Below are 114,914 nucleotides of genomic sequence, written 5' to 3'. Positions count from 1 at the left end.
CAGCTTGAACAGCCCGATCGCGGAGATGACGATCGTGGCGATGCCCACGAAGACGAACACCAGGCCGAAGATGTCGGCGATGTGATCCGGTTCCATCAGCGGCGACCTCCTGATCCGAGTCGTGCCATCGACAGCGCCGCCATGAAGCCCAGCAGCGTGGCGATGAGGATGATGTCGAAGAGCGCCTCGATATTGGTGCGCAGTCCGATCAGGGCGACGAAGCCGATGGTCGCGAAGAAGATCAGGTCTGCGGCCACGGCCCGGTCCATGGTGCGTGGGCCGATCAGCCCGCGCACGGCGGCGATGACCATGCCGATGGCCAGCAGGATCAGCGCGACCTCGAGAGTCCATTCGGAGATCATCGGCTCTCACCTGCCTCATCCAGCGGACGGACCACCGGAAGCTGGGTCGGACGGCTCAGGTCCCCGGGGACCCGCCGCATCGCGCGCAGCAGCCGGTCCTCCATCTCCTGGATCTCGGCCACCAGTTGCTCGCGGCTCTCCACGAACATCCCGTGCACGTAGAGGATGCCGTGCTCCTTGGAGATGGTGATGGTCAGCGTGCCCGGGGTCAGCGTGATCAGCGAGGAGATCATCGTCCACTCGCTGTCGCTGCGCGAGGCGGCCGGCACCGCGATGATCGCGGGCCGCATCTTGGAACGTCCGCGCAGACGCAGCACCTCGGCGGTCACCGTGTAGTTCGAGATGATGAACTCCTTGGCGTACCAGAAGAGGAATCCGATGATCCGAAATGACCAGCTCATCATGCGCCGCTCACCGCCCTCACATAGTCCAATGGGTTGAGCAGGTTCTCTGCCGCGGTCTCCGACCAGCCCATCAGAAGCTCTGCCCCGAGTCCGAAGAACAGGGTGATCGCGGCCAGCAGGATCGCCGGGAAGATCAGCTTGAAGGGGACCTTGACGGCCTGCTTGCCGGCGAGCACCGCGGTGGTGGTCGCCGTCGGCGGTCCGATGGTCAGCGTGGGGGTCTCGGCCTGCGCCTGCACCCGCAGGTAGCGCTTGCCGTGCATGCGCTGCTGATAGGTCAGCGCGCGCTCCTGCAGGTCGTCGGGCTCTGACCCCATGAACACGCCGGTCCAGATCTTCAGCATCGAGAGCAGCGTGAAGATCGAGACCACCACCGCCACGGCGGCCACCCAGTAGTGGGATTCGGCCAGGGTGGCCTGGATGATCGCGAACTTCGCGACGAACCCGGAGAAGGGCGGCAGCCCGGCCAGCGAGAGCGCGGCCACCATGAAGGTCACCGCGATCAGCGGCTCACGTTTGAGCATGCCGCCGAGCTTGTCGATCTCTCCGGTGCCATAGGTCTCTTCGATCGCGCCGGTGGAGAGGAAGAGCGAGGCCTTCACGATCATGTGGTGGAGCAGATAGAAGATCGCGGCGGTGAGCCCCAGCAGGGTGAACAGTCCGACGCCGATCAGGATGTAGCCGATCTGGCTGATCATGTGGAAGACCAGGATGGACCGGGTGGTCTTCTCCCCCACCGCGCCGAGGACGCCGATGAGCATGGTGGCTGAGGTGATCACCAGAGCCACCCAGAGGAAGCGCTCGTCGCCGTCGAAGAGCAGCGAGTAGATCCGGTAGATCACGTAGATCGCGACCTTGGTATGGATCCCGGAGAACAGCGCGGTGACCGCCGGGGAGGTCATCGCATAGGTGCGGGTCAGCCAGCCGTGGACCGGCACCACCGCAGCCTTGATCGCGACGGCGGTCAGCACCACGCCACCGGCGAGGGCGACGGCGGGGTCATCCTTGCCCGCCCCATGCAGCTCCGCCAGGTTCACGGTGCCCGCGGTCGCGTAGACCAGGGCGATGCCCACCAGAAGCAGCGTGGAGGCCAGCAGGTTCACCGAGACATAGATCCGCGCCCCGTGGGCGCCGAGCTTGGCGCCCATCATGGCCAGCAGGCCATAGGACGGAAGCAGCATGACCTCGATGAACACGAAGAGGTTGAAGATGTCTCCGGTCATCAGCGCCCCGGAGACGCCAGCCATGAGCACCAACACGAAGGGGTGGAAGAACCGAGCCCGGGCCTCGTGGGTGGCCATGGCGAAGAGCACGCTGGCGAAGGCCAGCACCGACATGATCATCAGCACCAGCGCGGAGAGTGCGTCGACCACGAACGGGATCGAGACCCCGTAGTCCCAGAGCCCGACCTGGTGGACCAGCACGGTCCCGTCGCCGGTGGCGATCACCAGCAGCACCGCGAAGATGAAGAGCGCGGCCAGGGTGCCCAGGCTGATCATGTGGCGGGCCAGACGCTTCTTGCGCAGCATGACGCCGACGGCGGCGAGCAGCAGCGGTATGCCGACCGCCAGCGGAAGCAGCGGAGGAAGTATCTCGGTCATCGGGCGTCTCCCTCCTGGGTCTCGGTGGGCGCCGTCGCCTGAGGCGCTGTCGCCCCGGGCTCGGCGGAGGAGGCAGTCCCCGGCGTCTTCTCCGGCCAGGGGTCTCCGGTCTCGTCCTCTCCGCGCTCCACCACGATGTCGCCGGACTCCGTGGTCAGACCGAAGAAGCCGGCGTCGTTGGTGTCGCCGCGGTCAGCGGCGAGCAGCAGGGCCGGCGAGACCTCGACGTCCTCGGTGTCGTCGTCGGTGGTGGTGGTGATCGCCAGGGTCACCATGAACATGGTGATGGAGAATGCGATCACGATGGCGGTCAGCACGAAGGCCTGCGGCAGCGGGTCGGCCTGTTCGCCGAGCTCGCCGGAGCCGATATAGGGCACGCCGCGGTAGGCGGTGTTGCCTGCCGCGAAGAACATCAGGTTCGCGGCGTGGCTGGCCAGGACGAAGCCCAGCACGATCCGCACCATTCCGCGCTGCATGAACAGGTAGACGGCCGCGGCGGTGAGCAGCCCGACGGCGATGGCGATGCTCATCGGTCGTTCACCCCTTTCGGTTCGATGTCCGGGTGAACCCCGGGCCAGGACTCATCCGCCTGCACTTCGAACGGAAGGTCGCCGGGGTCGGCGTGATAGCCGGCGGGGACCTTCAGCGTGGAGAGCTCAGATTCGCTGGTGCCGCGCGCGCGGCGGTGTGCCTTGAGCAGCTCCGCAGGGTAGCGCTGCGCCTGACCGAGCCGGTCCAGCGCGACCAGCACCGCGCCGATCACGGCGAGATAGATGCCGACGTCGAAGATCAGCGCCGTGGTGAGTGAGAACCCGGCCTCGGAGCCCCAGGGCATCGGGAGTCCCTCCACGATCACGATCGGGCGCAGATAGGAACCCTCGAGGAAGCCGGCGAAGCCGATGGCCGCGCCGGTGATGATGCCGCCGACGATGACCAGCGCATAGTCGAAGCGCAGCTTCACCGAGGTGTCGGAGGGGGCGACCAGGTAGCGCAGCGCGAAGAAGCCGCCGGCGACCAGCGCGGCGATGAACCCGCCGCCGGACTCGTAGTGGCCGCGCAGCAGCAGGATCAGCGAGAGCAGCACGATGAACGGCGCCATCCAGTTGAAGACGCTGCGCATGGCGGTGGTGTTGTCCCCGGCATGATCCAGCGGGGTCCCGGACCATTGCCGCGAGGCGGGCGGCTCGTTGTCCGAGGTGGCGAAGGAGGAGTTCAGCAGCGCCAGGATCGCGAAGCCTGCAACGCCGAGCACGGTGAGCTCTCCGAAGGTGTCCAGCGCGCGGAAGTCCACCAGGATGGAGTTCACCGCGTTGAGCGCGCCGGTCTCCTCGTAGGTGTTGAGCAGGTACCACTCGGCGACCGGGGACTGTCCGCGCCGGCCGGTGAGTGCGAAGGTGGCGGCGAAGGCCATCACGCCGAAGGACAGGGCCACCGCGATGGCGACGCTGCGCCGGGTGCGGGTGACGTTGTGGAAGCGCTTGGGCAGCTTGCGCAGCACCAGGACCAGCACCACCACGGTGAGGATCTCCACGAGCAGCTGGGTCATGCCCACATCCACCGCGCCGAGCGCGAAGTACCAGGCGGCGACCACGAACCCGGCGCCGCCGGCGAGGACGACCGCGGCGGCGCGGTTCTCGGCGATGACCGTGCCGGCCAGGAAGAAGACCAGCAGCCCGATCAGCACCCAGTCGGTCATCCGGGTGTTGCCGGGATCGAACTCTCCGACCACCGGCGCGGCGACCAGGCCGGCGATGAACACGCCGGCAAGCAGGATGCCCGGAGGGGCGAGGTGCACCGCGTGCACGTCGCTGCGCGTGATGTCTCCGACCCGGCGGCCGAAGTTGATGGCCCCCAGTCGCATGGACTCGGCCAGTTCGACGCCGGTGAACGGCAGGATCCTGCGCGGAATCAGGTTGTCCAGGCGGGCTCGCATCGCGACGACGAGCAGGCCGCCGCCGACGATCACCGCGGAGAGCATCAGCTCGGTGTTGAAGCCGTGCCAGAGCGCGAACTCCGCCGCATAGGTCCCGGTCTGAGCATCCTCGCCGGCCCGGGTGATCAGCCCGTCGAAGACGAAGGGGGTGAAGCCGAGCACCAGGCCCGCGGCGGCGGGCAGCAGCGCCGGCAGGTAGAAGCTGGCGGGCGCCTCATGGGGCGTGGTGGGGTCGATGGGCTCGTGGTATTCGTCCTTGGACCCGGTGCCGGTGTAGCTGGTGAACGCGCCGAGCACGATCCGGCCGCAGTAGGCGAAGGTGCCGATGGCGGCGAGAACGGCCATGCACGTCAGCGTCCAGGTCAGCGCGGCGGGCATGTCCGCGGAGAGGAACCCGGCGAGCAGGTGCTCCTTGGAGACGAAGCCCAGCAGCGGCGGGACCCCGGCCATGGAGAGTGAGGAGATCAGGGTGATGACCAGCGAGATGCGCATGGTCCTGCTCAGTCCGTTGAGCCGTCGGATGTCTCGCGAATGCGCCTCGTGCTCGATGATGCCCACCATCATGAACAGCGCGGACTTGAACAATGCGTGGGCGACCACGTGGATCGTGGCGGCCACCAGCGCGGTGGGGGTGCCGATGCCGATGACGGCGACCAGGAAGCCCAGCTGCGAGACCGTGGAGTAGGCCATGATCTCTTTGATGTCGTGGCGCTGCAGGGCGAAGAGGGCGCCCATCAGTGCGGTGGTCAGACCACAGCTGATCAGGAGCACCTGCCACAGCGTGGACTCTTCGAAGACCGGAGAGAAGCGCAGCAGCAGGTAGATGCCGGCCTTGACCATGGCCGCGGCGTGGAGGTAGGCCGAGACCGGCGCGGGGGCGACCATCGCATCGGGAAGCCACAGGTGGAAGGGGAACTGCGCGGACTTGGTGAAGGCGGCGAAGGCGATGAGCACCGCGACCACCGAGGTGAAGGTGGTGTTGTCCTGCCAGGCGCTGTGCGTGAGCGCCTCGGACATGGACGTGGTGCCGGTCTCCACGATGATCAGCAGCACCGCGGTGAGCAGGCCCAGCCCGCCTGCGGCGGTGATCAGCAGCGTGCGCTGGGCCGGGGCCGGGGCCTTGTCTCCGGAGCGGTTGATCAGGAAGAAGGAGCACAGCGTGGTGAACTCCCAGAACACGAAGAGCAGGATCAGGTCATCGGCGATGACCATCCCGCTCATCGCGAAGACGAACATCAGCATCCACAGGTAATAGTCCGAGGTCTTCTTCTTGACCGAGAAGTAGCGGGCCGAATAGGCCATCACCAGGGCGCCGATGAAGAGGATCAGCAGCAGGAAGACCATCCCGAGCCCGTCCAGGCGCAGGCTGAGGCCGACGTCGACCGTGGGGATCCAGGGAAGGTGCTCCTCGATCACTCCCCCATCCAGCAAGGTGCTCAGCCACGGCAGCGTGGCCACCCCGATGCCGGTCAGCGCCACGGCGGCGAAGAAGCCGGTGTCGCGACCGAGGGCGCGGTGGACCAGGGCGGCGATCGGGACCAGGGCCAGAGTCAGCATCAGGAGCACCATGAGCGTCATCGGCGGACCACCGCCGGCGCGCATGAGCGCATGGAAGGTCTTCGCGAGTGCATGGTGCCTCCAGTCGGTGCGGGTGAAACGGCGCGGTGAAGCTCATCGCCGACCAGTCTTCCCGGCACACCAGTGTTCGACTATATCTATGGGGCTGATCTCTCAGCAATCGAGTCGTGCTCATGGAGTGCGGACCATGCTCCGGTGTGATCCGTGCTACGGCAAGTGTGTCCTACTGCTCCTCGACGACGCCGCAGGCCACGCGGCTCCCGGAGTCTCCACTGGTCAGGGTCTCGGCGTCGGGGCCGAAATTGCGCTCGGGGACGTTGCCATGGTTGTCCGCCTGGGCGTGGATGATCACGGAGCTGCCTTCTGCGCTGAGCAGGTCCTCCGGCGCGAGTCGATCGCTGACCAGGCTCAGCCAGCCGGTCCGGTCCTGGTTCACCAGCAGGTTCGGCAGATCTCCGGCATGGCCGGGGTGGGTCACTGCTTCGGGCTCTGCGGGCGGGACCTCCTCGGTGAGGTCATTCAGGTCGGTCTCCGGAGCTTCCTCCTGCGGAGCCTCTTCGCCCTCCACGATGCCCATGTCTTCCTCCATGGTCCCTACCAGGTGACCGCCGGAGGACTCGAAGTCTCCGAACACGCCGTCCTCCGAGCTGGACACCGGCTCGCACACGCCGCGTTCGTGGATGGTGATGCCGCGGAAGCCTGCGTCGACGTCGTGGACCTCGGCCTCGATGAGCACGCCGTTCTCGACCTCGGAGAAGCTCACCGTGCCGATGTCGTTGCCCGCCACGTCAGCGATCTCTGCGGAGGCGAATGGCTCCTCGGAGCCGTCCGGACCGGCGCCGCCCGCCTCGCCGTCCTCGTCTTCGGCCTCGGCGAGCTGAGCGTCCCCGGCGTCCGCGTCGTCCGCGTCGTCGTCGGCGAGCGCGGGATCGCTCTGCTCAGCATCTGCATCGCCGCAGCCCGCCAGGGCCAGCGCCGCTGCCAGCGCGATCCCGGCCAGCGGAGCGCCGCGGAACCAGGGGGAGGCGGATCTGTGCGGTGGAATGCTCATGACCGCACAGCCTACCGGGCGCCCGCTCAGGCATGTGCACAGGGGTGGTCGAGGGGGCTGCTCAGGCGTGGGTGTGGGTCTCACCGGCGGCGATGCTGCGCGGCTCGAGCTGGAAGGTGGAGTGTTCCACCGCCACGTCGAAGTGTTCGGCCACGCAGGTCTTCAGCCGGCTCAGCGTCTCCGGCACGCAGCCTTCGCGGAAGCAGGCGTCATCGAGGACCACATGGGCGGAGATCACCGGCAGCCCGGTCGCGACCGTGGAGGCGTGCAGGTCGTGGACCTCCTGGACATGGTCCTGGGCCAGCATGTGCGCCCTGACCTGCTCCAGGTCAAGCCCGCGAGGGGCGAACTCCAGCAGCACTCGCGCGGTCTCGCGCAGCAGCAGCAGCGCACGCGGAATGATCAGTGCGGCGATGGCCAGCGCGGCCACGGCGTCGGCCTGCTGCCAGCCGGTGGTCCAGATCACGACGGCTGCCACCATCACCGCCAGCGATCCCAGCGCATCGGCGGTGACCTCGAGGAACGCGGCACGCATGTTGAAGTTGGCCTTCCGGCCCGAGGCGAGCACCAGCAGCGAGATCACGTTGCCGGTCAGACCGACTGCCCCGAAGATCAGCAGCTCGATGTGCAGAATTGCGGGCGGTGCGCTGAGCCTGCCGATCCCCTCCACCGCGGCGTAGATGCCCACGCCCAGCAGCAGCGTCGCCTGCAGCAGCCCCGCCAGGATCTCCACGCGCCGGAAGCCCCAGGTGCGCTGGGATGTGGCGGCCCGGTGCATCAGTCCCGCCGCGACCAGGGCGACACCGAGGCCGATGCTGTCGGTGAGTGAATGCACGGCATCGGTGAGCAGCGCCAGCGAACCGGTGACCCAGGCCCCGATGGCCTGCGCCAGGACGACACCCACGGTGATGGCGCAGGCGATCGCCAGCCGACGGCGGTGTGAGCGCGTGCGTGCGGCAGTCTCGGAGGAGGCAGGGTCGTCGGCGCGGGCGCCGTGATCATGGTGGTGCATCGTGGCACCATTCTCCTGCGTTCCGCCGAGATCTCCCAAGCTGCGAGCCGGACGCAGAAGCGTTCTCAGCAAGGCGAGTGCGCTAGAGTCCCCACATGGTTGCTCAGAGAAACTATGTCATCAGCAATGCGCACATCCTGCCCATCAGCGGTGAGCCCTTCGACGGCTCCCTGGTGGTCACCGAGGGCCGGATCGCGGCCCTGGGGCCCGCTGTGGACCATCCTGCCGAGCATGAGGTCATCGATGCCGCCGGCGGCTGGGTGCTGCCGGGACTCATCGATGCCCACGTGCACCTGGGGGTCCATGAGGAGGGCGAGGGCTGGGCCGGCGCCGATGTCAACGAGACCACCGATCCGGTGACCGCGGCCGTGCGCGCCCTGGATGCGATCAACCCGGCGGAGATCGGCTTCGCCGACGCCCGGGCCGCGGGCATCACCACCGTGAACGTGAATCCGGGGTCGGCCAATCCGATCGGCGGGCTCGCTGTGGCGCTGAAGACCCAGGGGCGGATCGTGGACGAGATGGTGCTGCGCTCCCCCTCGGGCCTGAAGTCAGCCCTGGGTGAGAACCCCAAGCGGATCTATGGGGAGCGCAAGCAGACCCCGAACACCCGGCTCGGGGTCGCGATGACCATCCGCAAGGCCTTCACCGAGGCCAGGAACTGGCAGGCCAAGGACCCGGCGGACCGGCCCGGGGATCTCGTCTCCGAGGCGCTGGCGCTGGTGCTCGACCGCAAGATCCCCTGGCGCCAGCACTGCCACCGCGCCGATGACATCGCCACCGCGCTGCGCCTGGCCGATGAGTTCGGCTATGAGCTGGTCCTGGATCACGGCACCGAGTCCTATAAGCTCGCCGACGTCATCGCCGATCGCGGCATTCCGGTGCTCTACGGGCCGATGATCGTCTCGCGCTCCAAGGTGGAGGTCCGCGACCGCAGCCCCAGGGCCCCGGGGATCCTCGCCCGCGCCGGGGTGAAGGTCTCGATCATCACCGATCATCCCGTGGTGCCCATCGAGTTCCTGATCCATCAGGCGGCCCTCGCGGTGCGCGAGGGCATGGACCCGGTCGAGGCGCTTCGGGCGATCACGATCAACCCGGCCGAGGTGCTCGGGGTGTCAGATCGAGTGGGGACCTTGGAGCCGGGCAAGGACGCGGACCTCGCGCTCTGGTCCGGAGATCCGCTGGACACCAGGAACCGGGTGCTGCACACCTGGATCGACGGAGCGCTGGTGTTCTCGCACGAGCCCGCCGAAGCCTCGGCCTGAGCCTCCGCGCCGGCCTGAGCCTGGCGCGCCGCGGCGATCCTGTCTCGAGCCACCTGCGGGCGCCTCCCACCGCGCCCGCAGACGGGCGGGACCTGGTGGCTGGACCCTGAGGGTGTTTGACTGGGCGCATGACTGAACCCCTCTCACCTCCCGATTCCGAACAGCCCCTCGCTCCCTCGGGATGCACGACCGGAACCCACGCGCAGATCACCGGTCGGGTGCAGGGGGTGACCTTTCGCGCATCGACGAAGGCCGAGGCCGATGACCTGGGACTGATCGGATGGGTCAGAAACACCGCCGACGGCGCGGTGGAGCTCCTGGTCGGCGGCGACGGTCCAGCGGTGGACGCGCTGCTGCGCTGGGCCGGGAAGGGACCCGAGTCCGCCGAGGTGACCGAGGTGCAGCAGCGTGAGGCGACCGAGGCGGATCTCGCCTCGCTGCCGCAGGCAGGCTTCGAGATCCGTCGCTGACACCAGCACCTCCCTCCCAAGGCGCATCGCTGTGCGACGGATTCCCCGACAGCCCTCAGGAAGCGACGGATGCGGCTGCGCGTCCCGCGGGAGACCCCAGATGCCCGCGGACGGGCTGCTGGTCCGCGGCCGGCGCGGTGAGTCCCAGCTCCTCCGGCAGCGCGGCCGCCTCGCCCAGCAGATGCTCGGCGAGGAAGCCCGAGACCACCTGGTACCAGATCTTCGCGTGCGCAGGGCTGAGCACCCAGTGGTTCTCGTCGGGGAAGTAGAGGAACCGGTGTGCGCTGTGTCCGTCCTCATCCGCCGGCAGCCCCGATTTCGCGAGCAGCTCGTACCAGAGCCGCAGCCCCTCCCCGATCGGCACCCGGTAGTCCTTGTCGCCATGGATGACCAGCATCGGGGTCACGATCTTCTCCACATGCAGATGCGGTGAGTGCTCCGCGGCCATCCGCTCATCGAGCTCGTTGCGCCAGTACGAGGCCAAGTCCGTGGTGGGGCCGAACTGATCCAGCGCCCACAGCGAGGCATGGGTGACGATCGCGGAGAATCGGTCGGTCTGCCCGGCGATCCAGTTCGCCATGTACCCGCCGAAGGAGCCGCCCATCGCGGCGGTGCGCGTCGGGTCGATGTCCTTCCGCGCCTCGGTGGCGTCGGTGATCGCCATCAGATCGGTGAAGGGATGTCCTCCCCAGGAGTTCCAGCCGCGCTGGATGAAGTTCTGCCCATAACCGGTGGACAGCGCCGGGTCGGGCAGCAGCACCGCGTAGCCCTGCTCCACCATCAGCCAGGGGTTCCACCGCCAGGTCCAGGCGTTCCAGGAGTTCAGCGGCCCGCCGTGGATCCAGAGCAGCAGCGGTGCCGGCTGCTCCGTCGAGGCGGAGGCGGGAAGCGCAAGCCAGGCCCGCACCGGCGCACCGTCGGCCCCGGTGGTGGTGACCTCGGTCAGCGTGCCGGGCAGCTCCGGACGCACATGGGGATTCTGCAGCCGCGCGGCCTCCCCCGTGCTCAGGTCGATCGAGACCACCTCCTCGGGGAAGGCGTAGCTGGAGCGCATCCCGTAGGCGGTGTGACCGTCAGGGGCCACGACGACGGCGGAGTAGGTGGCGTCCTCGGTGGTGACCTGCTCCACCGCACCGCTGGTGGCGTCCACGCGGAAGACCGGACCGCGTCCGCCCTGGTCGGCCAGCGCGAGCAGTCCTGAGCCGTCCGGCAGCCAGGCCGCGGGGGTGAGCCACAGGTCAGCGTCCTCGGCGAGCCGGGTCAGCGCGCCGGTGTGCAGGTCCAGAAGGTGCAGCTGCGGCTGCGGGGCTCGCTGCGGCGTCGGCTGGGCAGAGCGCACGACGGCGGCGCTAAGCCCATCGGGGCTGATCCCCCCGGCGCTGAAGGTGTACCCGGGTTCGTCCGCGATGATCCGACGCTCACCGGTGGCGGTGTCCACCACCGCCAGAGCGGTGCGCTGACCGGCCCGGACTTCGGGCACGACGACGCTGATCAGCGCGACGGTGCCATCCGGGCTGACCTCCACGTCTCCGCCGAAGCGAGCTCCGAGACCCTCGGTGAGGTGGCGAAGGCTCGCCTGCTCGGAATCCGTGGGGAGGGCCGCGGCGTCGGCCGTGGACTCCAGGGCGAACAGGCTCGGGCGGGCCGGTCCGAGATCGTGGTCCCAGAAGCGGATCGGGTATCCGGTGTGCAGGATCGCCTTGACCGAGGCCTCCTCGCGCTGCCGGTGCAGCTGCTCGTGCGCCTCCTCGGAGCCGGCCCCGGGGAGCAGCGGCGCGGTGAGCAGGATGGTGGACCCCTGCTGGGCGCAGTGCGGCTGACTCACGCCACCGGCGCGTCGACTGACCAGCACCGATTCACCTCCGTCCGCGGGGAGCCTGTACAGGGCGGAGCTCTTCTCCTCGGGCTTCTCCCCCGGGCGGTCCGAGGTGAAGTAGAGATCACCTGTGGCAGAGAACCCCGGAGCACCCTCGCCCTTGGGGCTGCGGGTGAGCCGGCGGGCGGGACGGGCGCCGCTGGGGTCGATCTCCCAGAGCGCACCGGTGTAGCCATCACCTGCGGTGTTGACCGTGGAGACGGTGGTGACCAGCCGGGACCCGTCGGGGCTCAGCGTGAGACCGCCGAGGCGGGGATGGGTGACGAAGTGGTCCAGGTCGGAGAAGATGCTCGAGCTGTGCTGTGTCATGGTGCTGTTCTACCAGCGACCGCCAGCATATGGTTGCATTGTACAACTACCGGCGTGGTGGACAGCGCTACCCTGGTGCTGTGACTTCTGACGCGACCCCCGAGACGACTCCTGCGACGACCTCTGCGATGACCTCCGGACCCGCGATCGGCCCCGACGGTCTGCCCCGCACACCCTGGGCGCTCGGCAGCGCGATGATGCTGCGCTACTACGACACCGAATGGGGGATGCCGATCCGTGCCGAGCACGGCCTCTTCGAACGGCTGAGCCTGGAGGGGTTTCAGGCCGGCCTCTCCTGGTCCACCATCCTGGTCAAGCGGGAGAACTTCCGTGCCGCCTTCGCCGGGTTCGATCCCGAGGTGGTCGCGGACTACGCCGAGGAGGAGATCCTGCGGCTACTCGACGACGCCGGGATCATCCGTCACCGCGGGAAGATCACCGCGACCATCGGCAATGCCCGGGCCACCCTGGCGCTGCGTGACCGCGGTGGCCTGTCCGCGCTGATCTGGTCCTACAAGCCCGAGCAGACCCCCGTGCCGCAGACGATGGAGCAGGTGCCCACCCGGTCAGCGGAGTCAGAAGCCCTGGCCAGGCGGCTCAAGGCGGAAGGGTTCCGGTTCGTCGGTCCCACCACCGCGTTCGCCCTGATGGAGGCCATCGGGATGGTGGACACCCACCTGGTGGGCTCGCACCGCCGGGGCGCCTCAGGGATCGCCTTCACCAACCAGCCCGGCTGAACCGGACGGCGCCGACCCAAGAGGGATGATGCAGCACTGAGTCAATGCGGGCGCTGGAGCTCGATGACCCGGTCCATGTCATCATCCGGTGCGAGCCGGTTCCGATCCACCTGTCCGCACCGGGTGCAGCGGTGGAGCAGCAGAAAGCCCTTCTTGCCGGTGTGGTCCACCCCGATGGGTTCCATCGCCGCCCCACAGTCGGCGGCGCGATCGCCCGGGGTGATGTCCACATGCCGGGAGTACAGGCAGCGCGGGCAGTGGTTCCGGTAGCTGCCGCCGAGCTGTCTGGGAATCGGCTGCCCGCAGTGGATGCAGTCGAAGCCGGTGTTCTCGGCCTCCCTGCTCATGCCGTGGGCGCGCTCTCTCCGGCGTCGGAAGTGGCCTCGGCCGAGAGCGCGTGCTGAGCCATCGCGGTGGAGTACATGCAGACCGTGGCCGCGGTGGCCACGTTCAATGATTCGGCAGCTCCGAAGAGCGGGATCGCCACGCGGTGATCGGCGAGCTCGCGCTCAGCGTGGGTCAGTCCGTGGGCCTCGTGGCCGAACAGCCACAGGGTGGGGGCCGCGGGGTTGGCCAGCTCGGCGAGCTGGGTCTCACCCCGGCCATCGGCGGCGAGCACCTGGAAGCCCTTGGCGCGGGCCGCCTCGGTCAGGTCGGCCGGTTCGACCCCGGTGAAGATCGGCACGTGGAAGTGTGAGCCCGCGGCGGAGCGGACGACCTTGGGGCTCCACGGATCCACGGTCCCCGCCGAGAGCACGACGGCGCCGGCGCCGGCGGCATCCGCGGTGCGGATGATCGTGCCGGCGTTGCCCGGGTCCTGCAGCCGAAGCATGGCCGCGACCTGCCCGGCACCCTGGGCGATCTGCTCGAGCTGGGCGTCCAGAGCTTCTCGCCGGGTGGAGACAGCGGGGATGCGGCAGACCGCAAGCATGCCCTGGGAGGTCTCGGCGTCGCCCATTGCGCGCAGCGCCTCCGGAGTGGCTTCGCGCAGAAAGACCCGGGCGTTCGAGGGCAGCTGAGTCTCGGGGTTGAAGAGCACCCCGCGCATCCGGTCCAGCAGCGCGAGCACATCGGGGTGGCGCTCCAGGGCTGCGGGATCGAAGAAGAGAGCGTCCAGTTCGGGGAAGGGCTGCGGGCCCTGTTCCTGCTCCCACTGGCGCAGCCAGATCGTCAGCGCCTCGCGGACCGGCTGGGGCCCCTCGGCCAGGAAGAGTCCCTGCTTGTGGCGCGCGGACCGCCCGGCAAGAGCCGCCACGCGGCGGACGCGGTCAGACTTCGGGTTGTCGACGAGCTCGGGGTCGGTGTGCTGGGACATGATTCTCTCTTCTCCTGCTGAATGGACTGCTCATGCATCTCGGGGTGCTCATAGGTTCAGCACGGTGGAGCAGGTGCTGCGTGAATGGTGCTTCGCCAGCGGTGCTGGCACAAAGAAGGCGCCGCCCCCGGTGAGGAGACGGCGCCTTCTGTCACACTGCGTCGAGTCAGACTCGAGCGGCGTTGACGTCCTGCGGGAGCGCCTTGCGGGCGGTCTCGACCAGAACGCCGAATGAGTTGGCGTCGTAGACGGCCAGCTCAGCAAGCATGCGACGATCAACCTCGACTCCAGCGGCCTTCAGGCCCTGGATGAAGCGGTTGTAGGTCATCCCGTGCGAGCGGGCAGCGGCATTGATGCGCTGGATCCACAGGCGGCGGAAGTCACCCTTGCGCTTCTTGCGGTGCTGGTAGTTGTAGACGTACGAGTGCAGCAGCTGCTCTTTTGCCTTGCGGTAGAGGCGTGAGCGCTGTCCGCGGTAGCCGGAGGCCCTGTCTAGGACCTTGCGGCGCTTCTTATGGCCATTGACGGCCCTCTTTACACGTGCCACGTGATATCTCCTTGAGTCTTAAAGTCTTCGGTGATGAAAGTGCTGAGGCTCAGATGCCCAGCATCCGCTTGATGCGCTTCTCGTCAGCCTTGGTGACCAGTTGGTCCCCGGCCAGGCGGCGCTTCAGGCGTGAAGACTTGTGCTCCAGGTAGTGGCGACGGTTGGCCTGCTGGCGCTTGAGCTTGCCAGAACCGGTCAGCTTGAACCGCTTCTTGGCCCCGCTGTGGGTCTTCATCTTCGGCATGGTGCCGTTCTCCTTATGTCGTTCGGACCTGCAACGCCTGTGCTCTCCAGCGACGAGCCGAAGCTCATCTGCTGACGCGGCGGCGCAGAGGTGGGTCATCGACGCGCGGCCGAGGCTGCTCTCGCAGCGACGGAGATCCACGCATCAGACCCCTTTTGGGTGGTGGCGACAGCACCTTGCAGCGCTGTCACACAAACCAGCGCACCAGTCTACGTCATGAGAATGGTGCGCGGGTTCACCGTGAGGAGAGAAGGCCTCTAGAGGTTCTTCAGCTCATCCGGCAGATAATCGGCCATGGAGTTCGAGAGCGGGGTCGCGTCCTTCTTCTCCGTGGGCAGGCGCTCCGCGTTCTTCCGCGAGCGGCGCTCGTTCTTCACCTTGGGAGCCTCGGCCTCGGCGTCAGCCTCGGTCGGCTCCTCCTTCTTGGCCTGGTTCTTCGCCATCGCCTTGGCCTCGGCCTTGGTCTTGAGCGGACCGACGACCATCACCATGTGGCGGCCGTCCTGGCGCGGGGAGGATTCCACGGCGCCGAGGTCGGCGACGTCCTGGGAGAAGCGCTGCAGGAGCCGAACACCCATCTCGGGGCGCTGCTGCTCACGACCGCGGAACTGGATCATGGCCTTGACCTTGTCGCCGGCATCGAGGAAGCGACGGGCGTGACCGACCTTGGTGTTGTAGTCGTGGTCATCGATCTTCAGCCGGAAACGGACCTCCTTGAGCACCGTGGTGCTCTGGTTCTTCCGTGATTCACGAGCCTTGACCGCTGCCTCGTATTTGTACTTGCCGAAATCCATCAGCTTGCAGACGGGAGGTTTGGCCTGGGGCGCAACCTCTACCAGATCCAGATCGGACTCAGTGGCGAGACGCAGGGCGTCTTCAATGCGCACGACGCCCACCTGCTCCCCCTGGGGGCCGACAAGGCGGACTTCTGGTACGCGGATGCGTTCGTTGATGCGTGGTTCGCTGATCTGTCTAGCTCCTGTTGTGAGGAATTCGGTGAATGGGGAGTCACCGGCCAGTGCGCCCAATGAGCTCAACTGGGAGGTGATCGCCGTGTTGAGTGCGTTTAGCGCGGCCGATGAGACTGTGACAAGCTTACCAGCATGCAGAGTGAGCAGAATAACCACGCCGAGAATCCCGATCTCGCCCAGGCGGTCAACCAGCGGTCCCGCGACATCTCCGAGGTGCCCGCGGTGGAGCTGATCAACACCGTCGCCGTGCACCTGATGAGTGCCGCCGCGGTCAAGACCGGCCTCGCCGATGACCCCAAGGCGGAGGAGCTCAAGGACCTCGATGAGGCCCGCAAGCTGATCACCGCCCTTGCAGGTCTGATCACCGCCGCCGCCCCCGAGGTCGGCTCGACCCACGCCGCGCCGCTGCGCGACGGGCTGCGCTCGCTCCAGCTCGCCTTCCGCGAAGAGTCCACCGTCCCGGATGCACCCGGGAAGGGTCCCGGCGAGAAGTGGACCGGCCCGGTCAACTGACCCTTTCATGAGAACCAGATGAGATCAGGATGAGAGAACTCGGAAGAGACTCTCATCCTGGTCTCATCGTTGCTTCACCTGCGGTGACCAGAGTGGTCTTCCATGAGCATCACCGCAGTCCTCTATTCACACGACTCAGTCGGACTGGGCCACGCCCGCCGCAACCGGGCCCTCGCCCACGCCCTCGCCGCAGACCTCCCGCGGCTGACCGATCAGCCGGTGCGCGGACTGCTGATCGCAGGGCATCCGGACGCGACCGCAGACTCGCTGCCCCAGGGCTGGGACTGGCTGGTCCTCCCCGGGTTCACCCGCACCGCTGAGGGCTACGCCTCCAGGAACCTCGATGTGAGCAATGAGCGGCTCTCCTCGCTGCGCCGCTCCACCGCTGCCGCCGCCATCAAGGCCTTGTCCCCCGATCTGTTCATCGCAGATCGGCACCCGTTCGGGGTCGACGGGGAGCTGCTGGACTCGCTGGCCTGGCTGCGTGCCCAGGGCACCCGCTGCGTGCTCGGCATGCGCGAAGTGCTGGACTCCCCCGCTGCCGCTCGCACCGAATGGGCCCGGATCGGCGGAGCATCTGCCGCCGCGAAGTTCTATCACGCGGTCTGGGTCTACGGGGATCCCCTGATCTACAACCCGATCACCAGCGGTGAGATCCCTCAGCCGCTGGCAACCCGGACCCGGTTCACCGGCTACCTCAGCCACGGGCGCCCCACCGACGAGCTCTCCGACTCCAGCGTCCGTGCTCGTGAGCCCTATGTGCTCTCCATGGTCGGCGGAGGCTCCGACGGCGGTCGGCTTGCCCTGGCGGCCGCGCAGGCTCGGGTCCCGGCCGGGCATCGACACATCATCCTCACCGGACCACAGATGCCCCTGGGTGACCACACCAGCGTGGAGCGCGCCGTCGCTGCCTCCCCAGACTCCGCCAACATCCAGGTCACCCGGCTGGCACCGCATGTCCCTGCGCTGGTGCGCGAGGCCGCCGCCGTCGTCTCCATGGCGGGGTACAACTCCACGGCCGAGATCATGGCCACCACCACCCCAGCGCTGCTGGTGCCTCGGGCCACCCATCGGGCGGAGCAGCCTCGCCGAGCTCGGGCGCTGGCCGCCGTGGGCGCCGTCGACATCCTGGCCGCCGGGGAGCTCAGCGCAGCGGCGCTGAGCCGGTGGCTCGGCGACGCGGTGACCCGGCGCAGCGACCGCGGCGCGGTGGACCTTGACGGGCTGACCCGGATCGGAGCGCTGGCGGTCGCGGAGCTGGCGCTCGGACCCGCGGCGGTGCGACGCGCGGCTGCCGATCACACCCAGCAGCCCGCACCCGTGACTTCTCCCGCGAGCGCTGCAGCCGCTGCTCGTGCCCACGCGCCGTCCCCGGCGCCCTGCGCCGCCACACCCCTGACTCCCCAAACTGCCGAAGCGAGGTCCGATTCTCATGTCCGTTGAGCACACCGTCGAGACAACCCCCGCACCGACCCATGACCCGTGCAACGGCACGCCCGCGGTCCCGCGCGATCACGTGGTCGGGTATGTGCTGAAGATGTATCCGCGCTTCTCGGAGACCTTCATCGTCTCGGAGATCCTGGCCAGGGAAGCCGCCGGTGAGCAGATCGTGATCTTCTCGCTGCGGCCGAGCACCGACGCCCGCTTCCATCCGGAGCTGGCCCGGGTCAAGGCTCCGGTGATCCAAGTGCCGCGCAGCTCCACCTCCTCGAAGCTGTGGGCCCAGCTGGCCCTGGCCGCTGCGTCCCCCGCCTTGGCCCCCGGGCTGCAGCGCAGCCTTCCGGAGCTGCTGGCGGCCGGACACGACGACGCACAGCAGGCCGTCGGTCTGGCCCATGCCGCCCACCAGGCGGGAGTCACCCACCTCCACGCGCACTTCGCCTCGATCGCCACGACGGTGGCGCGGCTGGCCGGCCGGATCAGTGGTCTGCCGTATTCGTTCACCGCCCATGCCAAGGACATCTTCCATGAGGACGTGGACCAGCATGAGCTCCAGGCGAAGCTGGCGGAGGCTCATCACGCGATCACGATCTCCGGCTACAACCTCGACGACTTGCGCACCCGATTCCCTGCGGCGGCCCAGCGGCTGCATCTGGTGCGCAACGGCCTGGAGCTCTCTCGCTTCCCCTTCACACCGAATCTCGGAACTCAGCCTGCCCCAGACCCCAGCCTCGAGAGCCCACCGCGTCCTGCCCGACTGCTGGGCATCGGCCGGCTGGTCGAGAAGAAGGGGTTTCATCTGCTCATCGAGGCGGTGGCCAGGCTGCGCGACGAGGGCCTGGACGTGCAGGCCGACATCGCGGGGGACGGGCCCCTGGCGAATCATCTGCAGCAACAGATCGACGACGCCGGGCTGAGATCCTCGGTGCGCCTGCTGGGGCCCTGCACCCAGCAGGAGGTGGCTGAGCTGCTGGGCTCTCATGACGTCTTCGTGGCCCCGTTCGTCATCGGGGCCGATGGGAACGCCGACGGCCTGCCCACCGTGCTGCTCGAAGCCATGGCGCGCGGCATCCGCTGCGTGGCCGCCGAGGTGACAGCCGTGGGCGAGGTGGTCCGCCCCGGTGAGACCGGGTGGCTGGTCCCCGCCGGGGATGTCACGGCCCTCACCGCCGCGGTGGCCGAGGCGATCACGACCGACCCGGGGCATCTGCGCATGCTCGAGGCCGGGCGCACCCTGATCGAGCAGAACTTCGACTCCGCCGCTCAGTCACGCCGGCTGCAGGCCCTGGTCAGCGATCCCGCGTCCCCTGCGGCGCAGAACCGGCTCGCCGCAGTGCAGGAGCCGGTATGAGGATCGGCTACCTGCTCGCTGACCCCGGCATCGGTCTCTTCGGCTCCAAGGGCGCGAGCGTGCACGCCCAGGAGATGATCCGCGCGTTCAGGACACTGGGTCACGAGGTCACCGTCTTCTGCACCAAGCGCGGCGATAAGCACGATGACCCCACCACCGTTTCGGTCCCCGCGGATCTCGCGGACCTGCCGGTCTTCGTGGTCCCGATCTCCGGGAGCGAGGGTGCTGCCGCCCGGGAGGTCGCCGTCGGCCGCAACGCCGCCAGAATGGCCGACCTCGCTGTCGAGGGCGACTTCGATCTGCTCTACGAGCGGTACTCCCTGTTCTCAACCGCCGGCGTCGAGGCCCGAGGGCGCAGCACGGCCCGGCTGGTGGTCGAGGTCAATGCTCCATTGCTCACCGAGCAGCAGCGGCACCGCAGCCTCCACGATGTGGCATCCGCAGAACGGTCCACCCGGGAGACCTTCGCCCAGGCTGACCTGCTCTCCTGCGTCTCCGCGCCGGTGGCGGACTGGGCGCGGGGGATGCTCTCCGCGGAGCCCCACGAAGGGGCCCCGCCGGTGCGGGTGACCCCGAATGGAGTGGATCCGGCACGGTTCTCCGCACGGCGCCCTGACCTGCGACGCACAGATGCAGGGACGACTCAGCAGGACACCGTGACCATCGGGTTCCTCGGCACCCTGAAACCCTGGCACGGCACCGACCTGCTGCTGCGCGCGTTCGCCCAGGTCCTGGAGCGCAGACGTTCCCAGGCTCTCGGCGCGGATGCGCCCCAGCCGGATCTGCGGCTGCAGATCATCGGCGGCGGACCCGAACGAGAGCGCCTGGAGTCCCTCTGCGCCGAGCTGGGCATCGGCGAGCGCGTGGAGTTCAGCGGATCGGTGGCCCCGGCACGGGTGCCGCGGCTGCTGTCCGGCCTGGACATCGCGACCGCTCCATACCCCGCCACCAGCACGCGGGACGAGCACTACTTCTCCCCGTTGAAGGTCTACGAGTACCTGGCCGCCGGGGTGCCGGTGATCGCCTCCGCGCTCGGTGAGCTGACGCGGCTGCTCGAGGGCGGCTCGGCGGGAGCGTGCGGGGAGACGGTTCCGCCCGGTGACCCTGACGGACTCGCGCAGGCGCTGATCCGGTTGGTCGAAGACCCCGCGCGGCGTGCCCGGATGGGGACCGCCGGGCGCAGCCTCGTGGAGGACGAGCACAGCTGGGTGCAGCGCGCACAGGACCTGCTCGCGGAGCTCCCTGCCCTGGAGGTGACCAAGCGATGAGTCGACGATCCGACGCCAGGTCCTCCCGCACGCTGCACCGCCGCGGGGTCATGCGCACCTTGCGCATGGTGCTGCCGCACCTGGGAGAGCACAAGCTCCTGATCGCCCTTGGACTGCTGGCACTGATGGGCGACGTCGCGTTCCGCGTGCTCGAACCGTGGCCGGTGAAGTTCGCCGTGGACGCAGTCTCCGAGGCGCTGGGGGCCCGGGTCGAGGAGACCATCGACTCCAGCCACAACGTGGAGGGGATGATCATCTTCTGGGCGTTCGCGCTGGCGCTGATCGTCGGCGGCCGGGCGATCTGCAACTACGCCTCGACCATCGCCTTCGCCAAGACCGGGGTGAAGGTCGCCGCGAGACTGCGCAGCAGGGTCTTCGACCACATCCAGTCGCTCTCGCTGCGGTATCACTCCAAGGCCTCCATCGGTGACACCTCCCAGCGACTCGTCGGGGACATGGGCCGGCTCCAGGAGGTCGCCGTGACCGCGGGTCTTCCCATGGTGGGAAATCTGCTCACCCTGGTGACCCTGCTGATCGTGGTGCTGATCCTGAACCCGCTGCTCGCGCTGATCGTGATCCTCACCGGCGTCGGATACCTGCTGGCGAGCAGGGTGCTGAGCCCGAAGATCACCTCGGCCTCCCGCTCCACCCGCAAGGGTGAGGGCCAGCTGGTCGGTGATGCCGCCGAGGCGCTGGGCGCCATCCGCGTGGTGCAGTCCTACGGCCTGGAGAAGACGGTGGCCTCCGGCTTCGCCGCCGGCAACGCCAAGGCGCTCAAGGCCGGTATCCGGGCACGGAAGCTCGCCGCCCGGCTGGAGCGCTCCACCGATCTGCTGGTCGGCATCGCGACCGCTGTGGTGCTGGGCTTCGGCGGTTGGCAGGTGCTCCAGGGGTTCATGACCCCCGGGGACATGGTGCTGTTCCTGCTCTACCTCAAGATCGCGATGAAGCCGCTGCGCGATATGGCGAAGTACACCGGCAGGATCGCCCGCGCCACAGCCTCCGGTGAGCGCATCGCGGATCTCCTCGACGAAGAGATCGAGATCCAGGACCCCGAGGATCCGCTGCCGCTGGGACGCGCCTCTGGAGAGCTGACCTTCTGGAACATCAGCGCGAACGACCATCGCGGCACGCCGTTGTTCGAGACGCTCAACCTGAGCATCCCGGCGGGTCAGCGCGTGGGGCTGCTGGGGCCCTCCGGCGCGGGGAAGTCCACCCTGGCCGGGTTCCTCCTCCGCCTCGCCGATCCGGAGGCCGGCTCGGTGCTGGTGGACGGGTACTCCGCGCGCAACGTCACCCGAGCCGACCTGCGGCGCAACATCGCGATCCTGCTCCAAGAATCGGTGCTCTTCAGCACGTCAGTGCGAGAGAACATCCGCTACGGCCGGCAGGACGCCACCGACGTCGACGTCGAGGAGGCGGCCCGGCGGGCCGGTGCCCATGACTTCATCATGGCGCTGCCCGAGGGGTATGAGACCGAGCTCGGAAACCGCGGGGACACGCTCTCCGGCGGGCAGCGTCAACGCGTGGCGATCGCCCGGGCGCTGGTCCGCGACGCGCCGATCATCCTGCTGGACGAACCCACCACCGGCCTGGATCCCGCCTCACGGGGAGTGGTGGAGAACTCGATCCGCGAACTGACCCGCGGACGCACCACGGTGGCGATCACCCATGACCTCAGCATGATCCAGGATCTGGACCGGGTGCTCTGGCTCGAGGCCGGACGCATCCACGAGGACGGCACCCCCACGGAGCTGCTCGCCGATGCACACTCGCGGCTGGCGCAGTGGGCGGCCACCCAGCGCAGCGCCGCAGACTCCGGGGCCGGGACAGCGGAACAGCTCAATCCACCGGATCCGACCGCGGCTGCGGGTGGGACTGAGTCAGCAGAGCAGACGGTGCCGACGGACAGGACAGCGCAGGTGAGTCGATGAGCCAGCCTCACACAGAATGGACCGCCGCCGATGAGGCTGCCGCTCAGGCGTCGCGCATCCCGGGGGCCCGCACGCTGCTGGACCCCCACGCGCTCTCGGAGCTGCTGGACCAGCCGGCCACCATCACCCGGGTCAGGATCAAGACCGGACATTCGGTGGTCGCCGCCTTCACCACCGACGACGCCGAACCCGGGTGGGCGATGCTCACCGTCCACGAGGACAAGCTCAACAAGGCCCGACAACGGGCAGCCGATGCTGATGGGCTGGCGCGGTTCTGCGTGCACTCGGAGCACCCGCCGCATCTCTTCAGCGGGAGCCTGTGGGCAGACCCCGTGCTGGGCAAGGACCTCACCGAGGCGCGCCAGGCGTTGAACGGTGCGACGGCTGCCGAGGCGCCCTGGAAGATCCTGCGATACAACCCTCGTCGACGGGTCGTGGCCGCGGTGCCGCCCACCGGTCCCGGGCACGGCGAGAAGATCCTGCGGGTCGCCGCCAGGGGCACCGCCCCTGCGTTGTCGACGGCTCAGCGCTGGCGAGAGCTGGGCCTGCCGCTGGTGCGCAGCACCCCGGTGGGCGGGCGCGGCACCGCCACGAGTGCGCCGCTCTGGGGTTGGGCCGACCTGAGCAGCAGCGCGTATGCTCCGGCCGCGACCACGGCGGGGGCGGCTCTGGGCCGGCTGCACCGGCACACCGCCGGATCGCGGCGAGACCGTCTTCCGATCCAGCCGAGCGGTTCTGCGAGCGCCGTCGCCGCCATCGCGCCGTGGCTTGCGGATGCCGCCTGGGGCCTGGCGGACCGGGTTCGCGCCGCAGTCGACGCGCTGCCCCCGGGCCCGGACTCGGAGCTGCACGGGGATCTCTCCCCCGATCAAGTGGTGATGGCCACGCCTGAGAGTCACAAGATCAGACTGATCGACTTCGACCGCTCCGGCGTCGGTGATCCGATGCGCGATGTGGGCAGCTGGGCCGCCTCCTGCCGCCGGCTGCGGCTGGAACCGCTGATCAGCTCTTTCCTGGAGGGCTACTGCGCGGACGAGGCTCCTGACCTGCGGCGGATCGCTGTCTGGGAGGCCTACGCCCAGCTGAGCTCCGTCACAGATCCGTTCCGGCACCGTGAGCCCGAATGGGCTGACCGGATGCAGACCACGCTGAGCCTGGGCGAGGAGGCGCTGAAACGATGACCAGACTCCCGATGACGAACTTCGCGCTGCCCCCCACCGTTCTCACCGACCAGGGCCGGCCGATGCGTGTGACCCGGGCCTGGCCGCGCCCAGAGCAGGCAAGGCTCTCCTTGGAATGCGAGGACGCAGGCCAGCGCCGCGCCGGTATCTGGGACGGTGCCAGCGCAAGCCTGCAGCCGCTGGGCGCCGATGCTCGGCTGGCCGACCTCGAGGAGTTGGCCCGCGGCGGCGTCGTCGTCTCTCACCGACCCGGAAAACGGGCGGTGGTGCGGCGCGAGGACCAGTTCATCAAGGTGGTTCGGCGCGGCCGCACCCGAACCATCCTGGACGGGATCGAGCGGGCGGACGCGTTCACCGAGTACTTCCGCACCCCCGCGGTGCTGGCGCACACCCGGTCCACGGTGACCTTCGGCGCGCTGGAGGGATCCAGCCTGCACGAGCCGAGAAGGCTGGGTCCGCAGCGGTGGGAACGAGCCTGGGCCGAAGTGCTCAGCGCCTGGTCCCGGTCGGTCTCCTCCTCCGCCGCCGAGGCTTCCAGCAACGGGGGTTCCGACCTCCCCGGCATCCCGGAGCACTCGGCGGATCAGGAGATCGTGGTGCTGGCGCACTGGGCCCGGCTCGTCGAACCCTTTGTCCATCCCGCAGACCAGATGTGGCGCAGCGTCGAACGCATCAGCGAAGACCTCGCGCAGCTGCCTCAGGGGCAGCTGCGCCCGGCCCACCGCGACCTGCACGACAAGCAGCTGCTCTGGAGCCCGCAGAACGGACCGGGACTGCTCGATGTGGACACCGCCTGTCTGGCAGATCCGGCCCTGGACCTGGGCAACCTGCGAGCCCATGCTCGACTGCGGATGCTCCAGGGCATCTGGGAGCGGCACGCAGCCAGGACGGTGGTCAGCGCGGTCGACGCGACGGCGGCGCGGCTGAAGGTGCCGGGCAGGTCCTTGGCCGTCTATGAGCGTGCCGCGGTGCTGCGTCTGGGATGCGTCTATGCCGTGCGGCCGGCCTACGTGGAGGTCGCAGCCGCGATGCGGGCCCACGTGGCGCTGCCATAGCGAGCCGCACCCAGTCGCAGCGCTGAGGGAAGATGAGAATCTTCTCATCCTGGTCTCACGCCTCGCTCACCATGCAACACGATCATGGAAGATGAGATGAGGAGCCGCTGGTCGGCGTCGAGCAGAGAGGACCTGCGCATCATGAACAGGCAGACAGGCTGGATCATCACCGGGGCCCTGAGCATCGCGGCGCTCGGCGGCACGGTGGCCGTGGCTGAGCTCAGCGGTCCCGACCAGACACAGGATCTCGGCGACGCCTTGGAGGTGACCGGTGAGAGCGAGTCCGCCTCCTCCACCGATCGGTCTACCGATTCCTCCGCCGGCGAGCCGGCTCGCGCCGGCTCAGCACCCTCCGCCACGTCGCCGACCTCAGCACCCTCGGCGGCATCGGCCGAGGAGTCCGCTTCCCGGAGCCCCGCCGCCGTCACCCCGGCACCGCCTTCGACCTACCAGCAGCCACCGCTGGAATCAGCATCCTCCTGGTCCCCGGTCAGTCCGCTCTCCCCGGAGAGCTGGTCCCCGGTGACCCCGGTCAGCTGGTCCCCGGTCTCGGCCGTCAGCTGGTCAGCCGCGTCAGCGGCCAGCTGGTCCCCACCCTCGGCCCCGAGCTGAGTCAGTCTCTCCCCGCCTCAGTGCGGCCGGCCGCGTCAGACGTCGAGCCGATAGCCGACTCCGCGCACGGTCTGGATCGCCCCGGCACCGATCTTCGCACGCAGGTATCTGACGTAGACGTCCACCAGGTTCGATCCCGGATCGAAGCTGTAGCCCCAGACCCGTTCAAGCAGCTGCTCGCGGGAGAGCACCTGTCCGGGGTGGCGCATGAAGGTCTCGGCCAGGGCGAACTCCCGGGATGAGAGGTCATGCTGCTTCTGCGCCACGGCGATCCGCCGCCCATGCAGATCCAGCACCAGCGCGCCTACGGTCAGCTTGGTCGGCTCCTCCGCCGAGCCTCCGCGCAGCCGCAGCCGGATCCTCGCGAGGAGCTCATCGATGCTGAACGGCTTCGGCATGTAGTCATCGGCCCCTGACTCGAGTCCGGCCACGGTGTCGGCCGGGGTGCTGCGGGCTGTCAGGATGATCACCGGCGCTCCGAAGCCCTGACCGCGCAGTCGTCCCAGCAGGCGCAGCCCATCCTCATCGGGCAGCCCGAGATCGAGGACCGCGAGGTCCACCGAGTTGTTCAGCGCGTATTCGAACCCCTCCGACGCCGAGGCGCCGCGCAGCACGGCGTAGCCGGCCGCGCGCAGTCCCTTCTCGACGAAGGACGCGATCCGGTCCTCATCCTCGATGAGCAGAATCTGGGTCATCCATGGCTCCTTGTATCGATCGGCAGCGGCGCGGTGGCGTCGTCGTCGGGGGTCTGTTCGGCGTCCTGGCTCGGCTCCCGGATGTCAGCGGCGCCGCTGTCGCGCGGGATGACCACGGTGAAGCGTGCGCCGACGCCGGGCGCGGACTGGAGGTCCACGCGCCCACCGTGCGCCTGCGCGATCGCGGCCACGATCGGAAGCCCAAGGCCAGATCCAGGTCTGGAGGTGTCGGTGCGCCCGAAACGGTGGAAGATCCGCTCCTGGTCCTCCGCAGCGATTCCCGGTCCCTGATCGCGGACGAAGATCCGGATCTCTGTGGCGGTGAGCTCCGACCCCAGCGCGATCACCGAGCCGGGAGCGGAGAACTTCACCGCGTTGGCCGCCAGCTGCAGCCAGGCCTGGGTCAGCCGCTCGCGGTCCACCCAGGCGGCGCCCTCGACGCGTGACTCCACGATCCAGCGGTGCCGGCCCAGGGCGAGCGCCTTGTCATAGACCTCGTCGGTCAGCGTCCCGATATCGGTGGGCGCGCGCTGCACGAAGCCCGGGCGACCGGCCTGGGCGAGCGTGGTGAGGTCATCGATCACACGGTTCATCCGGGTCAGCTCGTCCAGGGTCAGCTCGCGGGTGGAGGTCACGTCCTGCCGGTCACCGGCGTCGAGGACCTCCAGGTGTCCACGCACGATGGTCAGCGGGGTGCGCAGCTCATGGCTGACGTCGTGGATGAGCTGGTCCTGGGCCTGGAACGACTCCTCGAGCCGGTCGAGCATCTCATTGACAGATTTGGTCATCTCGGTCAGGTCGTCCCTGCCGGTGACCGGGATCCGTTCGGAGAGGTCTTCGCGGCCGATATGCCGGGCGGCGGAGGCCAGCACTCCCACCGGGTGCAGCAGTCGTCCGGCGATCGCGCCGCCCACGATGGCCACCACGCCCAGGGAGAGCAGCGCCACGGCGGCATAGATGAGAAAGCCCTCGGCGAAGACCCTCTTCTCTGCGGTGATGTCATAGGCCATGACCAACGCGCCCACCTGCGGCTCCTCCGCGGTCTCGGTCGACTCGTCAGCGGCGGGATCTGGTGCGTCGGGGTCCGGGGCGTCTGCTGCGACGTTCCCCTGTACCGGGACGATCGCCGTGCGGTAACTGGTGGTCGCAGTCTCGATGGTGACCACGGTGGCCCGTTCGCTGAGCGCATGGGACTCCAGGGCGCGCAGCAGCTGCTCGTCCTCCTCCAGCCGCACCGGGGTGACCGGCGAGGTGAAGGCCACCTCCCCATCCACCAGTCCCACGATCCCTTCATTGCGGGTCGGGATGATCCGCTCCATCGCGGTGCGCACCAGCTCCGCCGGGGAGCTGAACGGCTCACCGGTGCCGGGGTCCACGCCGACCTCATGCAGGACCCGGAACTGTTCGGCGTCGGCCGCCAGCTCGGCGTCGATGCGCCCTTCAACCTGCGCCTGCTGGATCGCGAACGCGGTGTAGCCCGAGACTGCCAGCGCCAGCGCCGCGAGTCCGACGACCGCGGCGAGGATCCGCGCCCGCACGTTCAGCGGGCCCGATCGCCATCCGCGGGGCACACTGCGCCGTGGGCCCGGGACCTCGGCGGACTCCGGACCTGAGTCAGCATCAGGCTGGCGTGAGTGGCTCATCGTGTTCAGTTTCTCATTCAGATCGCCTTGAAGAGGCCCTTCATCGATGAGAGTTCTTTCATCTGTGTGCGAGAGGATGGCGCCATGGCTGAGCATCAGGTGCGCGGGGATCTGCTGGGCGTGCTGCGCGGGCCCGAGGCCGAGACGCTGCTGCGGCAGTCCCTGGACACCTCCGGCATGGAGATGCGCAGCTGGGAGCTGGAGCAGATCTACGCCCGGCCCGGTGCCGAGATCTCGGCCCGGTACCGAGTCCAGTGTGCCGCTCCCGGCGCCGAGGCCCCGACCGGGCCGACCGCGGCCGCCGAGCGCAGGGAGCTGACCGTGGTGGCCAGCACCGTGGCGCTGACCCCGCAGCAGCGCCGCAGCATGGGCGCAGTCCGGGCCGACTCCCTCCAGGGCACCGTGCACCTGTGGGTGCACCCGGTGGACCCGGAGCTGCCGGGGCTGTTCGTGGTGGAGCACCCCGCCGCCTCCCCCGGGGGTGGTCTGGGCAGCCGCGAGCTTCCGGGCGATGCCGAGCTGGAGTCACGGCTGAGCATGGTTCTCGGAGAACAATGCAGGCTCAAGGGTCTGCAGATGCTGGTGCTTCGTCCCCTGCGCCGGGCCGTCTACCGGGCGTTGGTCTCCTCGGCCCGGGGTCAGCGCGTGGTCTACCTGAAGGTGGTCAGACCCGCGCGGGTGCAGCAGCTGCTCGAACGTCACGGCTGCTCTGTGCTGATCCCGGCCATCGCCGACGCCGGGGACGGCATCCTGGTGATCGACCAGGCGCCCGGGCTGGCTCTGACCCATCACCTCTACCGCCCCACCTCCCAGGCCGACTCCCCGGTCGACATCGTCCTGCCCGACCCGCAGGTGCTGATCAGGGCGCTGGAGACGCTGCGACCAGAGACTCTGAGAATGTCGCCCCGGGTGCCCGCGGCGCAGCGGCTCGACGGTCTCGCGGAGTCTGCCACCGCGGCGGGGGCTGATCCGCACCGGGTGCAGCGGCTGCGCGAGCGCATCGGCTCAGCCCTGCGCGAGACGCCTGGCCCGGTCGTGCCCACGCACGGGGACTTCCACCCGGCCAACCTGTTCCTGGATGAGGCGGCGCAGCACCCGATGGGTCTCATCGATGCGGACACCGTGGGACCGGGCTACCGGGCCGACGACCTCGCCACCATGCTGGGGCACCTGCTGGTGCTGCCGAGCATCGACGCGGAGGGGTACGCCGCAGTGCCGGAGTTCGCGCAGCGCTTCCACTCGCGCTGCCTGATCGACACAGACCGCATGGATCTCGGCGCACGCACAGCGGCGGTGCTGCTCTCCCTGCTGCCGGGGGCGCGCAGCCCTGAGCAGCGCGAGCATCACCTGCACTGCGCGGAGACGCTGCTGCGGCCGCTCAGTCCTGCGGGTCAGCCTCGCTGAGCCAGACCTGCGTGGGACGGATGAAGAGCAGCACCAGCGCCACAGCTGCCGGCGCCAGGACGGCCAGGCCGATGAGGCTGGCGCCTCCGGAGAAGAAGCTGAAGGAGAGCACCACGATCAGCAGCTGGAGCACCATAGCCGGAGTGCGGGCACCCTGGGCACCGAGGAAGATCCTGAAGCCCAGCACCACCATGATCAGCCCGAAGAGCACATAGAGCACCACCAGGGCGATCTGACCGGCGGTGTCCAGCACCTGCGGCGGTGAGGCCACGGCGCCGGCGATGGCGTTGAAGGCCACCGTGAGGCCCTGGACGAAGAGGATCAGGAAGATCACCCACACAGCCAGCGGTCGGGGCCGCGCCTGGACGAAGCGCCGCGGCGGCCGCGGGGCGTTGAAATCCGGCTGGACGGAGTCATCTGAGGCCATATCTCCATTGAACCACCCGCGGACCGCGCGCAGGGCCGCCGCACTCCCGCGCACCGGGCCCTAAAGAGGACCCTCTGACGTGGAGCTTCTCTGCAGCCTGGGAATCCTGTGACAAAGTACACACTGTTTCGGGGTCATTTCAGTAGTGCGAAGTCTTGTTTGCCAGCCGTTAACATGCCAACGTTGATTGCGTACTTATTCGGGATGGCAGAACACCTCACCCGAGGTCTGGAGCCGTACAGCAGTCCAGGCACTGCGGATCATCTGGACCGTGGAACATTCTGTCGCCTGGAAGCGGATGTGACTCCCTGGAGACTCATGCTCGAGCACCTCACCATGAGGCTCGGTCGAGGAATCGCCGCTGAACACCCAATGACCCGAACATCGGCGCCCTCGAGGCGCCCTAGGAGTAGTGATCCCATGGATTGGCGCAGCCGAGCAGCCTGCCTGGACAAGGACCCGGAGCTTTTCTTCCCCGTCGGCAACACCGGACCGGCCCTGCTGCAGATTGAAGAGGCCAAGAGCGTCTGCCGCCGGTGTCCAGTGATGGACACCTGCCTGCAGTGGGCGCTGGAGACCGGTCAGGACTCCGGAGTCTGGGGCGGCATGAGCGAGGACGAGCGCCGGGCGCTCAAGCGCCGGGCCGCACGCGCCCGCCGCGCCTCCTGAGTCTCACCCACCACTCTTCAACGACGCGGCGAGTATCGGCGCACGGAGCTTCACCCGTGTCCCGGTCCTCGCCGTTTCTGTGCCCGCCTGAGGTTCCGAGCCGACGGCGGTGCCGCCCTCGGACGCGTCGCTTGCGGTCTCCCATTCGATGGATCCGGAGAGCTCCCCGCGGACCAGGGTGCGCACGATCTGCAGCCCCAGCCCAGGTTCCCATTGCTGCTCCGGCAGTCCCACACCGTCGTCGGTGAGCTCCAGCTCCAGGCGCTGACGCCCGGCGGCGTCGGCATGGCGCTGCACGCTCATGCTCACGTGCAGCTCCCGGTGCGCCGGATCCGGGCCGAATCCGTGCTCCACCGCGTTGGCGACGATCTCGGTGATCACCAGCGCCAGCGGGGTGACCATATCGGGGGGCAGCTGCCCGAAGCTGCCTTCCAGCGCGGTGATCACCTGCCGGTCTGACTGGGCCATCTCGGCCGCCAGGTGCAGCTGGCGGCGCATCAGCTCATCGACGTCCACCGTCTCTTCCAGGCCCTTCGAGAGCGAGTCATGGACCATCGCGATGGTCTCCACCCGCCTCATGGCCCGGCGCAGACCCTCCCGGCCCTCCTGGGAGTCCATCCGCCTCGACTGCATCCGCAGCAGCGCCGAGACGGTCTGCAGGTTGTTCTTCACCCGATGGTGGATCTCCTTGATCGTGGCGTCCTTGCTCATCAGCTGCTTGTCGCGGCGACGCAGCTCGGTCACGTCGCGGCAGAGCACCAGCGCCGCAAAATGCTCGCCGCCACGAACCTCGCGGGCGCCGTTGCCTGACGAAGCGGCCGACGTCGCGCCGGAGCCGGGCGCCGGGCGGGAGGCCCGGTAGAGCGGGATCGAGCGCAGCGTCACCGCGGCGCCGTGGGCCTCCAGCTCGGCGCGCATCGCACGTCGGCCGGTGAGCATCATCGGCTGGGACTCATCGACCACCACTCCGGTGGCCCGCTGCAGCTCGGACCCGATGCCGGCCAGCGAGCGTCCCTCCAGGGTGTCGGAGACGCCCAGGCGCAGCAGCGCCGAGACCGCATTGGGCGAGGCGAAGGTGATCCGGCCCTCGGCGTCCAGTCGCAGCAGCCCGTCGCCCACCCGCGGGGCGCCGCCGTAGCCGGTGAACTCCTGGCTCGCATCGGGCCAGCGGCCCTCCGCCGCCATGACCAGCAGATCCTCGGCGCAGCGCCGATAGGTCAGCTCCAGCCGGGAGGGGCTGCGCATCGCGGCCACGGCGAAGTGCAGCGTGATCACCCCGACCGTGCGGCCGCGGTGCAGCAGCGGGATGGCCTGGACCCGCATCCGCGCCGGTGATGGCTGGCCCTGATCCGAGGAGTTCGTCTCCACCTGAGAGGTCCAGGCCCGCTCCACCATCGGCTTCAGGTCCGCGCGGATCCGATCCCCGACCACATCGCGGTGGATCAGGGTCTGCGTGGTCGAGGGCCGGGCCTGGGCCAGCGCGATGAAGGAGCGCTCCGCGGCGGAGAGGAACCCCTCCTCGGTGTGCGGGAACCACAGCACCACATCGGAGAACGCCAGATCCGAGATCAGCTGCCAGTCCCCCACCAGCGCGTGCAGCCACTCCACATCATCCTGGGAGAGGTGACGGTGTCCGACGAGCGGATCCTGGAAGACAGCCATATCAGGGCTCCTCGGTGCAGGCGGTGGTGGGAGAGACCAGACGACGACGGCTCACGAGTCGACCAGACCCCGCAGGTGCCGCAGCAGCACGGTCAGCGAGGCGATGTTGTCATCGGCCAGCGCGTCCACCTCGGCCACAAGCTTCTCGGCCCGCGCCAGCTTGGCGCCGTTGTCCTGCTTCCACTCCTCGAGCCGCTGTTCCGGCTCGGCCTCGGCGGAGGTGGCACGCAGCACCGACGAGGCGATGTCCGCCATCGCGCCGTAGAGCTCGTCGCGCTGAGCTCCGCGGGCCAGGGCCTGCCACTTGTCCTGCCGGGGCAGGTTGGTGATCCGGTTCAGCAGCGAATCGGCGCTGAAGTCGGCATAGACCGCGTAGTAGACCCCGGCGACCTCGCGGGAGTCCAGCTCGAGGTCTCGGGCGAGGGTCGCGATGTCCAGCAGCGAGAAGGCCTCGAAGAGCTGGGAGACCCAGGTCGCCAGCTGCTCGGGCATCCCAGCCTCCAGCGCCTCGGCGTGGAGCCGCTCGACCCGTTCACGGTCGTCGCCGCGCAGGTAGCTGGTGAGCTCGCCGTAGAGCGGGGTGATGTGTTCGGAGTAGGTCTTCACGTCCTCGCGGACCGAGGTGCCGCGGCTGACGTGGTTGATGAACCAGCGCACCGCGCGGTCCAACAGCCGGCGCATGTCCCGGTAGGTGTTGGCCCAGGCGTCCCGGTCGAAGCTGACCGGCAGCTCCCGCATGGCTGCGTCGAAGTCCTCCAGCGCGAAGAGCTCACGCACCGCCACGAAGGAGCGCACCACCTGCTCCTCGGCGGCGAAGGTCTCCTCGATGGCACGAAAGACGAACGCGGCTCCGCCGACGTCGATCACATCATTGGCCACCACATTCGCGATGATCTCGCGGTGCAGCGGGTGGCGGACGAGGTGATCGGGGAAGCGCTCGCGCAGCGGGGCCGGGAAGTACTGCTCCAGGGTGACTCCGAACCAGTCGTCATCGGGGACCGAGTTCTCCACCAGAGCGGCCTTGAGCTGGATCTTCGCGTAGGCGGCCAGCACCGAGAGCTCCGGAGAGGTCAGGATCCGCTGTCCCGCCGCGGCGCGCTCGGCGAAGACCTCATCGGTGGGCAGCACCTCGAGCTCCCGGTCCAGGCCCACGGTGTCCTCCAGCCAGCTGATCAGCCGCTGAAAGCTCGGCGACCACTCCCCCACCCGGTGTCGGTCGGTCATCAGCAGCACGTTCTGGTCCCGGTTGGTCTCCAGCACATGGGCGGCCACGTCTTCGGTCATCGAGCTGAGCAGCTCGCTGCGCTCGTCCGCGTCGAGGTGACCCGACGCCACCAGCTGGTCGATCAGGATCTTGATGTTGACCTCATGGTCAGAGCAGTCCACCCCGGCGGAGTTGTCGATGGCGTCGGTGTTCAGCAGCACCCCGTTCTGGGCCGCCTCGATCCGGCCTGCCTGGGTGAACCCCAGGTTGCCGCCCTCGCCGACCACTCGTGCGCGCAGCGACCCGCCGTCGACCCTGATGGCGTTGTTGGCGCGGTCGCCGACCTGATCGTGGGTCTCGGTGGAGGCCTTCACGTAGGTCCCGATCCCGCCGTTGTAGACGAGGTCCACCGGCGCCTTCAGCAGCGCGTTGATCAGCTCCGGGGGCGTGAGCTGCGTCTGCCCCTCGGGCAGGTCGAAGCGGCGGCGCATCGGCTCGGTGACCTCGATGGTCTTCGCGGTCCGCGAGAAGACCCCGCCGCCCGCGGAGATCAGCTCCAGGTTGTACTCCCCCCAGCCGGAACGCTGGGCCGCGAAGAGCCGCTTACGCTCGGCGAAGCTGTCCGCGGCGTCGGGGTCCGGGTCGATGAAGATATGCAGGTGGTTGAACGCCGCGACGAGCCGGATGTGCTCGGAGAGCAGCATCCCGTTGCCGAAGACGTCACCCCCCATATCGCCGATGCCCATGACGGTGAACTCCTCGCGCTGGGTGTCCAGGCCGAGCTCGGAGAAGTGCGACTTCACCGATTCCCAGGCGCCCCGGGCGGTGATGCCCATGGCCTTGTGGTCATAGCCCACCGAACCGCCGGAGGCGAAGGCATCGCCGAGCCAGTGTCCGTACTCCTTGCTGATCGCGTTTGCGGTGTCGGAGAAGGTCGCCGTGCCCTTGTCGGCGGCGACGACGAGGTAGGCGTCGTCCCCGTCATGGCGGATGACCCGCTCGGGGTGGGTGATGACCATCTGCCCGTCGACTTCGCTCTGGTTGTCCGTGATGTCCAACAGGGCGCGGATGAAGATCTTGTAGGCCGCCTGGCCTGCCTCGGCCCACGCCGAACGGTCGACGCTGGGGTCCGGGAGCTGCTTGGGAAAGAAGCCTCCCTTGGCCCCGGAGGGCACGATCACCGCGTTCTTCGCCATCTGCGCCTTCACCAGACCCAGCACCTCGGTGCGGAAGTCCTCCCGCCGGTCGGACCAGCGCAGACCGCCGCGGGCGACCTTGGCGAAGCGCAGGTGCACGCCTTCCACCTGGGGCGAGTAGACCCAGATCTCGTGGGCCGGGCGAGGTGCCGGTGCGGCGTCGATGGTCGCCGGGGTCAGCTTCAGCGAGAGCCAGTCGCGACCCTGGTAGAGGTTGGTGCGCTGGGTGGAGTCGATGAGGTTCAACAGGGCGCTGAGCACCCGGTCCGCGTCCAGCGTGCGGACCTGCTCCAGCGCCTCGACGACCCGCTCGCGCGCCGTCGCGCTCTGGGCCTCCCGGTCGCCTTCGAGATCGGGATCGAACCGGGCCTTGAAGTAGTCCACCAGTGCGGTGGCCATCTCGGGGTTCTGCAGCAGCGAGTCGGCCACGAAGCTGTAGGAGTTGGTGCTGCCGAGCTGGCGGTAGTACTTGGCATAGGCGCGCAGCACGGTGACGCTGCGGATGCTCAGGCCAAGCCGCAGCACCAGCTGGGAGAAGATGTCCGACTCTGCCCGACCCATCAGCACCTGCTGATAGGCCTCCTGCAGCAACCCGATCGTCGCGTCCACGTCGACCGACTCGGGATAGAACAGCCCCAGGTCGTAGAGGTGGAAGGTGGCACCGTCGGGACAGTCGAGCGTATAGGAGCGCTCGTCGAGCACCTCGAGCCCGAAGTCATCGATCACCGGCAGGGTGTCCGTCAGCGTCTTGGGCTCGGTGAGGTAGAGCTTCAGCCGCATGTCTGCCACACCGCTCTCCCCAGAGTGGTAGAAGCTCATCCGCGGCACAGCCTGACCTTCGGCGGCGGCTGACTCCAGGGCCTCGAACTGGGCGGCGTCGGCGAGCGCATCCTCGACCTCGTAGAGCACCCGGTAGTCGTCCGGGAACGCCTCGCCCCACCGTGCGGCGACGGCCTCGGCATGGGAGGAGGAGTATCGGCTCCGAGCCTCGGCGGCGATCCCCTCAGACCAGGAGCGCACCGCCCGAGCCAGCCGCTGCTCCAGCTCCTGCTGGGTGCCGGTGGGCTCAGCGGCGTCGTCGGCCAGGCGAAGCCGGAAGAAGACCCGGGCCAGCACCGAATCGGTGAGCCGGACGTTGAAGTCGATGGACTCCGCGTCGACATGCGCCAGCAGCTCCTGTTCGATGCGGAGGCGCACCGCCGTGTTGTACCGGTCCCTGGGGAGGTAGACCAGAGCCGTCATGAATCGGCCGTAGTGGTCCCGGCGCAGGAAGAGCTTGACCCGGCGACGCTCCTGAAGCTGCATGATCTGCCAGGCGGCCTCCTCGATCTCTTCGATCTCCATCTGCAGCAGCTCATTGCGCGGATAGGTCTCCAGGATCTGCATCAGGTCGTTGCCGGAATGCGAGTCCGGGGCGAAGCCGGAGCGGCGCAGCAGCTGTTCGGCGCGGGAGCGCAGCAGCGGGATGTTCACGATCGATTCGCTGTAGGCGCGCTCGCTGAACAGCCCGATGAACCGGCGCTCGCCCTTGACGGTGCCGTCCGCGTGGAAGGTCTTGACGGCCACGTAGTCCATGTAGGTGCGACGGCGCACGGTGGAGCGCGAGTTGGCCTTGGTGATGACCAGGGCGCGGCGCTGCCCGGCGCGCTGCCGACCGGCGGCGGAGAGTTCGGTGGAGCGCCGGGTGATCGGCTTGCCGTTCTTGTCGGCGAGGATCCCGAGGCCGGTCCCGGTGACCGGATCCAGGTGCACCGACCCGTCGGGATAGTCGGCGAGCTCGTATTCTCGATAGCCCAGGAAGAGGAAGTTCCCGGCGCCCATCCACTCGAGCAGATCGGCCGACTCCTGGGACTCTGGGAGGTCGCTGGCCTCGCGCAGCGAACGACCGGCGGCCTGAGCCTGGGCGACCATCCGGTTCTGATCCCGGTGGCTGGCTTTGACGTCGATCAGGATCTTCTGGAGTCCGGCGACCAGGGTCTCCGCGTCCTCGGCAGAGATCACCCGATCGAGCTCGATGGTGATCCAGGATTCGATCTTGACCAGGTGCTGCTCATCGAACACCGCGGTGAGGTTGGGCAGGGTCTGGGTGTCGCCTGAGGAGACCCCGCGGTGCTCGGACGGCAGGGACTTCACCGAGACCAGCTGGCCGGTGTCGGTGCTGCGGCTGCTCAGCAGGATCGGGTGGACCACCAACGAGATGCCGTGGCCGTGGCGGGTGACCTCTGCGGTGACCGAGTCCACCAGATAGGGCATGTCATCGGTGACGACCTGGACGAGGCTCTTGTCCCCGACGCGGGCCACCTGGACGACCGGGGAGGAGCCGGTCCGGGTCTCGGCGAGGTGCAGGTGTTCGCGCACCCGCTGATGCTGGCGGTCGGCGCTGACCTGGTGGCGATCCTCACTGGCGATGTGGGCGTAATACGCATCGGTCAATGTCTCAAGATCGGCGTCATTGCTGGTCCAAAGAATTGTCTCGGCGGGCATGTGTACTCTCACTCTTTCTGCAGATTTGGAGTACGCGTGGTCCCCCGCTCCGGAGCCGGAGACCGCGCGTTGCCTGTGCCGCTCAGCCTACCGTCTGCCCCGCCGGAACAGGCCTCGACGGCGCACCGAGAGATCGACGCCGGCGAGGCGGGCGATGCTGCGCCGCAGCGCTGAATTCGGGGCGGCCTCGGCGAGGACCTGCCCGGCCAGCAGGGAGGCATCACAGCCCGCCGCGTCCCAGGGCAGGAACGCGTGGATCTGGGCGGCGGGGCCGAGCCGGATCCAGGTCTGGCTGAGCTGATCCCGTGGTGAGCGTCCGATCACCTCGCTGCGCACCTTGTTGATCACCACCTCGGGCTCGGCCAGCGTCGAGGACTCGACGGCGAGTTCCAGAGCCTCCACCGCCTTGACCAGTCGCGGGAAGCCCACCGGGTCAGCGGCCCCGACGGCGAGGATCCTGTCCGCGAGTCCCAGGCAGGTCAGGGTCGCGGCGTTGCGCTGCGGGGCGGTGGTGTCGAAGCTGAGCTCCTCGTCCTCCTCGACCGGGGCGGCGACGTCGATGATCACATGCCCGTAGTGGTTGCGCACCAGTTCCAGCACCGCGGTGAGGCTGCGTTCGCGCAGCTCCGGCCAGCGCTGGGCCCGCGGCAGTCCGGAGAGCAGGCTGAGCCGTGCGCCGCTGATCTGCACGGAGATCGTCGCCGCGTCGAGCGCGGCAGAATCGAGCCTGCCCAGGTCAGCGGCCCGGCAGACCCTGGCCAGTCCGGCGGTCTCCTCCATCAGTCCCAGCTGCGCCACCAGCGAGGCGGCGATGGTGTCGGCGTCGATCAGCAGCACCGAGGCGCCCTGGATCGCGAGCTCGGCCGCGAGGTTGACCGCCACGGTGCTGCGACCGGGGCTGCCCGGGGCGCCCCAGACCACGGTGATTCCGGGTGCCGCATGGCCCAGCGTGGAGGGCGGCCCGCCGTCGTCGTGGTCTGTCGGGTCGTCTGTCTCCACGCCGCCGGGATGGACTCCAGCACCGTCGGCGGTCTGGAGCGTGCTGGGGCTCGCATCGGCAACGGCGGAGGGGCAGCCGCTGGTCGGACCCAGACCGGCGGCGGCGAACTCTGTGACGGTTCCGTCGCTGAGCTCTCGACCCTGCAGGGCCTGCGCCAACGCCGCCGGGCCGACCTCGTCGGTGAAGGTGGGCACCCCGAGCCGCTGCAGCCGGCTCCGTTCCTCCGCGACGTGTGAGACGACCACGACGTGCCTGCCGCCGGCCTGGAGCTCACCGAGCACCGTGGCGGTGAGCTGGTGGGTCTCCCCGATGACCAGCGCGGCATCGGCCCGACCGGCCCGGCAGACGGCGATCAGCTCTGGAAGGTCCGCGCAGCGTCGCTCGATCGTGACGGGACCGTGGAGGCCTTCGACGGCGGCGATGTGGTCCACGCTCAGCCGACCCATGGTCACCACGGCCCACCGACTCATCTAGGCCTCGTCCTCTGGCTCTGGCTCAGGACCTGTCTCTTGCTCCTGCTCTTGCTCTTGCTCGGCATCTGCCTCGGCTCCGGCCTCGGCCCCGGCCGGGACCACGGACAGGGTGGAGGCCGAACTGGTGGCGCCCAGCAGCGCGGGCAGCTCCTCCGGCTCCACCAGCAGCTCCACGATGACGCGCTCCTGGGCGCCGAAGGTGCTGCTGGACTCGGTGATCACCGAGACCTGGGCCGCGGCGGCGATCTGCTCCACCCGGACCTCCTGCTGGGCCCCGAGCGCTCCGGCGTCGGCGGCCCAGACGTCGACGAGGCGTCCCGGCTCCACGCCGCGGGCGAGCGTGTGCTCCACCGCGATCGTCATCGCCTGCCGTCCCTGGGGGTCTTCCTCGGCAAGCGCGCGACGCGGGATCAGCTCGCCCTCATCTACCATGGCGATGAACTCGGCACCGTCCGGCAGGCCCCCGCTGACCGTGAGGTATGCCTCGGAAAGCTCGTCGATCTGCACCTGGACCACGCGCAGATCCTCGGTGGCCAGCCGGTCACCCACGGTGAGCAGCCGGTCCGCGGCGTAGACCTCGGTGGTGTGATTCTGCGTGGTCATCAGCGCGATCACTCCGGAGACCGAGAGGGCCACGATGAGCACGCCTGCGAGGAGCCGGGGATCTCTCCAGCTGGGCCGGCGCAGGCGCTGCCCGGCGGGCACGGATCTGGGCGCCCCGGGCGTCTGCGGACGCGTCCGGGAGTCTGCGCTCGGCGGCGAATGGGGCTCAGGCATGGTGTCTCCCTGGCTGACGGCCCGCCAGCGCGGGCGCACAGGCTCAGCGTAGATACAGGCTCCTCAGAAGACAACGGGTGAAGCAGAACCTGTGCAGAAGGTTTGTGCCGCTGCCGCGTGGGAGAACTCGGATTCCGCCGCCATTGCATGGGAGAATGACGTGAAACGACATCAAACGACATGCGAAATCACGGAGGCTCATGATGCGACGGTTCTTGACTCTCCCCGATGTGGCTGAGGCGCTGAACATCTCGATGTCGCAGACTCGGGCCCTGATCAAGACCGGCGACCTGGAGGGAATCCAGATCGGAGGTCGCGGTCAGTGGCGGGTCGAGGAGGCGAAGCTCGATGAGTACATCGAGCGCCAGTACGCGGCCCAGCGCGCGGCCCGATCGGCTGAAGCTCCCGAGACTCCGGGCGCTTCAGCAGCGATCGAGGACCGGTCGGGCTCAGCTCAGTCCTGAACGGGGCGAGAGCTGCTCGACGTCGGCGCTCTCGCTGCGGAGCCAGGCCACCGCGTGAAGCGGGATGACGAGCGCTGATCGCGCTCCCCCGCCCTGACTGCCCCGGGGCAGCAGATCGTCCCGCCGCGTCGGAGCGATCTCCACGAAATCCCGACCTGCCGCGGCGATGAGGCCTGAGGCCAGCAGTCCCTGCGTCCCGAAGACGCTGACCAGTTCGCGGTCTCGAGCCAGTCGCCGCAGCGGCGCCGTGATGCTCAGTCGCCTTCGCGAGGCGCTGGGCTCGCTGCGAGCAGCCGCGCGGGCCATGCCATCGACGGCCAGGATGCTGGTCAGCGGCACCAGGACGCTGTGCGGGAGCACAGCGCCGGCCAGCCAGTCAGCACCGACTGCGCCGACGCGCACCACGAGGCGCTGACCGCCCGCGATCTGCAGACCCAGCTCCCGCTCTCGGTGCGCCCGCAGGCGTTCGGCGAACTCGAGCCGAGAGGCTTCCAGCCTGGAGGCCTCCGCGGACGCGGCAGTGAGCTCGGCGGTCTGCGCGGCCCCCAACTGGGTCTCGAGATCCTCGAACAGTGCATCCCAGCGCATATCGGTCCCATCTCCACGACCTGCTGTCTGGCCCTGAGAGTACACGATCCGCCGTCACCTCTATTGCAGAGCCGATGAGATTGTGTACACTCAAAAAATATCAAACAGTACTAAATAGCACTCATCACTGACCAGGATGGGCACCATGAGCATTCGCAGCCGAGATCTCGCCTCACCATCCTCGGTGAGGGCAGCCCCCGATGGCAGACTTCAGGATCTGCTGCTGAGCGCGGCGTTCATCGCCAGCGGCCCGGTCCTGTGGTGGTGCGGCGCCGCGATCCTCAGACATCAGCCCGATCTCTGGATGCAGTCCGCCCAGCTCCGAGGTCTCCACGGCATCGAGGCGGCGGAGGCCCTGTTGGGACTGCTCGCTGCGGCATCGGGACTGCTCATCAGCTTCGGCGCGAGCATCGCAGTGCTGGCCGTGCTCACCCAGCAGATCGCCCGACGGTGCGGCGCCTGGCGGATGGAACGGGTCCTCGCGAAGTTCAGCCCTGGATTCCTGCGGCGCAGCGCGGCGCTGGCCCTGGGCGCCGGGCTGGCTCTGACCACCGTGGCGGCAGATTCCTGGCCCCGGGCGACGACGACCGAGGCCGTCTCGGTGCTGGACGGCGGGGCGGCGGGTGACGCGGCGGGCGGGGATCCAGACTCCGCCCTGTTCGACACCACCGCACCACACGATGGTCCCAGCCCCGAACCTGACCGAGGCGCTCCATCACACCCGGAGGCACCCGACTCAGGACTGTTCGTCCCCGAGGCGCCGATCCACGATCGACTTCAGGGCCGGTCGCAGCGCCAGGAGTCGGAGCCCGAGCAGGTCGTGGTCCGGCTGGGGGATTCGCTGTGGGACATCGCCGCGGAGCACCTGGGACCTGACGCCACGGATTGGGAGATCGCCGCGAGCTGGCCCGAATGGTATGCGGTGAACCGGGACCGCATCGGCGCCGACCCGGGCATCATCCTTCCGGGAACGATCCTGGACGTGCCGGACTCGTAGCACCCGGACCAGCCGCACCGCAGATCAGACGATCCGAGAACCAGCGTCCGACGCACCAGCTACCCAAGAACCGACGACCCATACGGGAGAGATCATGTCAGTGAGCCCAGCCGGTCAAGAGCCCTCATCTCAGCCAGGCCCCCGGAACTCTGCGCGGGAGGATCCCATGGAGGCGCTGCGCGCCTTCCTCGACGCGGATCCGCAGCTTCGCGGGCGCACCACCGTCATCCCGGCCCCGAGATCTCCGCGGCACGACCCGGGACCGGTCGCGACGGCGGGCTATCGGCTCATTCGAGAAGATGAGGTACCGGCGCTCATGCGGCGACTCAGCGGGGAGCGGGAGCCTGCGGGGAATCGTCGACCCCCGGGTGAGTCGCCCACCGCGCTTGCCACCTATCGGGAGGAGCGCCGACAGATCTGCGCCATCTCCCGCATCGTCTGCCAGGTCACCACTGAGGTGCTTCAGGGCCTGCGCCCGGCCAGCCAGCTGCAGCGGTGGCTCGATCTCGAGGTGCAGCAGAAGGTGGTCGAACGCGCCGCGCTGCTCGCGGAGACCCGCCGGTCCTCGCGCCGTGAAGCGGCAGGCCGGGGAGACCGAGGCGCGGCCGGCTCCGCGGAGACGATCCCGCGACCCCAGCCGTTGACCTTCGGGCACCTGCGTGCGGAACGCATCACCCGGGGCGCATGGGAGGTCGCAGTGGTGTTCGCCGACGGCAAGCGCATCCGAGCCTGCGCCCTGCGGCTGGAGGCCCACCGACGTCGATGGCGCGTGGTCGCGATGGAACTGGGCTGAGGTGGTCTCCGATCGCAGCCGGGGACGACCTCAGTCCAGGATTCAGCTCAAGGGATCCGCGCGGGGCTCAGCCCTGGGTCGCGGTGGTGTCCTGCAGACCGGGCACGCGCAGCCGCTTGCCGGCGGCGAACATCCGCCCGTCCTTGACCCCGGGAAGGTTCGGTGCGGCGGTCTCGGGAGCCTTCGCGGTGACTTCCGCACTGAAGAGCAGCCGCACCGAGTCCTCGCGGACGCTGTCGGCCATGGTCTGGAAGAGCAGGAAGCCTTCACGCTGATATTCGACCAGCGGATCACGCTGGGCCATCGAGCGCAGTCCGATGCCTGACTTCAGGTAGTCCATCTCGTAGAGATGCTCCTGCCACTTCTCGTCGATCACGGTGAGCAGCACCCGACGCTCGAGCTGCCGGATCGCTGCCTCCCCGACCTCCTCAGCCTTGTTCTCGTAGGCGACCTTGGCGTCGGAGATGAGCTCACGCTTGAGCATCTTGACGTTGAGCTGATCGATGCCCCCGGCCTCTTCGACCAGGTCCTCGATGCTCAGCGACACCGGGTAGAGCGACTTCAGCTCTTCCCAGAGAGCCTCCAGGTCCCAATCCTCCGAGGAGGAGGAGGTGGTCTTCTCCTCGATCATCAGGCTCACCGCGTCTTCGATGAAGTGCTGGACCTTCTCGTGGACGTCGTCGCCCTCGAGGATGCGGCGGCGGTCGGAGTAGATGGCCTGGCGCTGACGGTTCATGACGTCGTCGTACTTGAGCACGTTCTTGCGGGTCTCGGTGTTCTGACCCTCGCGCTGCTGCTGGGCGTTGGCGATCGCGGAGGACACGAATTTGTGCTCCACCGGGATCTCATCGTCCATGGCCTTGGAGTTCATGATGCGCGCGGCGGCGGCCTGGTTGAAGAGCCGCATCAGGTCATCGGTCAGGGAGATGTAGAACCGGGATTCGCCGGGGTCACCCTGACGTCCGGAGCGTCCGCGCAGCTGGTTGTCGATGCGTCGGGACTGGTGCCGCTCGGTGCCCAGCACGTAGAGCCCGCCCAGTTCGCGGACCTTGTCGCCGTCGGCCTTGGTCTCGGCCTTGGCGCGGTCGAAGACCTCGTCCCATTTCGCCTCGTAGGCCTCGGCGTCCTTCACCGGATCCAGGCCGAGCTTCTCCATCTCGCGGACGGCGTTGAACTCGGCGTTGCCGCCGAGCATGATGTCGGTGCCTCGACCGGCCATGTTCGTGGCCACGGTGACCGAACCCTTGCGGCCCGCCTGGGCGACGATGGTGGCCTCGTGCTCGTGGTTCTTCGCGTTGAGGACCTCATGGCGGATGCCGGCCTGGGCCAGCTTCTTGGAGAGGTACTCGGACTTCTCCACGGACTCGCTGCCCACCAGGATCGGCTGGCCCTTCTCGTGGCGTTCGACGATGTCTTTGATCACCGCGTCGAACTTCACCACCTCGTTCTTGTAGACGAGGTCGTTGTGGTCGGTGCGCTGGCGCTCACGGTTCGAGGGGATCGGGACGACGCCGAGCTTATAGGTCGACATGAACTCGCCGGCCTCGGTCTCGGCGGTGCCGGTCATGCCCGAGATCTTGTCGTAGCTGCGGAAGTAGTTCTGCAGCGTCACGGTGGCCCGGGTCTGGTTCTCTGGTTTGATCCGGACCTGCTCCTTGGCCTCGATGGCCTGGTGCAGGCCCTCGTTGTAGCGCCGGCCCTTGAGGATGCGTCCGGTGTGCTCATCGACGATGTGCACCTCGCCCTGGGAGACCACATAATCGGTGTCCTGGCGGTAGAGCTCCTTGGCCCGGATGGCGTTGTTGAGGTACTGGATCAGCGTGGTGTTCTGGGTCTCATAGAGGTTCTCGATCCCGAGGTAGTCCTCGACCTTGTCGATGCCGGACTCCAGGACGCCGACAGTGCGCTTCTTCTCATCGACCTCGTAGTCCTCGTCGATGTGCAGCTTCTTCACCAGCGTGGCGAAGTCGCTGTACCAGCGCGAGACGTCGCCGGAGGCGGCTCCGGAGATGATCAGCGGGGTGCGCGCCTCATCGATGAGGATCGAGTCGATCTCATCGATGATGGCGTAGTGGTGCTCACGCTGGACCAGGTCATCCAGGGACTGCGCCATGTTGTCGCGCAGGAAGTCGAAGCCGAACTCGTTGTTCGTGCCGTAGGTGATGTCTGCGGCGTAGGCCTCGCGGCGCGCGGCCGGCTTCAGGTCATTGGTGATGGTGCCGACGTTGAGCCCGAGGAAGCGGTAGACGCGTCCCATCAGGTCCGCCTGGTACTTGGCCAGGTAGTCATTGACGGTGACCACGTGGACGCCCTTGCCGGTGAGCGCGTTGAGGTACGCCGGGGCGGTGGCGACCAGGGTCTTGCCCTCACCGGTGCCCATCTCGGCGATCTCACCCAGATGCAGCGCCGCTCCGCCCATCAGCTGCACGTCGTAGTGGCGCTGACCCAGCGTGCGGTCGGCCGCCTCGCGGACAGTGGCGAAGGCCTCGGGGAGCAGCGAGTTCAGTGACTCGCCGTCACGCAGACGCTCCCGGAAGCGTTCGGTCTCGGCGCGCAGCTCGGCGTCGCTGAGCTCCTTGAACTCGTCCTCCAGGAGGTTCACCGCATCCGCGTAGGAGCGCAGAGTCCTGAGGATCTTCTTGTCCCCGGTCTTGAGGATTCGTTCAAGCAGAGTGGGCACAGCCAGTTCTCCATCGGTGTCTACTGGTTCGGCGGAGACTCACGATAGGCATGAATCACCATCTGTCATTCTACGCGCTCCCCCCAGCAGCACCCGAACCCATGGCCCCAGGCTCCTCCCCCACACGGTTGAGGGGCGGATTCCGACGAGCATCTCAGCCCGTCTGGGCCAGGAACACTCGGAGAATCCGCCCCTCAACGCAGAAGGAGCCCCTCACGGAGGGGTGATGGGTGGGTGGTGCTGGTGGTGCGGGTCAGGAGGCCTGGTAGGCCAGTTCCTCGACCACCGGTTCACGCTGATCGCCGCCGTTCGGATCCAGCGAGATCACGCCATAGGTCCAGCCCCGGCGGCGGTAGACCGCGGAAGGCTGACCCGTCGCGGCGTCCACGAAGAGGTAGAAGTCATGCCCGACCAGTTCCATCGCATCCACGGCTGCGTCAACGCTGACCGGCTTGGCCGGGAAGACCTTGCGCCGGATCTTGATGCTGGACTCAGCCTCATCCTCGGTGGGCGGCACATCATCAGCCGCCTCCGCATCGAGGACCTGTTCGTAGAGGGGACGGTCGGTGGCTGCCGGCGGAACGCTCGCCATCGCGGCGGCGACGTCGGGGGCCCCGTTGTGGGAGGCGTGGGCGCGGGACTTCTTCTTGTCCAGGGTGCGTCGCAGCCGCTCGGTGAGCTTGTTCAGTGCGATCTCGAAGGCGGCGAACTTGTCCCCGGCCTGCGCTTCGGAACGAATGACCTTGCCACGGCCGATGACGGTCAGCTCGACGGTCATGCTGGTGTCGGCTCGGCGGTGGGAGTTCTCGCTGGAGACCTTGATCTCCAGGCGATGCCCCTTGTCGGTGAGCTGCTCGATCTTCTCGAGCTTCCCTTCGACGTGCTCCTTGAAGGCGGAGGGGATCGCGATATTTCGGCCAGTGAAGTTGACCTGCAGAGTCATTCTGTCCTCCTCGTATCCGATATCAGGCACAGCGGAGACGAGAACGTTCTTCCCCTCGCCGCTGCGATGGGACTGTGAGAAGTACCCATACCTCAGACTAGTTCCCCGGGGCGACCCACGTCACCATTTACGCCTCGGGCGAAGCTCTCACCAGCGGAGATCCCACTTCAGCCCCAGGTCCAGGGGTTGCCGCCAAGACTGCCGCACCGTGGATCCGGGCGCCGGCGGAGGTGAGCACCCGGTGCAGCTCCGCCAGCGTGGATCCGCTGGTGAGCACGTCGTCGACAAGCAGGACATCCGCCCCGGGGAGCAGGCGTCGACCTCGCGGGGTCAGCTCGAGGCTTCCCACCGAGCGACGGCGGCGGGCGCGCGCCCCGCGGGTCTTCTGCCGGCCCTGCCGGGGGCTCAGCGACCGCAGCGCCGCCGCCCGCGATTGGCACAGCAGCCCCGGAACCCGATGCGGTCGCAGCCCGGCCTGGCGCAGCTCCCGCGCGGAGACCGCGAGGGCACGGTCGAGCAGCACCTGCACCGGATCGAACCCGCGGGTCAGCTGGGAGCGCAACGACGACGGCGGGCTCACCAGCAGCCAGGGCCGTGACCCGGGCACCCCGGCCGCGGACTCCGGCGGCACACGCGCCGCCGCCAGGCGCAGAGCGCGTGCGAGCCCCGGTCCCAGCGCGGCACCCAGGCCGATGGCCCCGTGGTCCTTGAACGCGAGCACCGCTCGGGCCACCAGACCCGCGTAGCGACCGGCGGCGCTGACCGGCAGCACGGTGATCGCCTGTGCGTCCATCAGCAGCGGCAGAGCCATCGCCTGCTCCTCGGCCGCGAACGGCGCACGCGTCATCAGGCGGAGATCCTCGGCACAGAGCGCGCAGAGCACCAGGTCCTGCTCCGCGCAGCCGATGCACCACACCGGAGTGACGATCCCTGCCGCCGAGCTCAGCGCGGCCCTGACCGAAGCTCCGGTCGGACCGAACCAGACCCGATCCACGGTGCGACCGAGCTGCCCTGTGCGTTGACGCGTGGGATCCATCCTTCGATCATCTCGGCGCAGCGGCCCGCGGAGTCCGCGTCGGCTCAGCTGGGGAGAACCGGCTCACCGCGTCAGCGGTGCCCGGTGCTGGGGAGAATCGGCGACCCAGCGCACCAGCAGCCCAGCGGCCCAGCGCACCAGCAGATCAGCGACCCAGCAGATCAGAGACCCGGGGCCTCAGCCCGGGAACGCCAGATCCCGGACCTCGATCTCCTCCAGCGCCACCCAGGTGTCGCCGGAGAGATTCTGGAAGGGCACATCCACGGTCTCGGCGAAGACCTTCTGCTGGCCCTCCCCCACGGAGATGTTCAACAGCCCCAGCAGCGGGCTGTCCGCCCGGTTCGCGCCGGTCAGCGTGACCCGCTCCGGGGTCATGGTCTCCTCGTCGGAGCCTGCCCAGACGTAGAGCGCGTCGGGTCCCTGCCAGCGGACCTCCTCGAGCTCCACCGAGGTCTCCAGCCGCATCGGCTGCCCGAGTCCTCGCGGGATGCCGGTGGAATCGCGGATCACACCGGCCACGTAGAGGTCCCGTTCGCCGTCGTCGTCGAGGATCACCGCGGCCCTGGCCCCGTCCTGAGCGATGCGTAGCGAGGTGATCGTGCGGTTCTCCAGCCAGTCGGCGCTGACCTCCGCGCTGGAGGGCTCCAGGGACTCGTCATAGGCCAGGGCGTGGACCGTGGCGTCGTCGCCCTCCGCGGACGCGGTCCAGGTCCAGCCGTAGTTGTCCATCGATGGCCGGGTGAGGTTGGGGGCCTCGAGCACCGGGTCCTCGGCCCGCTCGGGGCGCAGGTGGTAGAGCTGATCGCCCTCGCCGTTGAGGAACGCGAAGACCTCCTCGGAGGAGGATCCCGGGACCGCCGGTGCCTGCGGGTCTAGGTCAGCGATGTCCGGCAGGCTTCCGATGGAGAGCGTGACCTGGTCGTTCTGTCGGCGCAATGTGTCGTTCTCGATGCCCACCTGGGTGGAGTCCACCTCTGGGGAGACCTCGATGCGCAGCCGGTCCTCCTCGGGCAGGTCCGCCTGCACCGGGATCTCCAGCTCGCGCTGGGCCACGGTGATCTCGACATCGTTGATCCGGGTGAGCGAGGTCAGCGCAAGGTCCAGCTGCTGCTGCATCAGGACCCGTTCGGCGGGATCGGCGTCCTCGACGCCGCCCGGGGAGAGGTCCACCGCGGCGGTGCTGTCATCGACCGGCACCGAGGCGCGCTCCAGCGTGACGTCGTCGCCGAAGGCTGAGATCACGGCGGGTTCCAGGTAGGGCGCCGGTCCGGCGAGCAGCGCGCTGACGATCTCTGAGGAGATGCCCGGCCGGTTGAGGAACCAGCGCTGATCCGGCACCGCGTAGCGCAGCTGTGGGTCGAAGTAGTAGAGGGTGTGGGCCTGGAAGGCCTGCTGGAACGAGCCGTCGATGAGCATGGTGCCGTCGGGGGCTTCGGTGATCCGCCACTCCCCCTCGACCTCCTCCACGGTGAAGTCCATGACTTCGGTGGAGTCCTCGGGCAGCCGGGTCAGGATCCCGGCCCCGTCCACCACGGAGTCCACCTGGAACGGGGCGCTCCAGGTGTCCTCTCCGGAGGCCAGCACCGGTGGTTCGGAGGAGTAGACGACGGTCCGCGCATCAGGGCGCCAGTCCCTGGCCGCCGCCGGGGACATGAACTGCCGTGCGATGGCGTAGTCGTCCTGGGCGCCGGCTCCGGCGCGGATGAATCCCGCGACGATCTGTTCTGCGGTCGCGCCGGTCTGCGGCGGCTGCGCCTGCGGGGCGTAGGTGAGGTCTTCGCCTGATTCCGGGGCGGAGGTCCCCACCGGCCCGTCGGTGGGCAGCAGCGGCGAGCAGGCGCTGAGCAAGAGCATCAGCGTGAGCAGCCCTGTGATCAGCGCGAGCAGTCGACGGCGGATCATGACTCACCCTTCCTCGGCTGGTAGAGCGCCTGTTCGTTGATCCGGTCATGCTGCGGCTCTTCTTCGGAGAGATCCTGGATGTTCTCGATGCGGTACCTGTCGGTGGCCCGGTAGACCGGAGGCAGCGCCATCGGCGAGGCGCGGTAGGGCACCGACTGTCGGCGCGGCAGCACCAGCCGGAAGCAGGAGCCCTGACCCTTCTGACCCCACGCGTCCAGGGCACCCTGGTGCAGCCGGGTGTCCTCAGTGGCGATCGAGAGGCCGAGCCCGGAGCCTCCGGTGGTGCGCGCCCGGGCCGGGTCGGCGCGCCAGAAGCGGTCAAAGACGTGGGCGACCTCGGAGGGGCTCATGCCGATCCCATGGTCGCGCACCGCGATGCCGACCGCGGTGGGGCTGGAGCAGACGATCACATCGACCGGGCGTGCCTCGGCGTGTTCGATCGCGTTGTTGATCAGGTTGCGCAGGATCCGGCTGATCCGTCGGGCGTCGACCTCTGCGAGGAAGTTCTCTCCCTGGACCACCAGGCCCAGCGGGGTGTTCGAGCTCTCCGCCAGCGGCTTGGAGCTGATCAGCACCTCCCGGACGAGGGCCAGGAGGTCGACCTCAGCAGTGGCCAGCTCGGCGGCGCCGGCGTCGAACCGAGACATCTCCAGCAGGTCCGAGAGCAGCGCCTGGAACCGTTCCACCTGGTGGTGGAGCAGCTCGGTGGAGCGTCGGTTGATCGGATCGAAGTCATCGCGCGACTCGTGCAGCACCTCGGCGGCCATGCGTACCGTGGTCAGCGGGGTGCGCAGCTCGTGGGAGACGTCGGAGACGAAGCGCTGCTGCATCTTGGAGAGGTTCGCCAGCTGCGTGATCTGCTCCTGCAGGTTCGAGGCCATCCGGTTGAAGGACAGGCCCAGTCGGGCGATCTCGTCCTCCCCGCGCACGGCCAGGCGCTGGTCCAGCTGACCGTCGGCGATCCGTTCCGAGACCTCGGCGGCCTGCGAGACCGGACGCACCACCGAGCGGGCGACCCAGGCGGCGATGGCCATGTTGATCAGCAGGATCGCGGCACCGGCGACGAGCATGGTGCGGAAGACGAAGGCGACGTTCTCCTGGACCGGGGAGAAGTCGTAGACGAAGTAGAGCGCATAGGGGTTGCCCTGCACGTCGACCTGAGTGCCGAACGCGATTCCGGGCGAATCATTGGTCCGGTTGGCGTTGAGCTGGACCGCCTGCCAGTACTGGCCGGTGCCCCCGGCGACGGCAGCGTTGAGCTCATCCGAGATCAGGCCCGGTGGGAGGCCCCCGGAGGTGATGCCGTCGACGTAGAGATTCTCTCCGCCCTCCAGCGGCAGCAGGATGACCTCGCGCTGGATCTGCGCGGTGGAGTCGTCCACGTCGTTGAGGATCGACTGGATGTCCTGCTGGGCCTCGGTCCGGCTGCTGGTGCTCAGTGCCGCGAAGCTGCTCCGGATCGCGTCCAGGCCATCGGCGGCCTCCAGCTCGGCCTGATCGAAGCGCTCCTGGAAGAGTCCGGAGGTGACCTGCTGCACCAGGAAGGCCGCCACGGCCATGGTGCTGATCATGGTGAGCAGGCCGGTGAAGAAGACCGCGCGGATCAGCAGCGAGCGCGCCCACAGCCGAGGCAGCCCGCTGATCTTCCGGGCGGTTCCGCCGAAGGTCCGCTTCTCGACGGCAACCTGCTCGCCGTCGGCGGCCTCGGTCGCCTTCGCGGCCGCGTCGATCTCCTCCTGCGGGTCCCGGACACGGTCCCGGACCACCGGGACGCTGCCGGTCGAGGTCGCCGAGGACCGTGAGGCAGCCTGATCTGCGGAGGGCTCAGCTTCACCAGGAATGACTACCCCTGCCCTCCGGCCTTGTAGCCGACGCCGCGCACGGTCTGCACGATCTCGGGGTTCTCCGGATCCTTCTCGATCTTTGAACGAAGTCGCTGCACGTGGACATTGACCAGTCGGGTGTCGGCCTGGTGGCGGTAGCCCCAGACCTCCTCCAGCAGCATCTCGCGGTTCCAGACCTGCCAGGGCTTCTTCGCCAGCGCGGTGAGCAGGTCGAACTCCAGCGGGGTCAGCGAGATCCGGTGCTCGCCGCGGCGGACCTCGTGACCGGCGACGTCGATGCTCAGGTCCCCGATGGTGAGGTTCTCTCCGTCCGGGCGCGCATTGTGGTCAGCCGGACGCAGTCGAGCCCGCACCCGGGCGACCAGCTCGGCGGGCTTGAAGGGCTTCGGCACGTAGTCATCGGCGCCGGCCTCGAGTCCGCGCACCACATCGGCGGTGTCGGACTTGGCGGTCAGCATGATCACCGGAGTGTCGGCCTCCTCGCGGATCTCGCGGCAGACCTCGATGCCGTCCTTGCCGGGCAGCATCAGATCGAGCAGGACCACGTCCGGCTTGGAGCTGTGGAAGGTCTCCAGGGCGTCTTCGCCGTTGAAGCAGAAGGTGGGCTCGAATCCCTCGTTGCGCAGCACAATGCCGATCATCTCCGCGAGCGCTTCGTCGTCGTCGACGACCAGGATTCTGGCTTTCATCTGCTCTCCATCCATAGGGGTCCTGCGGCGCAGAGCGTCTCGCGCGCGCAGATTTGGGCCCAGTTTCCAGGCGGCACCGCATTCAGGATATATGAGAGCGGTAGGCTGGGCGCAGAGGGCACTCGCGCAGACGCGCTTGAGGAGGGGCGATGATCCGGACAGCGGAGACACACCGTGATGCTCGGCCGCGGCCGGGCCTCGGTTCTGCGCCCTCGCGCGCCACGCAGGAGCCCCCGCTGACCCCGGGCTCGGTCTTCCCGCTGCGCCGGATGGTCGCAGATGAGCTCTTCAGCGCCGCCGTGGCCGTGATCCGTCGATCTCCGAAGGCCGTGCTGGGCGTCCCCTTCCTCGCCGGGCTGGTGAACTTCGGGCTGACCCTGGTGATGATGCTGGTGCTGCCCTCGTCCTCCTATATGCGCATGCTCACCGACCCGGACGCCTTCGAGGACCCGGACCTGGCGCTGGGCGTGGCCACCGATGCCGCGTTCCTCTGGGTGACCTTTGCGAGCTCCGCGGTGACGTTCCTGGTCATCGCGGTGGCCACTGCCTATATGGTGCTGCCCACGCTGCGTGCCGCCTACGGCCTGCATACCGGGATGGGCCAGACCGTCCGGCTGCGGCTGGGCCGACTCGGTCCGACCGTGGTCAACCTGCTGGTGCTGGGGCTGATCCTCACCGTGGTGGCGCTGCCGGTGTTCTTCGTCGCGGTGCTGCTGCTGGTGATCACCCTGTTCTTCGGGGCCGTGGTGGTCCTGCCCGGGCTCTTTCTGGCGCTGTGCTGGGTCACTGCGGCGGTGATGTACGCCCCGCTGACCGTGGTGGTGGAGCGCATGGGTCCCTTCGCGGCCCTCGGACGGTCCTGGCGGCTGAACCGTGGACGCTGGTGGCGCAACATCGGGCTGGTCGCGCTGCTCTACGTGATCCTCGGACTGGTCTTCACGATCGCCTCGATGCCGCTGATCCTCGCCGTGGCCGCCTCGGAGCTGATCGAGAACAGCCTGACCACAGGCGGGGAGTGGGCCGGCTTCGCGGTTTTCGCGCTGACCGAGCTCTACGGCACGGTGCTCTCCACGCTGTTCATCGGGGTGGTGGGCACGGTGATCTCGTTGATGTACCTCAATGCCAGGATCCGGCAGGAGGCCCTGGACGTGACGCTGCTGGCTGCGGCCGATCCGGTGCGAGGCCCGCTGGCTCCGGCCGACCCGCATCAGGTGGGGCTGCCGGGGCAGGCGCAGCCGGCGGGGCCGGCGGAGCCTGCCCGGACCGGCGCCGATCGTCTGGTCCCCGGGTCGATCGAGCACCTCCAGGAACACTTCGCGGAGGTGAGCCTCGGTGCAGCCCGAACCCGATGAGGCCCGGCGGCTCCTCGAGCAGGAGCTCAGCGATCCGCGCTATCAGCGCGACGCGACCGGTCCGCTGCGCGAGGCCGCAGACCGCTTCTTCGGCTGGCTGGACCAGCTGAGCCTGAACCTGGGTCCGCTGAACCTGCCCCTGGGACCGGTGCTGCTGCTGGTGCTGCTGCTCGCCGCGGTGGTCCTGTGCATCGTGCTGGTGCGGCCCCGGCTGCAGCGCGGCACCGACTCTGCGGAGCTGCTCACCAGCCCCGCCGGCGTCACCGCGGAGCAGCTGCGCCGGCGCGCCGAGTCCCACGCCCAGGCCGGACGCTTCGACGAGGCCTGCCGGGAGCTCTTCCGTGCCGTGATCCGGGCCGCGGAGGAGCGCCAGGAGCTCACCGAGCAGGCAGGTCGCACCGCCACCGAGGCAGGCGCGGCGCTGGCGCGGGCGCACCCCGTCCAGGCGCAGCAGGCGATCCACGCGGCAGAGCTGTTCAACTATTCCCGCTACGGCGGCGGTGCGCTGCAGCGCACCGACTACGACTCCCTGCTCACCCTCCAGGAGCGGCTGCGGTCCTCTCCGGCCGAAACTCAGCAGCCTGAGCGCCTGCAGACTCAGGGGGCGCGGCGATGACGACGACGGCGACGCTCGGCTCCACCCTGCGCAGCGGGTTCCAGCGCTGGCAGTTCTGGCTGCTCCTGCTGGTCCTGGGCGTCCTCGCGGTGGCACTCGTCCGGTCGGTCAGCGACGAGGACCTGGATCGCTTCGGCCTGGGGAACACCTCGCTGGACGGGTACGCCGCACTTTCCCAGGTGCTCGAGGACCGCGAGGTTCAGATCCACCCGGCCCCCTCCGCGGAGATCGCCCGCGAGCTGCTGACCGAGCATCCCGGGGCCCCGCTGGTGGTCCTCTCCACCGGCGACGTCCCCGACGACGCCTTCGTCGAGGGCCTGCGCGCACGCGGGGACCGACCCGTGGTGCTGCTCAGCGAGGGCTCCGAGCTGCTCAGCGCGCTGCACCCTGAGGGTCCGGAGCTCTACGCCGGAGCGCACCCGGGCGGTGGATCCGGCTCAGCCCTGGAGGCCGGCGCCCAGTGCCCGCTGGACGCCGCGGTGAACGCCGCCACGGTGCAGGCCCCGGGCGCGCTGTTCTACAGCGATGAACCGGGCTGCTTCACCGGATTCTCCGATGACGCCGGTGACGCGCAGATGCTGATCGAGACCGACGCCGGTGTGTTCTTCGGGGCGCCGGCGGCGTTCACCAACCAGAACATCACCGACGCCGGGCACGCGGCGCTGGCGCTGTGGCTCTTCGGCGCCGAGGACGACCTCATCTGGTACACCCCGATGGGCCTGGACACCCTCGATGACCAGCAGTGGGCCTCCCCCATGGACTTCCTCCCCGACTGGGTCACCCCCCTGGCCTGGTGGCTGCTGCTCTGCGTGCTGGTGATGATGCTCGTGCTCGGGCGGCGTCCCGGCCCGGTGGTGGGCGAACCGCTGCCGGTCCAGGTCCCCGCGGCCGAGACCGCCGAGGGGCGCGGCCGGATGTATCAGAGCGCCAACGCAGTGACCGCCTCGGCACAGACGCTGCGCAGCGCCCACCTGATCCGGCTGGCCCGGCTGCTCAGGCTCGGGGCCGCCCCGCGGGAGGCGAGCATCATCGACGCCGCCGCCCGGCAGGTCCGCCGCGACCCCGCCCAGCTGGGCGCGCTGCTCGCCCGGCAGCCGCGACGCAACTCAGACCTGGTCGCCTACGCCCAGGCGCTGGCGCAGCTGGAGGACGAGGTCCAGCGCGCCGCGCTGAGTCACCACCCCAGCGGTCGCCACACCAACGGTCAGCAGGACACCGGTCGCGGCTCAGGGCCGCGCAACGAACAAGACCCCACACACCTGAACCACCAGCAAGGGAAGAACACCAGCAATGACTGAACCGCATATCGCCGCCACGCAGAACCATCAGGCCCCGCACCCCCTCGGAGACCAGGCGGCGCACCAGCTGCGCGACAAGTTCCAACAGGTCCGCGGCGAGGTGGCCAAGGCGGTGGTCGGTCAGGACGCCGCCGTCACCAGCGTGCTGATCGGGCTGCTGGTCCGCGGCCATGTGCTCCTCGAAGGTGTGCCCGGGGTGGCCAAGACGCTGCTGGTCCGCGCGATCTCCGCCTCGCTGAGCCTGGACACCTCGCGGGTGCAGTTCACCCCGGACCTGATGCCCGGCGACGTCACCGGCTCGCTCGTCTATGACTCCAAGACTGGGGACTTCAGCTTCCGCGAGGGCCCGGTCTTCACCAACCTGCTGCTCGCCGACGAGATCAACCGCACCCCGCCCAAGACTCAGGCCTCGCTGCTCGAGGCCATGGAGGAACGCCAGGTCTCGGTGGACGGGATCAGCCGGGCGCTGCCCGATCCGTTCCTGGTCGCCGCCACCCAGAACCCGGTGGAGTATGAGGGCACCTACCCGCTGCCGGAGGCCCAGCTGGATCGGTTCCTGCTCAAGGTGCACCTGGACCTCCCCCACCGCGGAGAGGAGATCGAGGTCATCCGCCGCCACGCCGCCGGGTTCAACCCCTCCGACCTCGCCGGCGCCGGAGTCCGCGCCGTGGCCGGCGCCGAGGACGTCCTCGCCGCCCGCGCCCAGGTCCGCCAGGTCGCCATCGCCGGTGAGGTGCTCGCCTATATCGTCGACCTCGCCCGCGCCACCCGGGAGACCCCGAGCTTCCAGCTGGGCGTCTCCCCCCGTGGCGCCACCGCCCTGATGAACGCCGCCCGCGCCTGGGCCTGGCTCTCCGGACGCGACTTCATCACCCCCGACGACGTCAAGGCGCTGGCCCCGGCCTGTCTGCGGCACCGCGTCTCGCTGCGCCCGGAGGCGGCGATGGACGGGGTCAGCATCGACGACGTGCTGCAGTCCATCCTGGCCACCGTCCCGGTCCCGCGCTGAACGGCGGCCCGGACACGTGACCACCCCTGAGATGGCTGCTGAGTCGGCAGCTGAGATGGACGCTGCGATGAACTCCGCAGAGGGAGCCGCCCGATGGTCCTGACCCGACGCTTCCTCTACCTGGCGCTGGTGCTGAGCGCCGTCGTCGTCGTGTTCCCGGCCCCGGCCACGCTGCTCGGCTGCGCGCTGCTGCTGGTGCTGCTCGCCGCGCTCGACATGGTCCTCGCCGGCTCCCCGCGCAGCGTGCGGGTGGAGCGCGTGCCCACCACCGACGTGCGGCTGGGTCAGCCGACGACGGCGAGCACCACCGTGCATCACCACGGGTCGCGACGGCTGCGCGGTCAGGTCAAGGACGGCTGGCAGCCCTCCGCCGGCGCGCGCCAGCAGGTCAGTCCGATCCGGCTGGGCCCCGGGTCGAGCTCCCGGATCGAGACGGCGCGGATCGAGACGGCGCTGCGGCCCACCCGCCGCGGAGACCTGCACAGCGAACACCTGAGCCTGCGCTCGATCGGTCCGCTGGGTCTTGCCGGACGCCAGGTGACCCACCGGGTCAGGCACACCCTGCGGGTGCTGCCGCCGTTCCACTCGCGCCGGCATCTGCCCTCGAAGCTGCAGCGGCTGCGCGAGCTCGACGGCGCCACAGCGGTCCAGATCCGCGGGGCCGGGCACGAGTTCGATTCGCTGCGCGACTATGTGCGCGGCGACGATGTGCGCTCCATCGACTGGCGCGCCACGGCCCGGCGGCAGTCCTCCCAGGGCCAGCACCTGGTGGTGCGCACCTGGCGGCCTGAACGTGACCGGCGGGTGATCCTGGCGCTGGACTCCTCCCGCACCTCCGCGGTGCGGATCGAGGACGAGCCGCGGCTGGACTCCGGGATGGAGGCGGCGCTGCTGCTCGGTGCGCTCGCCGCCGGCGCCGGGGATCGGGTGGACTACTTCTCCTTCGACCGCGGGGTCAGCTCCCAGGCCCGCTCCGGGATGCGCGGAGATCTGCTGCACCAGATGGCCGAGGCGATGTCCACGGTGGAGCCCCGCCTGGTGGAGGCCGACTTCTCCCAGCTGCCGGGCCAGATCCGCATGATCAGCTCCCAGCGCAGCCTGCTGGTGGTGCTCACCTCGCTGGACTCGGGGTCCCTGGAGGAGGGCCTGCTCCCGGTGCTGCCGGCGCTGAGCCAGCGCCACCTCGTGGTGCTCGCCGCGGTGCGCGACCCCGAGCTGGACCGGCGAGCGCGAGCCCGGGAGACCACCGGGGAGGTCTACCGTGCGGCCGCCGCCGAGCGGGCGCTGATCGAGAAGGAGGCGCTGCGCCGCCAGCTGGCCTCGCTCGGGGTCGAGGTCGTCGAGGCCACCCCGCACCAGCTGCCCCCGCAGCTCGCCGACACCTATATCCGGCTCAAGGCCTCGGGCCGGCTCTAGCGCCGGCGGCTGACGAGGCACCGCTGGCAGTCGGACGAGCGGCGGCTGACCGGCGGGAATGCACCGACCCCCGGGATTGCTGAATACTGGGCATCAGCATCTCCACTTCCACGGAGCGCATCATCGTCGATCAGAAAGTCATCTCATGAAGGTATTGGCAGCCATGTCCGGCGGAGTGGACTCCGCGGTGGCCGCGGCCCGCGCCGTCGACGCCGGCCACGAGGTCGTCGGGGTCCACCTGGCGCTGAGCCGGATGCCCGGCACGCTGCGCACCGGATCCCGCGGCTGCTGCACCATCGAGGACTCCTCCGACGCCTGGCGCGCCTGCGAGAAGCTCGGCATCCCCTTCTACGTCTGGGACTTCTCCGAACGCTTCAAGGCCGACGTGGTCGATGACTTCATCAGCGAATACGCCGCCGGCCGCACCCCGAACCCCTGCATGCGCTGCAACGAGAAGATCAAGTTCGAGGCGCTGCTGGACAAGGCGATCGCGCTGGGCTTCGACGCGGTGGCCACCGGCCACTACGCCAAGGTCTTCCGCGACGCCGAGGGCAGCCCGGAGCTGCACCGGGCAGCGACCTGGACCAAGGATCAGTCCTATGTGCTCGGCGTGCTCACCACCGAGCAGCTCGAGCACTGCATCTTCCCGCTGGGCGAGACCCCCTCGAAGGACCTGGTCCGCGCCGAGGCGGAAGAACGCGGACTCTCGGTGGCGAAGAAGCCCGATTCCCATGACATCTGCTTCATCCCCGACGGCGACACCCGCGGCTGGCTCGCCGAGCAGATCGAGCTGCGCAACGGCCCGATCCTTGATGCCGAGGGCGAGCAGATCGGCGAGCATGAGGGCTCCGAGGCCTACACCGTGGGCCAGCGCCGCGGGCTGAAGCTCGGCCACCCCGCACCGGACGGCAAGCCCCGCTTCGTGCTGGAGATCCGACCGAAGGACAACACCGTGGTCGCCGGGCCGCGGGAGCTGCTCGAGATCGACCGGCTCACCGGGATCCGGCTCTCCTGGGCCGGAAGTCCGGTGCCCGAGGCCGCCACCGGTGGGTGGTTCTCCCTGGACCTGCAGATCCGCGCCCACGCCGACCCCGTCCCGGCCCGCGCCCGGGTCGAGGCCGAGCATCCGGAGACCTCCACCGGCGCCCCGAGGCTGATGGTGGAGCTCGAGGAGGCGCTCCAGGGAGTGGCCCCCGGACAGACCGCGGTGATGTACCAGGGCACCCGGGTGCTGGGGCAGGCCACCATCGACACCGCCCGTTCGAAGAACTACCAGCCGGTGAGCTCGGCCGCCCGGTAGGCAGGGCGCACCAGTAGGCTGGGTGCATGAGCACAGATCCCCGCGCCGGCGAGGCCGCCGCCCAGGTAGAACCCGAGATCCTCGATGAGCTGCTCTCGATGCGGGCGAGCATCGACAACATCGACGCGACCCTCGTCTACCTGTTGGCCGAGCGGTTCAAGGCCACCCAGCGCGTCGGGGTGCTCAAGGCCAAGCACCAGCTCCCTGCGGCGGATCCGGCCCGGGAGAAGAACCAGATCGCCCGGCTCAAGCGGCTGGCCAATGAGGCCCAGCTCGACCCTGAGTTCGCCGAGAAGTTCCTGAACTTCATCATCGAAGAGGTCATCCGCCACCACGAGGCGATCTCCGCCTCCTCCGGCGCGACCGGCGGCCCGGGGCCGTCCCCGACTGACCCGGCATCGTCGGGAGCCGTCACCGAACCCGCACCCGCCGCCGCACCCGCCGCCGCTCCCGCCGACGATTCGGCCCGGCGCTGATGCCGCTGCGCTCCACCGCGGCCGGCGTGATGCCGGGGACGAATCTTCTGCGCAGCGCCGAGCTCCAGGCAGCGGAGCTGCCGGCACCGCACCTGCCCGGACTGCCCGAGCTTCCCGGGCGCGGGCTGCACTCCCAGCTGCTGGGCCGCAGCCTCGCCCAGCTCTCCGAGCTCGCCACCGAACTGACCTCCTACGGCTGGCGGCTCACCCAGCGTCCCGGCGCCGATGATCAGCGCGCGCGCGGCTGGCTGCGCTCCGATGTGGACACCTTGGCCGATGTCCGCGGGCAGCGCCGCGAGGCCGGACTGGACACCCCCGACGACGACGGACTCGCCGCTCCCCTGGTGCTCGAGCTGCTGGGACCGATCAGTCTCATGGCGGGGCTCGCGCTGCACTCCGGGGAGAAGGTGCTCACCGACCACGGGGCGCGCCGGGACCTGGCCGCCTCCCTCGCCACGGGGGTCGCCGAACACCTGACCCATGTGCGGCGGGCCTGCGCGCCGTCGTCGTTGACGGTGATCATCACCGAACCCGACTACACCCGCGCTCGCGGCGGGCTGATCCCCACGGTCAGCGGCTACCGGAGCATCCGCGCCCTGGACCGTGAAGAGGCACGCGGCCACCTCGGCCTCATGATCGAGGCCCTCCGACGCACGGGGGTGGAGGAGATCCTGCTGGACCTCGGCGGCAGCGTGGAGCCTGAACACATGCAGGACTTCCGGGCGGCTCAGGGCCCGCGAGCGAGCGGCTTCAGCGTCGATCTCACCGTGATGCAGGCACTCGGCTGGGAACGCACCGCCGAACTGGTGGAATCCGGTGCCACCATGCTCGCCTCCACGCTGACCGGCGCCGAGACCGCCGCGACCGCGCGTCCTGCCTCGCGGGACGCCGCACGCCGCGGTGAGACCCAGCTCCCCCCGGTCAGCGACATCGCGCGGCGGCTGCGCGGACCCTGGGACCGGCTCGGGATGCCGCTGAACAGCCTGGAGAGCTTCATCCTGGTGGGCTCCGCGGACCGCCACCAGGGGGAACCTGCCCGCTCACAGTTCGCCGCGCTGACCGAGCCCGCCGCGATGCGGGTGCTCACCCGGGTGCGCGACACCGCCGAGGCGCTGCGCGACCAGATCCGCGAGGCCTGAGCGGCTCATCCCCGCCCGGTCCAAGCGCCCCTTCCCTCGCGTGGGCACTCTGCGGTGGAATGGCCCGTACGCGGACCCGCTTGCCGCCGCAAGCCGCCCACGCAAAGGGCACAGCACCCGAGAGAGGCCCCGATGGAGCAGCGACTCTCCCTGATCACCCTCGCTGTGAGCGATCTGCCCGCAACCCGGCGCTTCTACGTCGACGGTCTCGGCTGGGCGCCCAGCGTGGAGGCCCCGGGGGTGCTGATGCTGCGCGCCGGGGCGCACCTGCTGCTCTCGCTCTGGGATCGCGGCGAGTTCGAGGCCGAGGTGGGCCCGATCATGACCGGCGACGGGGTCGCGCCGCTGACCCTGGCGCATAATGTGGCCACCCGTCAGCAGGTCGACGCGGTCCTGGACCAGGCACGCGACGCCGGCGCGACGGCGATCCAGCCGGCCGAGCGCCGCGAATGGGGCGGCTACAGCGGGTACTTCGCCGATCCGGACGGGTTCCGCTGGGAGATCGCCTGCGCGCCGGGCGAGGTCAACGACATCGTGCTGCCCTGAGCTGAGCCCTCGACCGCATCCCCGTTCGCTGGGCGCTGGGCGCTCTGCGGGGGATCAGACGCCGCCGGGGCCCGCATTCCGTCGCAGACCGCCCCGCGCAGTGCGCTTCTTGCTCCCCGGCTCAGCGCCGGGCGGCGGCCATTCCGGCGCTGCGCGCCTGGGCGATCACCGCGGGCAGCGCGGCGGCCAGCGCGGCGACGTCGCGCTCCGTCGTCGTCCAGCCCAGGGTGAAGCGCTGGGCGCCGCGGGACTGTTCCTCGCTGAGGCCCATCGCCAGCAGCACGTGGGAGGGACGCGGGACCCCTGCGGTGCAGGCCGAGCCGGTGGCGGTGTCGAAGCCGGCCATGTCCAGCATGAACAGCAGCGAATCACCCTCGGCGTCGTCCACGGTGATGTGCAGGTTGTTCGGCAGCCGCAGCTCCGGGTGAGTCCGCGGGTCCGGTCCGCGCAGCGTCACCCCGTCGAGTTCGACGACGGCGGCCAGCAGCTGATCGCGCAGCCGCGCCAGCCGCTGGGACTCCTGCGGCTGGGAGGCGACCAGCTCCTCGGCCACGGCGGCGAAGGAGCAGATCCCGGCGACGTCGAGGGTGCCGGAACGGATGTCGCGCTCCTGGCCTCCGCCGTGCAGCACCGGGGTCAGCACCACGTCCCGGCGGACCAGCAGCGCGCCGATCCCCACCGGGGCGCCGATCTTGTGTCCGCTGATCGCCAGGGTCGCCGCACCGGAGTCGCGGAAGCTCAGCGGGGCCACACCGGCCGGCAGCGAGCCGAACGCCTGGACCGCATCGGTGTGCAGCGGCACTCCGAAACGTGCGCAGAGCTCCCCGATCTGCGCGACCGGCTGGATCGCGCCGGTCTCATTATTGGCCCACATCACGGTGACCAGCGCGACGGACTCCGCCGAGGCCGCGAGGGTCGCCTCGAGTGCGCGCAGGTCCACGATCCCGTGGGCGTCGACGGCGATGATCCCGAGCTCGGCACCCTCGTGGGCCTCGAGCCATTCGGCGGTCTCGAGCACCGCGTGATGTTCGATCCCGGGCAGCAGGATCCGACGCCGGGCCGGCTCCTGCGCGCGGCGCTGCCAGTAGAGCCCCTTGACCGCGAGGTTGTCCGCCTCGGTGCCTCCTGAGGTGAAGATCACCTCGGACGGGTCGGCTCCGAGAGCGCGGGCGAGCTGCTCACGGGCGGAGTCCACCGCCAGGCGGGCGCGGCGGCCGGAGCCGTGGAGCGAGGAGGGGTTCGACAGGGCGGGCATCACCTCGGTGAGCACACGCATCGCGGTGGGCTTGATCGGGGTGGTGGCGGCGTGGTCGAAGTAGGATCCGCCGGGCGGGGCGTCGGGTGCAGATGACATCGTGTCCACGATTCTACGCTTTTGGGGCTATCGTGAATCTTCGATGAGCAGTCACCCCGGAGATCTCTACAGCGTGCTGGGCATCGGCCCCGACGCCGACGCCCAGGCTGTTCGCGCGGCCTATCGGAAGCAGGCTCGGCGGGCCCATCCCGACGCCGGCGGCACGGCCGAGGAGTTCCATGAGGTCCAGTCCGCCTGGGAGGTCCTCGGCGATGAATCCGCCCGGGCCGCCTATGACCGCAGGCTGCGCCAGCCGCAGCGCGCGGAGGCCGATGAGGATGCTGAGACCGACGGGCCCACCTACGGCCGTGGCCCCGGGTTCGGCGGCACCGGCTTCGGCGGATCCGGTGCGGCGTTTCGGACCACCGCCTCGGGCAGCACCTCGGCGCGCTCGTCCAGCGCGGACTCTGCCCGCACGCCGTCGGGGACCGCCCACCTGGCCCCGGTCTACATCCCGGACCTCTCCCGGCCTGAGCCGCTCTCGCTGCCGCTGACCAGCCAGCGCACCCATGGCCGCTTCGCCTCCCGCGGGATCTTCGGCGGAGGGCGTGCCCGCCGGGCCGAACGGATGGGCGCCCTGCTGGAGAAGCACGTCCTGGCCGAGCTGCCCACCGCACGGCTGTTCAACGCGGTGGCGCTGGAACCGGCGGGGAAGGATCGCCGCGGAGCCAGCCGGGCCCCGCGCGGACCAGCCGTCGATCACGTCCTGGTCTGCGGCGACACCCTGGTGGTGGTCTCCTCCCTCGAGGTGCCCGCCGCAGCCGCATCCTGGGATGGCCGCAGGCTTCACGCCGCCGGCCGCTCGCTGGCCCTGCCTGACCTCACCGGGGAGTCCCGGCTCCTGCGGGCCACGCTGGAGGCGGCGATGCGCGAGACCGGCCGTGAGACCAGCCTGAACCTGGGTCAGCAGATCGTGCTTCACTCCCCCGACGGCGGCATGCAGAGCCCAGTCGTGGAGTCACGCGGCACCGGAGCCGGACGGGCCCCGCTGGCGCCGGCGCGCGCCTTCCGCAGCATCCGCGAACAGCTCGCCGCCTCCGCGCAGGCCAACGTCATCGACCGGCACCTGCTCGCCGCGCTGCGCAGGCAGCTGCAGCACCCGCAGGAGTAGCGGACCCGCCGGCGTCGTCGCCCCTCCCTGCGCCGGCGCCCGGCCGGAGCCCCACCGCACCCGGCCGCGCCCGGCGCCGGTAGGATGACCGGCGTGAACACTCCGATTCGTGTGCTGGTGGACCAGCCTGAGATCCCCGGCAACACCGGCAACCTGATCCGGCTGGCCGCGGTCACCGGGGTGGAGCTGCATCTGGCCGAGCCGATCGGCTTCGACTTCGCCGACGCCAAGCTGCGCCGAGCCGGACTCGATTACCACGATCTGGCGGTGATGACCGTGCACCCGAGCCTGGAGGCCGCGTATGCGGCGCTGGCCCCGGAGCGCATCTTCGCCTTCACCGGCGAGGGCAGCGTCACGCACACCTCGGTCACCTACCGCAGCGGCGATGTGCTGCTCTTCGGCCGAGAATCCACCGGGCTCGATGATGCGGTCAAGGCCGATCCCCGGATCACCGAGCGGGTGCGGATCCCGATGCTCGCCTCCCGCCGGTCGCTGAACCTGGCGAACTCGGTCTCGATCGCCGTCTACGAAGCATGGCGTCAGGACGGTTTCACAGGGGCCGTCTGAGGCTCATCAGGGTGTTGGTGACGCTGGAAGCCGCTGAGGATCGATACACTCACCAACCATGGACACCGCCTCTGACCGCCCTGCCTCGGACCGCCCCGACGACCGTCCCGACGGCGGCCGGACCCGCGCAGAAGTTGACCGCGGATCCGCACATGAGACCTCTGGTCTCGAGGACTCCCGAAGCCGTGAGACCTCCCCCGAAGACGCGCAGCTCGACGCGGCTGAACGCACCGAGGCCGGGCACACCGAGGATGGGCACACCGAGGATGGGCACACCGCGGCGAAGCATGACGGTCCCGAGTACGACGACGTCGACCAGCCCGACTCCGCCGACCCGCACCGCGACCCGACGCTGAGCGAACTCCTCGCCGCTTCAGCCCGCGGATACCAGCCCTCCTTCGCCACCTTCTACGAGGCCACCTCCGACGTGGTCTACGGCTTGGCGCTGCTCATGCACGAGGACCCCGAGGGGGCGCAGAGGTCCACGCTGGCGGTCTATCAGCAGCTCTGGGACCAGGCCGATGAGCGCGCCCAGGATCTCCGGCTGCAGTCCCAGGCCTCGGAGCTGCTCACCGATGAGCATGCCGCCGACGAACAGGCCCCCGACGACGCCTACCGGCCCACCGAGTACGAGCTGGTCCTGGAATGGCTGGTGCCGCTGGCGCACCGGATCATCGTGGAGCGCTTCCGAGACGGCCTGGCCACACCGATCCAGCTCTCCGTGGTCCCGGCCGAGGAGGGCGGTGGCATCGCGGGTCTTCCCGAGGAGATCATCGATGACATCAGTGTGCTCTCGGACTCCCAGTCCCAGGCGCTGGCGCTGAGCTATCTTGCCGGCTACACGCACCAGGAGGTGGCCGCGACGGTGCGGGCCGCCGTTCCGGCGGTGAAGTCACGTCTGCGTGACGGCATGACCCGGATGCACGCCCGGCGCACCAACCGTGAGGCGGAGCTGGATCCGATCCTGCGCGCCGCGGTGACGAAGAAGGACGTGCAACGCTCCGGCGCGGTCAACCGGAACTTCACCGAGGACATCGCCGCCGACGTGGAGCACGGGCTGCTCGTGGAGCTCGCCGAGATCCACGCCCTGGACGCCATCGACAACCGGGAACGCGCCGTGCTGGATGCGGCCGCAGTGACCGCGGACGAAGCCACCGCGCGCGCCTGGGACACCCGGGTGCTCTCCGCCCGACGCACCCTCGCCGAGGTCTTCACCGCCTACCCGGTCGTCCCGCCTGGCCAGCTGCTCGATGAGGTGCTGCACAACCTCTCCGATCAAGACGTCGGGATGGGAATGGTGGAGTCCATCTCCAGCCACACCGAGGTTGCACCGAAGCGGGAGCCTCTGGTGAAGCGCTGGATGATCGTGACCGGACTCGCCGTCGTGGTGCTGGCCGCAATCCTGCTCATCTGGAGCTTGACCGTGGGTCAGGACGTGCAGGCCACTGCCGACGGGGACCCCGAGGCGCGGGTCGTCGACGGCATCGAGCTCGCCGAGGGGGGCACCGCACGGGCGGTGATCTCCGCGGCCGAGAACGTCGGCTACGTGGACTTCTCCGAGGTCGGCGAGCTCGAGGGCGACGCCACCTACCAGCTCTGGCTGATGCCGCGCGACGACGGCCAGCCCAGTTCGCTGGGCAACTTCACCGCCGCCGAGCTCGAGGAGGAGGTCGTCACCCTGCGCAACGTCGAGTCGAACCGGGCGCTGCAGATCACCGTCGAGCAGATCCGCGGCGAGGAACGCCCGACAGGCGAGACGGTCGGAGAGATCGAGATGCGCGAACGAGTCACCGATGGCCCGCAGTACGGCGGGCCCGCCGACGAGGATGAGGAAGAGGACTGATGAGCGCAGAATCCGTGTCCACCCCCAGCACCGACCCTGAGCCTGCTGCAGGCCCTGAGCCCACCGGCTCTGACTTCGCGACCTGCGACCTCTACGACGCCGATGAGTCTCTGCAGTCGCTCTCGCTTCAGCTGCTGAACCTCGGCGGCCGCGCCCGCTTCACCGGCCCGATCCGGACCATCAGCTGCCACCGGGACAACGGCCTGGTCAAAGAGCTGCTGAACTCCCCCGGCGCCGGCGCTGTGCTCGTCGTCGACGGTGCAGGCTCGCTCGACTCGGCTCTGCTCGGGGATATGATCGCCGCCTCGGCGATCGAGAACGGCTGGGCCGGAGTGGTCATCCACGGCGCCGTCAGGGACCGTGAGCAGCTGGCCGAGATGGATCTCGGGGTGCGCGCGCTGGGCTCTAACCCACGGAAGTCGGTCAAGGACGGGCTGGGCGAGGTCGACGTGCCGGTCCAGTTCGGCGGCGTCACCTTCGTGCCGGGAGCCACCCTGTGGTCCGACGCCGACGGCGTGCTGGTCACCCCCGCCTGAGCCGCAGAACTCGGCTGGGCCTCAGAACCCGCTGATCGTGTCCGGCGCGTTGACCGTGACCCAGTGGAACTCCTCGGCGAAGCCGCCGGCACCGTGGATCTCGCGCATCTGCTCCAGCACGAAGTCCTCCATCCGCACGGCGTCGGGATGCTGACTGAAGTGTGCCCGCAGCGCGGTCATCTTCGCTGACTCCTGGCCGGTGACGTCGAGGCGGAGGTTCACCCGCTCCTGCGGGGCGGTGGTCAGCAGCAGATGCCGGATCTTGAACGCCTCGAGGCCCGCGGCGGCGAGCTCCGGGTAGGCGAAGGGGTTCTCCACATACGGGTAGGAGGCACGAACCACCGCCTCACCACAGGCCAGATGATCAGGGTGGGCCTTCTGCAGCCGGTCCCAGGCGCGCTCCGGATGCGGTGAGATGACCACTTCGGGCCTGACCTGACGCATGATCCGCACGATCTTCCCGACCAGCTCGGCAGTGGGCGCGACGAAGCCGTCCCGCTCGTCGAGCAGGATCACCTCGTCCACCCCGAGCGCCGCGGCCGCCTGGCGCTGTTCAGCCTCACGCACCCGGGCCATCTCGGCCCCGTCACGCCCGGGCTCGAAGCCGCCGGCATCGCCTGCGGTGAGCAGGCACAGGGTCACCTGCACGCCCGCCGCGGTGAAGGCCGCGATGCTGCCCGCCGCGCCGAAGTCGATGTCATCGGGATGGGCGCCGAAGGCCAGCACCCGGCTGATGTCGTGCTCGGCAGCGAGCTGAGCGGGGGTCGTCAGCGCCGAGCCAGAGGCTCTGGCTGCGAGAACGTCAGACTCAGGTCGCGCCAAGGGTCACCTCTGCCTCTTCCTGCTGCCCGTCCCGCACGAAGCTGATCGTCACGCTCTCACCGGCCGGGTATTCACGGATCGTGGCGGTCAGCGCGAGGGAGTCTTCGATCCGCCGGTCGTTGACCGCGGTGATGATGTCACCGGTCTCCAGGCCGGCCTCGGCGGCCGGGGTGTTGCCAGGAACATCATCGATCAGCGCGCCGACGGTGAAGCCGGGCATCACCGGAGCGAGTCCTGGCTCGGCCTCCTCCGGAACCTCCTGGGAACCGGCGGCGGCGACCGTGACCCCGAGCAGCCCGTGCGAGACCTCGCCGGTGTCGATCAGCTCCTGCGCGACTCGCTGCGCATAGTCGATCGGCACGGCGAAGCCCACGCCGATGGATCCGGCGTCAGTCTCTGCCGCCCCGCCCGAGGAGGCGATGGCGACGTTGACTCCGATCACCCGGCCCTCCCCGTCGACCAGGGCGCCGCCGGAGTTGCCGCGGTTGATCGCGGCGTCGGTCTGGATCACGTTGAGATGGATCGAGCCCTGGGTGGGGGACCCTTCCATGTCCGGGAAGTAGAACTCGAAGCCGTCCTCCTCGACACCCTCCTCAGGGGCCTCCGGGGCATCGGCACCCTCGTCCTCCACCGCGGAGGAGGCGACCGAGATGGTGCGGTTCAGGGTGGAGACGATGCCGTCGGTGACCGTGCCGGAGAGGCCGAGCGGGGCGCCGATGGCGATCGACTGGTCCCCGACGTTGAGGTCACCGGAGGAGCCCAGCTCGGCGGGCTGGATCCCCTCGATGTCCTCCAGCTGGACGACGGCGAGGTCGCTCAGCGGGTCGGTGCCCACCAGCGTGGCGTCGGACACCGAGCCGTCGCTCATCCGGACTTGGATGTCGGGGTCGGGAGCGGCTCCGCCGAGGGTCACCACGTGGGTGTTGGTCAGCACATGGCCTTCCTCATCGAGGATGATGCCCGAGCCCGATCCGCCCTGTCCGCCTTCGCTGACCGCCAACGTCACCACCGAAGGAGAGGCCTTCGCCGCCGCGGCGGTGACCACGGTGGCAGAGTCGGGGTTGTTGATCTCGATCCCGCCGGTCGAAGAGGTGCTGATCCCCCCATCGTCGAGCACCGCCTGGCTGCCTGCCACCACACCGCCGCCGAGCAGTCCGGCGAGCAGCACCGCGAGCGCCAGGCCGCCGACGCCCACCGTGCGCTTGGGGCGCGGCTGCTGGCTGGGATCAACGAAGGCAGCCCCGGAGCCGTACCCGCCATAGGCGTCATAGCCCTGCCCGGCATAGGAGGGGTCCTGGTCGTACTGGGCCTGGCCGTACTGGGCCTGGCCGTACTGGGCCTGGCCGTACGGACCCTGCTGATACGCGCTCTGGCTGTACTGCTCTTGGCCGTACGGGCCCTGGCTGTGCCCGCCCTGACCGTAGCCGCCCTCCCCGGAGGGGGACTGCTGGGCTCCCGGCGCGCCTGAGGGAGAGGCTGGCCATCCGGCGGAATAGGACTCCACCCCGGCCGGTCCCCCCGAACCCGCGTCCGAACCCGTCTGCGGGCCGGGCGCAGTCTGCTCCGCTGAATCCCGCTCCCCTGGTCCAGCCGAAGCAGACGCAGGGAAGACAGGATCGATCCGCGCGGTGGCATCCTCCGGAGGGTCGACGTCGTCCCGGCGAGGGCCGTTGTGCGGATCTGAACTCATGGTGGAACCTGCCTTTGTGGTCTTGCGGTGCAATAGTGTGGCGGCCGGAGCGTGACACGCATGCTCTCGCTGGCTCGACTGCTATTGTCAGCGCTCATCCTGTATCGATGACGATAACGGCCTGGGCGCCTCCTGGACGATTCCCGGAGACGCCGAGTGCCTGACGTGCGGCGGAAAGGACTTTCGAGGTGACCCGCACCCGGAAGCCCGCGATCCGCACGCCGCACCCCCGCCGGCCCGCCCACCTCCGCCCTCTGGGACGCCAGGACGCCGGGATTCGAGCCTGCGGACCCCGCCTCCTACGCTCACAGACGAGCTGACCGTTCCCCGATAGACGATGTCTGAGGCCACTTATAGACTCGGCCCATGGTGCCCGACGTACTCCTCAATCCGCCCATCACCCTCGGGATGTTCGTCATCGGCCCGCTGCTGATCGGTGCAGTCATCCTTGGCCTGATCGGTCTCGGTGCAGTGTGGCTCTCCGGCGGCAAGAAGCAGGACCGCCGGCTCCAGGGCTTCGCGAACAACCAGCAGCTCTCCGGCGGCCAGAACTCTCGAGCCGGCTCCGCGGAGGAGCGTCGGCTGGCCAAGATGAGCCTCGAGGAGCTCCGCCGCGAAGCCGGTTCCCTGCTGATCGCAGCGGACAACGCGGTGAACTCCTCCGAGCAGGAGATCCTCTTCGCCAGCGCCGCCTACGGCGATGAGCAGGTCGCCCCGTTCCAGAAGGACGTGGACGAGGCGCGGGAGCACCTTCAGGAGTCCTTCCGGATGCAGCACACGGTCGACCGCGACCCGCCGGAGGACGAGGAGCAGGCGCGCGAGCTGCTGCGCAAGGTCATCGCCAACTGCCAGCGGGTCAACGAGACCCTCGAGTCGCACCGCCAGGACTTCGAGTCCCTGCGCAGCCTCGAACTCGACCCGCGCCCGGCTCTGGACCAGCTGCGCACCCGGATCGGTGAGTTCCGCAGCCGCCGTGAGCAGGCCGCGAAGCGCCTGCCCGACCTGCAGTCCAGATACGACGACGACGCGCTCACCTCCTTCACCGAAGCCCTGACACACTCCGCTCGCAGCCTCCAGCACGCTGACACCTCGGCCGATGACGCCGAGAAGGCGCTCACCGGCTCAGCGGCGTCGGACGCGGTCGTCGCGATCCACGCTGGAGAAGAAGCCGCCGGGGAGGCCGGAAAGCTGATCGACTCCCTCGAGGAGACCCAGCTGCGGCTGCGCAGCGCCGAACAGAATCTCGGCATCGGACTGGACCAGACCGAGCAGGACATCGCCCAGGCCCGCGCCACCATGCAGGCGGGCCAGTCGGCAGAGCTGGCCGGACCCATCGCCGCCGCCGAGGCAGCGGTCAAGCAGGTCCGGCGCGCCCTGGACTCCGGGGAGAAGACCAACCCGCTGGAGCTGCTGAACTCGCTGGAGATCGCCCACCGGGAGCTCGACGAGCCGCTGAACGCTGTCCGCGACCAGCAGGCCAGGGACCGGCGAGCCCGCGAAGTGCTGCAGACCGAGATCCTCACCGCCCGGCACCAGGTGCAGTCCTCCCGGGACTACCTGCGCTCCAAGCGCAGCGGCGCCACCTCAAGGACCCGGATGGCCGAGGCCGAACGCACCCTCGCCGAAGCCGAATCCATCGGAGACGGCCAGCCTGCCAAGGCCCTGGAGCTGGCCACCCAGGCCAAGACGCTGGCCGTGCAGGCAGCCCAGATCGCCCGACAGGAATCGGCCGAGGATGCACTCAGCGGCGGCGGAGGCTACGGCGGCGGGTTCGGCGGATTCGGCATGCCGGGCGGCTACGGCTACCCCGGCGGCCGCAGGCCCATGGGCGGGGGCGGCTTCGGGCGCCGTCGGCGGATGTTCTGACGCAGAAATATCGAGCAGCTGGGTCTTCACCGGAGCCGCGCCATGGCCGTGACCAGCACCCGTGACTAGTATCGACAACGTGAGCAATCGATAGACATTGATACACAAGGAAAGGTGAACACTGTGAGCAAGCAGTCCATTTTAGGTCGCATGTCCCAGCTGGTACGCGCGAACGTCAACGCCATGCTGGATCGCTCCGAGGACCCGGAGAAGATGCTCGACCAGATGGTCCGAGACTTCACCAACAACATCGCAGAGGCCGAAGAGGCGATCGCCCAGACCATCGGCAACCTGCGCATGATGGAGGACGACTACAGCGAGGATCTCGAGAACTCACGGTCCTGGGGCCAGAAGGCACTCGCCGCGTCCCGCAAGGCCGACGAGTTCCGCGACGGCGGCAACACCGAGAACGCGCAGAAGTTCGACAACCTGGCCAAGGTCGCCATCCAGCGTCAGATGGAGGCGGAGTCCTCGGCGAAGTCCGCCGAGCCGACCATCACCTCCCAGCGCGAGATCGTGGACCGGCTCAAGACCGGCCTCGAGCAGATGAAGACCAAGCGTCAGCAGCTGGTGAGCAAGCGTGACGAGCTGATCGCCCGTTCCCGCGCCGCGCACGCCCAGTCCCAGGTCCACGACGCGGTGAAGACCATCGACGTGATGGACCCGACCTCCGAGGTGGGACGCTTCGAGGAGAAGATCCGCCGCGAAGAGGCCAAGGTGCGCGGGCAGAACGAGCTGGCCGCCTCCTCGCTGGACGCGCAGTTCGAATCCCTGGAGGACCTCGGCGAACAGGCCGAGGTCGACGCCCGGCTCGCGGCGCTGAAGTCCGGCAGCTCCGCGCCGGCAGCCCTGGGCGCCGGGTCCTCAGATGGCCAGGCCACCGAGGACTACACCGCGCAGCTCGAAGCTGAGGAACGCGACCGCGCCTGAGCGCAGTATGACGTCGGTTCGGCGGTCCCGCTGAAGTGATGAAACAATGGGGAGTGAACGCGATGTTCACTCCCCATTGTCATCGCAGCAACCCAACCTTCAGGAGACCTCCGTGACCACTGAGTCCACTTCACACACTGCTGCCGCCACCGGCGCGACCGCGGTGAACACCGGACTGGCCCAGATGCTCAAGGGCGGCGTGATCATGGACGTGGTCACCCGCGAGCAGGCCCGCATCGCTGAAGACGCCGGTGCCGTCGCCGTCATGGCCCTCGAGCGTGTGCCCGCCGACATCCGCGCCACCGGCGGTGTCGCCCGGATGTCAGACCCCGACCTGATCACCGGCATCATCGACGAGGTCTCCATCCCCGTGATGGCCAAGGCCCGGATCGGTCACTTCGTCGAGGCGCAGATCCTCGAGCACCTCAAGGTCGACTACATCGACGAGTCCGAGGTGCTCTCGCCTGCCGACTTCACCCACCACATCGACAAGTCCAAGTTCAAGGTGCCCTTCGTCTGCGGCGCCACCAACCTCGGTGAGGCGCTGCGCCGGATCACCGAGGGCGCCTCGATGATCCGCTCCAAGGGCGAGGCCGGCACCGGCGACGTCTCCGAGGCGATGAAGCACATCCGCACCATCAACGGAGAGATCGCCCGGCTGACCTCCCTGGCCGAGGACGAGCTCTACCTGGCCGCGAAGGAGCTGCAGGCGCCCTACGCGCTGGTCAAGCAGATCGCTCGCGAAGGACGCCTCCCCGTGGTCCTCTTCGTCGCCGGCGGCGTGGCCACTCCCGCCGATGCCGCGATGATGATGCAGATGGGCGCCGACGGCGTGTTCGTGGGCTCGGGCATCTTCAAGTCCGGCAACCCCGCCGAGCGCGCAGCCGCCATCGTCAAGGCCACCACCTACTACGACGACGCGGGCGTGGTCGCCGAGGCCTCCAAGGGTCTGGGCGAAGCCATGGTCGGCATCAACGTCGCCGACCTCCCGGCACCTCACCGGCTGGCCGAGCGCGGCTGGTGAGCACACCCCGCATAGGGGTCCTGGCGCTGCAGGGAGCCGTGGCCGAGCATGCCCGCGCCCTGCGCGCCGCCGGGGCCGAGGTCTCCACCGTGCGCCGTCCCTCCGAGCTTCAGGGCTTGGACGGGCTGATCGTGCCCGGTGGTGAATCCACCACCATGGCCCGGCTTGCCGCCCCGGTGCGACTCATGGAGTCCATCCGGGAGCGGCACGCCGAGGGTATGGCGATGTTCGGGACCTGCGCCGGCATGATCCTGATGGCCGATCAGATCCTCGACGCCGAGGCGCTCAACGGTTTCGAGCGCATCGGCGGCCTGGACGTCGTGGTGCGGCGCAACGGCTACGGCAGCCAGCTGGAATCCTTCATCGGTCCGCTTCAGGTGCCCGGGCTCCCCGGAGATGACCCGACCCCGTTGGAGGCCGTGTTCATCCGGGCCCCGGTCATCGAGTCCCTGGGCGTCGACGTGGAGGTCATCGCCTCCTGGCAGGACCGTCCGGTGGCGGTTCGGCAGGGACGGATCCTGGCCGCGAGCTTCCATCCGGAACTGACTCCGGATCACCGCCTGCACCAGTATTTCGTCGAGATCAGTGCGGAGCAGACCGTCAGATGACCTGAAAAGTGGCCCCGGTTCAGGCATGATGTCCCAGAGATGCCGCACGCGGACCTTCGACTCTGGAGAACACATGACTGACGGACCACACCACGGGCAGAGCCCCACCGGGCCGGCCGCGCGGGCGGCCGATCCGAACACGCCCCAGGTCCAGCTGCAGATGCTCGCCGGTGACCATCCCGAGCTGCGTCCGCTGATCGCGGAGAACCCCAACACCTACCCCGAGCTGCTTCAGTGGCTGGGTGCGCTGGGCGACCCAGCGGTCGACGCCGCCCTGGTGCGACGCTCCGCCGGGGCCGATGAGTTCTCCGCCGTGCGCGAGGATCACCCGCAGAGCTACGACCAGAGCTACGACCAGGGTCATGCCCGGAGTCACGCCCAGGCGCAGCCGCGTCCTGGCTACTACCCCGCCGCCCCCACCGGCCCAGCGCCCTGGGAGGCGTCGGCCGCGCCGCTGTCGTACGCTGACCACGAGCCGGAGCCGCGACGTCGTGGCGGCGGCACCTGCGCGATCATCTTGCTGATCCTCCTGGTCGCTGCCGCCGCTGTGGTCGCCGCCTACTTCCTGATCTTCAACGGGGTCTTCAGCGGCGACGAGGACCCGGCCGACGAGACCTCGATCTCCGAGGAACAGACCGACCAGGGCCCGGACACGGGCGAAGAGGGGGCCCAGGACCCGGACGAGGGCACCCAGGACGACGACGCTGAAGCCGACGGCACCGAGGACGACGACGCTGCGGACGACGACGCCCAGGCCGCACGGCCAGCACCCGAAGGCGCCCAGGACATTCCCGCGTTCACCGCACCCTCGGGCAACATCAACTGCGCCATCGGCGAGGACGAGCTTGAATGCAACATCCTGGACTACAGCTTCGACACCCCCCAGGGCTGTGACGGACCCGCGCGGCTCTCCGTCGGGTCCGAGGACTCACAGCTGGACTGTGGCAGCACCGAGGGCGCCAACTCGGCGACCCTGCAGTATGGCCAGTCCGCCAGCAACGGCAGGTTCGCCTGCGTCTCCTCCGAAGCAGCTTTCGAGTGTTGGAACACCGAGACCGGCAATGGATTCACCCTGTCCCGCGAGGGCTACCAGCTGCAGAACTGACCCGTCGATCAGCCCCCGCGGCGCTTGATGAGGGCGAAGACTCCCCAACCGAGGTACTCACGTTGATAGCGGGTATATCGAACAGGCTCCCTGGTGAGTTCGTCCCGAACCTCAGCGGCCAGTTCGTCTGCGGGGTTCTCATCGAGCCAGCGGCGCAGGTTGAGCCACTGGGCAGCCTGGTATCGGTCCCAACTGTCCTGATCCGCCAGCACCATCTCTACGACGTCATAGCCGAGATCCCCGAACTGTCCGAGAAGATCGGGCAGCAGCAGGAAGTCCTCCGAGCCCGAGGCGCCGCACCCTGCGGCGGTGTCATGGTCCGGAACCTCGCGACGCCAGTAGGGCTCCCCGATGAGCACCATGCCTCCTGGACGTAGGCTGCGCTCGAGCAGCTCGATGGTTCCGGCCACGCCGCCTCCTATCCAGGTCGCACCCACGCACGCGGCTACGTCTACGGCTTCGGCAGAGACGTAGCCGGTGGCGTCATCGTGTTCGAAGACGACTGAGCCTTCGACGCCGAGTGCGACTGCGCGGGCGCGGGCACCAGCGGTGAAGGCCGTGCTGATGTCTACCCCGACCCCCGTGACCCCGTGGTCACGCGCCCAGGTGCACAGCATCTCCCCTGACCCGCTGGCGAGATCGAGGATCCGGGTCCCGGGCTCCAGACGGAGAGCCTCTCCGAGGGCTTCGAGCTTGCGCGGCGTGAACGGGTTGTGGATGCGGTGGCTGCTCTCGCGAATGGCGAAGATACGTGGAAGGTCCACGATGGATTCTCCTGACGTCTGATGGGACTATGCCGCGCGCAGAGGGCCGCCGGCCTGAATCGACAGCCGCTGCCCGGACCGGCATGGCTGCTGCAGGTATGAACGCTTGGAATCGCACCTGCGGGGTACATCTTCACCTGCGGGGACCGTCTCTGTCTGGGTGTGGGGGCCGATCGAGGTGCCTGGCACGGAAGATCGACGCCGTCGTCGGGGTCGAGTTCTGGGGCCGTACCCCACTGCACCAACAGTGACCGGACTCTGTCAGTCTCGACGGCGAAGGTAAACTTCGGTCGAACCGCATTGTTCACGCTGCACGGCTGGCCTGGTTCGCCGCCGTCGGGACCGAAAAGGAACGTATGGCTTCGAACGATCACGAGCTCGGTGGCATCGCCGCCGATCCCCGCACGGATTGGGAAACGCTGCACTGGATCGCAGAGAACCACCCGTCCCTGCGCGCGACCGTTGCGGAGAATCCCGCCACCTACCCGGAGCTGCTCGAAGCGTTGGCCTCGATCGGGGACCCCGAGATCGACGCGGCCCTGTCCCGTCGGGAGAACGCTCTGGCGACCTCCGCGGACAACACGAGCCCGCCCCCTCCCCCGGCACCTTCAGCACCATCGGCCCGCACCCCGTCCGATCCAGCGCCCACGGTGCGCGACCTGGATGACACGGGCGACCCGGACGGCGAAGACCCCCCAGGCGACGTCGAGGCCACGGGCGAGCTGGACGCCGTGCCCGCAGATGAACCCCAGAAGACCACCGGGGACGACTGGTTCGCGACCGGTTCCTTCGACGCCGGGGCAGCTGGCACCGGCTACTCCACGATCGCCTCGCCCGCTCGGTATGCGGCGGCACGGCCTGCTGCGCCACCCAGGAGGCGCGGGTCCAGGGCGCCGAAGTTCGTGCTGGCCGTGCTGCTGCCGGTTCTGGTGCTGGTGGCGCTGAGCGCCCTGGCGCTGTCTCTGCTGGACCGAGACTCCCCCGAGGACACCACGGCGGCCGAGACATCCGCGACGGAGCAGCCCTCGGATGAGGGCGAGGAAGACTCCGCGGAGGAGCCCGCGCCGAGCCCCACTCCGGAGCCTCCGACCCCGGAGGAGCTGCGCGCCGAAGTGGCGGCGCTGCCGGAAGAGTCCAGCTGTGAATCCCCCGCCGAGGACCGCGAGGTCCTCGCCGCGCTCGCGTCGGCGGCCTCCGAGGACGGCAGCTGGATCGAGTCGTCGGACGGGACCCTGGTGCAGGAGGCGCTGATCGGGCTGCAGGAGAGCTGCGGCAACACCCACGCAGCGGCGCTCTTCCTGGACCTGCGCGAGTCTGAGGAGACCGCCAACGCTCTGCGCGGCACGGCCCAGGACATGGGCTCCGCCTGGATCCAGGCGTCCTTCCCTGCACAGGGCCAGCAGCTGAGCTCCTTCGTCTCCCCCGATGGCAATGTGCTCTGCGAACTCTCGGACACGCTGCGCTGCCGGGTGCTGCAGCACAGCTTCACCGCCCCCGAGGGCTGCACCGAGGGTGTCACCTACGCCATCCGCGTGGACCGCACCGCGGAGCCGGACTGCGAGAACCCGGTCGCCCAACAGGGTCAGCCGGTGCTGGGCTACGGCCAGACCGCGTCGAACGAGTTCTTCGCCTGCACGTCCTTCCAGTCACAGATGTCGTGCTGGAACCAGCTCACCGGCGAGGGCATCAACCTCTCGGCGAGCCGGAACTGGACCTACTGAGAATTCCGCAGCACCGCACTGCTCCTCGCACCAGGCGCGGCGAGCTGACAACAACGATTCCACTCAGTGGAAAGATGTCATACCCGAGAGAACGTGATCCAGGACACACTGTCATGTAGTCCGCATATTCACGGGGCGATCCGCCCACTCTCGAGGAGTCCACTCGATGTCTGCACAGGCCACGCAGTGCCCGTTCGGTCGCGGCGCAGAGGCGCCCGCCGACCACCACGGATTTGAGCCGTTTCAACAGGAAGACCCGTTCCCCGCCTATCAGCGGCTCCGCGACGAGCAGCCAGTGATGTACGACGAGCGGGTCGGCTACTACGTCGTCTCGCGCTACGACGACGTCAAGGCGGTCTTCGACGACTGGGCGACGTTTTCCTCAGAGAACGCCCAGGCCCCGGTCCGCGAGCGCGGCGCAGAAGCCCGGCAGATCATGGAGGACGGCGGGTTCACCGCCTACTCCGGCCTCTCAGCCCGACGCCCTCCTGAGCACACCAGAATCCGGGCGGTCGCGCAGAAGGCCTTCACCCCTCGGCGCTACAAGGTCCTCGAACCAGCCATCCGTCAGAACGCGTCGGATCTGCTCGAGAAGATGCTCAATGATCCGCAGCGGCACGGCGACATCTTCAGCGACCTCGCTTACGAGCTGCCCACAGTCACCATCCTGACCCTGATCGGGGCGGATATCTCCAGCGTAGACACGTTCAAACGCTGGTCCGATTCACGGGCAGCCATGACCTGGGGCGACCTCAGCGACACCGAACAGATCCCTCATGCCCACAACCTGGTCGCGTACTGGCAGGAGTGCCAGCGCCTGGTGCGAGTGGCCCACGAGCACGGCGGCGACAACCTGACCGGCGACCTCGTCCGCGCCCAGCGGCAGGGTGCCGAGATCTCAGACCACGAGATCGCGTCGCTGCTGTACTCGCTGCTTTTCGCCGGACATGAGACCACCACCACCCTGATCGCGAACTGCTACCGCGTGCTGCTCTCCCACCAGGATCAGTGGTGCCGGCTGGTCGAGGACTCCAAGGCCATCCCTGCCGCCGTCGATGAGGTCCTGCGCTACTCCGGCTCCATCGTGGCCTGGAGGCGCAAGGCGCTGATCGACACCGAGGTGGGCGGCGTGTCGATTCCCGAGGGCGCCGAGCTGCTGCTGGTGATGGGGGCGGCGAACCGCGACGAGGAACGATTCGAGAACTCGGAGGTCTTCGACATCTCCCGTCCCAATGCCCGTGAGCACCTCTCTTTCGGCTTCGGCATCCACTACTGCCTCGGCAACATGCTGGCCAAGCTGCAGGCCAAGATCGCCCTGGAAGAGGGCATCCGCCGCATTCCCACCCTGCGGCTGGTCAAGAACCCCGAGACCCCCTTTCGCGAGAACCTCTCCTTCCGCGTCCCCACCACCGTCCCTGTCACCTGGGAGGCATGAGCATGCAGACCGACCCACTGCTCCAATTCTTCGACGACGGCGGCACCGCCGACCTGTCCCGGTTGGGCGGCAAGGGCATGTCCCTGGTGACCATGACCGACGCCGGCATGCCCGTGCCCCCGGGTTTCATCGTCACCACAGCCGCCTATGACCTGTTCATCGACCAGGCACATATCCGCGAAGACATCCACCGACTGCTCGACGGGCTGAACCCGTCGCTCCCGGCGGAGGTCGACAACGTCTCAGCCGAGATCCGGGAGGAGATCTGCTCCCGCCCGGTCCCCGAGGCGCTCAGAGAATCCACCCGCAGCGGCTACGACTCGCTGCAGTCCCGGTTCCCCCAGACCGTCCCGGTCGCCGTGCGATCCTCCGCCACCGCCGAGGATCTTCCCGACGCCTCCTTCGCCGGCCAGCAGGACACATACCTCTGGCTGTGCAGCTTCGCCGACGTCTCGGAGCACATCCGAAAGTGCTGGGCCTCGCTCTACACCTCCCGGGCGATCATCTACCGGCTGAAGAACGGCATCCCGGAGGATGACCTCTCCATGGGCGTGGTGGTGCAGAAGATGGTCAACGCGCGCGTGGCCGGAGTGGCCATGACCCTGGACCCCGGCAACGGCGACCGGTCCAAGATCACGATCGACGCCTCCTACGGACTCGGCGAGACGGTGGTCTCGGGCACCGTGACCCCAGATCACCTCAAGCTGGACAAGGTGACCCTCTCGGTGGTCTCCCAGCACATCGGGGCCAAACAGATGGAGCTGATCCCCGATGCAGGATCCAAGACCCTGCACGAGCACCCGGTGGAGGCCGAACGGCGGGACCGACTCTGCCTCACTCCGGAGGAGCTCACCACTGTCGCGACGATGGCCAAACGCGCAGAGAAGCACTACGGACTGCCACAGGATGTGGAATGGGCGCTCGACGCTGACCTCCCAGCAGGGGAGAACCTGATGCTGCTCCAGGCCCGTCCAGAGACCGTCCATGCCAATCGGGCGCCGGGCGAACCGGCTCCGACCGCGGCGATCAGCGGAGCGATCGACCTGTCCTCGCTCACCGCGTCCATGCTCAAGAACTTCACCTGATCCACACATCCCCGCCGGGACGCCGTCGTCCCTGCAGAGAGGAACCTGTCATGCCCATGAAGTCATTCCCGAAACCGTCCGACCTTGCCGTCCCAGCGGGCGCAGAAGGCTGGGAGGAGATCTACCCCTATTATCTGGTGTTCCAGGATGCGCTGCGCGACGCCGAGGATCAGAAGTTCTGGTTCTGCGACTCCCAGCACTGGCCCACCGTGTTCAAGCCCTTCGAGACCATCGGCGGAGAGTTCGCGGTGAAGTGTCTGGGCCAATACAACGCCCGGCATCTGCTGGTCCCCAACGCCGACGGCATCGAGTTCCGCGTCCACCTGGGCTACCTCTACATGTCCCCGATCCCGGTCGCCCCGGAGAAGATCGCAGCCCGGTTGCCCGAGTTCGAGCGCCGGATCGGTCACTACTTCCAGAACTGGGACTCGATGCTGGAGCAGTGGAAGATCAAGGTCCGCGCCACCATCGATGAGATGGAGTCGCTGACCTTCGCCAAGCTGCCGGACATGGTGCCGATGGAGGACATCCTCAGCGGCAAGGCCAAGGACGGCTCGGAGGTGCTGCTGGAGAACTACGACCGGCTGATCCAGCTGGCCTACCAGAACTGGCAGTACCACTTCGAGTTCCTGAACCTGGGTTACATCGCTTACCTCGACTTCTTCAACTACTGCAAAGAGGTCTTCCCTGACATCCCGGACCAGTCCATCGCGATGATGGTACAGGGCGTGGACATGGAGCTGTTTAGGCCCGACGACGAGCTCAAGACCCTGGCTCACCTGGCCGTCGAGCTGGGGCTCCAGGAGCAGTTCAACGCGCCCCACGAGGTCACCGCGACACTAGAGGGGATCGCCGGGGCCTCCGGCGGTGAGCGGTGGATCGCCCGCTATGAGGAGGCCAAGGACCCGTGGTTCAACTTCACCGTGGGCAACGGGTTCTATGGCCACGACAAATACTGGAAGGACCACCAGAACATCCCGCTGGGGTATATCGCCGACTACATCCGCCGCCTGGACGCCGGAGAGTCGATCATGCGCCCCAAGGAGGCGCTGATCGAGGAGAAGGAGCGGGTCATCGGTGAGTACCGTGACTTCCTGGACACGGAGTCGGCTGCGATGTTCGACGCCAAGCGGGGCCTCGCCGCGACCGCCTACCCCTACGTGGAGAACCACAACTTCTACATCGAGCACTGGACCATGGGCGTATTCTGGCGCAAGGTCCGTGAGCTGTCCCGGATGATGTACGCCGAGGGGTTCTGGCCAGAGCCGGACGATCTGCTCTACCTGAACCGCAACGAGGTGCGCGACGCGCTGTTCGACCTCGTCACCGGCTGGGGCGTGGGCGCCCCGCAGGGCCCGATCGGGCCCTACCACTGGCCCGCGATCATCGAGCGTCGGCGCAAGATCGTCAGCGCGCTCAAGACGGCACGGCCGGCCCCGGCGTTGAACACTCCCCCGGAGTCGATCACCGAACCCTTCACCCGGATGCTGTGGGGCATCACCACCGAACAGGTCCAGCAGTGGTTGGGCAACGACGAGAGCACCGGGGATGGGATCCGCGGGATGGCGGCCTCGGCAGGCACAGTGGAGGGCTACGCCCGAGTCATTCACGACGCCGACCAGCTCTCCGAGATCCAGCAGGACGAGATCCTGGTCGCCACCATCACCGCCCCCAGCTGGGGACCGGTCTTCGGCAAGATCAGCGCCACGGTCACCGATATCGGAGGCATGATGAGCCACGCGGCCATCGTCTGCCGCGAATACGGGCTGCCGGCGGTCACCGGCACCGGCAACGCCTCGACCACGATCAAGACCGGACAGTACCTGCGCGTGAACGGCGCCACCGGCGAGGTCGAGATTCTGACACCCCCGGTGCAGGGCCCCGGAGCTCACTCTCACCAGCACGTCGAGGCTCCGGCATGAGCCCGGACCCGGCCGCGCGGACGGTGCTGGTCACCGGTGCAGCCGGAGGGCTTGGACGGGCCTTCGCGAACGGGTTCGCCGCGGACGGAGACCGCCTGGTGGTCGCCGACATCAACCTCGTAGGTGCGCAGCAGACCGCCCGCGGCATTGAAGACACCGGCGGCGAGGCGCTGGCTCTGCAGGTGGATGTCACCGATCCTGCCTCGACCCAGGCTGCGGCGCAGGAGGCGGCTGCCTTTGGCGGCGGAAGCATCGACGTGCTGGTCAACAATGCCGCGATCTACGGCGCTGTGACCCGGTCTCCCTTCGAGGACATCGACCCTGCGGAGTGGGACCTTGTCATGGGCGTCAACCTCAAAGGGCCCTGGCTCATGTCACGGGCAGCGAGTCCCCACCTCGACCGGGGCGGGGCGATCGTGAACATCTCCTCGGCCACCGTCTACTCCGGATCCGAGCAGTGGATGCACTATGTCGCCTCCAAAGGTGGGGTGGTCGCGCTGACCCGGGTCATGGCCCGGGAGCTGGGGCGGCGCGACATCACGGTCAACGCCATCGCCCCAGGGTTCACGCTCACCGAATCCAGCCGCTCCCTGATGGAGGACGCTGAGACCTACGGGGTGGAACGCGGATCCCTGAAGCGGGCCAGCGAACCCGAGGACGTCGTCGGAACCGCGCTGTTCCTGGCTGGCCCGCACAGCCGTTATATGACCGGTCAGACCATGGTGGTCGACGGCGGCCGCCAGTTCATCTGAGAACTTCCAGCTGAGAATCGAAGGAGACGCAATGCCTACCGTGCACTACACCGACGCCGAGGGCGCGGTCCGCGAAGTACAGGCCACGGCCGGAGACTCCGTGATGGAGACCGCCGTGCGCAACGGGGTCCCCGGAATCGTCGCCGAATGCGGCGGCTCCCTCTCCTGCGCGACCTGCCATGTGTTCGTCGCCGAGCAGGACCTCGCAGATCTCGCACCCATGGAGGACATGGAGGACGAGATGCTCTATGGCACCGCAGTGGACCGCCAGATGAACTCGCGGCTGTCCTGCCAGCTTCCGCTGCGTGAGGACCAGACCCTCCACGTGCAGACCCCAGAGACCCAGGTATAGGACCAGGTAACCCCATGTCACACGCCACCGCAGACACCACAGCTGGGACGGGCCGGTCCGTCGAAGCCAGTCGCGCCGGATCCAGCCCGGCGCAGGCCTCTCCGGTGGGGGTCCTGCCCGCAGGAATCGCACCTGAGCTCACCGATCTGCTGATCGTCGGGGCCTCACAGTCCGGGGTCCAGCTGGCGGCCTCCCTGCGGGCGCTGGGCTGCACGGACCACATCACCCTGCTCGGAGATGAGGCCCACCGGCCCTACCAGCGTCCGGCGCTGTCCAAGGAGTTCCTGCAGGGGACGATGGACAAGGAGAAGCTCATCTTCCGCACTGCCGAGTACTGGGAGGACCATCGGATAGCCCTGGCCCAGGACGTGCGCATCACGGAGGTCGAACGGTGCCACGACGGCGGTGGGACAGCCGTCTCTGCCACCGGCGATCGAATCCGTTTCCGCAGGCTCGCCCTGACCGTGGGGGCACGTGCGCGTCGCCTTGATGTGCCCGGCGTCGAGCTGGACGGGGTGGTATATCTTCGCAATGCCGACGACGCGTTGAAGCTGAAGGAGCTCGCCAGCGGTGCCCGCGACGTCGTCGTGATCGGTGGTGGCTTCATCGGTCTGGAGGCGGCGGCCTCGATGCATGCCATGGGCAAGCGCGTCACGGTGCTGGAGTACGGGCAGCGTCTGATCGGACGCGCGGTGGGCGAAGCGACGAGCGAGTTCTTCCTCCAGGCTCACCGCGAGCGCGGAATCGACGTCCGTCTCGAAGCCCGCTTCACCCAGATCACCGGCGACGACGGCTCCGTCACCGGGGTGCAGCTCCAGGACGGCACGGTGGTCAAGGCCGACATCGTGCTGATCGGCATCGGCGTGGTGCCCAACACCGAGCTCGCAGAGTCGCTGGGCCTGGCGGTCGACAACGGCATCCGCGTGGATCGGCACGCCCTTGCGTCCGACGGCACCACCGTGGCGGTGGGAGATGTGGCGAACCTGCCGAACCCGATGCCTGGGGCACCCGTGGGTGAACGGATCCGTCTGGAAAGTGTAAACAACGCCGTGGAGCACGCCAAGGTGGCCGCATACGCGCTCATGGGCCGGCGTGAGGAATACACCGGGACCCCCTGGTTCTGGTCGAATCAGGCCGACCTGAAACTTCAGATCGCCGGACTCTCGCTCGGGCACGATCGCACCCTCGTCCGCCGTGATGAGGAGAAGGGCCGGTTCGCCGTGCTCTACTACCGCGGTGAACAGATCATCGCCGCAGACTGCGTGAACAACCCTCTGGACTTCATGGCCGTGAAGAGCGCCCTGTCCAACGGAAAGAACATCCCTGCCGAAGAGGCATCGAACCCGTCCGTCGCATTGAAGTCCATCATCCGCGACGTTTGAGAGAGGCTGAGCATGAGCATCAACCAGAACTACCCACAGTGGGCACCCAGCGAGCCGGACACCCACACGCGGGACCCTCGCGCCGAAGAGTTCGCCCGCAGCCACCCCATCCTGCCCATCCCTACCGGCCAAGACGTGGAGACCGCCCCGATCGCGATGACTCCCAGCCGCGGTTTCACCCAGCTGTGGAACTCCGTGGCGCCGGAGACCCGAGTGCGCGGCAACTCGGTCCACCTGCCTCTTTCGGTTGCCTACGCCGAGCGCCTCTGCGACGCCTATCCCGAGGCGGACCGAGAGCTGGTACTGGTCAGCATCCTGCTCCACGACACCGGGTGGGCCCACGTCGACGAGTCCAGGATCCTCAGCGAGGGATTCGGGGGCGACTGGCGCAAGGCCGCGATCCGGTATGAGCATGAGGAACAGGGGTGCGTGGTCGCCCGTCGGGTGCTGCCGCCGCTGGGTTATGGCGCCGATTTCGTCGAGCAGGTCTGTCAGATCATCGACGGCCATGACACCCGGGCCGTGGCCTATTCGCTGGAGGACGCGCTGGTCCGCGACGCCGACCGGCTGTGGCGCTTCGACACCGCTGGCATCGCGCTGGCCAGCTCCTGGTTCGCGATGGACACCTCCACCTACTGTGATCGACTCGAGCGGGAGATCATCCCCGAGCTGCTCACCGAGGCAGGCGTTCAGATGGCCCGCGCCGACTTCTCCCGGTCCTCCTCCCTGCTGCGCACGGAGGCCCTGCGATGAGCCAGCCTGGGCCCACGACACCCCCGACGGCCGCCGAGCGCCGAGCTCACCTGGACCTGCCGTACACCGCGGTCCATGATCACTTCATCGGCGGATCCTGGCGCGCCACCAGCTCGCAGCGCCGCAACGACGTCACGGATCCCGCCACCGGTGAGGTCTGGGGGTCCGTCCCGGATGGCTCGGCCGAGGATGTGGATGCGGCGGTGGCCAGCGCCCGGGAGTCCTTCGACCACGGACCCTGGCGGCGACTCCCGGCCGCGATCCGCGCCACGCACCTGCTGCGCATCGCGGAGGAGGTGGAGCGCCGTTCCATTGAGATCGCGGCGACGGTGTCCCGGGAGAACGGCACCCCGATCGCGGAGTCCTCCGGGGCGGCCGCGAACGCCGCGGGCATCCTGCGGTACTTCGCGGGCCTGGCAACGCTGCTCGATGATCCCGATGAGCGAGCCTTCCCCACCGACCCGACCCGCAGCACCCTGGTCCACAGGGATCCGATCGGTGTATGCGCCCTGATCGCACCCTGGAACTTCCCGATCAACCTGATGGTCATCAAGCTGGCCCCGGCGCTGCTCACAGGGTGCTCGGTGGTCATGAAGCCCGCCTCCCCCACCCCGCTGTCCTTCCGATACATCCTCGACGCCTGCCGCGCCGCCGGGGTCCCCGAAGGGGTCGTGAACCTGGTGACGGGAAGCGGCCGTCTCGGCGATGCCCTAGTGCGGCATCGAGACGTGGACAAGGTCGCCTTCACCGGATCCACGCCGGTGGGACGCAGCATCGCGGCCGCCGCGGGAGAGCTGCTGCGTCCGGTCACTCTGGAGCTCGGAGGGAAGTCCAGCGCGCTGGTGCTGCCCGACGCGGATCTGGATCTGATGGCGTCCCGGCTCATCAAGTCCTGCCTGCGCAACACCGGCCAGACCTGTTACATCTCCACGCGGATCCTTGCCCCGAGCCATCGTTATGCCGAGATCGTCGACATGGTCGCCGAGACGGTGCGCAGCCAGCCGCAGGGCGACCCGCTGAACCCCGAGACGGTCTTCGGACCCTGCGCGACGGCATCTCAGTTCAACACGGTGCGCGGCTATGCCGAGTCGGGACTGGCCGAAGGTGCCATCGCCATCACTGGCGGTCGGCCGAGCACCATGAGCGGCGCGCTGGAACGGGGCTACTTCATGGAACCGACCGTATTCTCCGAAGTCACCCCGGAGATGCGCATCGCTCGGGAGGAGATCTTCGGCCCGGTGCTCACGGTGCTGCGTTATGACGATCTCGACAATGCGCTCGAGGTTGCCAACAACACCAGCTTCGGGCTCGGAGGCATCGTCTTCGGTGAAGATGAGGAGCACGCCCAGCAGGTGGCAAGACGCATGGACACCGGCAGCGTGGGCATCAACTTCTTCGCCTCCAACCATGCGGCGCCCTTCGGGGGGCGTCACGATTCAGGTCTCGGGACCGAATATGGTCCCGAGGGACTGGCGGCGTACCTGAGCTACCAGTCAGTCCACCGAAGCGCCACACGCAGATGAGCGCGGCGAAGCCGCGCTCAGGTCAGTGTCAGTGCTCCCGCGGCTCGTCCGGCAGCGGCTCCACCAGTGAGCCGAACAGGGACTCCAGTGGGATGTGAGCCGTGTGTTCCTCGATCTTCTTAGCCACCCCGCGCAGCACCGGCAGGTGCCGCGTCATGGTGCGTCCATGACTGGAGGGGACCACGAGTCCTATACCGCAACCGATGCGACCGCTGTGAAACACGGGAACTGCGATCGAACAGGAACCGATGCGCACCTCTTCCATGGTGACCGCGTATCCCTGCTCCTTGACCTTTGCCAGCTCCGCGGAGAGCCGCTCGGGGTCCACCTGGGTCGCCGGCGTGAGCCGCTCAAGTGGGCGTTCCAGATACCCGGAGCGCACCCAGGATTCATCGTGAGCAAGGATCACCTTCCCCACGGCTGTCGCGTGGAGCGGAAGCCGTCCTCCCACTCGGGAGGCGCGTGGAATTCGCCTGGTCCCATAGATCCGTTCGATGTACAGCGCTGAAGTCCCATCCCGCACTGCCAGCTGACTGGTCTCCCCGGTGAGTGAGTAGAGGTCCTGGATGAACGGTCGCGCGGTCTCGCGCAGCTGCCTTCCCGCGTTCTGTGCGATCGCCCACAACCGGATTCCCAGCTGGATGTTGCCGTTGGCGCCACGGCTGAGGAGTCCCCATTCGACGAGTTCGCCGACCAGACGGTGGGTAGTGGACACCGGGAGGTCCGCCTGGGCGGCCAGCTCGCTCAGCGGCATGGATCTGCGCGAGGTCTCGAAGACCTCCAGGATGGCCAGGACCTTCGATGTCACGCTGCGCCCAGAAGTCCGATTGCCCCCTGCCATGACGGGTCAGACAACCTCGGGGTTGAGCGCCCGAGCGCGCGCGATGAGGCTGCGGAACTCTGCATGATCCAGATGCTCCAGCGTCGTGAAGGTCAGCGCAGCGGCGCCGACCTTCACCCGGCCGAGCCGATCGGCTCGCTCTTGGATCAGGTGATTGCCGTCCTCGGCCGCGTTGACGTAGACGGAGAGGTGCTTGGTCTGCTCCGCGAGCCCGATCAGGAACCAGTCCACAGCGGCGCCGCGCGGCTTGGGCTGACGCAGCCTGCCGTATCCGATGATCGTCTGCTCCGTGCCGCCCCACATGCGTCCGCGCCAGAGCACCCGGCTGATTCCCGGCAGCTCGGCGGTGATCCAGCCGTCCAACACGGTCATCTCTGCAGAGCGCCCTGCGGCCATGAGGTAGTCCTCGACGCTGTCTGTGACCGGTTCCATGGCCTGAGCCTACCGGGCGGTGCAGGACGCCTCACCCGATGCTTCGTGGCCCCCACGGCGCTGACGGTCGGACGTCGGGAAAGAGCACGCGGGGAACGAACCAGAGGCAGAAGATCATGCCGAAGAGTTCGACCAGGGACTGCATGACCACCACGATCGCGGCGGTCTCCCAGCCCGCGGGAAGGGCAAGCGCGAAGGGCAGCACGATGAAGGAGTTCCGGGTGCCCATCGAGAATGCCAGGGTGCGCCCCTGGGCGACGTTGAGCCGGGCGACACTCGCCAAGACCCTGGACAACACCAGACTGATGGCCAGGAACAGGCTCACCACCATCAGCACCACGGGCAGCAGGTGAGCATCGTGGACGACGGAGCCGACGTTCGCGACGGCGATGAGCAGCACCACCACCGCCAGCAGCGGCACCGGCCACCACCCGAGACGAACGACCACGGCCGCTCCCGCGGGACTGCCTCCAGCCCAGACCTCGGTCAATGCGGCCAGCCCCAGTGGCAGCAGCACCACCAGGAAGGCGGGCCAGATCTCCGCGGGCGCAAGCACCACGCGTAGGTCAGCATCTGACATCAGCCACAGGTAGAGCGGCAGAAGCAGCAGCTGGAGCACCAGCAGCACCGGGGTCAACGCAGTGGCCCGGGTGGCGTCGCCTCGCCCGAGCTGACTGAAGGTGATGAACCAATCGGTGCATGGCACCAGCAGCACCAGCAGCAGTCCCAGCTGCAGCGCCTGGTTCTCGGGCACGAACTGGATCAGCACCCAGACCACCGCCGGCAGCAGCACGAAGTTTCCGAGAAGCGCGGCCGCCATGAATCGCCCCTCGGTGAAGGCCGCAGGCACCGCTACCATCGGCACCTGGGTGAACGTCGCGTAGAGCAGCAGACCCAGCGTCGGCCAGATCAGCACATCGGCGGTGACGCCCAGCTGTGGGGCGAGCGTGCCGAGGCCGAGGCCGCACGTCACGGCGGCGAGGTAGAACCACACCTGGTGGCGTTCCAGGGTCTCTCGCCTCACGGGCACCTCCTGCAGATTCCTCGACCAATTCCTGTCACAGGTCCGTGACCGCGATCTACTCACCCCGCCCAAGCCGCGAGCGGCGTGAGCGCCTCGGCGGTGACGTGCGATTCGCACGGTACCGCCCCGTTGCTTTGACCACCTCGACCAACAGGAAGCTTGCGAGGGCGTAACCGAACGCGGTCACCCATTGAGCTGGGGAAAGTGGGACGGATCCGAACCATACCTGGAGGGGTGGCAGATAGGTATACGCAGTCTGCAGCACGGCAAGTACGGCGATGGAGATCCACACTGCGCGATTCCCCGTGAGGACACGGCGGGTGATGCTCGAGCGACGCAGCAGGCGCACATTGAACAGAACGGCGATCTGAGAGACCACCAGCACCGCCACCGCGGCAGCGCGTGCGGCATCCAGGTCGGCGCCGGAAGCGAGTGCGGCGAAGAACGCTGTGGTCGTCACGGCGGCCACCACGATACCCGTTCCCGCCAACGCCAAGAGGCTGCCTGCGAGGATCGAGTCTTCGGGCGGTCGCGGTGGTCGCGTCATCGTTCCAGGTTCGACGGGCTCGTAGGCGAATGCGAGCGACAGAGTGACGGCGGTGACGAGGTTCACCCAGAGAATCTGGGTGGGCTGCAGCGGATCCGGATAGCCGACCGCGACTGCGGTGAAGACGACGAGCGCCTGTCCGAGGGTCGTCGCCAGGATGAACACCACCGACTTCTGCAGGTTGTCGTACACGCGCCGACCCTCACGCACGGCTCGCTCGATGGTAGCGAAGTTGTCGTCGGCAAGGACGACGTCGGAAGCATCCTTCGCGGCCTCTGTGCCCTTCATGCCCATGGCGACGCCGACGTCGGCGCGGGTCAGCGCGGGAGCGTCGTTGACTCCGTCGCCCGTCATCGCGACCACCCCGCCGAGGGACTGCAGAGCCGCAATGATGCGCATCTTGTGTTCAGGACTGGTTCGCGCGAACACATCGACGTCGCCGACCCTGGCCCGCAGCTGTTCGTCGTCCATGTGGTCGATGTCCGCCCCGGTCAGCGTGGTCGCGGCGGTATCGGCGAGTCCCATCTCCGTGGCGATCGCGTGGGCGGTGAGTGCGTGGTCACCGGTGATCATCTTCACCCGGACGCCTGCGTCCTGGCACTCGCCGATCGCGGCTGTCGCTTCTGGCCGCGGCGGGTCGGCGATGGCGACGATTCCCAGCATCACCAGGCCTCGAAGCTCAGCATGTTCGACGGTCACCGCATCCGATGGCATATCACGGCGCGCGGCTGCGAGGACCCTCATGCCTTGGGCGGTGTATGCATCGATCAGTGCATGCCACCGAGCGGGCTCTATCGGATCCTGCCCTCCGTCGGCCCGACGCTGAAACTCGCAGAAGGTGAGAAGACGGTCGGGTGCGCCCTTCACTGAGACGAACTGTTCTCCCGATTGGGACTGATCAAGGGTGGCCATGTACTTCACCTCGGCGTCGAACGGGATCTCATCTCGGCGCCCGTATCCAGCCAGGTCGACGCCCGCTTTGCGGCCGAAACTCATCAGCGCACCTTCGGTGGGATCGCCCACGACTCGCCACTCGCCGGCAGCCGTGTGATCGAGGCGCGCGTCGTTGCACAGCGCCATGACGAGCGCCAGTTCAAGAAGGTCAGCACAGGACGAATCAACCACCGCACCCTCTCGCAGCACCGACCCATCAGGGTTGTATCCCTCGCCCGTGACCGTGTACTGGGAAACAGCTGTCGCGGCAGCCCGCACGGTCATCTCGTTCTTGGTCAGGGTTCCGGTCTTGTCCGAGCAGATGACGGTGACCGACCCGAGGGTCTCTACTGCGGCGAGTCGACGGATGATCGCTCGCTGTGCGGCCATCTGCTGCACGCCCAGTGCGAGGGTGATCGTCACGACGGCGGGCAGACCTTCCGGCACCGCAGCTACCGCGAAAGCGATGGCCGAGGGCACCAGCTCCTCGAACGAGTCACCGTGCAACACGAACCCGAGGGCCACCATGACGGACATCAGCACGAGCGCGGTGGCAGTGATCTGGCGCCCGAGCCGGTTGATCGACCGGATCAGTGGGGTGTCGGTGCGCTCCACGTCGCGCACCAGCTTCTGAATGCGCCCGAGTTCTGTGCGGGTTCCCGTGGCGGTGACGACCGCCTCGGCACGTCCCGCTACTACGACCGACCCGGCGTGGAGCATGTTGTGCCGGTCACCGAGGAGCGCTTCGTGTTCGACTGGCCTGGTGTGCTTCGCTGCGGGCACCGCCTCACCCGTCAGCGCCGCCTCATCGGCCCTGACGTCACGTGCTTCGACCAGCCTCGCGTCGACCGCGGCGCGGTCACCGGCATGGACGCGAATGATGTCCCCTGGTACAAGCGTGGTTGCTTGGATGTCGTGCCATCCGCCATCGCGTCTCACCGTCGCGCGCGGAGAGAGCATTCGGCGGATCCCACGCAGCGCCTTTTCGGCCTGTCCCTCCTGGATGAATCCGATCATGGCGTTGATCAGGGCGACCGCGAAGATCACGGACGCGTCGATGTAGTCGCGCGAAACGAGCTTGATCACCGCTGCCACGAGGAGGACGTAGATGATGGCGTTGTTGAACTGCGCCAGAAAGCGCAGTACCGGGTGGGTGCGCGAAGGCTCGGGGAGACTGTTCGGCCCGAAGTGCGTATGGCGCCGGTGCACCTCGTCCGACTCAAGTCCAGAGCGAGTGGTGGCGAGGCCCTCGAGCACGTGAGCGGCGGAATGGGCGTGAGGCTTGTTCGGTGAACCCGAAGCGGCGGCCGGGTGGTGGGTGAGGTCGGCTGGCGAACGTTGCCGTCGCTCACCTCGCGGGTGCGACTCCCCCAGATTCACAGCGGACATCGCGCCCTCCACTCGTTACCCTCAATCGTTGAGATCTGGGGGCACCCACTCGCATCGCGACGTCGATGGCCCTCGCCAGTGTCTCCCGAGCCGTCCCGGCGCTCCTCTCCTACCGTGCCGGGCGGGACACTCATCGAATAGGGCCGATGGTCCTGCCTGTGGGACTTCCGGCCCTGCTCGAGGCGCGCGCCCCACTGGATGGTGAAGGCGGCGGAGGGCGATGAACGTCCGCCGCCGAGCGATGTGGTGCTCTTCTCTGAGGGTCGCCGCCGCGCAGAGGACCAGCTCGCGTCGATCCCGGTGGTGGCGATGGCGGGCCGACGTACCTTGTTCGCGCCCATGTCCGGGAGCATGCTGGTGCGAATCCGAGGCGTTCTCCGAAGCCTCCCTCCAGATCGAGAGGCGCGGTGCACATGGGTGTCGCTGAAACCCGGGACCAGGAAATTGCAAGGCTGTCGGCGGAGGTCGCCCGGCTGCAGTCGAAGCTGCGGACCGAGCCGGTGGAGGCGCCACCGCCCGCCCCCACGCGCCGGACCGGACGTGGACGCGCGTTCCTCGCCGCGCTGCTGCTCGCGCTCGGGGTGTTCCTCGCCCCGCTCGCCGTCGTCGCAGCATGGACGAAGACCGAAGTCACCAACACCGACCAGTTCGTCGCCACCGTGTCGCCGATCCTCGAGGACCCGGCCTTCCAGGCCTTCCTGGTCGACGAGATCACCGCGGCCATCAATGAGGAGATCGACATCGAGACGATCACGTCCGACCTCTTCGACGGAATCGCGACCCTCGACCTCCCGCCCAGGGCCGCCGCCGCGCTCCAGCTCCTCGAGCAGCCCGCGGTGGAGGGCGCCCAGTCGCAGATCCGCTCCACGACCGAGCGACTCATCGCCTCGGACGAGTTCGAGCAGGTGTGGGACCAGTCGCTGCGGATCAGCCATGCCCGGCTGACCGCCGTCCTCAGCGGGGACACCTCCGGCGCCGTCGTGATCAGCGACACGGGCGAAGTGGGCATCCAGATCGGACCCATCATCGCCTCCGTCAAGGAGCAGCTGACCGCGCAGGGGTTCGCGCTGGCCGACCGCATCCCCGACGTCGACCGGACGGTCGTCGTCGCCCAGTCCGATGAGCTCGTCCAGGCACGCACGGCCTACCAGGCGCTCGACGTGCTCGGCTTCGTGCTCCCCTGGGTGAGCATCGGCCTGCTCGCGGGCGGAGTCCTCGTCGCGAGGAGGAAGGCGAGGGCGTTGATCTGGGCCGGCGTCGGTCTGACGTTCGCGATGGCGTTCCTCGCGCTCGGCGTGGCCGTCGGACGCATCGCCACGGTCGCCTCGATCTCGCCGCAGCACCTGCCGTCGAGTGCCGCCGAGGCGGTCTACGACGCCCTGGTGCCCCTGCTCTGCTCGACGGTGCTCGCCGTCGGGGTGACTGGCGTGACCACCGCCGTCGTCGCCTACCTCGCCGGGCCATTCCGTGGCGCCATCGCGGTCCGCCGCCTGACCGTCGACACGGCCAGGCGAACACGTGCTGCGGCGGAGAGCGCCGGGGCGACGACCGGCCGGTTCGGCGCGTTCCTCTACCGCGCCCGCCGGTACATCCGGATCGCGATCGCCGTCATCGGCGCGGCGATCGTGCTGCTCGTGAGGCCGCTGACGCCGGAGGTGACCCTCTGGACCGCGATCGGCGCGCTCATCGCCATCCTGCTGCTCGAACTGCTGCAACGGCCACCCTCCGTTGAGGTCGACGGCGAGGCCGTCCCTGAGGCAGCACGGCGAAACCCCATCCCTTGAACACGGGGGATTCTCCCGCCAGCCGGCAGGGAGAATCCCCCGTGTCCAGCTCCGCCTACTGAGCCGGAATCGTGCCTGCGTAGTCAGTCAGGTATCCAGTCGTCGGCTGATGAGGGATCTCATCCCACCGCTCCGGATCCTCCTGCTGGATCTCTCCCGTCGCCATTCCGATCAGAAGCTCCTCCAGTGCCAGCACATTCTGCCGGACCGACTTGCCACGGGCTTTCTGGCCCAGGCTCCCATCGGAGGTGTTCCCACTCGTCTCAAGGAAGACGACCGGGTTGCTGTGACCTTCCGGATTCAGTCCCTGGTAGTCCAGGCCCAGCATCATCGCTGAGACGACGCCACCCTTGATATCGATCTCCAGGCCGTTGCCCACCTGGTAGCGATCGATATTGATGGAGCCGTACTTCGAGAGTTCGTCGAAGACATGGACCATCATCTGCCGGGTCAGAACGTCGTAGGTACCATCTGCAAGACCCGGCAGAGTAGGTCCACCCGGGGCCAGGGAAATTCCGAGGGACAACGTGACGTCATCACCTGTTCCCCATTGCTGCTTCAAGCCTTGGTGGTGGATGTCCACACCGAAGTCAGGTTTCACCATGGTCCAGTATTCGTAGAACGCCAAGGACTCTTTGGCCGCGAACCCTGCTTCGGTCCAGTCACGGTTGAGGTCTACTCGCCGTTCACTGCCGTTCTCATTGAGTTCGGGGGAACCGGTCAAGTCGTTCCAGAGGATCGTCTGACGGATATTCGCCTCGGAACCGTCCGGGTTGTACATCGGGATGATGTGGAAGGTGTACTTCTCACGCAGCAGGTTGTAATCCGCCGAGCCGTTCGTGCCCAGGTCCTTGAGCAGAGTCAGCAGGGACTCGGTGCCGTAGGGCTCATTCCCGTGAATGCGTCCCTGGAGCCAGACCTCTTCCGGGCCCGTCCCCACGGTGGCGACATAGAGGTCACGGCCCTGTTCGGAGGTGTTCACTGAGGTGCCGGCCTCGGCCAGGGTGAAGACATCGACGTTGAAGCGGGAGGTCTTCTCGAGTTTCTGCAGCTCCTTCTGCACATCCGCGTAGGTCAAGATGCTGGAGATGTTGGTCTGCCCGTTGGGCGAGGGGAAGTTGGCGCTCGCCACTGCGGGTGCGACGCCGGCTGGTGCGGCGAGCATGAGTGACGCGGCGGTCACGACGGCCGCAAGGCGGCGACGACGACTGGTCGGCTTGGTGGACTGCATGTGTCTCCTAGAGGTGCTGCTGATGCCACCGCGCTATACGAGCTGGCGGCAGCCCCGACCGTCGGTGCCCGGGGCCAACCATGAGGGTATATGTGATTCACGTCACTGCTGGGCAGCGACACAAACACGGGACGCCTGCGGCCTTTCACGCTTGACGCGACTCTCTGCTTGGCAGTCCGCCCGGGCATCCCCTGAGGGCTTCCGGCGCTCCCCTCCTGCCCTGTCCATCAGGACACTCATCCCAGCAGGGCCGATGGACTTGCCGAGGGGACTTCCGGCCCTACTCGAGGCGCACGCGCCACTGGATGGTGAAGGCAGCGGAGGGCGATGAACGTCCGCCGCCGATCGATGTTGGGCTTGTCTCCGGGCGGTGCCGCGCACCGAATCGTTGCCCGTCTTCTTGGGCTTGTGTGGTCGAGGAAAGGCAGAGAACCAATGCACTCACCGATAGTGACGCTGACGATGAATCCCGCCCTCGACGTGTCGAGCTCGGTCGATCGGGTGCGCGCCGAGCACAAGCTGCGCTGCGGACCGGCTCGCGTCGATCCCGGTGGCGGCGGGGTGAATGTGTCCCGCGCGATACGCAACCTGAACGGCAGCTCCACGCCGATATACCCACTCGGCGGTCCCACTGGCGCGAAGTACCGGAGGTTCGCCGCGGATGAAGGGATCGACGGCACGGTGATCGCGATCGCGGGTGACACTCGGGAGAGCTTCACCGTCGACGAGACGTCGACGGGCGATCAGTACCGGTTCGTCCTGCCGGGGCCGGCCCTGAGCGAAGCGGAGTGGCACGACTGCCTCTCAACCGTCACCGCCCATCTCCCGCACGGTGGATACCTTGTTGCCAGTGGAAGTCTCCCACCCGGGGTGCCCGAAGACTTCTACGCCATACTTGCCCGCTCCGTGGCCGAACAGGGCGTTCACCTCGTGGTCGACGCGGCAGGGGTCCCGCTCCACGCGGCCCTGGCCGAAGGAGTGTTCCTGATCAAACCGAGTCGGGACGAGCTCGCCGAACTTGTCGGGGCTGACCACGAATTGAGTCCTGAAGAACAGCTCGACGCTGTTCGCGACCTCATCGACCACGGTCGCGCGGAAGTCATCGCGCTCACCATGGGATCGGCGGGCGCCCTGCTCGTCTCCGCGGCGGGGGCGCTGCGCCTGCCGACGCCGAAGGTGCAGGTGGCGAGCCCGGTCGGAGCCGGTGATGCCTTCCTCGGCGGTCTCGTGCTGCGCCTGGCCGAGGGCAGACCCCTCGCTGAGGCCTTCCGGACGGCCGTCGCGGCAGGAAGCGCGACCGCGATGTTGCCCGGAACCGAGCTCTGCCGCGCCGAAGACGTCACGCGGTTCGAAGCTGAACTGCCCACCGTGTGACTCGTCTTCGACCTCTTCCAGGTGCTGGGAGGTTCGACCTCAGGTCAGCGCGTGAAGGCAAAGGCCAGGAGACCTCCGAGCGCGACATAGAGAATGGCGATGGGAAACGTGGAGCGCAGCACCTTTCCCTCTTTCCCGGTGAGGCCCACGGTGGCGACGGCGGCCACGATATTGTGCGGGCAGACGATATTGCCTACCGCGGCTCCGAATCCCTGTGCCCCGAGGAGGGGCAGCGCCGGAAGGTCTGCAGCGTGGGCGGCAGTGGTCTGGAGTTCCGTGAAGAGCACGTTGGACGCGGTGGCGGAGCCGGTGACGAACGTCCCGAACGCTCCGACGGCTGGGGACAGCAGAGGCCACGCTATCCCGATGCCGGCCGCCGCGTAGGCCAGCTCGTTGGTCATCCCGGCATAGGACATGGTGCGGGCGATAGAGATCATCGCGACCAGCGCCGCCAGCACCGGGCCGAGCTGCCTGGTCGCAGTGATGAATGCCCCACGGACATCGCGTCGCGAGGCCCGCTGGAGGACCGCTCCGGAGACAAAGGCCACGGTCAGCAATGCCGCCGGGTGGAACAGCGGCTGGACGCTGCCGGTGAACCCGGTACCGGTCACCCACTCGATCGTGACGCCCTCAAGCTGGTCTCGGACCGGAGGAATCAGGCGAGTCGCGAGGACGAGAAGCACCAGAACCAGGTACGGGGCGGCTGCGCGCAGCAGCCCTCCTGGGTCACCGGCCTCCGCAGGTCCACCGCCGGAGATGGCGTTCTCCAGGCGCCGCCGTCGGACAAGGAGGGCGGCGAAGATGGCGACACCGGCGATGGCACCTCCTAGCGTGGGCAGCTCAGGACCGACAAAAGCGGCGATCAGGCCATAGGGCACAAGGAAGGAGACGGCGGCCAGGACACCCCAGGTCCATAACCTCCTGGTACCGGGCATAGCGCGGTCGATGGTCAGGACGACTGCGGCTGTCAGGATCCCGCCGAGGATGACGTGGTAAGGAGCCGTGGCCCTTGCCAGCTCCGTCCCTGAGAAATCCACCAGCGCACTCTGTGCCAGCACCGGCGTGCCGATGGCACCGAAGGAGACTCCGGCGGCGTGGCCCATGAGGGCCGCCGCCACGGCACGCACCGGCGGGAGACCTGCGGCGACCAGGAAGGGTGCGGCCAGCGCCACCGGCGTACCGAACCCAGCGGCGCCCTCAAGGAACAGCGCAAAGAACCAAGCCACCAGGAGCGCCCCCATCCGGGGGTCCGGGTGGAGGCGGGCCAAGCCGGCGTGCAACCGCTCGGCAGCGCCGGTGCGTTGCTGGAGGTAGTGGATCCCCAACGCGGGACCGATGATTCCCGCCACCGTCGCGGCGATGAATGAAGCCTCGGCCACCACGCCGGCCGTGCCCGAGACCACGCTGAACGGATCCGCCGGACCCCCGAAGCCGAAGGCCGCCACGGCCAGCACCAGGGTGAGCGCGGCCGTCACCAGCCCTGCCCTGGCTGCCGACCAGTTGGCGACAGTCATGAGCACCAGGACCAACAGGACCGGTACAGCTGCCAGGAATGCCAGCATCTCCTGCCCCGCTACTCTGCGAGGTCGTCAACGGTGATCTGGTTCAGGACTTCGCCGCGCGCCGCCGCCGTGAGATTCTCCATCGTGGTGGTCACGATGTGCGTCATCGCGTCACGGGTGAAGAACGCCTGATGGCCGGTGATCAGCACGTTGGGGAAGGTGAGCAGTCGCGAGAACTCGTCATCGTGCAGGACCTCGTCCGAAAGGTCTTCGAAGAACAGATCTTCCTCTTCTTCGTACACGTCCAGACCCAGGTAACCGATCTTCCCCTGTTTGAGGGCATCGATCACCGCGCTCGTGTCGATCAGCGCACCTCGGCTGGTATTGATGAGCATGACACCGTCACGCATGCTGGCAAGACGTTCAGCCTGAATGAAATGGTGGGTCTGCGGTGTCAGCGGCAGGTGCAGCGAGACGATGTCACTGTGTGCCAGCACTTCTTCCAGAGGCAGGTACTCCACTCCCATCCTCCGGCACTCCTCGCTGGGGTGGGGATCACTCACTACCACCCGGCAGCCGAAGCCGAGCATGATCCGCGCGAAACAGGTCCCGATCCGGCCAGCGCCCACGACTCCCACCGTCCTGCCGTGGAGATCGAATCCCATCAGACCGTTCAACGCGAAGTTGCCTTCCCGGACCCGGTTGTAGGCCCGGTGGATCTGGCGATTCAATGACATCACCAGGGCCACGCAGTGCTCCGCCACGGCGTGCGGGGAGTATCCCGGGACGCGGGAGACCGAGATTCCGAGCTTCGCTGCCGCCTTCAGATCCACATTGTTGAAACCCGCAGACCGCAGCATCACGTTGCGGACACCTAGCCGGCTGAGGCCATCGAGCACGGGCCCGCCCACGTCGTCGTTGACGAAGACACATACCGCGTGAGCGCCTGCAGCCAGCGGAAGGGTCTCAGGCGACAAACGGGTCTCCAGGAAGGAGAGCTCATGCCCATGGGCGACATTGGCGTCCGTCAGGAACTGCTCGTCATACGGCTTTGCACTGTAAACGGCCACCCGCATGCCCTGCCTCCGCCTGTTTTCGCCGATCCCATCCCCGGTCTCCCGAGCCCGAATCCACTATGTGGTCCAGAAACGACGGCAGATAGGGCCGTTGGTCCCACTAGCTGGACTGACCAGGGACGTTGGTCAAGTCAATGTGATCCGCTGATCTGAACCCTGGCGCAAGGAAAGCCTCCTGCGGTCCCGTCGACCTGGTGACCTCTGATCACAGCCGCTGCATCGTCAGGCGCGTGGAAGAACAGAGGTGGGAGCGCGATCAGGATGATCTCCCTCCACGGCCGAGCAGACGCGAGCGCCCCTGCGGATGCAACGTGGATGCAACTCGAATGTGACTAGAGTCACGCCAAGAGGCCGCGTGAACAACAGCCCGCTCCGTGGAGTCGGCATGGTCCAGACGCAGACCCGACTGGTACTTGGACGTTGGTCCGGGAACAGGCGTCAGCAGGCGGCCTCCGTCTCGACCCGGACCTCAAAGAGAAGACCCGCCACGATCAAGGAGCCATCATGAGCAATGTCACCGCTTCCTCCACTAGTACGGACTCGGACACCCAACAGGCCCACCAAGGCACGATGAGGGCAGCAGTCGTTGAGGCCTTCGGGCAGGACCTCGTCATCAAAGAGGTCGCCATTCCCGAGCCAGGGCCGGGCCAGGCCCTGGTCAAGCTCATCTCCTCCGGCGTCTGCCACACCGACCTGCATGCCGCCGAGGGCGACTGGCCGGTCAAGCCCAGTCCGCCGTTCATCCCCGGCCACGAAGGCGTGGGGACCGTGGAGAAGCTGGGGGAAGGCGTCACCGAGCTTTCCGTGGGCCAGCTGGTGGGCAATGCCTGGCTGTGGAGTGCCTGCGGAACCTGCGAATACTGCCGTACCGGATGGGAAACTCTGTGCGAGTCTCAGAACAACGGTGGCTATAGCGTGAACGGATCGTTCGGCGAATACATGATCGTGGACGCCAAGTACGCCCCCCTCATCCCTGATGGTTCAGACCCCTACGAGGTCGGACCGGTGCTCTGCGCCGGTGTGACCGTCTACAAGGGGCTGAAGCAGACGGAGGTCCGCCCGGGCCAGTGGGTGGTCATCTCTGGCATCGGCGGCCTGGGCCACATCGCTGTCCAATACGCAGTGGCCATGGGCATGCGGGTCGTGGCGGTTGACGTCGCCGACGACAAGCTGGCCCTGGCCAAGCAGCACGGTGCCGAGATCGTGGTCAACGCCATGATGACGGATCCGGCCATCGAGATACAGGAGAAGACCGGCGGGACCCACGGCGTCCTGGTCACCGCCGTGCACCCCAAGGCCTTCGGTCAGGCCATCGCCATGACCCGCCGCGGCGGCACCATCGTGTTCAACGGCCTGCCTCCGGGAGAATTTCCGGCCCCGATCTTCGACATCGTGCTGAAGGGGCTGACCATCCGCGGATCGATCGTGGGCACCCGCCAGGACATGGTCGAAGCCCTGGAATTCTACGCCCAGGGGAAGATCCGTCCCACCTACAGTCGCCGTCCACTCGAGGACATCAACGCGGTCCTCGACGAGATGCAGCACGCCAAGATCGAGGGGCGTGTGGTGGTGGACTACAGCGCTGCCCCGCAGCGCTGACCGAGTCGCGCACGAAGCGCGGAACGGAAGACGCCACACACGTCGCCAGTCGAAGATCCCGTGGATGAACACTGCATACAAAAACAGAAACGTGGAAGAGCAATAATATGATGCATTACGACTCGTCTGACGTAAAACACATGCAGACTATAAAGGAGGGATCCCCGAAAGGATTCGAGGCTTTCGCGGCGTTTGATGGCGCCGTATTCTCCGAAAACGATCATGTGTTGTCCAAAAAACTCCGCGAACTCATTGCGATCGCAGTAGCGACCACAACGCAGTGCCCACATTGCGTCGAGATTCACTCCAGGGGTGCGTATAAGGCTGGTGCGTCCGAAGAGGAAGTGTCCGAAGCCGTGATGGTCTCCGCAGCACTTCGGGCAGGTGGCGCTGTGACGCATGGTTGGATGGCAATGAAGTTCTTCCAGGATGAGGCGAACAGTGAGTGACGCGCGTTCCTGGTCGACTCTCGTTCGTTCAGGCCCCGCCCACTGGTGAGGCTCGAGGGCGGGCCGAACGTCGTCGAAGCGCGAAGAACCGCCGTCGTGAGAGTCACCGGAGCCCAGCCTCGGCTGAACTCCGGTGACCGAGTGCCCTCCGGGGTCTGCGGCCCTACGAGCAGCGGCTGAGGGTCCGATCCGCTCACGGACCGGGAGCACCCCACGGCGGCCCTCCGCGGGACCTTGGCTTCTGCGGTCTTGACCGGCACAGATGTCCAGCGATATCCGATGGGGTTGCTCGACCGCCGAGGAGAGCCTGGTCCGCGGAATCTGGCACCCTGACGAACCTGCCGCACTGCCCCAGGTCGACGGCGTCCCGCTTTTTCTCAGCGAGGGCTCCGCGGTACGGCAGGCAGGCTCATCCAACGACTCGGCCAGAACGAAGGAATCTCAAAGTCAGAGCGGAGTTGAGACTCCCCCAGGGCAAGCAAAAGGCCCCGGACCTGGTGTTCCCCAGGTCCGGGGCCTTATCTCGTTGCGGGGGCAAGATTTGAACTTGCGACCTCCGGGTTATGAGCCCGGCGAGCTACCGAACTGCTCCACCCCGCGTTGCGACTTGTTTAGTCTACGCACACATTTCCTGAGTGCAAAATCGAAATGAACTGTTCGGAGTGTGATCTCCGACACCCGCCTCCCCGTCCGGGCCACAAGGGTCCGGACGGGGAGATTCTGCGGGTCTCAGATCAGCTCCGAGTGATCACTCGTCCAGGTCAGCCTCGGCCTGCAGGGCATCATCGATGGCCTGCTGCAGCTGCTCCTGGGCTTCGCCGTAGGCGGCGAAGTCACCTTCGGCGAGTGCCGCCTCTGAATCCTGGAGCGCCTGGCCTGCGCGATCCAGGGCGTCGTTCAGACGCTCCTGAGCGGGACCGGACGGCGCGGTGGGACCGTCGGTCTCATCGGCGTCGGTCTCGTCCTCGGTGGTGGCCTCTTCCTCAGCAGGCGCGTCATCCTCGGTGGTGGCATCGTCCTCAGCGGGGACGTCACCCTCGGGGACATCGAGCTCGGAATCCACAGCGTCGCCGGTGACGCCTGCACCATCAGCCACTGCGGCTCCGGAGTCGCCGCCGAAGACCTGGTCGAGAGCCTCGTCGAGGGTGTCAGCGAAGCCGACCTCCTCGCCGTAGGCCACCAGCACCTTGCGCAGCGCCGGGTAGGCGGCCGCAGTACCGGTGGACTGCACGTAGACCGGCTGGACATAGAGGATGCCCCCACCGGCGGGAAGGGTGATCATGTTGCCGTTGATCACTTCGGAAGCGCCCTGACGCAGCAGGTTCAGCTCCTGCGAGATCTGCGAGTTCGAATCGAAGTTCGCCTGGGTCTGGCCGGGGCCAGGCACGGCGGTGTCACGCGGAAGCTCCAGCAGCCTCAGCTGGCCGTAGTCCTCCGCCTTCACCCCGTCCTCACCCGTGCCGGCGTCACCGGCGGCGGCGAGGAAGCCGTAGAGCACGTTGCGCTGCTGTGCACCTTCAGCGATCTGTGGGATGAACGTACCGGTCAGCGAGAAGGAAGGCTCCTCCTGGTCGGGCATCTGCAGCGTCATGTAGTACGGCGGCTGCGCCACGGAGTTCTCGTCGTCGGCGGTCGGATCCGCAGGAACGGACCAGGCGTCGTTGTTCTCGTAGAACGTGCCGGGATCGGTCACGTGGTAGCGACCGAGCAGCTCGCGCTGGACCCGGAACATGTCCTCGGGGTAGCGGACGTGATCCAGCAGCTCCGCCGACATGTTCTCGTAGGGCTGGAGCGCGTCGGGGAACACCTCCTGCCAGGCGCGCAGGATCGGATCCTCGGTGTCCCAGGCGTAGAGGTCCACCGAGCCGTCATAGGCATCGACGGTGGCCTTCACCGAGTTGCGGATGTAGTTGACCTGTCCGGTGAGCATGGGGGCTCCCTGGGTCAGCGCATCCGTGGTGGCCTGCTCCAGCTGCTGCTGGGCCGAGTAGGGGAAGTCGTTGGAGGTGGTGTAGCCCTCCACGATCCACTTCACCCGGCCGTCGACGATCGCCGGATAGATGTTCTGATCGACGTCGAGGAACGGTGCGACTTGCTGCACACGTTCACGCGGCTCGCGGTCGTAGAGGATCTGCGACTCTTCGTTCATATCCCCGGAGAGCAGGATCTCAGGGGACTGGAACTGGATGGCGTAGACGAGCCGGTTGAACAGGCCGCCGACGGCGGGGCCACCCTCACCTTCGAAGGTGTAGACGGTCTCGGTCTCGGAGTCTGCTGCCGCCGGACGGTCGAGCTCCAGCGGATCGGCACCCTCGGGCGCACCGACGATCGAGTACTGCGGCGAGTTCTCACCGAAGTAGATGCGCGGCTCATAGTCCTCATCCGAGGCCAGCTCGCCGCGGGTGGGGATGCCCTGCAGCGTGAAGCTGGGGCGTCCTTCGGGGGTCACGGTGTTGGCGTTGGCCGCGACCAGTCCGTAGCCGTGGGTGTAGATCAGGTGCCGGTTGACCCAGGAGGCGTCGGTGGGCACGTTGAGCTCGCGGGCGGCGATCACCGTGTCGCGGCGTTCGCCGTCGATCTCGTAGCGGTCGAAGCTCAGCGTGTCGGGGAAGGAGTAGTACTGGCGGAACTGCTGGAACTGACCGAACGCGGCGGAGACCAGGTTCGGGTCCAGCAGGCGGATGTTCTGCGTGTTGGCCGCATCCTCCGCGAGTGCGCCCGGGGTGGCTGAGGCGTCGGCGTCGTAGCTCTCCTGCTCGATCTCATGCAGGCCGTAGGCGTAGCGGGTGAGCTCCATGTTGCGCTCGATGAACGGCGTCTCCAGGGTCCGCTCCGAGGGCTGGACCTGGTACTCCTGGACGAAGAACGGGACCAGGCCGCCACCGATGATCGCGGTGATCAGCAGCATCGCAGAACCGATGATGGAGAAGCGCCAGCGGGCGGTCACGGCGGTGATGATGAAGATGCCGGCCACCACCACCGCGGCGACGGCGAGGATCGCCTGCGCCGGGATGACGGCGTTGACGTCGGTGTAGAGCGCGCCGGCCCAGGTTCCGCTCTGGTTCTGCAGGGTGGCGTAGCGATCGAGCCACCAGTTCGCACCTTGGAGCAGCAGGAACAGAGCCGCGGTCACGGCGATGTGCCAGCGGGCTGCCTTCTCGACCACGAACTTGCCGTTGGCCTCGATGCGGATGCCGCCGAAGAGGTAGTGGGTCAGGATGCCAGCGATGCCGGCGACGAGCACGGCCGAGATCAGGAAGCCGTTGATGAATCCGAGGAACGGCAGGGTGAAGACGAAGAAGGCGAAGTCCATCCCGAATTCGGGATCGGTCATGCCGAAGGGCTGCTGGTTGATGAACAGCATCACGTTTTCCCAGCTGCCCTGGGCCGCGGTGCCTGCGAAGAGGCCCATCAGCACGGGCAGGCCGATCATGAACAGGCGACGCATCGAGTTCAGTGTGCGCTGGTAGCGGATCACCGATTCGTTCATCTGGCTCTGCACCGAACTGGGGCGGGTGCGGAAGGCCAGGAACAGGCTGAGCCAGACCAGGCCTGCCATCACCAGGAACGCGATCAGGAAGATCACACCGCGCGCGATGCGCTCGGTCCAGAAGACATCCTCATACCCCAGCTGGTTGAACCAGAGGATCTCGGCATAGAAGCCGGAAGATGCCACGAAAATGCCGATCAGCGCGGCGATGATGACGATCGTCAGCACCAGTGCTGACGGACGCCGCGGCCCGGAACTCCTCGCTGGCCGGTCGGAACCGGACCCGCCGGAGTTGTCGCCGTCGTCCCCGCCCGAACCGGAGCCGAACAGGCCTCCGCCGAACGGGTTCGCGGACCCGAATCCCTGAGAGAAACTCACGGATAAACCCTCGTCTCTATATATGTGCTTGGATACATCGGTGTTGCTGGTGGGTCAGGCAGCTGACCCGGCTGGACCGGCGCACCGGTTCAGCTTCCGCAGGGCTCGAGCCCCGCGAGGAAGTCTTCGTCTGCGTCGCGGACCGCCTCGACGATCGCGCGACCTTCGGACACGTCATCGACCGCGTAGGTCGACAGCCCGTCAGGCACCCGCCCGTCGAGTTCGGCGCAGTTCGCTGCCGGGACGAGGAAGTTCTCGATCCCCTGGGAGCGTGCACCGACGACCTTCTGGGCGATCCCGCCGATGGGCCCGACCGTGCCGTCCGGGTCCACCGTGCCGGTGCCGGCCCAGTTCTCCCCGCCGGTCATGGACTCTTCCGTCATGGAATCCACGAGGCCGAGGGTGAACATCAGCCCCGCGCTGGGACCGCCGACACCGTCGAGCTGGATGTCGACCTCCACCGGGAACGCGAACTCGTTCTCGAGCATGATTCCCACGTAGTAGTCGCCATCCGCTTCTTGGTAGGTGGGGACCTCGTAGTCGAGCTCCTCACCATCGCGAAGCACTGTCAATGCTACCGGCTGACCTGCGGCGGTGTTGACTGCGTCACGCAGCCCCTCGAGTCCGGTGATGGAGCTTCCGGCCGCCGCGGTGACCCGGTCCCCGGGCTGGAGCTGCTCGTTGGTGCCGACCTGGACCGCCTCGGCGGTGAAGTCGATGACGGAGAGCTCCTGGTCATACCCGATGCCGAGCTCCTCCAGGGCCGCAGCCACCGCAAGATCCTGGGAGCTGGTCATCGCGGCGGTGTTCTGCTGCTGGACCTGCTCGGCAGTGGTGCCGGAGGGGTAGATCAGCTCGTGCGGCTGGATGTCGGTGCCGGGGCTGAGCCAGCCGGTGACGGCCTCCGGGACGCGCACCGTGGAGGTGGGTGCCCCGGCGACGAACACGGTGGTCAGGTTCAGCGAACCCTCGGTCGGGTAGGTCGGTTCTCCGTTGACGGAGATGACGGCCTGGTCCTCGATCTCGCCGATGGTGTTGAACATCGGGCCAGGGCTCTCCACCAGGTAGGGGCTGGGAAGCAGCAGGCTGAGCAGTCCGATGATGAGCGCTGACGTGCCGGCCGCCGCCTGCAGGCTTCTCCGCAGACTCAGCCTCTTCGGTTTCGGGGTGTGCTCAGTCATGATGATCGTCACTCATCATCTCATCTGTGACCAGCCGCACCGGAAGATGACGTCAGGCCCCCGGCGACTTGCCGTCGTATCCGCCGTCGAGCAGCTTCTGCAGCTCCTCGTCGATCTTGGCGGTCTCTTCCTGACGTTCCGCGCGGCGCTGCTGGAATCCGGTCGGATCGTCGAGGTCCTGCTCGTCGGGCTGGACATCGGGGTGGCCCCAGACATCATCGCGTCCGGACATCCCCTCGGTCTCGCGCAGGTGCGCCCAGAGGGCGGCGGCGTCGCGGAGCCGACGGGGACGCAGCTCCAGTCCCACCAGTGCGGCGAAGGTGTCCTCGGCCGGTCCCCCGGAGGCCCGACGGCGGTTCATCGTCTCGCGCAGCCGGGACAGCGACTCCAGGTGCTCGGCGGCCTGGGTGACGACGTCGTCCACCCAGCCCTCGACCAGCGCCAGGGTGGTCTCGATGCGCTTCAGCGCGGCCTCCTGCATGGGGGTGCGCTCCTCCGGGAAGAGGCCCTCACCGAGGATGGAGTTCATCGCCTCGGGGTTGTTCGGGTCCATCTGGCTGGCGGCCTCTTCGATCCGGTCCATGTCGATGTGGATCCCGGCGGCATACTGGCCGACGGCGTTGAAGAGGTCCTGCTCGAGCCAGGGGGCGTTGTTGAACAGGCGCATCCGGGCGGCTTCACGCAGCGCCAGGTAGAGCAGCACCTCGCGCTTGTCCACACTGAGGCCCTTGCTGAACTCGCGGACGTTCTTGGGCAGCAGCGCGGTGGTGTTGCCGGCCAGCGGCAGTCCGGTGTCCGAGGAGGAGACGACCTCCTTGGCGAGTGCGCCCACGGCCTGGCCGAGCTGCATGCCGAAGGCCATGCCGCCCATGGACTCGATCATGCCGGTGATCTGCTGTGCGCCGGCTCCGCCCATCATGGACTCGAGCTCCGGGGGAAGGCCTGAGCCTTCCTCTCCGAGCTGGTCCTTGATGGCGCTGCCGAGGGCCTTGGAGACCGATTCGGCAACCGGTTCGGTCAGCCGCTTCCAAGAGTCGAAGGTCTCCTCGACCCACTGGGCGCGGGACCAGGCCTGGCCGATCTGCCCGGCGGTCTCGAAGGTGGTGGCCCCGTCGAGCCACATGTCCGCCAGGCGCAGGGCGTCGTCGATCTCCTTGCGCTCGGCGGCCGAGACGCTGGGGTCATCGCCGGCGGCGGCCTGGCGTGCGGCCTGCCGCGCCATGGACCAGTTGACCGGGCCCTTGTCCTCGTCGGCGGGGTTCTGCATGGCGGAGAACATGGACTGGACCTGTCCCATGATCTGCTGCATCATCTGCGGGTTCATATCGGCCATGCCGGGGATCTGCGAGGGGTCGAATCCGGGAGGGAGGCCGGGGATTCCGCCCTGATCACCGGCGCCTGCACCGCCACCTGCGCCGGGGGTGCCGGTGAAGCCGATGCTGGGGCCGCGCTTGGCGGCGTCGTCCTTGTCGGCGTCATCACCGGGGGTCTGCCCGGGCATCTGCCCGCCGAAGAGCTGTTTGAAGAACTCCTCCATGGGGTCACGTGGGTCTTCCCCGTTGCCCTGGTCGTTGCTGCCGGAGTTGTTCTGGCTCATCGGACGCTCCCTGTGGTGATCCTGGTTCGGCCTGAGAGACTCCAGCGTATCCAGCGCGGCTCGGTGATGTCTGTATGGGCGCGGTCAGTTCGCCACAGGATGAAGTCGGGCTGTGATGTTGACGGTGGGGCTGCCGCTTCTCAGCTGTCCTGCTCGCCTGTTCTGATCCCTGCCCTCATCACCCGGAGACGGGGGTGTTCAGCCGGCAGGCGCATTCCGGGTGTGGGCTCACCTGCTCCAGGCTGAGCTTCCCGGTCGAGGCGGAGAGACCGATCATCCGCGAGGCGGTCTGCGGCGTGACCTCGCCATCGATGGCGAGCTGGACCTCGCGGGCGAGCAGGCTCGCCACCACCGTCGCAGACTGCGGGTCCTCCTGATCCAGGGGCGGATTCGCGGTCGGATGCTGTCCTGCGAGCGCGGTCTGCACTGTGTCCCAGTGCGGGTCTGCTGCGGCGCCGTGCAGCTGCAAGCACTGCGGGCAGGGGCCGTGGTCGCGGCTGAGCAGCGGACCGATCTGCCACTGGTCGGGGCCCGTGCCCAGCGGGTGCCGAACCACCGGCAGCACCAGCTGGGCCCGGGTGGCTGCGGCGGAGAGTCGCGCCGGGGCGACGGCGCGCCGGGCGAAGATCACCTGGATGTCCACCGGCTCCTGCGGCAGCGCGGGCGGGGTGTGCGGGATCGGGAGCGAGGTGTTCGCGGCGGACGCCGAGGTCTGCCGGGCGGGCGCCGAGCAGGTGATGACTGCTGCTTCGGGGTCCTGCCGCAGGCAGGACCGGCGCACCGCGACGGCGCGGGTGAGGCCCACCGCGGCCGCGGAATACCCGGCCGCCACGTCGGCCCGGTCGACGAGATGATCGTCGCGCAGCAGCAGCAGGCCCAGGGGCAGGCGGGTCAGCTGCTCGGCGAGAAGCGCAGCCGGGCGGGGCAGCCCATCGATCAGCACCGCCGCCAGCTGGCGTCGCGCCTGCACCCGGATCGCCGCTGCGGCGGTGGGCGGGCAGCCCTCGGCGGGGCGCGGGCAGCCCTGCTCGGGACAGGAGTCTCCGTCGTCGGCAGCTTCTTCGCCGCGGGTGACGCTGACCGGTTCCTGCAGGCGTTTCAGGGTCTGCCGGGCAGGGCCGATGATCCGCACGGCGCGGTCACCGGCGCCGAGCTGGATGGTGCGCGCATCGAGCACGAAGGCGTCTTTCCATTCCGCGGGCAGTGTCCCAGGATCCATCTCCCTATCGTGCCAAGGCCGGGATGGTCGGGCTGAGTTTTCCACAGTCTTGGGCCGGGCTAGGCTCCTTCTCATGGCGTCGAGGCAGCTTCAGCAGCAGATCACGGTGGACGGCCAGCAGGTGCTGGTGGTCCGCTCGGCTCGGCGCACCCGAACCATCTCGGCTGATCAGGTGGCGGGGACTCTGCGCCTCCGGGTTCCCGTGCGGCTGAGTCAGCGCGAGATCGAAGACCACGCCCGAGCCTTTCAGAAGAAGCTCAGCCGCCGCGCGGCACGGCGACCGCGCAGCGATGAGGAGCTGCTGGCACGGGCATCCGCGCTCTCGGCCCGCTATCTGGACGGCGTCCCGCAGCCGGAGGCGGTGAGCTGGTCCACCCAGCAGCACCAGCGCTGGGGCTCCACGACATCGACCACCGGGACCATCCGACTCTCCTCGCGGCTGCGTGAGATGCCGGTCTGGGTACAGGACTCGGTGCTGGTCCACGAGCTGGCGCATCTGATCGAGCCCGGGCACGGGCCGAGCTTCAAGGCACTGGTCGCGAAGTATCCGCGCACCGGCGAGGCCGATGCGTTCCTGGCCGGCGTCAGCTGGGCCGACCACCACGCCGACTGAGCCCTGATCAGACCTCTTTGAGGATCTCGCGGAGCCGGTCGCCGTGCTTCTCGAGCTTGCGCTCGCCGATGCCGGGGACCTTCAGCAGCTCCGCGTCCGAGGTGGGCTTCAGCTCGGCGATGACCTCCAGGGTGGCGTCGGTGAAGATCACGAAGGCGGGCACCTCGAGCTCCTTGGCATAGTCGCTGCGCCAGGCGCGCAGCTTCTCGAAGAGCGCCTCGTCGTAGCGGGCGGGGCAGCTCTCGCAGCGGCGCCGCTTGACCTCGGTGGCCACCGTGAGGATCTTCCCGCAGGTCGAGCAGGTGGAGGCCTTCTTCTTGCGCGCCGCGGCGTTGGGGCTCAGCCCGCCCGCCGAGGGGATGATCTTCCGGCCCGGCTCCTCGATGCCCATCTCCTTGCGCAGCGGGCGCAGGAAGCGCGAGGGGGTGCGGCGGCCGCGGCCGCCGGTGTGCCGGGAGGCCGCGGAGGAGAGGAAGAGGAACTTCCGTGCGCGGGTGATGCCCACGTAGAGCAGCCGGCGCTCCTCGTCGACCTCCTTCTGGGTCTTGGCGAAGGTGATCGGCATCAGCCCTTCGGAGAGTCCGGCGAGGAACACCGCCTCCCATTCCAGGCCCTTGGCCGAGTGCAGCGAGGCCAGCGTGACGCCCTCCACTGTGGGAGCATGCTGCGCGGCGGAGCGCTCCTCGAGCTCGGTGATGAAGCTGCGCATGGTGAAGTCTTCGCGCTCGGTGGAGAGCTGGTCCGCGAGCCCCACCAGAGCCGCCATGGACTCCCAGCGTTCGCGGACCGCGCCGGTGGCCTCGGGGGCCTTCGCGGAGTAGCCGTGGGAGGAGAGGATGTCGCGCACACTCTTGGACACCGTGTCCCCGGCGTCGTCGACCAGTGAGGAGGTGCGCAGGGCGGCGAGCGCCTCGCGGACCTCGCGGCGGGAGAAGAACCGTTCGGAGCCGCGCAGCTGGTACGAGATCCCGGCGGTGGCCAGGCTCTGCTCGAAGGCCTGGGACTGTCCGTTGGTGCGGTAGAGGATGGCCACCTCGGAGAGCGGCACCCCTTGTTCCTGCAGCGCCTTGATCTCGGAGGCGATCCACCCGGCCTCGGTGTCGTCGTCGGCGTGCTGGATCAGCTTCGGGACCGGGCCGCGCTCGCGCTGGGAGATCAGCTGCAGCGGCTCGGGCCAGGGCGCCGGGTCGGTGAGCCGGACGGTCTCCCGGGTGCGGTCGGCCAGCAGCGAGTTCGCCAGCTTCACCACCTCGGGGGTGGAGCGGTAGTCACGGACCAGCTTGACCAGGTTCGCCTCGGGGTGGCGGCGCTTGAAGCCGAGCAGGTAGTCGGGGGTGGCGCCGGTGAAGGAGTAGATGGTCTGCGCGGCGTCGCCGACCACGCAGATCTCGTCGCGTCCACCGAGCCAGAGGTCGAGCATCCGCTGCTGCAGCGGGGAGACGTCCTGGTACTCGTCGACCACGAAGTGGCGGTACTGCTGGCGCACCTGGGCGGCCACCCGCTCATCGTCCTCCAGGATGCCGACGTTGAGCAGCAGCACGTCCTCGAAGTCGATCAGGTGCTTGTCCAGCTTCACGTCCTCATAGGACTGATACAGCTTGGCGAAGGTGCGGTGGTCCACTCCCCCGGGCGCGGGCCGGCCAGCACCCTCGGCGGTGGCGACCTCCAGGTAGGACTCCGGGGTCAGCGTGGAGACCTTCGCCCATTCGATCTCGCTGGCGAGGTCGCGCAGCGCGGCACGGTCGGTGGTCACGTGCAGCCGGCGCGCGGCCTCGGCGAGCAGCCGGACCTTGTGGTCGAGGATCTGCGGCATGGTCCCGCCGATGGCGACCGGCCAGAAGTACTGCAGCTGGCGCAGCGCGGCGGCGTGGAAGGTTCGCGCCTGGACCCCGGGGGCGCCCAGCGCGCTGAGCCTCGAGCGCATCTCGGCGGCGGCGCGGGCGGTGAAGGTCACGGCGAGCAGCCGGTGCGGGTCATAGACCCCGGCGCGGACGCCGTAGGCGATCCGGTGCGTGATCGCGCGGGTCTTGCCGGTGCCGGCCCCGGCGAGGATGCACAGCGGACCCTTCAGCGTGGAGGCGGCCAGGCGCTGTTCCTCGTCGAGTCCGTCGAGGATCGCTTCGGGCGGGGCGGCGGCCAGCTGGGTGGCGGAGAGCGCGTGTCCGGTGGAGGAGCTGGAGGAGAAGGCGGGCTGACTCATCGGGGCTGCTGTCCTCGCTGACCGGGCCGGCCGTTTGTGCTGCCAGTATTCGCGCGGCTGGGGGCCGGGCGCGGCTGGGCATCGGAGACCGCGTTGATCAATGTTCCGTGCCAGCGTTCGATCAGCGCCCGGGAGATCGAGGAGCGGGTCGGCAGGGTGACCTCCCCGGCCTCGGCCGCCTCGGTGAGCTCTGCGCGGGTGAACCAGCGGACGTCACGGATCTCGTCGCCGTCGGGCCGGGCCACGGAGGGATCACGGGCCACGGCGAAATGCCCGAGCATCAGCGAGCGCGGGAAGGGCCAGGACTGTGACCCCATATAGCGGATATCGGAGACGACGACGCCGGCCTCCTCCTCGATCTCACGGGCCAGTGCCGCTTCCACCGACTCCCCGGCCTCGACGAACCCGGCGAAGGTCGAATATCGGCAAGTGTCCCAGCGGTGGGCCGAGCCCAGCAGGATCCGGTCATCAGAGTCCAGCACTGCGGTGATCACGGCGGGGTCGGTGCGCGGGAAGGTCTGCGCGCCACAGTGGGGGCACACCCGGCGCCAGCCCGAGACCTCCACCTCGGTGGCGGTTCCGCAGGAGGCGCAGAAGCGGGTGCCGACATGCCAGGCGGTGATCGCCAGCGCCTGGGTGAGCAGGGCGGCGTCGAGCGGGGTCAGCTGAGATCCGGCGAAGGCAAGGTCAGCCCAGGTGGTCCCGGTGGTCCCGGCGGCGACGTGCTCATCGGCGGGCTTGGGGTGCGCCACCGTGACCACGTGAACGAGCGCGGCCGCGCCACCGCGGCTGCCGGAGACACCGTTGCTGGCAGCTCCGTCGGGCAGCTCGGCGGGATCCACGGCACCGAGCGCCACGGCACCCTCGGGCAGCGGGCCGGTCGCCTCTTCGTAGTCCAGCCGGTTCCCACTGAGCCGGGCGCGACGGCCGTATAGGCGCAGCACCCGGGTGCCGGGGGTGGACCAGACTTCGCTGAGCCATTCGGGGCGTTTGCGCTGGGCGTCGAGGCGGTCGATCCGGGCCCCGTCCTGGGGCAGGACGAGCAGGCCTTCACCAGGGTCCCGGAGGTGCATATGCATATCCTCCACCGTACCGGGCCCGAGACCGCGGGGAGCACCCGCAGGACCTGTGTGGACAGTGAGGATCGCCGCACCGAGAGGACCGCATGAGTGCCAATCCCGTGTGATTTCATCAATTCAGCGTGGCCCGGCCGCGCGTATGGGGTCTGACCCCATACGCTGGTCCTCGTGCGATGGACATCGATGGAACTTGCGGCCCTGGCGACCGCGGCAGTGCCGGGCCTTTCCCCGACCGGCGTGGCCGCGGCGGCCGACGACGCCCGCGACTTCACGTCCGCCGTCGTCATCGACTCTGAAGGTCACCGCTGGAGGATCCGCTCTCCGCAGCATCAGGAAGCGGCGATGCGTCTGGAGACCGAGCTGCAGGTGCTGCGCGGCTTCTCCACCGGCATCCGCGCCGAGCTGCCCTTCCGGGTCCCCTCCGTCGCCGGCGCCGTGCGCCGCGGGGAGATGCGCACCTTCGTCTACAACCACCTGCCCGGCACCTCGCTGGAGCTCAGCGAGCTCTCCATGCAGCCGCAGGCCGTCATCGAGGACATCGGGCGCACCATCGCCGCGATCCATGACCTCGACGAGGCCGTGGTGGACAACGCCGACCTGCCCCGATACTCCGCCGAGCGATACCGCCAGCGTCGACTCAACGAACTGGACCAGGCTGCCACCACCGGGGAGATCCCGGCCCTGCTGCTGCGCCGCTGGGAGCACGCCATGGAGGACCGCGAGCTCTGGGGCTTCACCCCCGCCGTCACCCACGGGGACCTGCACGAGGATTCACTGCTGATCGAGGGCAAGCGCGTCATGGCCGTCACCGGTTGGACCGACCTGCACAGCGGGGATCCGGCGGATGACTTCGCCTGGCTCACCGCTGCCGGGGATGCCGAGTTCACCGAGAAGGTCCTCGCCGCCTACCGCCGCCACCGCACCGGCGAGGTCGACGAGCACCTGATGCGCCGCGCCGCCCTGACCGCGGAGTTCGCGCTGGCCCAGTGGCTGGTCCGCGGGCACGCCAGTGAGAACCCGGAGATGATCGCGGAGGCGAGGGGTCTCCTGGAACAGCTCAAGACAGACATCGAGACCTACGGCGGACAGCCGATCGCATTGACCCCGGTGGCGGGCGATGAACCCGCCGCGCCCGCCGAGGAACAGGACTCCCGTCCTGTGGCCCGCGCTGGTGCCGCGGCGACCGTGGCCGACACCGGCGAGTGGGCGGACTCCGGCGAGGACGACGACGAGCCCGCCGTCATCACCGACGCCGGTGCCTCCCAGACCAGCCACCACCAAGACCTCACCGAGGACGCCGGCGCCACCGGCGAGGTCCCGGCGTTCGCGCCCCGCCCGCTGCCCGGGGATGAGCCCACCGGCTCCATTCCGGTCATCGCGAACGAGCCCCCTGCCGAGGAGCCCATTCCCGACGTGATCTTCGATGAGGAGGACGAGGGCGACCTCCCGATCCACCCCGATGAGGCCTCGGAGCGTCGGGCGAAGGATAAGCACTTCTTCCCCGCGGTCGCCTCAGCGACTTCGGCGGCCTCCACGGGGTCTGCATCTTCGGCCCAGTCGGCGCGCTCCGCCGAGTCTGCCCAGTCCGCCGCCTCGGCGCAGTCGACATCCTCCGCGCAGTCTGTGCCGGCTGCGCAGCCGGTGCCCCCCGTGCAGCCGGCAACAGCAAACTCCTCGGAGCAAGGCGAATCTCCCGATTCACCTGAGTCCCCGGACTCACCACAGTCTGCCGACTCCGCCCCTTCCCCGGAAGAATCCGAGGGCGGGAACGAGTCGATCTATCATCGGCACCCGGGCCTGCGCCCACCGACCGCCTAAATCTCCTGGTTCAGCCTCCTCACCGCCGAGGAGAGGCCTGTCCAGGACACCTGCACGTCAGGCCCTCAACGTCGAGGTGCGGCGCCGCCCCGGGAATGATCCCCGCCGTGGCGCAGTTGTCGGATGAGTGTCTTCTCCCGGCTTCTCGGATTTGGCAGGCTCGACGCGCGCTCTGACAGGTGCACCCCACCATTGACCGGCTGCAGCACAGGATGACGATATGACCACGGCGGAACAGACCTCAGCAGGCACGACCTCTCCGAGCGCGACCCCCGCGAAGCCCAAGTACACCCGCAGACAGGTGGCGCTGGCGATCGTGGCACTGTCCATCGGCGGGTTCGCCGTGGGTGTCACTGAGTTCGCGATCATGGGGCTCCAGCTTGAGGCCGTCGCCGATCTCGGCATCACCATCCCGCAGGCCGGAATGCTGATCAGCGCCTACGCCATAGGTGTGGTCATCGGCGCGCCCATACTTTCCATCCTGGGTGCCAAACGGGAGCGGAAGGCCTATGCCCTGCTTCTGCTGGGCGTCTTCGTGTTCGGCCATGTGCTGAGCTTCTTCGCACCGAACTACGAGACCATGTTGATCGCCCGGTTCCTCTCCGGACTCCCCCACGGCGCGTACTTCGCCGTGGCTGCGCTGATGGCGGCCGAAATGGCGGGCCCTGCCAAGCGCAGCCGTGCGATCGCCGTCGTCCTGGGTGGTCTGGCGATCTCCAACGTGCTCGGCGTACCCGTGGTGACCGCGCTGGGTCAGCAGTTCGGCTGGCGCTGGATGTTCATCTCGGTGATCGTGCTCGCGCTGATCACCATGGTCGCGGTCGCTCGCTACGCGCCGCGGCAGATGCCCCCGGCGAAGGCCACGATGCGTTCCGAGATCAAGGGCCTGAAGAACAAGCGGCTCTGGGTGGGCATCATGCTCGCCGTGGTCGGCTTCTCCGGGATGTTCGCGCTCTATTCCTACATCGCCCCGGTCAGCACCGAGGTCACCGGCTTCCCAGAGAGCGCGCTGCCCTGGGTGGTGGGGCTCTTCGGTGCCGGCATGGTGGTCGGCAACTTCGTCGGCGGCTGGGCGGCGGACAAGTCCGTGCTGGGCACCGTGGTGGTCGCAATGGCCCTGGTGGCGGTGTTCATGGTGCTCTTCGCCTACACCGCGCACATCCCGGTGCTGATGTTGATCTTCCTGTTCCTGGTCGGCCTCTCGGCCAGCGCGCTGGGCCCGTCGATGCAGACCCACCTGATAGACACCGCCCCGGATGCACCGCAGCTCGCAGCCTCGCTGCACCACTCCGCGTTCAACGCCGCCAACGCGCTCGGCGCCCTGGTGGGCGGCCAGGTGATCGCCGCCGAGATGGGCTTCCGCGCCCCGAGCTATGTCGGCGCCGGAGCCGCCGTGCTGGGTGTCATCGTGGCGCTCTATGCGATCCACCTGACCCGGAAGATGAAGACCCCGCGCGTCGCGATCTGAGCGCTTGCTGCTCCTCAGCGCACTGCGTGAGACCCGTAGGCTGAGTCCATGAGCTCCCCCACCACGTTCTCCACGACCGCCGACGTCGCCGCGGACAGCTTCGCAGGACAGCTGCGGCTGGCCACGGCTGAGCACTGGGATGCCTCGGTGCATCATCGGTTCATCGACGAGCTGTTCGCCGGGACGCTCAGCGATGAGGTGTTGGCTCGATACCTGGTGCAGGACTATCAGTTCTTCGACGCCTTCGTCGCGATGCTGGGCGCCTGCGTGGCCACCACTGATTCCAAGCCGGCCCGTCTGCGCTTCGCCGCGCAGCTCGGTATGCTCGCCGCCGATGAGGACGGGTACTTCCAGCAGAGCTTCGCCGAGCTCGGAGTGCCCGCGTCAGAGACGATGAGTCCGGAGCTTGCCGCTCCCACGGCGGAGTTCATCGCGCAGATGTGGGAGGTGGCGCGGTCGAGGGACTATGCGGATCTGCTGGTGGTGCTGGTGATCGCGGAGTGGCTGTACCTGGACTGGGGCCAGCGCGATCTGCCGCTGCCCGAGTCGGCGAAGCACCGGGGCTGGATCGACCTGCACCGCGGCGAGGACTTCCGGGCGTGGACCCAATTCCTGATCGATGAGCTCAACCGGGTGGCTCCGCCGCTGGAGTCCGACGACGGCGCGCGATTGGCCGCACGGTGGAAGCGGGTCGTGGCGATCGAACGGGCTTTCTTCGATGCGGCGTACTCTTCCTAGGCGGGGTCTAAGCGGTCAGTGTGGGGTGAAAGTAGTCGTAGAGACTGTGCGGTACG

At 68.4% G+C, this 114,914-nt stretch carries 96 protein-coding genes, 1 tRNA gene and 1 pseudogene (2 of these 98 running past the window's edge); 51 read left to right on the top strand and 47 right to left on the bottom strand.

Features of this window, described 5'->3' with window-relative positions:
• From LSI54_RS02000 to LSI54_RS01965, 8 genes are all read right to left on the bottom strand, one after another.
• A protein-coding gene (locus LSI54_RS02000) for a cation:proton antiporter (protein WP_241477628.1) crosses the window boundary here: on the bottom strand, positions 1-96 show its beginning. Its footprint begins 264 nt before the window's first position; 96 of the gene's 360 nt are visible here — the first part of the coding sequence; its start codon is at positions 94-96; its stop codon lies beyond the left edge, outside the window.
• The gene (locus LSI54_RS01995) at positions 96-362 is read right to left on the bottom strand and encodes a monovalent cation/H+ antiporter complex subunit F (protein WP_241464002.1); all 267 of its coding nucleotides are present in this window, start codon (positions 360-362) and stop codon (positions 96-98) included. Before LSI54_RS01995 ends, LSI54_RS02000 begins: the two co-directional genes overlap by 1 nt.
• Positions 359-766: a Na+/H+ antiporter subunit E gene (locus LSI54_RS01990; RefSeq protein WP_241464001.1), complete on the bottom strand. Its 408-nt coding sequence runs from the start codon at positions 764-766 to the stop codon at positions 359-361. Before LSI54_RS01990 ends, LSI54_RS01995 begins: the two co-directional genes overlap by 4 nt.
• Entirely contained in the window at positions 763-2,367 is a 1,605-nt protein-coding gene (locus LSI54_RS01985) for a monovalent cation/H+ antiporter subunit D family protein (protein ID WP_241464000.1), read from the bottom strand. Before LSI54_RS01985 ends, LSI54_RS01990 begins: the two co-directional genes overlap by 4 nt.
• Entirely contained in the window at positions 2,364-2,897 is a 534-nt protein-coding gene (locus LSI54_RS01980; protein WP_241463999.1) for a sodium:proton antiporter, read from the bottom strand. Before LSI54_RS01980 ends, LSI54_RS01985 begins: the two co-directional genes overlap by 4 nt.
• Positions 2,894-5,902, bottom strand: a complete 3,009-nt coding sequence (locus tag LSI54_RS01975; protein ID WP_241477627.1) for a DUF4040 family protein — start codon at positions 5,900-5,902, stop codon at positions 2,894-2,896. The genes LSI54_RS01980 and LSI54_RS01975 overlap by 4 nt, the downstream gene beginning before the upstream one ends.
• Before the next feature lie 199 nt (positions 5,903-6,101).
• Complete coding sequence (locus tag LSI54_RS01970) at positions 6,102-6,929, bottom strand: superoxide dismutase family protein (protein WP_241477626.1); 828 nt, start codon at positions 6,927-6,929, stop codon at positions 6,102-6,104.
• 61 nt (positions 6,930-6,990) lie between these two features.
• The gene (locus LSI54_RS01965; RefSeq protein ID WP_241463994.1) at positions 6,991-7,941 is read right to left on the bottom strand and encodes a cation diffusion facilitator family transporter; all 951 of its coding nucleotides are present in this window, start codon (positions 7,939-7,941) and stop codon (positions 6,991-6,993) included.
• A gap of 95 nt (positions 7,942-8,036) precedes the next feature.
• Between LSI54_RS01965 and LSI54_RS01960 the strand changes: the two genes are divergently transcribed.
• The gene (locus LSI54_RS01960) at positions 8,037-9,206 is read left to right on the top strand and encodes an amidohydrolase (RefSeq protein ID WP_241463992.1); all 1,170 of its coding nucleotides are present in this window, start codon (positions 8,037-8,039) and stop codon (positions 9,204-9,206) included.
• Between the two features lie 128 nt (positions 9,207-9,334).
• Positions 9,335-9,676: an acylphosphatase gene (locus tag LSI54_RS01955; protein WP_241463990.1), complete on the top strand. Its 342-nt coding sequence runs from the start codon at positions 9,335-9,337 to the stop codon at positions 9,674-9,676.
• Positions 9,677-9,731: 55 nt separating this feature from the next.
• Here LSI54_RS01955 and LSI54_RS01950 read toward each other — a convergent pair whose 3' ends face one another.
• The gene (locus LSI54_RS01950; RefSeq protein ID WP_241477625.1) at positions 9,732-11,861 is read right to left on the bottom strand and encodes a S9 family peptidase; all 2,130 of its coding nucleotides are present in this window, start codon (positions 11,859-11,861) and stop codon (positions 9,732-9,734) included.
• Positions 11,862-11,989: 128 nt separating this feature from the next.
• Here LSI54_RS01950 and LSI54_RS01945 point away from each other — a divergent pair, with 128 nt between their 5' ends.
• Complete coding sequence (locus LSI54_RS01945; protein ID WP_241477789.1) at positions 11,990-12,598, top strand: DNA-3-methyladenine glycosylase I; 609 nt, start codon at positions 11,990-11,992, stop codon at positions 12,596-12,598.
• Positions 12,599-12,639: 41 nt separating this feature from the next.
• Here LSI54_RS01945 and LSI54_RS01940 read toward each other — a convergent pair whose 3' ends face one another.
• The 5 genes from LSI54_RS01940 to infC form a co-directional block, all read right to left on the bottom strand.
• Positions 12,640-12,945, bottom strand: a complete 306-nt coding sequence (locus LSI54_RS01940) for an RNHCP domain-containing protein (protein ID WP_241463987.1) — start codon at positions 12,943-12,945, stop codon at positions 12,640-12,642.
• Positions 12,942-13,913 (bottom strand): TrmH family RNA methyltransferase, encoded by a 972-nt coding sequence (locus LSI54_RS01935; protein WP_241463985.1) that lies wholly within the window; start codon positions 13,911-13,913, stop codon positions 12,942-12,944. The genes LSI54_RS01940 and LSI54_RS01935 overlap by 4 nt, the downstream gene beginning before the upstream one ends.
• A gap of 166 nt (positions 13,914-14,079) precedes the next feature.
• A complete protein-coding gene (gene rplT / locus LSI54_RS01930) occupies positions 14,080-14,460 on the bottom strand; it encodes a 50S ribosomal protein L20 (protein ID WP_058888465.1) in 381 nt (126 codons plus the stop codon).
• A gap of 49 nt (positions 14,461-14,509) precedes the next feature.
• Positions 14,510-14,704: a 50S ribosomal protein L35 gene (gene rpmI, locus LSI54_RS01925; protein ID WP_241463983.1), complete on the bottom strand. Its 195-nt coding sequence runs from the start codon at positions 14,702-14,704 to the stop codon at positions 14,510-14,512.
• Between the two features lie 257 nt (positions 14,705-14,961).
• A complete protein-coding gene (infC, locus tag LSI54_RS01920) occupies positions 14,962-15,732 on the bottom strand; it encodes a translation initiation factor IF-3 (RefSeq protein WP_241464433.1) in 771 nt (256 codons plus the stop codon).
• A 75-nt stretch (positions 15,733-15,807) separates the two neighbouring features.
• Here infC and LSI54_RS01915 point away from each other — a divergent pair, with 75 nt between their 5' ends.
• The 8 genes from LSI54_RS01915 (at position 15,808) to LSI54_RS01880 (ending at position 25,029) form a co-directional block, all read left to right on the top strand.
• A complete protein-coding gene (locus LSI54_RS01915; RefSeq protein ID WP_241463981.1) occupies positions 15,808-16,188 on the top strand; it encodes a DUF1844 domain-containing protein in 381 nt (126 codons plus the stop codon).
• 102 nt (positions 16,189-16,290) lie between these two features.
• Entirely contained in the window at positions 16,291-17,631 is a 1,341-nt protein-coding gene (locus LSI54_RS01910; RefSeq protein ID WP_241477624.1) for a glycosyltransferase family protein, read from the top strand.
• The gene (locus LSI54_RS01905) at positions 17,621-18,979 is read left to right on the top strand and encodes a glycosyltransferase family 4 protein (protein ID WP_241463978.1); all 1,359 of its coding nucleotides are present in this window, start codon (positions 17,621-17,623) and stop codon (positions 18,977-18,979) included. Before LSI54_RS01910 ends, LSI54_RS01905 begins: the two co-directional genes overlap by 11 nt.
• On the top strand, positions 18,976-20,247 hold the full coding sequence (locus LSI54_RS01900; RefSeq protein ID WP_241463976.1) for a glycosyltransferase family 4 protein: 1,272 nt from the start codon (positions 18,976-18,978) through the stop codon (positions 20,245-20,247). The genes LSI54_RS01905 and LSI54_RS01900 overlap by 4 nt, the downstream gene beginning before the upstream one ends.
• A complete protein-coding gene (locus LSI54_RS01895; protein WP_241470116.1) occupies positions 20,244-22,181 on the top strand; it encodes an ABC transporter ATP-binding protein in 1,938 nt (645 codons plus the stop codon). Before LSI54_RS01900 ends, LSI54_RS01895 begins: the two co-directional genes overlap by 4 nt.
• Positions 22,178-23,362 carry a phosphotransferase family protein gene (locus tag LSI54_RS01890; RefSeq protein WP_241463972.1) on the top strand — a complete coding sequence of 395 codons (1,185 nt, stop codon included), beginning with the start codon at positions 22,178-22,180 and terminating at the stop codon, positions 23,360-23,362. Before LSI54_RS01895 ends, LSI54_RS01890 begins: the two co-directional genes overlap by 4 nt.
• Positions 23,359-24,417, top strand: coding sequence for a phosphotransferase family protein (locus tag LSI54_RS01885; protein ID WP_241463971.1), 1,059 nt, complete (start codon positions 23,359-23,361; stop codon positions 24,415-24,417). Before LSI54_RS01890 ends, LSI54_RS01885 begins: the two co-directional genes overlap by 4 nt.
• Positions 24,418-24,558: 141 nt before the next feature.
• Positions 24,559-25,029, top strand: a complete 471-nt coding sequence (locus LSI54_RS01880) for a hypothetical protein (RefSeq protein ID WP_241463970.1) — start codon at positions 24,559-24,561, stop codon at positions 25,027-25,029.
• A 35-nt stretch (positions 25,030-25,064) separates the two neighbouring features.
• Here LSI54_RS01880 and LSI54_RS01875 read toward each other — a convergent pair whose 3' ends face one another.
• On the bottom strand, positions 25,065-25,724 hold the full coding sequence (locus LSI54_RS01875; protein WP_241463968.1) for a response regulator transcription factor: 660 nt from the start codon (positions 25,722-25,724) through the stop codon (positions 25,065-25,067).
• Positions 25,721-27,367 (bottom strand): sensor histidine kinase, encoded by a 1,647-nt coding sequence (locus LSI54_RS01870; protein WP_241463966.1) that lies wholly within the window; start codon positions 27,365-27,367, stop codon positions 25,721-25,723. Before LSI54_RS01870 ends, LSI54_RS01875 begins: the two co-directional genes overlap by 4 nt.
• Before the next feature lie 84 nt (positions 27,368-27,451).
• Here LSI54_RS01870 and LSI54_RS01865 point away from each other — a divergent pair, with 84 nt between their 5' ends.
• A complete protein-coding gene (locus LSI54_RS01865) occupies positions 27,452-28,771 on the top strand; it encodes a phosphotransferase (protein ID WP_241470118.1) in 1,320 nt (439 codons plus the stop codon).
• On the opposite strand, the gene LSI54_RS01860 is transcribed toward LSI54_RS01865, so the two are convergent.
• The gene (locus tag LSI54_RS01860) at positions 28,746-29,198 is read right to left on the bottom strand and encodes a hypothetical protein (protein WP_241463963.1); all 453 of its coding nucleotides are present in this window, start codon (positions 29,196-29,198) and stop codon (positions 28,746-28,748) included. The genes LSI54_RS01865 and LSI54_RS01860 overlap by 26 nt on opposite strands.
• A 420-nt stretch (positions 29,199-29,618) precedes the next feature.
• On the opposite strand from LSI54_RS01860, the gene LSI54_RS01855 reads away from it, so the two are divergent.
• A complete protein-coding gene (locus LSI54_RS01855; RefSeq protein WP_036474112.1) occupies positions 29,619-29,867 on the top strand; it encodes a WhiB family transcriptional regulator in 249 nt (82 codons plus the stop codon).
• A gap of 3 nt (positions 29,868-29,870) precedes the next feature.
• Here LSI54_RS01855 and LSI54_RS01850 read toward each other — a convergent pair whose 3' ends face one another.
• The 4 genes from LSI54_RS01850 to LSI54_RS01835 all read right to left on the bottom strand — a co-directional run bounded on the left by LSI54_RS01850 (position 29,871) and on the right by LSI54_RS01835 (position 38,663).
• Positions 29,871-31,529: a sensor histidine kinase gene (locus tag LSI54_RS01850; protein ID WP_241477623.1), complete on the bottom strand. Its 1,659-nt coding sequence runs from the start codon at positions 31,527-31,529 to the stop codon at positions 29,871-29,873.
• Positions 31,530-31,580: 51 nt separating this feature from the next.
• A complete protein-coding gene (locus LSI54_RS01845) occupies positions 31,581-36,413 on the bottom strand; it encodes an NAD-glutamate dehydrogenase (RefSeq protein ID WP_241463959.1) in 4,833 nt (1,610 codons plus the stop codon).
• A gap of 87 nt (positions 36,414-36,500) precedes the next feature.
• On the bottom strand, positions 36,501-37,883 hold the full coding sequence (locus tag LSI54_RS01840; RefSeq protein ID WP_241477622.1) for an AAA family ATPase: 1,383 nt from the start codon (positions 37,881-37,883) through the stop codon (positions 36,501-36,503).
• On the bottom strand, positions 37,884-38,663 hold the full coding sequence (locus LSI54_RS01835) for a hypothetical protein (protein WP_241477621.1): 780 nt from the start codon (positions 38,661-38,663) through the stop codon (positions 37,884-37,886).
• Positions 38,664-38,866: 203 nt separating this feature from the next.
• Here LSI54_RS01835 and LSI54_RS01830 point away from each other — a divergent pair, with 203 nt between their 5' ends.
• Entirely contained in the window at positions 38,867-39,127 is a 261-nt protein-coding gene (locus tag LSI54_RS01830) for a helix-turn-helix domain-containing protein (protein WP_241477788.1), read from the top strand.
• Here LSI54_RS01830 and LSI54_RS01825 read toward each other — a convergent pair.
• On the bottom strand, positions 39,113-39,715 hold the full coding sequence (locus tag LSI54_RS01825; protein WP_241477620.1) for a hypothetical protein: 603 nt from the start codon (positions 39,713-39,715) through the stop codon (positions 39,113-39,115). The two genes, LSI54_RS01830 and LSI54_RS01825, sit on opposite strands and share 15 nt — an antisense overlap.
• A gap of 145 nt (positions 39,716-39,860) precedes the next feature.
• Between LSI54_RS01825 and LSI54_RS01820 the strand changes: the two genes are divergently transcribed.
• Both LSI54_RS01820 and LSI54_RS01815 read left to right on the top strand, forming a co-directional pair.
• Positions 39,861-40,712: a LysM peptidoglycan-binding domain-containing protein gene (locus LSI54_RS01820; protein ID WP_241477619.1), complete on the top strand. Its 852-nt coding sequence runs from the start codon at positions 39,861-39,863 to the stop codon at positions 40,710-40,712.
• Between the two features lie 166 nt (positions 40,713-40,878).
• On the top strand, positions 40,879-41,505 hold the full coding sequence (locus LSI54_RS01815; RefSeq protein ID WP_241477618.1) for an Rv3235 family protein: 627 nt from the start codon (positions 40,879-40,881) through the stop codon (positions 41,503-41,505).
• Positions 41,506-41,599: 94 nt separating this feature from the next.
• Here LSI54_RS01815 and secA read toward each other — a convergent pair.
• The 6 genes and pseudogenes from secA to mtrA all read right to left on the bottom strand — a co-directional run.
• A pseudogene (gene secA, locus LSI54_RS01810) lies at positions 41,600-44,185 on the bottom strand (preprotein translocase subunit SecA); the annotation flags it as partial.
• A gap of 253 nt (positions 44,186-44,438) precedes the next feature.
• Positions 44,439-45,128, bottom strand: coding sequence for a ribosome hibernation-promoting factor, HPF/YfiA family (hpf, locus tag LSI54_RS01805; protein ID WP_241463949.1), 690 nt, complete (start codon positions 45,126-45,128; stop codon positions 44,439-44,441).
• A 127-nt stretch (positions 45,129-45,255) separates the two neighbouring features.
• Positions 45,256-46,164, bottom strand: coding sequence for a ComF family protein (locus tag LSI54_RS01800; protein WP_241477617.1), 909 nt, complete (start codon positions 46,162-46,164; stop codon positions 45,256-45,258).
• 177 nt (positions 46,165-46,341) lie between these two features.
• Complete coding sequence (locus LSI54_RS01795; protein ID WP_241475641.1) at positions 46,342-48,066, bottom strand: LpqB family beta-propeller domain-containing protein; 1,725 nt, start codon at positions 48,064-48,066, stop codon at positions 46,342-46,344.
• Complete coding sequence (gene mtrB, locus LSI54_RS01790) at positions 48,063-49,832, bottom strand: MtrAB system histidine kinase MtrB (protein ID WP_241475646.1); 1,770 nt, start codon at positions 49,830-49,832, stop codon at positions 48,063-48,065. Before mtrB ends, LSI54_RS01795 begins: the two co-directional genes overlap by 4 nt.
• Before the next feature lie 77 nt (positions 49,833-49,909).
• Positions 49,910-50,599, bottom strand: coding sequence for an MtrAB system response regulator MtrA (gene mtrA, locus LSI54_RS01785; RefSeq protein ID WP_036473691.1), 690 nt, complete (start codon positions 50,597-50,599; stop codon positions 49,910-49,912).
• Positions 50,600-50,748: 149 nt separating this feature from the next.
• Here mtrA and LSI54_RS01780 point away from each other — a divergent pair, with 149 nt between their 5' ends.
• From LSI54_RS01780 to LSI54_RS01740, 9 genes are all read left to right on the top strand, one after another.
• Complete coding sequence (locus LSI54_RS01780; protein ID WP_241463942.1) at positions 50,749-51,951, top strand: hypothetical protein; 1,203 nt, start codon at positions 50,749-50,751, stop codon at positions 51,949-51,951.
• Entirely contained in the window at positions 51,932-52,567 is a 636-nt protein-coding gene (locus LSI54_RS13090; RefSeq protein ID WP_241463940.1) for a DUF4129 domain-containing protein, read from the top strand. The genes LSI54_RS01780 and LSI54_RS13090 overlap by 20 nt, the downstream gene beginning before the upstream one ends.
• Positions 52,564-53,865 carry a DUF4350 domain-containing protein gene (locus LSI54_RS01770; RefSeq protein WP_241477616.1) on the top strand — a complete coding sequence of 434 codons (1,302 nt, stop codon included), beginning with the start codon at positions 52,564-52,566 and terminating at the stop codon, positions 53,863-53,865. Before LSI54_RS13090 ends, LSI54_RS01770 begins: the two co-directional genes overlap by 4 nt.
• Positions 53,858-54,874 carry an AAA family ATPase gene (locus tag LSI54_RS01765; protein WP_241463937.1) on the top strand — a complete coding sequence of 339 codons (1,017 nt, stop codon included), beginning with the start codon at positions 53,858-53,860 and terminating at the stop codon, positions 54,872-54,874. Before LSI54_RS01770 ends, LSI54_RS01765 begins: the two co-directional genes overlap by 8 nt.
• 93 nt (positions 54,875-54,967) lie before the next feature.
• Positions 54,968-56,290, top strand: a complete 1,323-nt coding sequence (locus LSI54_RS01760) for a DUF58 domain-containing protein (protein ID WP_241477615.1) — start codon at positions 54,968-54,970, stop codon at positions 56,288-56,290.
• 145 nt (positions 56,291-56,435) lie between these two features.
• Positions 56,436-57,590, top strand: coding sequence for a tRNA 2-thiouridine(34) synthase MnmA (mnmA, locus tag LSI54_RS01755; RefSeq protein WP_241475650.1), 1,155 nt, complete (start codon positions 56,436-56,438; stop codon positions 57,588-57,590).
• A gap of 26 nt (positions 57,591-57,616) precedes the next feature.
• Positions 57,617-58,066: a chorismate mutase gene (locus LSI54_RS01750; RefSeq protein WP_241477614.1), complete on the top strand. Its 450-nt coding sequence runs from the start codon at positions 57,617-57,619 to the stop codon at positions 58,064-58,066.
• Positions 58,066-59,205, top strand: a complete 1,140-nt coding sequence (locus tag LSI54_RS01745) for a hypothetical protein (RefSeq protein WP_241477613.1) — start codon at positions 58,066-58,068, stop codon at positions 59,203-59,205. Before LSI54_RS01750 ends, LSI54_RS01745 begins: the two co-directional genes overlap by 1 nt.
• Before the next feature lie 132 nt (positions 59,206-59,337).
• The gene (locus LSI54_RS01740; protein ID WP_241463930.1) at positions 59,338-59,751 is read left to right on the top strand and encodes a VOC family protein; all 414 of its coding nucleotides are present in this window, start codon (positions 59,338-59,340) and stop codon (positions 59,749-59,751) included.
• Positions 59,752-59,872: 121 nt separating this feature from the next.
• Here LSI54_RS01740 and LSI54_RS01735 read toward each other — a convergent pair whose 3' ends face one another.
• Positions 59,873-61,105 carry a cysteine desulfurase family protein gene (locus LSI54_RS01735; protein ID WP_241477612.1) on the bottom strand — a complete coding sequence of 411 codons (1,233 nt, stop codon included), beginning with the start codon at positions 61,103-61,105 and terminating at the stop codon, positions 59,873-59,875.
• Positions 61,106-61,148: 43 nt separating this feature from the next.
• Between LSI54_RS01735 and LSI54_RS01730 the strand changes: the two genes are divergently transcribed.
• The 4 genes from LSI54_RS01730 (at position 61,149) to rraA (ending at position 65,162) form a co-directional block, all read left to right on the top strand.
• Entirely contained in the window at positions 61,149-62,216 is a 1,068-nt protein-coding gene (locus LSI54_RS01730) for a J domain-containing protein (protein WP_241477611.1), read from the top strand.
• An 84-nt stretch (positions 62,217-62,300) separates the two neighbouring features.
• Positions 62,301-62,783: a tRNA (cytidine(34)-2'-O)-methyltransferase gene (locus tag LSI54_RS01725; protein WP_370642659.1), complete on the top strand. Its 483-nt coding sequence runs from the start codon at positions 62,301-62,303 to the stop codon at positions 62,781-62,783.
• Positions 62,784-62,841: 58 nt separating this feature from the next.
• Positions 62,842-64,626: an anti-sigma factor domain-containing protein gene (locus LSI54_RS01720; RefSeq protein ID WP_241477610.1), complete on the top strand. Its 1,785-nt coding sequence runs from the start codon at positions 62,842-62,844 to the stop codon at positions 64,624-64,626.
• The gene (rraA, locus tag LSI54_RS01715) at positions 64,626-65,162 is read left to right on the top strand and encodes a ribonuclease E activity regulator RraA (RefSeq protein WP_241477609.1); all 537 of its coding nucleotides are present in this window, start codon (positions 64,626-64,628) and stop codon (positions 65,160-65,162) included. The genes LSI54_RS01720 and rraA overlap by 1 nt, the downstream gene beginning before the upstream one ends.
• A 21-nt stretch (positions 65,163-65,183) precedes the next feature.
• On the opposite strand, the gene LSI54_RS01710 is transcribed toward rraA, so the two are convergent.
• Complete coding sequence (locus tag LSI54_RS01710; RefSeq protein WP_241464431.1) at positions 65,184-65,933, bottom strand: PIG-L deacetylase family protein; 750 nt, start codon at positions 65,931-65,933, stop codon at positions 65,184-65,186.
• 37 nt (positions 65,934-65,970) lie between these two features.
• Entirely contained in the window at positions 65,971-67,488 is a 1,518-nt protein-coding gene (locus LSI54_RS01705) for a S1C family serine protease (protein WP_241477608.1), read from the bottom strand.
• Between the two features lie 552 nt (positions 67,489-68,040).
• Between LSI54_RS01705 and LSI54_RS01700 the strand changes: the two genes are divergently transcribed.
• The 5 genes from LSI54_RS01700 to LSI54_RS01680 all read left to right on the top strand — a co-directional run bounded on the left by LSI54_RS01700 (position 68,041) and on the right by LSI54_RS01680 (position 73,207).
• The gene (locus LSI54_RS01700) at positions 68,041-69,540 is read left to right on the top strand and encodes a hypothetical protein (RefSeq protein ID WP_241463922.1); all 1,500 of its coding nucleotides are present in this window, start codon (positions 68,041-68,043) and stop codon (positions 69,538-69,540) included.
• Positions 69,541-69,663: 123 nt separating this feature from the next.
• Positions 69,664-70,470, top strand: coding sequence for a PspA/IM30 family protein (locus LSI54_RS01695; RefSeq protein WP_241463920.1), 807 nt, complete (start codon positions 69,664-69,666; stop codon positions 70,468-70,470).
• Between the two features lie 112 nt (positions 70,471-70,582).
• Complete coding sequence (gene pdxS / locus LSI54_RS01690; protein ID WP_342357709.1) at positions 70,583-71,494, top strand: pyridoxal 5'-phosphate synthase lyase subunit PdxS; 912 nt, start codon at positions 70,583-70,585, stop codon at positions 71,492-71,494.
• A complete protein-coding gene (pdxT, locus tag LSI54_RS01685; protein WP_241477607.1) occupies positions 71,491-72,102 on the top strand; it encodes a pyridoxal 5'-phosphate synthase glutaminase subunit PdxT in 612 nt (203 codons plus the stop codon). Before pdxS ends, pdxT begins: the two co-directional genes overlap by 4 nt.
• 73 nt (positions 72,103-72,175) lie before the next feature.
• Positions 72,176-73,207 (top strand): variant leucine-rich repeat-containing protein, encoded by a 1,032-nt coding sequence (locus LSI54_RS01680; RefSeq protein WP_241477606.1) that lies wholly within the window; start codon positions 72,176-72,178, stop codon positions 73,205-73,207.
• An 8-nt stretch (positions 73,208-73,215) separates the two neighbouring features.
• On the opposite strand, the gene LSI54_RS01675 is transcribed toward LSI54_RS01680, so the two are convergent.
• The gene (locus tag LSI54_RS01675; protein ID WP_241463915.1) at positions 73,216-73,971 is read right to left on the bottom strand and encodes an SAM-dependent methyltransferase; all 756 of its coding nucleotides are present in this window, start codon (positions 73,969-73,971) and stop codon (positions 73,216-73,218) included.
• Positions 73,972-74,327: 356 nt separating this feature from the next.
• On the opposite strand from LSI54_RS01675, the gene LSI54_RS01670 reads away from it, so the two are divergent.
• The 9 genes from LSI54_RS01670 to LSI54_RS01630 all read left to right on the top strand — a co-directional run bounded on the left by LSI54_RS01670 (position 74,328) and on the right by LSI54_RS01630 (position 84,896).
• Positions 74,328-75,692 (top strand): variant leucine-rich repeat-containing protein, encoded by a 1,365-nt coding sequence (locus LSI54_RS01670; RefSeq protein ID WP_241477605.1) that lies wholly within the window; start codon positions 74,328-74,330, stop codon positions 75,690-75,692.
• A 166-nt stretch (positions 75,693-75,858) separates the two neighbouring features.
• Entirely contained in the window at positions 75,859-77,127 is a 1,269-nt protein-coding gene (locus LSI54_RS01665; RefSeq protein ID WP_241477604.1) for a cytochrome P450, read from the top strand.
• Complete coding sequence (locus tag LSI54_RS01660) at positions 77,124-78,212, top strand: PEP/pyruvate-binding domain-containing protein (RefSeq protein ID WP_342357785.1); 1,089 nt, start codon at positions 77,124-77,126, stop codon at positions 78,210-78,212. The genes LSI54_RS01665 and LSI54_RS01660 overlap by 4 nt, the downstream gene beginning before the upstream one ends.
• 50 nt (positions 78,213-78,262) lie before the next feature.
• The gene (locus tag LSI54_RS01655; RefSeq protein ID WP_241477603.1) at positions 78,263-80,134 is read left to right on the top strand and encodes a PEP-utilizing enzyme; all 1,872 of its coding nucleotides are present in this window, start codon (positions 78,263-78,265) and stop codon (positions 80,132-80,134) included.
• Complete coding sequence (locus tag LSI54_RS01650; RefSeq protein ID WP_241477602.1) at positions 80,131-80,886, top strand: SDR family NAD(P)-dependent oxidoreductase; 756 nt, start codon at positions 80,131-80,133, stop codon at positions 80,884-80,886. The genes LSI54_RS01655 and LSI54_RS01650 overlap by 4 nt, the downstream gene beginning before the upstream one ends.
• A gap of 31 nt (positions 80,887-80,917) precedes the next feature.
• Positions 80,918-81,238, top strand: a complete 321-nt coding sequence (locus tag LSI54_RS01645) for a 2Fe-2S iron-sulfur cluster-binding protein (RefSeq protein WP_241477601.1) — start codon at positions 80,918-80,920, stop codon at positions 81,236-81,238.
• A 14-nt stretch (positions 81,239-81,252) separates the two neighbouring features.
• On the top strand, positions 81,253-82,620 hold the full coding sequence (locus LSI54_RS01640) for an NAD(P)/FAD-dependent oxidoreductase (RefSeq protein WP_241477600.1): 1,368 nt from the start codon (positions 81,253-81,255) through the stop codon (positions 82,618-82,620).
• A gap of 12 nt (positions 82,621-82,632) precedes the next feature.
• Complete coding sequence (locus tag LSI54_RS01635; protein WP_241477599.1) at positions 82,633-83,373, top strand: HD domain-containing protein; 741 nt, start codon at positions 82,633-82,635, stop codon at positions 83,371-83,373.
• Positions 83,370-84,896 carry an aldehyde dehydrogenase family protein gene (locus LSI54_RS01630; protein ID WP_241463902.1) on the top strand — a complete coding sequence of 509 codons (1,527 nt, stop codon included), beginning with the start codon at positions 83,370-83,372 and terminating at the stop codon, positions 84,894-84,896. Before LSI54_RS01635 ends, LSI54_RS01630 begins: the two co-directional genes overlap by 4 nt.
• 28 nt (positions 84,897-84,924) lie before the next feature.
• Here LSI54_RS01630 and LSI54_RS01625 read toward each other — a convergent pair whose 3' ends face one another.
• Genes LSI54_RS01625 through LSI54_RS01610 form a run of 4 tightly spaced genes read right to left on the bottom strand, consistent with a single transcriptional unit; the run spans position 84,925 to position 90,062 of the window.
• Positions 84,925-85,704 (bottom strand): IclR family transcriptional regulator, encoded by a 780-nt coding sequence (locus LSI54_RS01625; protein WP_342357784.1) that lies wholly within the window; start codon positions 85,702-85,704, stop codon positions 84,925-84,927.
• A 39-nt stretch (positions 85,705-85,743) separates the two neighbouring features.
• On the bottom strand, positions 85,744-86,169 hold the full coding sequence (locus LSI54_RS01620; RefSeq protein ID WP_241470140.1) for a DUF1801 domain-containing protein: 426 nt from the start codon (positions 86,167-86,169) through the stop codon (positions 85,744-85,746).
• Positions 86,170-86,200: 31 nt separating this feature from the next.
• The gene (locus tag LSI54_RS01615) at positions 86,201-87,193 is read right to left on the bottom strand and encodes an arsenic resistance protein (protein WP_241477598.1); all 993 of its coding nucleotides are present in this window, start codon (positions 87,191-87,193) and stop codon (positions 86,201-86,203) included.
• Positions 87,194-87,248: 55 nt separating this feature from the next.
• The gene (locus LSI54_RS01610; protein ID WP_274617491.1) at positions 87,249-90,062 is read right to left on the bottom strand and encodes a cation-translocating P-type ATPase; all 2,814 of its coding nucleotides are present in this window, start codon (positions 90,060-90,062) and stop codon (positions 87,249-87,251) included.
• A gap of 413 nt (positions 90,063-90,475) precedes the next feature.
• Between LSI54_RS01610 and LSI54_RS01605 the strand changes: the two genes are divergently transcribed.
• Complete coding sequence (locus LSI54_RS01605) at positions 90,476-91,846, top strand: hypothetical protein (RefSeq protein ID WP_241477596.1); 1,371 nt, start codon at positions 90,476-90,478, stop codon at positions 91,844-91,846.
• 55 nt (positions 91,847-91,901) lie between these two features.
• Here the strand turns inward: LSI54_RS01605 and LSI54_RS01600 are convergent, their stop codons facing one another.
• Positions 91,902-93,077, bottom strand: a complete 1,176-nt coding sequence (locus LSI54_RS01600; RefSeq protein WP_241463896.1) for a M14 family zinc carboxypeptidase — start codon at positions 93,075-93,077, stop codon at positions 91,902-91,904.
• A 450-nt stretch (positions 93,078-93,527) separates the two neighbouring features.
• Between LSI54_RS01600 and LSI54_RS01595 the strand changes: the two genes are divergently transcribed.
• Entirely contained in the window at positions 93,528-94,451 is a 924-nt protein-coding gene (locus LSI54_RS01595; RefSeq protein WP_241477595.1) for a 1-phosphofructokinase family hexose kinase, read from the top strand.
• A gap of 44 nt (positions 94,452-94,495) precedes the next feature.
• Here the strand turns inward: LSI54_RS01595 and LSI54_RS01590 are convergent, their stop codons facing one another.
• Together LSI54_RS01590 and LSI54_RS01585 are read right to left on the bottom strand one after the other, a co-directional pair.
• A complete protein-coding gene (locus LSI54_RS01590) occupies positions 94,496-96,013 on the bottom strand; it encodes an L-lactate permease (protein WP_241463893.1) in 1,518 nt (505 codons plus the stop codon).
• A gap of 11 nt (positions 96,014-96,024) precedes the next feature.
• A complete protein-coding gene (locus LSI54_RS01585; protein ID WP_241477594.1) occupies positions 96,025-97,029 on the bottom strand; it encodes a 2-hydroxyacid dehydrogenase in 1,005 nt (334 codons plus the stop codon).
• 570 nt (positions 97,030-97,599) lie between these two features.
• On the opposite strand from LSI54_RS01585, the gene adhP reads away from it, so the two are divergent.
• The gene (gene adhP, locus LSI54_RS01580; RefSeq protein WP_241477786.1) at positions 97,600-98,628 is read left to right on the top strand and encodes an alcohol dehydrogenase AdhP; all 1,029 of its coding nucleotides are present in this window, start codon (positions 97,600-97,602) and stop codon (positions 98,626-98,628) included.
• A 107-nt stretch (positions 98,629-98,735) separates the two neighbouring features.
• Positions 98,736-99,077, top strand: a complete 342-nt coding sequence (locus tag LSI54_RS01575; RefSeq protein WP_241463890.1) for a carboxymuconolactone decarboxylase family protein — start codon at positions 98,736-98,738, stop codon at positions 99,075-99,077.
• A 526-nt stretch (positions 99,078-99,603) separates the two neighbouring features.
• On the opposite strand, the gene LSI54_RS01570 is transcribed toward LSI54_RS01575, so the two are convergent.
• From LSI54_RS01570 to LSI54_RS01550, 5 genes are all read right to left on the bottom strand, one after another.
• A tRNA-Met gene (locus tag LSI54_RS01570) sits at positions 99,604-99,677 on the bottom strand.
• 148 nt (positions 99,678-99,825) lie between these two features.
• Positions 99,826-102,945, bottom strand: a complete 3,120-nt coding sequence (locus tag LSI54_RS01565) for a UPF0182 family membrane protein (RefSeq protein WP_241477593.1) — start codon at positions 102,943-102,945, stop codon at positions 99,826-99,828.
• Between the two features lie 89 nt (positions 102,946-103,034).
• A complete protein-coding gene (locus tag LSI54_RS01560; RefSeq protein ID WP_241470148.1) occupies positions 103,035-104,126 on the bottom strand; it encodes a YlbL family protein in 1,092 nt (363 codons plus the stop codon).
• 52 nt (positions 104,127-104,178) lie between these two features.
• Positions 104,179-105,723, bottom strand: coding sequence for a zinc-dependent metalloprotease (locus LSI54_RS01555; RefSeq protein ID WP_241463884.1), 1,545 nt, complete (start codon positions 105,721-105,723; stop codon positions 104,179-104,181).
• A gap of 178 nt (positions 105,724-105,901) precedes the next feature.
• Complete coding sequence (locus LSI54_RS01550) at positions 105,902-106,942, bottom strand: hypothetical protein (protein ID WP_241477592.1); 1,041 nt, start codon at positions 106,940-106,942, stop codon at positions 105,902-105,904.
• A gap of 73 nt (positions 106,943-107,015) precedes the next feature.
• Between LSI54_RS01550 and LSI54_RS01545 the strand changes: the two genes are divergently transcribed.
• Positions 107,016-107,555: a M48 metallopeptidase family protein gene (locus LSI54_RS01545; RefSeq protein ID WP_241470150.1), complete on the top strand. Its 540-nt coding sequence runs from the start codon at positions 107,016-107,018 to the stop codon at positions 107,553-107,555.
• A gap of 7 nt (positions 107,556-107,562) precedes the next feature.
• On the opposite strand, the gene LSI54_RS01540 is transcribed toward LSI54_RS01545, so the two are convergent.
• Positions 107,563-109,755: an ATP-dependent DNA helicase UvrD2 gene (locus LSI54_RS01540; RefSeq protein ID WP_241477591.1), complete on the bottom strand. Its 2,193-nt coding sequence runs from the start codon at positions 109,753-109,755 to the stop codon at positions 107,563-107,565.
• The gene (gene nudC / locus LSI54_RS01535; protein WP_241463880.1) at positions 109,752-110,828 is read right to left on the bottom strand and encodes an NAD(+) diphosphatase; all 1,077 of its coding nucleotides are present in this window, start codon (positions 110,826-110,828) and stop codon (positions 109,752-109,754) included. The genes LSI54_RS01540 and nudC overlap by 4 nt, the downstream gene beginning before the upstream one ends.
• Before the next feature lie 189 nt (positions 110,829-111,017).
• On the opposite strand from nudC, the gene LSI54_RS01530 reads away from it, so the two are divergent.
• The 3 genes from LSI54_RS01530 (at position 111,018) to LSI54_RS01520 (ending at position 114,858) form a co-directional block, all read left to right on the top strand.
• Complete coding sequence (locus LSI54_RS01530; protein WP_241477590.1) at positions 111,018-112,652, top strand: phosphotransferase; 1,635 nt, start codon at positions 111,018-111,020, stop codon at positions 112,650-112,652.
• A gap of 220 nt (positions 112,653-112,872) precedes the next feature.
• A complete protein-coding gene (locus LSI54_RS01525) occupies positions 112,873-114,120 on the top strand; it encodes an MFS transporter (RefSeq protein ID WP_241475696.1) in 1,248 nt (415 codons plus the stop codon).
• 48 nt (positions 114,121-114,168) lie between these two features.
• The gene (locus LSI54_RS01520; protein ID WP_241463875.1) at positions 114,169-114,858 is read left to right on the top strand and encodes a TenA family protein; all 690 of its coding nucleotides are present in this window, start codon (positions 114,169-114,171) and stop codon (positions 114,856-114,858) included.
• Between the two features lie 7 nt (positions 114,859-114,865).
• Here LSI54_RS01520 and LSI54_RS01515 read toward each other — a convergent pair whose 3' ends face one another.
• Positions 114,866-114,914, bottom strand: the 3' end of a protein-coding gene (locus LSI54_RS01515; RefSeq protein ID WP_241477589.1) for a DUF3427 domain-containing protein. The gene runs 2,903 nt beyond the window's last position; 49 of the gene's 2,952 nt are visible here — the last part of the coding sequence; its start codon lies beyond the right edge, outside the window; the stop codon is at positions 114,866-114,868.

This window comes from Nesterenkonia sp. AY15 (assembly GCF_022565855.1).
Taxonomy (GTDB): domain Bacteria; phylum Actinomycetota; class Actinomycetes; order Actinomycetales; family Micrococcaceae; genus Nesterenkonia.
The sequence above is the reverse complement of the archived record's forward strand: the minus strand, read 5'-3'. Positions and strand labels throughout refer to the sequence as shown.

Excerpts from the sequence above, each read along its gene's own strand:
- LSI54_RS01885 (WP_241463971.1), top strand. The coding sequence starts at position 23,359 with ATGACCAGACTCCCGATGACGAACTTCGCGCTGCCCCCCACCGTTCTC.
- LSI54_RS01620 (WP_241470140.1), bottom strand. The coding sequence starts at position 86,169 with ATGGAACCGGTCACAGACAGCGTCGAGGACTACCTCATGGCCGCAGGG.
- LSI54_RS01640 (WP_241477600.1), top strand. The coding sequence starts at position 81,253 with ATGTCACACGCCACCGCAGACACCACAGCTGGGACGGGCCGGTCCGTC.
- LSI54_RS01845 (WP_241463959.1), bottom strand. The coding sequence starts at position 36,413 with ATGCCCGCCGAGACAATTCTTTGGACCAGCAATGACGCCGATCTTGAG.
- LSI54_RS01720 (WP_241477610.1), top strand. The coding sequence starts at position 62,842 with ATGGACACCGCCTCTGACCGCCCTGCCTCGGACCGCCCCGACGACCGT.
- LSI54_RS01605 (WP_241477596.1), top strand. The coding sequence starts at position 90,476 with ATGGGTGTCGCTGAAACCCGGGACCAGGAAATTGCAAGGCTGTCGGCG.
- LSI54_RS01915 (WP_241463981.1), top strand. The coding sequence starts at position 15,808 with ATGCAGAGTGAGCAGAATAACCACGCCGAGAATCCCGATCTCGCCCAG.
- rpmI (WP_241463983.1), bottom strand. The coding sequence starts at position 14,704 with ATGCCGAAGATGAAGACCCACAGCGGGGCCAAGAAGCGGTTCAAGCTG.
- LSI54_RS01875 (WP_241463968.1), bottom strand. The coding sequence starts at position 25,724 with ATGACCCAGATTCTGCTCATCGAGGATGAGGACCGGATCGCGTCCTTC.
- LSI54_RS01980 (WP_241463999.1), bottom strand. The coding sequence starts at position 2,897 with ATGAGCATCGCCATCGCCGTCGGGCTGCTCACCGCCGCGGCCGTCTAC.
- LSI54_RS01955 (WP_241463990.1), top strand. The coding sequence starts at position 9,335 with ATGACTGAACCCCTCTCACCTCCCGATTCCGAACAGCCCCTCGCTCCC.
- LSI54_RS01700 (WP_241463922.1), top strand. The coding sequence starts at position 68,041 with ATGGTGCCCGACGTACTCCTCAATCCGCCCATCACCCTCGGGATGTTC.
- LSI54_RS01645 (WP_241477601.1), top strand. The coding sequence starts at position 80,918 with ATGCCTACCGTGCACTACACCGACGCCGAGGGCGCGGTCCGCGAAGTA.
- LSI54_RS01665 (WP_241477604.1), top strand. The coding sequence starts at position 75,859 with ATGTCTGCACAGGCCACGCAGTGCCCGTTCGGTCGCGGCGCAGAGGCG.
- LSI54_RS01905 (WP_241463978.1), top strand. The coding sequence starts at position 17,621 with ATGTCCGTTGAGCACACCGTCGAGACAACCCCCGCACCGACCCATGAC.
- mtrA (WP_036473691.1), bottom strand. The coding sequence starts at position 50,599 with ATGAAAGCCAGAATCCTGGTCGTCGACGACGACGAAGCGCTCGCGGAG.
- LSI54_RS01770 (WP_241477616.1), top strand. The coding sequence starts at position 52,564 with ATGACGACGACGGCGACGCTCGGCTCCACCCTGCGCAGCGGGTTCCAG.
- LSI54_RS01650 (WP_241477602.1), top strand. The coding sequence starts at position 80,131 with ATGAGCCCGGACCCGGCCGCGCGGACGGTGCTGGTCACCGGTGCAGCC.
- LSI54_RS01765 (WP_241463937.1), top strand. The coding sequence starts at position 53,858 with ATGACTGAACCGCATATCGCCGCCACGCAGAACCATCAGGCCCCGCAC.
- LSI54_RS01825 (WP_241477620.1), bottom strand. The coding sequence starts at position 39,715 with ATGCGCTGGGATGCACTGTTCGAGGATCTCGAGACCCAGTTGGGGGCC.
- LSI54_RS01870 (WP_241463966.1), bottom strand. The coding sequence starts at position 27,367 with ATGAGCCACTCACGCCAGCCTGATGCTGACTCAGGTCCGGAGTCCGCC.
- LSI54_RS01560 (WP_241470148.1), bottom strand. The coding sequence starts at position 104,126 with ATGACTGAGCACACCCCGAAACCGAAGAGGCTGAGTCTGCGGAGAAGC.
- LSI54_RS01890 (WP_241463972.1), top strand. The coding sequence starts at position 22,178 with ATGAGCCAGCCTCACACAGAATGGACCGCCGCCGATGAGGCTGCCGCT.
- LSI54_RS01540 (WP_241477591.1), bottom strand. The coding sequence starts at position 109,755 with ATGAGTCAGCCCGCCTTCTCCTCCAGCTCCTCCACCGGACACGCGCTC.
- LSI54_RS01860 (WP_241463963.1), bottom strand. The coding sequence starts at position 29,198 with ATGGCCTCAGATGACTCCGTCCAGCCGGATTTCAACGCCCCGCGGCCG.
- nudC (WP_241463880.1), bottom strand. The coding sequence starts at position 110,828 with ATGCACCTCCGGGACCCTGGTGAAGGCCTGCTCGTCCTGCCCCAGGAC.
- LSI54_RS01945 (WP_241477789.1), top strand. The coding sequence starts at position 11,990 with ATGACCTCCGGACCCGCGATCGGCCCCGACGGTCTGCCCCGCACACCC.
- LSI54_RS01840 (WP_241477622.1), bottom strand. The coding sequence starts at position 37,883 with ATGAGTCGGTGGGCCGTGGTGACCATGGGTCGGCTGAGCGTGGACCAC.
- LSI54_RS01680 (WP_241477606.1), top strand. The coding sequence starts at position 72,176 with ATGACTGACGGACCACACCACGGGCAGAGCCCCACCGGGCCGGCCGCG.
- LSI54_RS01530 (WP_241477590.1), top strand. The coding sequence starts at position 111,018 with ATGGAACTTGCGGCCCTGGCGACCGCGGCAGTGCCGGGCCTTTCCCCG.
- LSI54_RS01725 (WP_370642659.1), top strand. The coding sequence starts at position 62,301 with ATGACCGGCGTGAACACTCCGATTCGTGTGCTGGTGGACCAGCCTGAG.
- LSI54_RS01635 (WP_241477599.1), top strand. The coding sequence starts at position 82,633 with ATGAGCATCAACCAGAACTACCCACAGTGGGCACCCAGCGAGCCGGAC.
- LSI54_RS01880 (WP_241463970.1), top strand. The coding sequence starts at position 24,559 with ATGAACAGGCAGACAGGCTGGATCATCACCGGGGCCCTGAGCATCGCG.
- LSI54_RS01865 (WP_241470118.1), top strand. The coding sequence starts at position 27,452 with ATGGCTGAGCATCAGGTGCGCGGGGATCTGCTGGGCGTGCTGCGCGGG.
- LSI54_RS01520 (WP_241463875.1), top strand. The coding sequence starts at position 114,169 with ATGAGCTCCCCCACCACGTTCTCCACGACCGCCGACGTCGCCGCGGAC.
- LSI54_RS01630 (WP_241463902.1), top strand. The coding sequence starts at position 83,370 with ATGAGCCAGCCTGGGCCCACGACACCCCCGACGGCCGCCGAGCGCCGA.
- LSI54_RS01760 (WP_241477615.1), top strand. The coding sequence starts at position 54,968 with ATGGTCCTGACCCGACGCTTCCTCTACCTGGCGCTGGTGCTGAGCGCC.
- LSI54_RS01735 (WP_241477612.1), bottom strand. The coding sequence starts at position 61,105 with ATGTCATCTGCACCCGACGCCCCGCCCGGCGGATCCTACTTCGACCAC.
- LSI54_RS01830 (WP_241477788.1), top strand. The coding sequence starts at position 38,867 with ATGCGACGGTTCTTGACTCTCCCCGATGTGGCTGAGGCGCTGAACATC.
- adhP (WP_241477786.1), top strand. The coding sequence starts at position 97,600 with ATGAGGGCAGCAGTCGTTGAGGCCTTCGGGCAGGACCTCGTCATCAAA.
- LSI54_RS01815 (WP_241477618.1), top strand. The coding sequence starts at position 40,879 with ATGGAGGCGCTGCGCGCCTTCCTCGACGCGGATCCGCAGCTTCGCGGG.
- LSI54_RS01850 (WP_241477623.1), bottom strand. The coding sequence starts at position 31,529 with ATGGCTGTCTTCCAGGATCCGCTCGTCGGACACCGTCACCTCTCCCAG.
- LSI54_RS01795 (WP_241475641.1), bottom strand. The coding sequence starts at position 48,066 with ATGATCCGCCGTCGACTGCTCGCGCTGATCACAGGGCTGCTCACGCTG.
- LSI54_RS01895 (WP_241470116.1), top strand. The coding sequence starts at position 20,244 with ATGAGTCGACGATCCGACGCCAGGTCCTCCCGCACGCTGCACCGCCGC.
- LSI54_RS01600 (WP_241463896.1), bottom strand. The coding sequence starts at position 93,077 with ATGCAGTCCACCAAGCCGACCAGTCGTCGTCGCCGCCTTGCGGCCGTC.
- LSI54_RS01965 (WP_241463994.1), bottom strand. The coding sequence starts at position 7,941 with ATGCACCACCATGATCACGGCGCCCGCGCCGACGACCCTGCCTCCTCC.
- LSI54_RS01730 (WP_241477611.1), top strand. The coding sequence starts at position 61,149 with ATGAGCAGTCACCCCGGAGATCTCTACAGCGTGCTGGGCATCGGCCCC.
- LSI54_RS01590 (WP_241463893.1), bottom strand. The coding sequence starts at position 96,013 with ATGCTGGCATTCCTGGCAGCTGTACCGGTCCTGTTGGTCCTGGTGCTC.
- LSI54_RS01550 (WP_241477592.1), bottom strand. The coding sequence starts at position 106,942 with ATGGATCCTGGGACACTGCCCGCGGAATGGAAAGACGCCTTCGTGCTC.
- LSI54_RS01780 (WP_241463942.1), top strand. The coding sequence starts at position 50,749 with ATGATCCGGACAGCGGAGACACACCGTGATGCTCGGCCGCGGCCGGGC.
- LSI54_RS01855 (WP_036474112.1), top strand. The coding sequence starts at position 29,619 with ATGGATTGGCGCAGCCGAGCAGCCTGCCTGGACAAGGACCCGGAGCTT.
- LSI54_RS01745 (WP_241477613.1), top strand. The coding sequence starts at position 58,066 with ATGCCGCTGCGCTCCACCGCGGCCGGCGTGATGCCGGGGACGAATCTT.
- LSI54_RS01940 (WP_241463987.1), bottom strand. The coding sequence starts at position 12,945 with ATGAGCAGGGAGGCCGAGAACACCGGCTTCGACTGCATCCACTGCGGG.
- LSI54_RS01990 (WP_241464001.1), bottom strand. The coding sequence starts at position 766 with ATGATGAGCTGGTCATTTCGGATCATCGGATTCCTCTTCTGGTACGCC.
- LSI54_RS01545 (WP_241470150.1), top strand. The coding sequence starts at position 107,016 with ATGGCGTCGAGGCAGCTTCAGCAGCAGATCACGGTGGACGGCCAGCAG.
- LSI54_RS01740 (WP_241463930.1), top strand. The coding sequence starts at position 59,338 with ATGGAGCAGCGACTCTCCCTGATCACCCTCGCTGTGAGCGATCTGCCC.
- LSI54_RS01900 (WP_241463976.1), top strand. The coding sequence starts at position 18,976 with ATGAGGATCGGCTACCTGCTCGCTGACCCCGGCATCGGTCTCTTCGGC.
- LSI54_RS01660 (WP_342357785.1), top strand. The coding sequence starts at position 77,124 with ATGAGCATGCAGACCGACCCACTGCTCCAATTCTTCGACGACGGCGGC.
- LSI54_RS01985 (WP_241464000.1), bottom strand. The coding sequence starts at position 2,367 with ATGACCGAGATACTTCCTCCGCTGCTTCCGCTGGCGGTCGGCATACCG.
- rraA (WP_241477609.1), top strand. The coding sequence starts at position 64,626 with ATGAGCGCAGAATCCGTGTCCACCCCCAGCACCGACCCTGAGCCTGCT.
- LSI54_RS01910 (WP_241477624.1), top strand. The coding sequence starts at position 16,291 with ATGAGCATCACCGCAGTCCTCTATTCACACGACTCAGTCGGACTGGGC.
- LSI54_RS01970 (WP_241477626.1), bottom strand. The coding sequence starts at position 6,929 with ATGAGCATTCCACCGCACAGATCCGCCTCCCCCTGGTTCCGCGGCGCT.
- LSI54_RS01555 (WP_241463884.1), bottom strand. The coding sequence starts at position 105,723 with ATGAGCCAGAACAACTCCGGCAGCAACGACCAGGGCAACGGGGAAGAC.
- LSI54_RS01835 (WP_241477621.1), bottom strand. The coding sequence starts at position 38,663 with ATGCCTGAGCCCCATTCGCCGCCGAGCGCAGACTCCCGGACGCGTCCG.
- LSI54_RS01995 (WP_241464002.1), bottom strand. The coding sequence starts at position 362 with ATGATCTCCGAATGGACTCTCGAGGTCGCGCTGATCCTGCTGGCCATC.
- LSI54_RS01655 (WP_241477603.1), top strand. The coding sequence starts at position 78,263 with ATGCCCATGAAGTCATTCCCGAAACCGTCCGACCTTGCCGTCCCAGCG.
- LSI54_RS01950 (WP_241477625.1), bottom strand. The coding sequence starts at position 11,861 with ATGACACAGCACAGCTCGAGCATCTTCTCCGACCTGGACCACTTCGTC.
- LSI54_RS01935 (WP_241463985.1), bottom strand. The coding sequence starts at position 13,913 with ATGTCCCAGCACACCGACCCCGAGCTCGTCGACAACCCGAAGTCTGAC.
- LSI54_RS01575 (WP_241463890.1), top strand. The coding sequence starts at position 98,736 with ATGATGCATTACGACTCGTCTGACGTAAAACACATGCAGACTATAAAG.
- LSI54_RS01750 (WP_241477614.1), top strand. The coding sequence starts at position 57,617 with ATGAGCACAGATCCCCGCGCCGGCGAGGCCGCCGCCCAGGTAGAACCC.
- LSI54_RS01960 (WP_241463992.1), top strand. The coding sequence starts at position 8,037 with ATGGTTGCTCAGAGAAACTATGTCATCAGCAATGCGCACATCCTGCCC.
- LSI54_RS01610 (WP_274617491.1), bottom strand. The coding sequence starts at position 90,062 with ATGTCCGCTGTGAATCTGGGGGAGTCGCACCCGCGAGGTGAGCGACGG.
- LSI54_RS01670 (WP_241477605.1), top strand. The coding sequence starts at position 74,328 with ATGGCTTCGAACGATCACGAGCTCGGTGGCATCGCCGCCGATCCCCGC.
- mnmA (WP_241475650.1), top strand. The coding sequence starts at position 56,436 with ATGAAGGTATTGGCAGCCATGTCCGGCGGAGTGGACTCCGCGGTGGCC.
- LSI54_RS01585 (WP_241477594.1), bottom strand. The coding sequence starts at position 97,029 with ATGCGGGTGGCCGTTTACAGTGCAAAGCCGTATGACGAGCAGTTCCTG.
- LSI54_RS01820 (WP_241477619.1), top strand. The coding sequence starts at position 39,861 with ATGAGCATTCGCAGCCGAGATCTCGCCTCACCATCCTCGGTGAGGGCA.
- LSI54_RS01975 (WP_241477627.1), bottom strand. The coding sequence starts at position 5,902 with ATGCGCGCCGGCGGTGGTCCGCCGATGACGCTCATGGTGCTCCTGATG.
- hpf (WP_241463949.1), bottom strand. The coding sequence starts at position 45,128 with ATGACTCTGCAGGTCAACTTCACTGGCCGAAATATCGCGATCCCCTCC.
- LSI54_RS01525 (WP_241475696.1), top strand. The coding sequence starts at position 112,873 with ATGACCACGGCGGAACAGACCTCAGCAGGCACGACCTCTCCGAGCGCG.
- LSI54_RS01800 (WP_241477617.1), bottom strand. The coding sequence starts at position 46,164 with ATGGATCCCACGCGTCAACGCACAGGGCAGCTCGGTCGCACCGTGGAT.